Below are 91,967 nucleotides of genomic sequence, written 5' to 3' on the forward strand. Positions count from 1 at the left end.
GTAATATTTATTCTGCATAGCCGAGATCAATCCTTTCCAAAATCCGGTTTGCCGCGCCGCCCAGCAGCGCGGATAGCGGAAAACCGGTTTTACGGCATCGCTCCGTAAAACCGATTTCCGGAAACGTATGCGGGGGAGTTCGCTTACAGGCCGCGCCTGCCCTGGCGAATGTCATGCTGGGGCCTTAATTCGCGCGGGTCATCATGGCGGCCTTGCCATCCAGACGGAACCAATCCGCCTGAAAGCGTTCATAAGGGGCGGGCATTATGGGATACCCGTCCTTTTCGGAAAAACGGCGTTGCGTTTTTTGTGGAAAATGACGGTGCGTTTGGTGTGCGCCCCTCTTGTATCAGTATCATACTGCGGCTTTTTTCTCCTGTCGATTACTGTGAGAGACAGAAAAAAAGATTTTATGTCCAAAAATGACGGGATGAACAAGATTGTTGTGGAAAATGAATAAAAAACAATTCGTGTTTTTGCACATATGGCGGATGCGGGGGACAAAGCCACTGGGAGGGAACCAAGAGCCTTACCTTGTGTGCATACCCCGCCTGCCCGCCGCATAAGGTGGAGGCGGAGGTGGTGCGGAAATGATGGAAAAACAGGAAGCGGAGGCGCTCGCGGTCGTCCATATCCGTCCGCTGCAGGCTTCGGAGGAGGAGCGGCAGGCAGCCGTGCGGGCGCTGGCCGCCGTGTTCCGGCAATACGCGCGGGCGGAGGGATAGCGTGGACTTCATCTACAGCCGCCAGTCGGTCGACAAGGCGGACAGCATTTCGATCGAGAGCCAGATCGAATATTGCCGGTATGAGACGAGGGGCGGACCGTGCCGGATCTTTTCCGACAAGGGGTACAGCGGCAAAAACACCGACCGGCCGGCATTCCGGCGCATGATGGAGGCGCTGCGGCAGGGCGGCGCCTCGCGGGTGATTGTCTACAAGCTGGACCGCATCAGTCGCTCCATCCTGGATTTTGCGGGCATGATAGAGGAGTTCCAACGCCTGGGCGTGGAATTCGTTTCCTGTACGGAGAAGTTTGATACCGCCACGCCGATGGGGCGCGCCATGCTGAGCATCTGCATCGTGTTCGCGCAGTTGGAGCGCGAAACCATCCAGATGCGCGTCGCGGATGCCTATGCCGCCCGCATGAAGCACGGCTTTTTCATGGGCGGGCATGTGCCGTATGGCTTTGCTTTGGAGGACGCCGTGCTTGACGGGGTACATACCAGGCGCTATGTGCCGCAGCCCGAGGAGGCGGAGCATATCCGCCTAATCTGCGCGCTATACGCGGACCGGAAAAATTCGATCGGGGATGTGCTGCGCCTGCTGGAAGAAAACGGCGTTGTAAACCGGCGGGGGCGGCCGTGGACGCGGGAGCGCGTGCGGGAGACCATCCGCAATCCGGTCTATGTCCGCGCGGGGCAGGGCGTTTATGAATTTTACCAGCGGGCCGGCACCGAGATGCTGAGCGAGCCGGAGCTGTTTGCGGGCCGGAACGGCTGCTTTTTGTTTTCCGGGGAAAGTGGGAAGCGTAAGCAGACCCATCCGGAGGCCGCGCGCCTGCTGCTCGCGCCGCATGAGGGCCTGGTGGATGAGGACGTTTGGCTGGCCTGCCGCCGGCGCTGCATGGGCAACCGTCCGGTCGCCGCGGGCAACAAGGCAAAATGGACCTGGCTGGCAGGACGCCTCAAATGCGCGTCCTGCGGCTATGCGCTGACCGTCAAGCGGGCGACGAACGGCAGCCGCTATCTGGTCTGCTCGCACCGCTATGCTGCGCACGGCTGCACCGCCGCGGGGCTGCCCAAAGCGGATGCGGTCGAGCGGCTGGCCGGAGAAGCGGTGCGAGCGCGGCTGGCAGAGCTGGGGCCGCTCGAACCGCAGCGGCAAGCGGACACGGTACTCGCCGCGCTGCGCGCCCGTCTTGCGGAGCTGGAAAGCGAGCGGGAGGCGCTCGCCGCCCGCATCCCGCAGGCGAATGAACAGGCCATGTGCCTGATTAACGAACGCGCCGCCGCCTTGACCGGACAGGCAGCCGAGATCCGGCGGCGGCTGGCGGGCCGGCGGGAGACAGAGGCGGTGCCGCCGGATGGCGCGGCACAATGGGAAAGCCTGTGCTTCGAGGGGAAACGGGCGGTGCTCGACGTGCTGGTGCAAAAGGTAACGGTATCCTGCCGAGAGGTCTGCATTACCTGGCGGATATAAAAAGAATCAAAAACAGCGCCCTGCTCGCTGCGGATACCATAGTACCGCAGTGGAGCGGGGCGCTGTTTTTTGCTACATTCCGAAAGGCGGGATTACTTTACACCCATCCAACCGGAGATGACCATTTTTTGGACCTCAGAGGTGCCTTCGTAGATTTCAGTGATTTTGGCGTCACGCATGAAACGCTCGAAAGGATATTCACGGGTATAGCCGTAGCCGCCAACGAGCTGCAGGCAGCGGCGGGTAACGTCGCTGGCGGCCTCGGAAGCGTACAGCTTGCCCATCGCGGCAAGGTGGCTGTAGGGCTCGCCATCCTGCTTGGCCTGCGCTGCCCGATAGATCAGCAGCCGCGCCGCATCTACCTTGCACTGCATATCAGCCAGCTCGAACTGCGTGTTCTGGAACTGGCTCAGGCGCTTGCCGAACTGCACGCGTTCTTTAACATACTTGACGCATTCGTCGATCGCGCCCTGGGCGATGCCGAGCGCTTGCGCACCGATGCCGATGCGTCCGCCGTCCAGCGTCATCATCGCGATCTTGAAGCCCTTTCCGACTTCGCCCAGCAAGTTCCCCTTGGGTACGATGCAGTCTTCGAATATCAGCTCGCAGGTGGACGAGCCGCGGATGCCCATTTTCTTCTCATGCGCGCCCACGCGGAAGCCGGGGAATTCACGCTCCACAATGAACGCCGAGATGCCCTTGGTGCCGAGCGATTTGTCTGTCATGGCGAAAACGACGAAAGTATCCGCAAAGCCGGCGTTAGTAATGAATATCTTTGTGCCGTTAAGTACCCAGTGGTCGCCCTTGTCCTCGGCGGTGGTCTTTTGCATGGCGGCGTCCGTGCCGGCGCCCGGCTCGGTCAGGCCGAATGCGCCCAGCTTTTCGCCCGAACAGAGATCGGGAAGGTACTTCTGCTTCTGCTCTTCCGTGCCAAACGCATAGATCGGCCAGGTGCAGAGCGAGGTATGGGCGGAAACCATGACCGATGTCGTGGCGCAGTATTTCGCAAGCTCTTCCGCAACGCTGATGTAGGAAACATAGGACAGTCCGGCACCGCCGTATTCCTCCGGATAAGGCACGCCCATCATACCCATCTCCGCGAGTTTGCGCCAGGTTTCCTCGGGAAAACGCTCGTTTTCATCGACTTCCGCGGCGATCGGCGCGACCTCCTTGACCGCGAAATCGTGCAGCATATTCAGGATATCCTTTTCGTCTTCGGTAAAATGAAAATTCATATCTGTTCTCCTTTCTCGTTGCAGAGGAGGCCGCCGCCAAACCACCGGCAGCGGCCCCATGCCCTGAGCGTTTACAAACGCCCTATGGAAAACGCGCGCTACACCGTACGTTTAGGCGCCGCACGGCGACCGTGCTTTCCAAGGGAGGTATCGGTTTTGTCAGCCGCGCGCTTTCTGGATCTCCTCGGTCAGTACGGGGAGCACCTCGAACAAGTTGCCAACCACGCCGTAATCAGCCACGTCAAAGATCGGGGCGTCCGGATCCTTGTTGATGGCAACGATCACATCCGAACCGCTCATGCCGGCCAGATGCTGAATTGCACCCGAAATGCCGCAGGCGATGTACAGCTTGGGACCGACGGTTTTGCCGGTCTGCCCGACCTGGTGGGCATGGCTGATCCAGCCGGAATCCACCGCCGCACGGGAGGCGCCGACCGTTGCGCCGAGCGCTTTGGCCAGCGCGCGCACCGGCTCGAAGCCCTCCGGACCGCCGACGCCGCGGCCGCCGGATACGATGATCTCCGCGCCCTCCAGATCGACGTTCTCCTCGTCCATGTCTCGCAGCAGCTCGATCACCTTGGTGCGGATGTCCTTTTCTTCCACATGGATATCCTCGCGGATAACCTGAGCCTTTGCCGCGGTCTCCTCGCACTTCTTGAAGACGCCCGGGCGAACTGTGCCGATCTGCGGCCGGTGGTCGGGGCAGAGGATGGTCGCCATCAGGTTGCCGCCGAATGCAGGGCGAGTCCAGGCGACATTGCCGCTTTCTTCATCAATATCCAGCGCGGTGCAGTCCGCGGTCAGACCGGTCCTGAGGCGGCAGGATACGCGCGGGCCAAGGTCGCGGCCGTTATTGGTCGCGCCGATCAGCATGCTTGTCGGGCCGTATTTCTCCACGAGCGCGCACAGCGCGATAGCATAAGCGTCCGTGCTGTAATGTCCGTATTCCGCTCCTTCGACGACAATGACCTGATCCGCACCGTGCGTGGACGCCGCCTCGACCGCAGCCGATACATGATCGCCGATCACAATGGCGACCAGAGCGCCGCCCTGCTTATCCGCCATCATGCGGCCGGGGGTCAATAATTCAATGCCGACGTTCTTTGCCGAACCGTCGCCGTTTGTCTCCACAAATACCCAAAGGTCTTTCGTTTTTGCTTCCATGGTTCTCCTGCCTCCCTTAAATGACGCTCGCGTCGCTGAGCAGCTGGAACAGCTTGACAGCCGAATCCGCCGCGGTTTCTTCCTTGATCTTGACGCCGCCCGTTTTTTTCTGCGGCACAAAGGTCTTTTTCACCTTGGTGGGCGAGCCTTTCAGACCGGCGTGCGCCAGGTCGATGGTGGGCAGGTCAGCGGCGGTCAGCGTCGGGATGTCCGCGCGGTTGGCCGCCATTTTGCGCTTGATCGTGGGATAACGCGGGTCCCAAGCGGGCTTGGTAAAGGTAACTACGCACGGCGTCTGCACCTCTACGACCTCCACGCCTTCCTCAACTTCCTTGTTGACGCGGATGCGTCCGTCCCCAGCCGCAGCCTCCAGGCCGTAGGTGACCTGCGGATAATCCAGATGCTCTGCGATTTCCGGACCGACCTGCGCGGTGTCGCCGTCGATCGCCTGCTTACCGCAGAAGATCGCATCGAACTTGCCCTCAAGCTCCTCCACCTTTTTGATCGTCTCGGAAATGATATAGCTGGTAGCAAGCGTGTCCGAGCCGCCGAACGCGCGGTCAGATACAAGATACGCCTTGTCCGCTGCGATGGCCAGGCATTCCTTGAGCGCTGCCTTGGCCTGCTCGGGACCCATGGACAGCACGACAATCCGCGTATTCGGATCCTTGTCCTTGATCCGCGCCGCCGCTTCCAGGGCATAGCCGTCGAACGGGTTCACGATCGACGGCACGCCCTCCCGAATCAGCGTATTCTTCACCGGATCGATCTTGATCTCCGTTGTATCCGGTACCTGCTTGATACATACTAAAATGTTCATGGTGTTCCTCCTGTTTGGTTTAATGAATGAAACACAGGCAATCAGTTTTCTGCAAATGCCTGTATCTTGGTCAGCGCCTGGCCGCTTTCCGTGGTGCTTTGGTCGATGTCGATGCTGAAGCTCATAAGCCCCGCGCGCGTCACAGTGTCAATTACCGATGGCTGGTCGTATTCTTCGATTTCGCAAAAGCGCATCATGCACAGCACGACACAGTCCGCGCCACTGTCCTTTGCCAGCTTGACAAGCATTTGGCCGCGCGCAGTATTGTTATCGTCGTGGGCAGTCGAACAGCCGTAAATGGCAAACCAGTGCAGCGCAAGGCTTTCGATTGCGGAGTTGGCCGCGGGATAGTCGCTGCGGTACTGACGGGATTCCTGCGCCAGGTCGTCGCCGACCACGGCGACGTTGTTGTCGGCAAAGTAGCCGAGTACCTCGTCCGGCTCGCAGGTGATGCCGGTGAGGATGACTTTTTTACCCTTCCAGTCGCAGACCGGCTCAGCGGCGAGCGCCTCGGTCAGTGCAGAAACCATTTCAATGGTTTTTTCCGGACGCAGGAACGTGGCGGCTTTCATGACATGGTGGCGGTCGGCCGGCCGGATGAGGTCGAGATGGTCGTTCGCCGCTTCGCAGAAGGCCCGCATGACAGCGTTTCGTTTGTTGCACAGCGCGATGGCGTTCTGCAAGGCTTCGTTTGTGATTTCCTTGCCGGAGATCTCCTCCAAGGCGCTGCGTACCGTCTTGATCTCCTCAATGAGGAAATCACGCGCGCCGGGATCCTTGCGGTTCTGTGGATAAATAAAGGTGATCGGGCGAATGTCCTTAACGCCTGCGCGCCATGCGGAGTTCATGCCGCGGAACGTATCGCAGATGATGGGCATGATCGCCGCGGAGACGCCCCGATACGCGCCGGTCATACCGAACTCCAGGCATGAGCGCAGCAGGGAGCAGGTAAAGATAGGGGCGTACTTGCCGGCTATCTGGGGGTTGCATTGGCCGCCCCAAATACCCATCGGCACCATGCCGGCCGCAAGGACGAGCGGCTGGGGGGTATAGACGGGGAAACAGGCGATCACCTTGTCGCCGGCATTGAGATACTCTTTCAGCAGACGCTGCGGATTTTTGCTGATGTCGTCAAACTGTGCCAGCAGGTTTTTTACGTCAGCCATTACTGCTCCGCCTCCTTATTTGCTTTCATTACATCCACCAGGCTTTGCAGCCGGGTTTCAAACTGGGCTTCGTTGAAAATCGTTGGGTCAGCCTGATCACCGTCGAAGAACACGACGGGGATACCGCATTTTTCCTCCACGATCTCCCGCCCGCAGGTCATCTGGTAGGTCATGAATTTGCAGCTGCGGTTGATATGGCAGAACATGCCGTTGCACTGGAAATGGTTGGCGACATCCGCGCGCTTGCCCATCATCGTGGTCGTATTGACGACGTTGGTGGAGGAAAGCATATACTGCTCGGCCATTTCATCCAGATTACCCGGCGTATAGTGCAGGCTCCAGGCGCCGACATAGCCGTTTGTAACGCAGTTGACGCCATACTTTTTCATGGTCTTGAGGTTAAAGCCAAGATTCGGCCAGCAGGCGATGCCCTCCCAGTCGACACGGTACTCCTGGGGAGAGGTGCCGAAAGTAGTGGTTCCGTTGTCGATATGCTCCTGGATCTCGCGCTTGAGCTGCAGGAGTACCTCGGTGGTTTCACGCCGGCTGCGCGCGACGACCATGGGCGCCATGTAGTTGAACAGGTCGAAGCCGTTGAGTGGAGCGGGGTTACGGTCGTTCATCAGGACGCACTCGTCAAACAGCCGCGCGTTTTCGACCGAGATCTTCTGCAACTCAAGGAATTTATCCCAGTCGAATTTCTTGCCGAAAAATTCCTCCATACGGTGGATGTTGTGCTCGATCTGGCTGCGGCCGTAAGCGATCCAGTGTTTAGCGGGCTTGGCGTCCGTATAGTTGAACAGGCAGTCCTGCATGAAGATCGGGATATCCAGCTCGCGCGACAGGCATTCGTACCATTTAAGCAGTTCAAAGCAGCTGTTGGTGGCGCAGAGCAGGAATGTAGGACGCGGCATGCGCTGCACGGAGGGCGGCTCATAGTTGGGGTCGTTGGCCATCTGGTGCGCCATGCCGATACTTAGGCGGGCGTAAGAACAGATATCGTTGGAATAACCCAGCTCTCCCTCCGAGGTCGCGATAAAGCGGGGGGAGTCATGGCGCGCGGCTACGCCGGCCGCGTTATTTTCAGGATACAGGACAGGTACGTCGAACGTGGCGCACAGCTCCTGCGGAAAGATAGAGGTGGACCAGCCGACCGGCTCGCCCTTGGCCTCGGCGTCCCAAGCGGCTTGGTAGATGCTGTCAACCAGCGCGTTCAGCATTACGCGGGATTTGGGAAGCGGGCGCTTTGGCTTTTTTACTTCAGTAGTTTCGCTCATAGGGGTTCCATCCTTTCCTGCGAATGAAAATATGGCGTTCAGGCGGACCGCATGCTGCCCAGCGCGTACAGTGCGGCACCGAGCGCACCGGCGAGCTGACAGTCCTCATGAACCTGTATGGGGTGCTTGATCTCCTCCTCCAGAGAATGAACAAGCCCCTTGTTAAGTGCGACGCCGCCGCTCATGGCGACCTCCGGCTGGATTCCGCAGCGCTGCACCAGGGATGCGACGCGGCGCGCCACGGATTTATGGATGCCGGAAACAATGTTTTCCAGCCTGATGTTCGCGGCCAGCTTGGAGATGACCTCGGACTCGGCAAAAACCGTGCAGGTGCTGCTGATTTCGGCCGCCTCGTCCGCCTGGAAAGAGAGATCGCTCAGGTCGGTCACCTCTACGTCGAGAACCTTGGCCATGGTGTCGAGAAAACGTCCGGTACCCGCCGCGCATTTATCGTTCATCACGAAATTCAACAGCATGCCCTTGCCGTTTATGCGCATAACCTTGATGTCCTGCCCGCCGATATCCACAATCGTACGGGTAGCGGGCAGAAGGTGGGCGATGCCTCTGGCATGGCAGCTCAGTTCGCTTTTTTGATCGTTAATCCCCTCGAAAGAGAAACGGCCGTATCCGGTTGCAGTAATCCATTGGATATCGTCCCGCGTGATGCCGGCCTTTTCCAGCGCCTGCGCGAACACGCGAGCCGGACCAACGGTACCCGTGCCGATTGGGACGATCGCCTTGGCCGCGATGCCGCCGTCCGCTGCCAGAATGACGGCCTTGGAAGCGGTGGAACCGATATCAATGCCGGCTGCAAACATCAGATCACCCCGTCCTCCGCAAACTTGGCGAGTTGCTCATCCGTATAACCGAGCAATCCGCCGAATACGTCCTTGTTGAATTTGCCGAGCGGCTGGCCGGGCCATTTGATTTCACCCGGCGTTCCCAGCATTTTGGGGCAAACGTTCTGCATCTTGATTTTGCCGAACTGCTCGGTTTCGACCTCGACGATATCGTTGCGTGCTGCGAACTGCGGGTCCTCCATAATATCGGCTACGTTGTAGATCGGACAGGCAGGGATACCTTCGCCCAGTATGTCAAGGCATTCCTTCAGTGTATGGGCGCGCGCCCACTTGGCAAATTCCGCGTTGATCTCCTCACGGTGCGCCGCGCGGTCGATCGTGGTCTGGTAATCCGGATGGTCGATCAGATCCTGGCGGTCGATCTGGTGCATGCAGTCGCGGTATAGCTTATCGCCTGTGATGGACAGGGCAACATACTTGTCGTCCTTGGTAAGGAAGTGGCCGGATGGGACGGTAACAGTTGTGCCGTTGCCAATACGGGTGCGGATGGTACCGTCGTAGGAGTATTCCGCGATGATGGATTCCTGCAGCCGCAGGACCGACTCGGTCAGCGCGCAGTCGATCATCTGCCCCTCGCCGGAGCCGTTGACATCACGGTCGTAGATCGCGAACATGACCGCCATGCAACTGAACATGGCAGTATAGAAGTCCGCGACCGAGATGCCGGGCTTGACCGGAGGCGTATCCGGATAGCCGGTGACCTCCAGAAAGCCGCCGAGCGCAAGGCCCATGCGGTCAAAGCCGGGGCGGGGAGCGTAGGGGCCGGTCTGGCCGTAGCCGGAAGCGACCGTGTAGATCAGGCGCGGGTTGCGCCGGTGGATTTCCTCCCAGGTGAAGCCGAGCTTTCGGAACACGCCAGGGCGGAAGTTTTCGATCAGGACGTCTGCGTCCTCAATCAGCTGCCAAAGCATTTTTTTACCCTGTTCGGTTTTAAGGTTGAGGGTAACGTTCTGCTTGTTGCGGCCTTCGACGGCGAACCACAGGTTTTTGATGCGGCCCATGCCGCGCATCAGGTCGCCGGTCTTGGGCGGCTCGACCTTGATTACGCGCGCGCCGAAATCGGCCAGCATGCTGCCGCACCAAGGGCCGGCCACGATATTGCCCACTTCAACGACCTTCAGACCCTCCAAAGCCTGTCTGGACATAAATATGCTCCTTTCAAATCCAATGAAGTTGTTTTATTTACCCTGAAATTGCGGCGGCCGCTTTTCCTGGAACGCGCGGCCGCCCTCCAGATAATCCTCGGTTTGGTAAAGCGCCATACCGAGCGTGTTTTCCAGCGCAAGCCCATCACGCAGCGGCATGTCATAGCCCTGCGACAGGCATTGTTTGATGCTTCTGACCGCCAGGGGCGCCAGCTGGCAGATCTTTTCCGCAGCCTGCAGCGCAGCGTCAAGCAGCTGCTCTGCGGGGACGACCTGGTTCACCAGACCGATCTGAAGCGCGGTCTGCGCATCGACCTTTTCATTGGTGAGCAGAATCTGCATGGCCCTTCCATAGCCGATGATGCGCGGCAGGCGTTGTGTCCCGCCAAAGCGGGGCAGCAGCCCGAGCGACGGCTCCGGCCAGCGGAACGATGCATGCTCGGCGGCAATGCGCAGGTCGCAGGCGAGCGCCAGTTCGCCGCCTCCGCCATAAGCAAGGCCGTTAACCGCAGCGATCAACGGTTTCGTAACATACAGTCCGCGCATCGGCGTTCGGGGGATGCGCCATGGACGGTCTGCCGTGGCCTTGACGAACGGGAGCCATTCGGTCACGTCCGCGCCGGAACAAAAAGCCTTGCCGCCCGCGCCAGTCAGGATACCGACGTATAGGTCGGGGTCTTCCATAAAGTCCAGCATAGCCTCTTCCAGCGCCTGAATAAGTGCGGGGTTGAGTGCGTTATACTTTTCCGGACGGTTGAGCGTAAAAATCGCGATCCGTCCCCTTTTTACTGTTGTAAGTACAGACTCCATGTTATGCCTCCAATACAAATGTCTGTTTCCCACGGAGAATCGGCAAAGCATTGCTCCAGTTGCCCGCCGGAAGTATGCGGCGGGCAACTGGAATGGGAGGTATAAGCGTTTTTATCGGCAGAGCTGGCCGGAAATAACGACACGCTGGATCTGGTTGGTACCCTCAAAGATCTGATAGATCTTTGCGTCGCGCATCAGCTTTTCCACCGGATACTCACGGGAATAGCCGTTGCCGCCGAGCACCTGCACCGCGTTGGTGGTAACGAATACCGCGGTATCGCCCGCAAAGCATTTGGCGGAGGCGATCAGCTTTTTGTTGATGATGCCGGCGTCCGCCGACTTGCAGGCGCCCCAAACCATCTGACGGGCGGCCTGCGTCTGGATTTCCATATCCGCGAGCAGGAAACCGATCCCCTCATGCTTCCAGATCGGCTTGCCGAAAACGACGCGCTCCTTAGCATAAGGAACCGCTTCGTCCAGCGCGGCCTGTGCAATCCCGACTGCGGAGGCTGCGGTGCAGGGGCGGGAGTTGTCGAGGATCTTCATGGCAATCTGATAGCCCTGGCCCTCTTCGCCCAGACGGTACTTGGACGGGAGTACCATGTCGTCAAAGAACAGCGAGTTGGTATGGACGCAGCGGATACCCATTTTATCCTCATGCTCGCCCACTGTGAAGCCCAGTGTGTCCTTGGGAAGCAGGAATGCGGTGATGCCGCCCTTTGTCCCTTTTTCCTTGTCGGTAACGGCGAAGATGGTGATGAGATCGGCGCAATCGCCGTTGGTGATAAAGGTCTTGCCGCCGTTGATCACATAATCGTCGCCAACCTTGCGCGCGGTCGTGACCATAGCGCCGGCATTAGAGCCGGATACGCTTTCGGTCAGGCCGAACGCCATGATGCCGCCGTTGACCATGATATCCGCAGCCCACTTTTTCTGCTCCTCCGTACCGGCGATATTGAGCGGCTCGAAGCCGAAACCAAATACGCGGGAGGCGAAACCGGCGTCGCCGCGTGCGAGTTCCTCGCGGATGACGGCGTATGTAAAGTTATCCAGTCCCAGTCCGCCGTACTCCTCGGGAACGGTGACCAGATGAAGACCCATTTCATAAGCGGTCTTGACGAGATCCTCGGGTACGATGGCGTCTTTCTCCGCGATGCGGCAGGTGGGCCGTACCTCTTTTTCCGCAAACTCGCGGACCAAATTGCGCAGCTCGATCTGGTCTTCATTCAGCATGAAATCATAATCGGTCATCATAGTCGTGTTCCTCCTAAAGCATGTGTTTTATTCCCAACAGGCGTCCATATCCTGATTTGGTACGAGTGGTGCTGTTCGTCTCGAACGGGTTACAGCTGGAAAACAAAGGGGTAGCTGGCGATGGTAAGGATGAGACAGCCGATCAGTAACGGGGTGCCGATCTTGGTGTAGTCCAAAAAGCGGTAACCGCCCTGCAGCGTCATGGTAACCGGCGGTGTCGCAATCGGCGTCAGGAACGCAAGATTCAGGCTCCAGATGATCGCCATGATGACCGGTTTGGCTGCATAGCCCAGAGAAGCGCACATGGAAAGCGCGATCGGGCCAAGCATAGCCATGGAAGCGGTCGAAGACATCACGTTGCTCATGATAACGCTCAGGATGGTGAAGATAATGAGCAGCTTGAACATGCTGATATTGCCGCCCATCCAGCCGATCACCGTGTCCGCAATCAGCTTGCCGGCTCCGCTTTCCGAAATACCTGCGGCAAAGCCGAGCGAGCCGGCCAAGACCCATACGGTCGTCCAGTCGAGGCGGGCGAATACCTGCTTGACCGAGATGCAGCCGGTCAGGATACAGGCCAGGCCCGCGACCATAGCAACCGCGCCAACCGTCCAGATACCGACGACAAAGCCGATAACCGTAAGGATCAGGATGGCGGAGGAAATAATCATTTTCACGGTGCTGTACTGGGCCTGCTCCTCCTCTTCTTGCGCGTCCTGCGCAAGGTCGTATTTTTCCTCGAAATCGAAAACCCGCTTTTGCAGGGCGTAACCGATGGTTGCATAGAACAGGATGATAAAAAGCAGGCGGGGGATGCTGCCCCAAGTCAGGTCGAAAAAGCCCATGGTTTCCAGACCCGCATCAGCCAAAATACCTTGGCCAATCACGTTGGGCGTGGAGCCGACCAGCGTCATGCCGCCGCCTACATTGGCTGCAAAGCCGATGGCCATAAAGCTGTTTTTACGCGAAATAGCGCCGCGCGAACTGGCCGCTGTTGCGGAAACAACCGGCAGCATCATTGCGACGACCGCGGTGTTGCTGAGAAAAGCGGAGAGTATGGCGGAGACGACGACGCATACCACGATAAACAGCTTTTCCCGTATGCCCACCATTCGGATGATGGAGGTTCCGATCTTTTGTGCGACTCCGGTTTCAAACAGAGCCTCGCCGATGATCATGGAGCCGATCACCATCATCGTGACATCGCTGGCAAAGCCGGCAAATGCACTGGTAAACGGGATCACGCCGCATATGCCCATCGCAAGCGCGGCGCCGACCGCGGTCACGGAGAGGGGAACCTTGCCGGATGCAAACAAAATGATCGTAACGACCAAAATGATCAGTGCTATCGTCGAAGTACTCAAGAGTTGTGCCTCCTTTTGCCTTGCGGCAGGCTGGATTTTGCATTGATTATAATTTAACGATAGCGTATCAAGTAGGCGCTGTCTATTTCCAAAATACATTGGTTTTGTTAAGTGGGATGTTAACAATGACGCAAATGCCTAATAAGATATTGAGATTTATATGCAAAATACACAATAAAGGCGGCGGGGAAGAGGTGCCGAAGGGGGCGGGATACCACAGACTGGCGTGCTATCCGGATAAATTTTTTGCGATTGAAAATGCACATAAAAAGTAAATTATTGCGCTGGTAAAAATTACGAAATGTTATCATTACTTGTAACAAAGATAAGGAATTATTAATTATAGAAAAAATGATCGCGTCAAAATTGATATAAAATAAACAATTTCATTTTACTCGAAATGAGTAAGATGCACATTTTTATAAAAAAATCCGCCGGTAAGGCGGATTTGACAATTGCAAAGGTTGTTGTTATTTTGACAATGTAGCATGCATGTGTGACTGGAGGAGACGTCCTCTGACTCAAACGCTTCGCAGGTTTGCGCTCCCATTTTACAGAATTGGGTGGTAGAAAGGAGAAGTCTGTATGCCCTCCAGCACAATAGCAATAATTATCACAATAATTACAATTATTTCCTTTGTTTTGGAAAAAATCCCGTTGGCCATGACAGCGATGATCGCTTCTCTGGCAATGGGGATTATTTTGCCGGAAATGAAGCTCTCGGACGTATATTCCGGTTTTTCCAGTTCGACCGTAATGATGGTCGCCGGTATGTGTATCGTTGGCGACGCCCTGTTCAAAACCGGTATGGCCAATAAGATCGGCCGTGCGATCAGCAACAGCGCAGTAGCTAAAAACGAGCGGCTGTTCATGGTTGTGGTCGTCATTTGCTGTACCGTTATGTCCGCATTTCTGTCCAATTCCGGTACGATCGCAATGTGGATGCCGCTGATTGCTGCTTGTGCGGCAAAATCGCATGGTGTGGTTCGCTCCAAAATGATTATTATAGCGGCAGGCATGGCGTCAGCGATCGGCGGTGCGGCTACGCTGGTCGGCTCCACATCGCAGCTTACCGCCAATTCCGTACTGATGGGCTATGAGGGCTACGAGGCTGGCCTTGGACTGTTTGACCAGACCAAACTCATGCTGCCCATGTGCCTGATCATGATTATTTATTTTGCCACCATTGGCTATCCGCTCTGCAAAAAGGTGCTGAAACCGGAAAGTCCGGATTTTGACAAAGGCAATTACTATGCGGAGCTGGCGGAGAAATCGGGCGACGAGGAAACCGATAAGATTCCAGCGTGGAAAGGGAAAATGTCGGTCATCGTGCTGCTGCTGTGCATTGTCGGATTCATTCTGACAGGCTTTGACGCGTTCGATCCCTATCTGGATGTTGGCATCATCGGTCTGCTGGGTGCGACGATCCTGATTGTTTCCGGCTGCATGCCTTTGAAGAAAACACTGGCGGAAATGGACTGGAACACCATCGTCATTCTCGCGGCGGCGCAGGGCTTTGCCAAGGGCCTGGACGTCTCTGGCGGCGGCAAGGTGATCGCGGAGTTCGTGCTGAATCTGTTCGGCGGCCAGAATGCATCCACGGCGGTGTTGATGGTGGTAGGCGTCATTGTTACCACCGTGCTGACGAACTTTATGTCTAATACGGCGCTGGCAGCGATGATGACCCCGATCTACATTGAGATCGCCATGCAACTGGGTATCAGCCCGATCCCGTTTGTAATTGCGATCGGTGCAGTTGCTACGAATCTGGCGTGTGCAACGCCTGTCGGTACCCCCGCATGCACCCAGACCCTGCCGGCTGGTTACAAGTACATGGACTATGTCAAAATAGGCGGCCCGCTGTGTATCATACTGATGCTTGTAGCCGCGTTCCTATCTCCTGTACTTTATACGTTCTGACGGGCGGCGGAGCGCAAATTTGCCCATATCGGCTTTTCCAAAAGGAGAAGCAGGTTTTGCCCCTATTTTCCCCAAAAGAAACGCAGGCCCGGCATAAGCCGGACCTGCGTTTCTCATATGCCGCGCTGCGCCTTGTTTTGGTAAAAGTCGATCAGGTAGTCGCGGAATTGGAGTACGGTATCGGAATGAGCGACGCCGGACTTCCAGAACACGGTCTGCATTCTGGGGTTGGGAGGGTATTTGACGCGTACCATCCGCACCAGCGAAGAATGGATGGCGCGTGCGCCGAGGACGCTGCTGAATGCAATGCCGTAGCCATTCTCAATCAACTGCGTGCGTAAGATGTAGTCCACCTCCGCCACGATTCGAGGAATAAAGCCGGACTGCTTGCAGGCGTTTTCAAAAAAGGCGCGGGAGGAATAGCCCTTGGATAATGCGATAAACGGTTCATCCCGTGCCTCCGCCAAAGAGATCGCGCCCTTTTGGACAAATGGGTGATCGCAGTTTACCAAAAGCGCGGGCGGATCTTCAACAATAAATTCATGCTCCCAAGCCTTATTGGTGATGTCGCCGACATCAGTGATAACGAGGTCGTATTGTCCGAGCGCGTCGGGATCCTGTAATTCCTTGAGCGTCAGGGAAGCATGCTTGATGGTAACCGAGGGATGCGCCTTCATAAAGGAGCTGATGACTTCGGTCCAGAGCGACTGCGCGGAGACACCCACATATACGATATCTTTTTGGGAGGTCGCGGTCTTGGATAGTTCGCGCTTGATATTATCCAGTTCGGAAAAGATATTGCATACATGGATATATAAAATTTTCCCGTTTTCGTTGAGCTTAATCTTGCGCCCGACGCGGTCGAAAAGGCTGACCTGCAACTCATCCTCCAGACGGGAGATGGTCGTACTCAGCGCCGGCGGGGAAATGTGAATTATCTTTGCGGTGTTGAGCAGATGCTCATTCTCAGCCAAGAGCTTAAAATAATATAAATGTAGTAACTGCATATCCCATTCTCCTGTGAAGCTGAAAATAATCGAGTTTATTATAGCATACGTTTTCAAAATACAGCTTTTTCCACGCAAACAGCGTTGTTTTGGCAAAATAACATTCTGTTTGGATAACGATATTTTGCAAAATCTTTATACTTGTAGAACTTTGGAAAAGTATACTTTTAGGAACTATGGTATGCCGTGTGTCCCGCTTCATCGATCCAGCGCCAAAAGCCCGGGCGGGTGTCGACCTCGCGGGCGGTCAGGGGGCCGAATGCGTCTTCGTATTCGGCGGCGGCTTTATCGAACGCGGTGCGCATCTCGCTGTAATAAGCGAGCGCGGCGGTATTTTTCGGATGGCCGTCCAGGTATTCGATCACGTCGACGAGCGCGAAGTCATACATCCGGACACGGTTGAGCAGCTTTTCCCGTTCGGTCATCTCGGAACCGCCTCCTCTCCGAGGAAGGGCTTGTCGAGCGAGGGGAATATCGTGCCGCGGCTGAACGCAAGCGCCGGCTCATAGGGCGTTTCAAAGCTCTGATACGGTACGAACGCCATCGCAAGCGAAAGCAGACGGGGATCGATGCTGTCTGCGGGCAGCATCTGATCCGTCTGGTTGTTAGGCTGATTCATATGCGGTTTCTCCTTGTTCGTAAAACAGTTTGAGGTCTTGCCTCAATCCCATTGTATGCCGCGCGAAAAAAGACGGTGAAAGTGGGACGGGAATGTGGTATACTATGAAAAAAGGAGGCATGAAGCATGGAGATTTCTGAGATCAGGGAGCAGGCTGGAAAAGCGGCCGCTCTGGTGTGCGACGCGGCGGGGCTGCGCGCGGGAGATCTGTTCGTGGTCGGCTGCTCGTCAAGCGAGGTGTGCGGGGAAAAGATCGGCACCCACTCGAGCGTGGAGGTCGCCGAGGCGGTGTTCGAGGGCATTTACGGGGTGCTGCGGGAGCGTGGCGTTTACTTGGCGGCACAGTGCTGCGAACATCTGAATCGGGCGCTCGTGGTCGAGCGCGCCGCCTGTGAGCGCTTCCGGCTGGATGAAGTGAATGTCGTCCCGCAGCCAAAAGCGGGCGGATCGTTTGCGACCACGGCCTACAAGCGCCTGAGCGATCCGGTGGCGGTGGACAGCCTGCGTCAATCCGCGTCCGCGGGCATGGACATCGGCGGGACGCTGATTGGTATGCACATTAAGCCGGTTGTCGTGCCGCTCCGCATTGCAGTCAAGCAGATTGGGGAGGCGGTTCTGCTTTGCGCGCGCCGCCGGCCGAAATTTGTGGGCGGTAGCCGCGCCGTATACAACGAAAAACTTTTGTGAGGGAAACATGGGAATAAAAGCAGTATTTTTCGATCTGGACGACACGCTGTACAGCAGCTTCCAGGCGTGCGACGCCTACGCATACGAGCGTATGGCCGCCTGGGTGGAGGAACACACCGGAGCTTCGGGCGCGGAGTTCGCGCGGCAGTTCAAATGGTACCGCAAAAAGCTGGCGCGGCAGCAGCCGGGCATGCCGCCCACACATGACCGCGTGCTGTTCGCGCAGGGTGCGCTGGAGCGGATGGGGCTAAACGCGGTGCAATACGCCCGCGCCCTGCACCGCGTCTACTGGGACGCGGTCCTCTCTAAAATGGAGCTGCGGCCGGGCGTGCCGGCGCTGTTGGAGGAGCTGCGGCGTGCGGGCGTTAAGACCACGGTCTGTACGGATATGCTGGCGGATATTCAGATGGAAAAGCTCGAATATCTCGGCCTTGCCGACCGGATCGATTATCTGGTGTCAAGCGAGGAGGCGGGCATGGATAAGCCCGGCTCTCCGATCTTCTGGCTGGCGCTGCAGAAGTGCGGCTGCCTGGCGGGGGAGGCTGTGATGGTGGGCGATAACTTCCGGCATGATGTGCAGGGGGCGACCGATGTCGGCATCGCGGGCGTGTGGCTCAACTGGACACACCTGCCGCGGCCGGACGACGACCGACCCTATACCGAGGTGCATACATTCGAGCAGGCGGCGGCGCATATCCGTACCCTGCTCTGAGGAGGACAGGAAAAATGCAGCATTATGATTACCGGCCGCGGGGCGTCTGCCCAATGAAAATATCGTTTGACCTGGAAGGGGACACAGTGCATAACGTATCCTTCCTCGGTGGCTGCAACGGCAACCTGCAGGCGATCAGCCGCGTGGTCGAGGGAATGACCGTCGCGCAGATCGAAGGATATTTCAAAGGCATCAGCTGCGGCGGCAAGGGGACCTCATGCTCCGACCAGCTCGCCGCCGCGGTGCGGGCGGCGTATGAACAGGGAAAATAAAACAGCGGCAGAACGGAAAGCGGGCCGGCGCAATAGCGCCGGCCCGCTTTCTGGATGTTTGGGGATAAAAAAAGCAGCGGCAAAGCCACTGCTTGCAGTTTAGTCGAGAATGTGCAGGACAGGATCTTCCGCGCCCGCCTGCTGGATGCAGACGGCCAGCCGGTAGGAACGGTCGGCCGAGAACGGCGGCAGGAACAGGGAATAGGGTCGCTCCATATCCGGACAGTCGAGCTGAGGGCGGGTATTGGAGCGTAATTTGACGCAGAAGCTGCGCAGAGGCAGGTCAAGGCCGCGGCCGGTGGATTTGACAAAGCTTTCCTTGAGCGTCCAGAGCGAATAAAACGCGTCGGTCCGCGCGTAGGGGGGCAGCGAATTCAGATAGCGGATCTCATCCTTATGGAAAAAGCGGGAGGCGATATCGCGGCGGTTGGGATCGCACCATTCGATATCCACGCCAACCGGATGGTCGCTGATCGCGCACACCGCCCAGTCTCCGGAGTGGGACAGGCTGAAATGGATGCCGGGCTCGGAAACCAGGTAAGGCTTACCGCCCTCCGCGATGGAAACCGCAAGCGGATGAACCACCCAGGGGAAATGTTGCGCGACCGCGTACTCGAGCAGCAGCATGGCCGCGAAGCTCTGTATACGCGCTGTGCCGCGCCGGCGGTCAATCCATTCCAGCCGGTTGGGGGCGATGCGGGCGCGGGACTTGCTGTCGTCAGGATCGACGGCAGTGATTGGAATGACGTATACAGCAGTCACAGAAATACCCCCTGTAATTTTTTATCGCCTTGGTATTATAGCACATTTGCCCGACGCTTGACAATGAAAAATCAGAGAGGAACTGTAAAAAATAGTGCCTGCCGGAAAAGACCGGATGGGACCGGTCACGTCCGCGTTTTCCCGAAAGGTCTGGCCGCGCGCCGGTTTGCGGTGCAGATAGCGCCGTGCGGACAGGCGCGCCGGCAGTCCCCGCAGCGGATGCATTCCGGACTGTTGGGCGTCTGGTGGATCGGGATATCCAGCTTACACGCCTTTTGGCACGCACCGCAGCCCGTGCATTTTTCCTTGTCAATGCGGAACCGGTAGAGCGCGGCCGGATTGAACAGCCCGTATATGGCGCCGAGCGGGCAGAGATAACGGCAGAACGGCCGGTATACCAGCAGGGAAAGCAGCAGCAGAGCGGCAAGGATCGCGGCTTTCCAGGTGAACAGCCAGCCGAGCGCGGCTCGCAGCGGAGGATTGGAGGCAATCAGCGGGATGCCCGCGAACAGCGTGCCGGAGGGGCAGATGTATTTGCAGAACCAAGGCTGTCCCTGCCCGACAATATCCAGCACGGTCAGGGGCAGCACGATGACAAAGCCTGCAAGGATGACGTATTTCAGATATTTGAGCCAGCGGTCGCCGGGCAGGCGGCGCAGCTTTTTGACAAAGGGGATTTTATACAGCAGGTCCTGCACCAGCCCGAACGGACACAGCCAGCCGCATACCAGCCTGCCGAACAGCGCGCCGAACAGGAGTAGGAAGCCGGCGATATAAAAGGAGAATCGATAGCTGCGGCTGCCGATGACCGCCTGTAGCGAACCGATCGGACACGAGCCGAGCGCGCCGGGGCAGGAGTAGCAGTTCAGGCCGGGCAGGCAGATAAATTTTCCAGGTCCTTTATAAATGCTGCCCTTTGCAAAGCCGGCGGCGTAACCGTTCGTCAGGGCGGTAAAGGCGAGCTGGACGAGCATGCGCGCATGCTTCCGCAGTCTACCCAAGGCCGATGCACTCCATACAAATCATAACCGCTTTGCGGAAAACGGTTTCGGTTTCCCCGCGCCATACGCCAAGCGCGAGGCACACCACGGCGGCCAGCATTAACGCCGCCGCTATCCGGTTGCGCCGCAGAAAGCTCACGCCTCCACCTCCGCTAGCATGCTGTCAATCGTTTCGATCCACGCATCCTTGCTTTGCGCGGTGACAATAGCATGACCCACCTGCGCGCCTGTGCTGTCCACGAAAAACGTGGTCGGTACGCCGGTGATGTCGGACAGAATATGATACAGGTCGGGCGAGGGGAGCAGGTGCAGGTAGTCCGCGCCAGTCTGGTCCACGATCTCTTTCGCCGTCTCCACCTGGCTTTCGCTGATCGAACCGTCCGAATCCAGGGTGTCCAGGACCAGGCCGACGATACGCACGCCTTGATCGCTATATTCGGCCGCCAGTTCGCCGAGGTCGGGCATTTCGTTGATGCACGGGGTGCAGAACGTAGCCCAAACGTTGACCATCGTCAGCTTGTAGTCCGAGAAAATGGACTGGTCAACCTCGACGCCCTCCAGGTCGGTGGCGGTAAAGCGGCTCATAACGCCGGCCGACGCTTGAGAATCATCCGCGGGCGTTTCATTGGGCGCAGTGTCCGTGTCCGAGACAGGCGCCTGCGGCGCGGTGCCGGCATCCTCCATCGGGGCGCAGGCACCAAGGGACAGTGCGAGCGCGAGCACGGCGCTCAATAGGGAAAAACGGTATCGCAACAGCATAGAACTCCTCCTGAACAGTGATGTGTAGGATTGCGGTTTCTGTCATTATACGGAGTGGGGGCGGGCTTGTCAAGGGCGCAAAAGGAAAGTGCCGCGGCCCTATGCAGACAAAGGACCGCGGCACGGCATGCAGATTGGCGTCCCCGACAGGAATCGAACCTGCGACGTTCCGCTTAGGAGTAGACCCGATACGATGAAACCAAGTGCAACACAGTGCAAGAAAATCCTTAGAAATACAAGGTTTTTCACTGTTTCAAATCCTATCTGGTATTACGCTTCATAAGCATTTTCATAGGGATTTTACACCGTCCGATTGGCTCGAAATTAGCAAGGCTTTCGATTTTCGGTGGACGTTGCAAGTGCAAGCAAATTCCTCTATGTAACCTCTCGTTATACGAAATGATAGGAAATCCTATTCATTCTCGTACAGGGGCGCTGGTGTTTTGGACACCTATTTAAGTCTGTTTAATATATCATTTCAAAACGAATTTTTCAACCAGAATTATCAAGAATTTCAAAGGTTTTTTCAGACTCAATGATTCTATGTAATTTAGACCCGCCGAAGCAGGTCTTTTTTTATTTCAGCATGATCTCTCTATCCTCAGCGCCGAGCATATAAGCACCCTTGGCAAAAGCATCCCTTGCCAGAAGCTCTGCTACATGAACCCTATCGAACAGCATCCAGATTTCCTTCTCTTTCGGAGTCAGTTCGTGGCTATGGTCAAACAAATGCTCAAGTCCCAATCCTTCAAGCAATGCAGACTTCGCTGCTTCGTATTCCTCAGCTCTGCCAACATATTCGTCGTTCCGTTCCTTGGAAAATTCCTCGATATTGTCAGCTCTCAGATGCTCGTAATACTCGTCCATAAAGATTCTATCCATACTCGTTGACCTCCAAAACAAAAAAATAAGGGCAGACCCTTTTACAGCTATTGTAGTTATGTAAAAGGATCTGCCCTTGCAGTTATTATAATGTTTTTGCCAGCGACTTCAGGAGTGCTGCCATTTCCGGATTTTGCAGAAGCTTCAGAAGAAGTTCTTTATCATCAGCAGAGCTTTCCGTTGCGACAGGTTGAATCGGCTCCGGTGTTGCCTGTCTGCCTGAGTAGAACGCAGCTTCCAATCTTTCAGCGTTCAGTCGGCGGTCATCGTCGATGATGTGGGAGTAAACATCCGCTACCATTTTGACCTGTGCATGACCGGAATCGCCTTGAACGGATTTCATATCGCCGCCGTTCAGCTTCAGCTTGTAAGTGATACTGGAATGTCGGAGACTATGGAAAACCACTTTCGGCAGTCCTTTCTCCTCAATCAGCTTATTGAAAGCACGGTTGATAACCTGCCCCTCAATCGGCTTGCCATTGGAAGAACAGAAAACCAGATTGAAGTCTACGAATTCGTCACCAAAAAGGTCTTTCAGTTCTTCGATGTCAGCCTTTCGCTGTACCAACATTTCCGCTACGGTTTTCGGTAAGAATACCTTGCGGACACTTGTTTTGGTCTTAGGAGTTTTGAGAACCAATGCCGTATGCGTACTGGCGAAGGTCGGCGGGAACTTGAACATGATGTCCTTACCGTCCAGATCTGCCATCGCTTCACGATTTACTCTCTGCAACTCCTTTTCAACGAAGATGCTTGCCTGACCAAGTTCAATACTGGTGGGGGAAATGTCAATACAGTCCCAGGTAAGCCCCAGAAGCTCGCCCATTCGCAGGGAACAGGAGAAGGCAAGGTTAATAGCCAGACGAAGAATATCATCGTCACAGGCTTCCAGAGCCTTCTGGAGCACTTCTGCCGTCCAGATGTCCCTGGTCTTGTGTTCTTCCTTCGGCAGTGTAGCGTGCTCCACAGGGTTTCTGGTCATCAATTCCCACTTGACCGCCTGATTGAAAGCATTTCGCAATGTCTTGTGAACCTCTCGGACAGTATGCGGAGTCAGATATTCTGTACGGGCTTTTACATACTTAGAAGAAACCGCTTTGACAGAAAGCAAATCTCGGTAATACTTGTCCATGATTCTCGGTGTGACATCCTCCAGCTTCATATCACCGATGAGGGGACGAATATAGTTTGCAATCAGGCTCTTTCTGCTTTCATAGGTAGACATCGCCCATGTGTTCACACCATAGATTGACATATACTCATCCAAAAGATCGTTGACGGTTTTAGCAGAAGGGGGAATAAAGGTTCCGGACTCCTGCTCATATTCAACCTGCAACTTCCTTTTCTTTGCTTCGGCATTCGTTTCAAAGGTTTCCCACTTCTGACGCTTGTTGCCGTTCTCATCGGTGTATGTATAAACCACAGAATACTTCTTTTTTCTCTTAACAATAGATGCCATGTAATCAGCTCCTTTCCTGTCTATCTTCCGCTAACTGGTAGCGGGTCTGATTCTGATACCATTTTTCAAAGCTCTCTTTGGTAGCTCGCTTATATCTGCCAACCTTGATAAGCTCAAAATCTTCATTGGCAACGATATAGTAAATGGTCTGACGATGTACCCCAAGCATTCTTGCCATTTCCGGCAGACCGTAGGTGGATGCCATAATATCTGCATCCAGTTCCTGATCCTCTACCGTGCGGTAATCGGTTTGAGAAGCATACCATCTTTCAAAGCTCTCCTTGGTCACTCTGCGCTTGCCCAGGACATCAACCACATCAAAATGCCCTTTGGCAACCAGCTCGTAAGCAGTCGCTTCTTTCAGCCCAAGGCGCTGTCCAAGCTCCTCCATTGAATATGTAGTTTTCTTCAGTTCCTCTCCGGGAGGGGTTCCATCGACCTTCTGATATTTGAACTGATTGGCATACCATTCTTCAAAGCTGTCGATCATCACCCTCATGGTGTTGCCGACAAGAATGGTTTTGAAGTAATTCTTCTTAATGAGCCAGTATGACTCCGTTTTACCAAGACCGAGCATCCTGCCCATTTCCGGAACAGACATACTCGTGCGTTTTCTCATTTCCGCCATCGTACAACCTCCTATGTAAAAAATGTAGCCATGTGTTTCTTGTCATGGCTACATTTTATCGAACTCTCAATATGTTTTGAAGTTTGTCGCCGGGTTGTACGACGCCCTTGACAAATCTTACATTTGATGATCCAACCACTCATCAAAACTCTTTTTGGAGATTCTGATACTGCCACCGATGCGGACGCTATGGAAAACTTTCTTTTTCACAAGGTTGTATGCGCTGGTTCTGCTGATGCCCAGAATATCCTGAATCTCATCAACCGTATAGGTTCTCTTATCAAACTGAACTGCGTTAGCAGCCATCGCTTCTTCGGTGCGCTGATTCATGGCAGCGATTCTTTCTTCAAACATTTATGTTCACTCCTTCGCTCTCTTTGCTTTATGTTTTGGGGAACGCTTTTTCAGCTGTTCCATTGCCAGGCTGACAGATAAGGCTTTCTCAATCGCTACCATTTCACGGGGCGTTACCTTACCTAAGTAATTATCAATCCTGCTTTTATCAATGGTACGAATCTGTTCCAGCTGAACAACGGACGCTTCTTTGAATGCAGGATTGTCGTAAATAACAAAGTGCGTCGGCATATTCGCTTTCTTATGGATTCTGGTGGTGACCGTTGCCACAATCAATGTGGGAGCGTGTTTATTACCGGTATCGTTCTGAATGACGATAACCGGACGGATGCCGCCTTGTTCCGACCCAACTACCGGGTCCAGCTTGGCGCAATAAATATCACCACGGCAATATACCCAATTTTCTTTCATCATGTGCCATGACCTCCTTTCGTTGGCTATGTAATAACTGACTGCCAGAAAGGAATCAGGCAGTCAGTCCAAAAGTCTATGTGTCCCATATTTGCCACGCACCCCTGGGAAAGAGGGCTTACGCCCTCAGGGAATCACCGAACGACTGATTGCGAATCAGTTCCATAGGAATCTAACCTCTGCCGGGTTCTCCGCCAGCTCCGTAGAGAAGTATCTTTAATCCTGTTGCTTTCATGGCCGTATTGGGAGCAACCCAATATTTACAAGCCAGTATTGATCGCTGGCATCGGGAGAGAGACAAGCGCTTAATTTATAGAAGAAAGTCGTTCTGTTTCTCTATCCGATACGTCTCGGCGTACCGCTGATGTGGCTGATGCTCTCGCACCGGCAACAGGAACGTATTCGATGACTGTGTATTCAGTTTTCAAGGATCAAGCAGCCGATTTTCTTTGGCTGTATCTAAATTGTACCTGTTCCTCATGCAAGTTTTTATTGCCTCGTAGGTATAGTTTTGAGGTTATTCACGACCTAAAAATATGTAATCAAGGGTTGTCTCAAAGCGCACAACCAGTTCGATTGCCAAATCAATAGAGATACCTCTGTTGCCGGTTTCAATTCGTGCAATGGTGTTTGCGGCAACACCTAACTGCTCCGCAAGCTGTTCCTGTGTAAGCCCATGTTCCTTTCTCAAGGCTTTAATTCTTTTTCCGCTTTCAACCAAGTCGTAATACATTTTCGTTCCTCCGTGTTTTTGAATTTGTGAAGTTGCAAAATCAAAAACAGCGGGAGGAGATCGTGCCCGATTCTCAATACCCTTTGCCATCTGCCTGTCCTCCTTGCAGGCATAAAAAAAGAGCCGGAGTAAATTACTCCAAGCTCTCGTTCATGCCTTTGTGTTAATTATGGGGGAAAATAGGCAGGTATAAAAAAAGCCCCGTACCCATTACAGGCACGAGGCGTAACTCTCTCTATTCAATTTTATGCCGCTATCTCCCAGCATAGCCATTTTAACACTGGACAAGTCGGACTTTCAGTAGGGGAACCGTCGTATTTTCATCGGATTTTAGTCGGACTAAAATCCTGTCTTAGCATTCACAATAACACAATGCTTCTTCCTCCCGGGCACTTTCCAGGAAATCTTTCAATTTAGGAATGGCTGTTCCCCAAAGTGACAGACCAAATAACAGTATCGCTTCTTTCTTTCGGTCATAGTAGGTGCTGCGTTCCATATTCAAAACCTCCAGCATTTCTGATTCCCTGTACTTGAAGCGGTTGAGATATGCCTTTGAGATAATCTCACAGTACAGAGCGCCTTTATCTGGATATTCTCTGATTTTCAACATAGCCATATCTACCAGTTCAATGATCCACTTTGTCTCAAATAAGCTGCGAATGCGTTCTTCAAATCGTTCTCTCGCTTCATCCGGAGCAAAGTTCTCCAGATAAATCAATGCACCATCTAAGCTGTCACCGTAAGTACAAATAAGGGTATCACATACATCATTCGCACGATCAATGGTAGACCAGCACACCTCTCGATATATGGATAAAATCAGCTTTGCTCTTTCATACAGAACCTTCTCGTCAATGTTCTGCATCCGGCAAAGCATTCGAATACTGCTTAATACCTGTGTATTATATCTGCTCATTCAGAATCTCCTTTCAGCCTAATCCATAAAATAAGAATTCCTTTCTAACTCCTGTCACTTGGCTAAAGGGAAACAAATACCATGGGACAAGAATGACTATAACTTCCGATATTTGATTAAAATAACAGAAGTGAAATCGGAAGTTCTTGACTTTATAAAAGTTCCGATATATAATTAAGTGGAATTAAAACTTCTGTTATGATTCTTATTATAGCATTTTCCAGAAGTTTGTCAACAAATAATCGGAAGTTACGAATAAATATTTTTTGAAAGGAAGGATACTACCATGACATTTGGAGAAAAAATTAAAGAAGCTCGTTTGGCTATGAACCTATCTCAAACGGAGCTTGCCCAGATGACCGGCATTTCCGAAAGATCCCTTTACACCTATGAGCAGCTCGGAACACTCCCCAGAAAAAGCAACATCAGAAAACTTGCTGAAGCACTGCATATCTCTGTGTCCTATCTTTTGGACGAATCTGAAACGGATAGCCAGAGCCATATAGATCAGGATATGTTTATTTTAGAGGCAAAGGAAAACTTCGGTTCAAAAGGAGCAAAAGAAGCTCAGGAAGTGTTGGGTCGTGTAAATTCTCTGTTTGCCGGTGGAGAATTGGACGAGGACGCAAAAGATGTATTCTTCCAGGCGATTATGTCAGTTTATATGGACTCTAAGAAAACAGCACGGGAAAAGTACACTCCGAAGAAATACAGAAAGCATAAAGATAAAGAGTAAAATCCTCAAGCACAGAATATGTTTTCTGTGTGCGATTCGGAGGTGAAGCAAATGAAAACGGCAGAGCATATCATTGAAACTGTCGATAAGCTTGTGCGAAAATATCACACCAGAGACCCTTACGAGCTATGTCAGCTGTTAGGTATCAAAATCCACTATTACGATTTACAGAAGAAATTGAAGGGCTTCTTCTATTACCAGTCCAGACAAAAGAATATCGTGATAGATCACAATGTGAACGGTATCCTGGAGCGTATATTAGTCGCACATGAATTAGGACACGCTGTCCTGCATACAAAAATCGCTATGATGCACGGCTTTCAAGAAATGGAAGTTTTTGATGATAGATCAATCGAAGAAAATGAAGCAAACTTCTTTGCGGCGGAGCTTCTGTTAGAAGATGGGAAAGTCCTGGAATGCCTTTCGGAACACACATTTTTTGAAACGGCTAAAATGCTCTATGTACCGGCAGCATTATTAGACTACAAATTCAGCCTGCTCCACGAAAAAGGAGAGCTGGTAAATTCGATGTATATTCGTAAAGCAGATTTCCTGAAAGAAGATCTTCATGCCTACGATAACGACATTGGTTATGGCGATATATGAATATCTATTTTTATATCTTTACAGAAAAAGTCCACCAGTACGATGCGTAGTGCATCATGACTGGTGGACTTTTTGCTTCTTAAAGAATCAGTATATTGTGCTGCAAAAAAGAACCCCATAGCAGTTCACTCTGTACCGTCAATGGGCTTCTTTTTCATTATATCAATCAAGCTCCGCTTTTTTTATCATCTCTTGCTGGTCAATCAAGACATCAATCAACTTTCCTACGGTTATCAATGTTGTTACATTACACTTTTTCAGTTTTGCAGCAATCTCATTATCAATGATGCTGTCGCATTTTGCATATGGGGTATCCAGTAAAAAATAGTCAAAGTTCTTTTCCAAGACGAATGCCAGTTTTAGAAGCATTGCCAAAGAAACTTTCGTCTGTCCAACTTCAACATGGCTCATATGATTGTTCGAGCAACCAACCAACGCACCCAAATCAGCCTGACTATAACCCTTTTCCAGTCGGGCAGCTCTAATGCGCTGACCAATCTTAACGTAATCAATTTCCGGTTGCGTTTCAATCACCTCCATGCTGTGTATGATTCTGCTATACATTATAAAATGTACCAAAAATCTCAACAACCAACATCGGGTGCAAGTTGCATTTATAAATGCAATATGATAAAATTTTATAGGCAGATTGCATTAAATGATAGAATGAAAAGAACCCCAAGACGACAATATGAGCTATCTTGAGGTTCTTTAAAATAAAAAATTCGTAGAGTACATTACTCCACGAATCGCATTCTTCTCTGTTTTTTTTAGTTTATATCTTTATTTTACAAATTGTCGCACTGTTTGTCAATATGTTAGGGACATAAAACACGAGGTTTTGCACAAAAATCCATCTTAGAAAGTTCCAAAGTCACAATTTGCCGTCAGAATTATAGTCATATTGAAGGAGGTGTACCTTATGGCACGAAAAGGAGAAAATATTTACAAAAGGAAAGACGGCAGATGGGAAGGAAGATACATTAAGTCCCGATCTTCTACAGGCAAAGCCAATTACGGTTATGTTTATGCAAAGTCATATCGAGAAGTCAAGGCAAAACTTATCAGTCAAAGTTCGTGCACGAGTAATTCTGTCACTGTCGATCCAGAAATTAGCTCAGATCAATTTGAACAGGTTGCTATGGAATGGTTTCAAGCTATATGTCCTAAAGTGAAGGAATCTACAAGCAACAAATATAGGAATCTTCTCAGCTCGTATATACTTCCTGTGTTCGGAAGCAAACAATTGCGTGATATAACACACGAGTTTATTGAAACGCAGTGTAATTTTTTCCTTGTTTCTGGTGGATTAAAGGAGAATGGACTTTCCTCTAAAACTGTTTCAGATATTTTATCTCTAATTCGAAATGTCTTACAATTTGCCACCCGAAACGGGAAAGCCATTTCTTGTGACGCACGATCTATACAGATAAAACGTCAAACGAAGGAAATGAGAGTTTTGAGTCGTGCTGAACAGGAAAAATTATGCCAATACTTGTATTCTAATCTTGATTCCTGCAATATTGGTATATTAGTATGTTTATTCACTGGTCTCAGAGTAGGTGAAATTTGTGCGTTACGATGGGAAGATGTTTCATTCTCAGATTACACAATCCACGTGCATCAAACGCTCCAGAGAATCCAAGATAGAACCAACAGTGAATACAAGACAAGGATTGTTGTTACCACACCAAAAAGTGCTTGCTCCATCCGTACTATTCCAGTACCCCATGGCTTAATGACTATTCTTACAGCACACAAAGCTTCTTCTACTGGCTACATCCTAACCAATAGCGATCAGAATCCATTAGAACCAAGAACCATGCAAAATCATTTTAAGAAGGTATTGAAAAACAGCGGAATCACCTCCGCAAATTATCACTCGTTACGTCATACATTTGCTACAAGGTGCATAGAGCTTGGATTCGATGTAAAAAGTCTCAGCGAAATATTGGGTCATGCCAGCGTGAATATTACAATGAATCGCTATGTACACCCATCCATGGATTTAAAAAGAGAAAATATGCAACGGCTTTCTGATTTATTAGCCGTCAAATAAATTGTCAACACCGTCAAATAATGCTGAGTTTTCAGTGTTTGGCGGTGTTTTTTCGTGGAGTAATGTACTCTACGAAAGAGTATACCCAGGAGGAGATTTATTGATTCAATTTGTAGGGCGAGATGCTTATAAGCAGTTTTGGAATTTTAGTAAAGATGAGAAAGAGAACTTGGCCACTCAATTGGCGATTGAGTTACCCGCACTCAGAGGAAAAGTTGGTGCATCACAAGAAGAAATTGCTTCGGCTGTTGGTATTTCACGACAAACTTATAGTGCCTACGAAAATCGGACACGCCCAATTCCATGGAGTTTATATCTAGCACTATTGTTTTATTTTGATTACATTCCAAGTACACATTATATGATTCGCCAGCTTGAATTATTCCCAAATGAAAGAAGTTATGGAAATAAGACTTAGAAGCAAACTTAAGAGTGTGTTGATAGTGCAGTATCTTAAAATTTTGTATAATAGGAATTGAAGTTAAATTAGATGCTAAAAATTTGTAATTAAGAAGGAGTGATTACATGAACAAAAATATAAAATATTCTCAAAACTTTTTAACGAGTGAAAAAGTACTCAACCAAATAATAAAACAATTGAATTTAAAAGAAACCGATACCGTTTACGAAATTGGAACAGGTAAAGGGCATTTAACGACGAAACTGGCTAAAATAAGTAAACAGGTAACGTCTATTGAATTAGACAGTCATCTATTCAACTTATCGTCAGAAAAATTAAAACTGAATACTCGTGTCACTTTAATTCACCAAGATATTCTACAGTTTCAATTCCCTAACAAACAGAGGTATAAAATTGTTGGGAGTATTCCTTACCATTTAAGCACACAAATTATTAAAAAAGTGGTTTTTGAAAGCCATGCGTCTGACATCTATCTGATTGTTGAAGAAGGATTCTACAAGCGTACCTTGGATATTCACCGAACACTAGGGTTGCTCTTGCACACTCAAGTCTCGATTCAGCAATTGCTTAAGCTGCCAGCGGAATGCTTTCATCCTAAACCAAAAGTAAACAGTGTCTTAATAAAACTTACCCGCCATACCACAGATGTTCCAGATAAATATTGGAAGCTATATACGTACTTTGTTTCAAAATGGGTCAATCGAGAATATCGTCAACTGTTTACTAAAAATCAGTTTCATCAAGCAATGAAACACGCCAAAGTAAACAATTTAAGTACCGTTACTTATGAGCAAGTATTGTCTATTTTTAATAGTTATCTATTATTTAACGGGAGGAAATAATTCTATGAGTCGCTTTTGTAAATTTGGAAAGTTACACGTTACTAAAGGGAATGTAGATAAATTATTAGGTATACTACTGACAGCTTCCAAGGAGCTAAAGAGGTCCCTAGCGCCTACGGGGAATTTGTATCGATAAGGGGTACAAATTCCCACTAAGCGCTCGGGACCCCTTGTAGGAAAATGTCCTAAGTGTGGCAACAATATTGTATTAAAAAAATCGTTTTATGGTTGTTCAAATTATCCTGAATGTACCTTCACTTTAGCTGAACATTTTAGAAAGAAAAAACTCACCAAAACAAATGTAAAAGAATTACTAGAGGGAAAAGAAACCCTGGTAAAAGGAATCAAAACGAAAGATAGAAAGTCCTACAATGCCGTTGTAAAAATCGGAGAAAAGGGATATATTGATTTTATCTCTTTTTCAAAATAAGCATAAAAGCCCTTTAAAGAGGGCTTTTATATATTAATCACAAATCACTTATCACAAATCACAAGTGATTAATCACAAATCACTTGTGATTTGTGATTCCTAATGATACAATATTACTATACAAAAAAAGAATGGGGCGTAGTTATGGAGAAGGAAGAACTCAAAATACTTGAAGAATTAAGACGTATTTTAAACAGTAAAAATGAAGCGATTGTTATCTTAAACAATTATTTTAAAGGTGGTGTTGGAAAGTCAAAATTATCGACTATGTTTGCTTACTTGACAGACAAATTTAATTTAAAAGTTTTAATGATCGATAAGGACTTACAAGCAACATTGACAAAAGACTTAGCAAAAACATTTAAGGTAGAATTGCCACGTGTTAATTTTTATGAAGGACTGAAAAATGGAAACTTGGCTTCTTCTATTGTTCATTTGACTGATAATTTAGACTTGATCCCTGGCACGTTTGATTTGATGTTACTGCCAAAATTAACTCGCTCATGGACTTTTGAAAATGAAAGTAGATTGCTTGCTACTCTTTTAGCACCTTTAAAAAGTGACTATGATCTCATTATTATTGATACTGTACCAACGCCAAGCGTTTATACAAATAATGCAATCGTGGCAAGTGATTACGTTATGATCCCTTTACAAGCAGAAGAAGAAAGTACAAACAACATTCAAAACTATATTTCCTATTTGATTGATTTACAAGAACAGTTTAACCCTGGACTAGATATGATCGGTTTTGTTCCTTATTTAGTTGATACGGACAGCGCAACGATAAAATCAAACCTGGAAGAACTGTACAAGCAACATAAAGAAGATAACTTGGTTTTCCAAAATATTATCAAGCGAAGTAATAAAGTAAGTACCTGGTCTAAAAACGGAATTACAGAACACAAAGGCTATGACAAAAAAGTTTTATCCATGTATGAGAACGTATTTTTTGAAATGCTTGAGCGAATCATTCAATTAGAAAACGAAAAAGAATAGAATCACAAATCACAAGTGATTAATCACAAATCACTTGTGATTTGTGATTGTTGATGATAAAATAAGAATAAGAAGAAATAGAAAGAAGTGAGTGATTGTGGGAAATTTAGGCGCACAAAAAGCAAAACGAAATGATACACCAATCAGTGCAAAAAAAGATATAATGGGAGATAAGACGGTTCGTGTTCGTGCTGACTTGCACCATATCATAAAAATCGAAACAGCAAAGAATGGCGGAAACGTAAAAGAAGTTATGGATCAAGCCTTAGAAGAATATATACGGAAATATTTACCTGACAAACTTTAAAAGGAGTGAAAATGAAATGGCAGTTACGTATGAAAAAACATTTGAAATAGAGATCATTAACGAATTATCGGCAAGCGTTTATAATCGAGTATTAAACTATGTTTTGAACCATGAATTAAATAAAAATGACTCTCAATTATTGGAAGTCAATTTATTAAACCAATTAAAGCTTGCAAAACGTGTAAATCTTTTTGATTATTCTTTAGAAGAATTACAAGCCGTTCATGAGTATTGGCGGTCAATGAATCGTTACTCAAAACAAGTTTTGAATAAAGAGAAAGTGGCTTAATATGGCAAATATAGTCAATTTTACTGACAAACAGTTTGAGAATCGCTTAAATGATAATTTAGAAGAATTGGTTCAAGTAAAAAAGCGGTTGAATCGCCAACCGCTTTTTTACTTGGTGGGCAATCAGGGTCAGGGAAAACCAGTTTGCGAAGAAGATGATTGAGCAGGCAGGAACAAAGTGATAAATTCAAATTGTGAGGGAAAATACAGATGAATCAAGGAAGAATTATTGTGATTACAGGCTCACCGGGGACAGGAAAAACAACAACTGCGTCAATTGTCGCAAAGGAATCAGATATGGATAAATCAGTGCATATGCACACCGATGACTTTTTTCATTACTTAAGCAAAGGCGCAATACCACCACATTTGCCAGAATCCAACAAGCAAAATCTGGTTGTCATTGAAGCCTTTTTAGAAGCTGCAAAGCGATATGCTCGTGGCGGATATGATGTAATTGTAGATGGGATTGTCGGGCCATGGTTTTTGGAGCCATGGAAAGCTCTTGCCCAAGAAGATTACGAGGTACACTATATTGTATTAAGAGCGAGTAAAAAAGAAACTATGAAGCGAGCTGTGGAACGCTCAAAATTAGATAGAAAAACAAATATTGAATTAGTGGAAACAATGTGGGAGCAATTTTCCGGTTTGGGGATATATGAATCAAATGTCATAGACACAACTACATTCACAATTAAAGATACGGTTTCCGCAATAAAAGAAAGAGTTGCATGTGGGACGTCTTTACTATCTTAGACATTCCCATTTGTCAGGAAGATAGCAAAGCCAGCCGAGCCAGTCAACGGTCAAGATGAACGGCGCATTTCATGCGCCGCCGTTGACAGTCACGCCCGTCTTTGCTAAAAAGTAATCAAGGCGGGAAAGCCCTAAAATGGCTTCCCGCCCATTTCAATTTTTAGAAAAGAAACGCTCCAAAATCAGAAAGAGAGCGTCCAAGCACTTTGAGGGATTGGCCGCCTTGTCCACCCATTCAGCGGGACAGCGGGCGGAGGTCAAGGCCGGGTGTAAACCCGTTCATTTCAGCTTAGAAACCCTTCATAAAACGGGCTTATTTAGCGATATAAGGCTTTATAATAGAGAAGGAGTGAAACTTCTATTCAAGTTTAGAAACGCCTTCCATTAGTCCGAAAGAGACCTTAGAAAGAGAATTAAATCGTAAAGTATCAGGGAAAGAAATTCAACCGACTTTGGAGAGAATAGAGCAAAAAATGGTTCAAAATCAACACCAAGAAACCCCTGAATTTAAAGCAATTCAACAAAAATTGGAAAGCTTGCAGCTACCTACACCACCAATACCCAAAACACCTAAACTTCCAGGACTTTAAACCTTAAAAAAGGAAAAGAGTAGTTACCAAAAAACGGTAACTACTCTTTTTTTATAAAAACCTTTCCTCATGTTTGAAAAGCTGATCGAGAAATAAAGCACACAACGGTATTCTTTCTTTTTTCAGTTGGTACATTTTGCAGTCTGTAACGTGTCATTTACTGTTTGTTACCTTAACATATCCAGTCGAAAACACAAGGGTATATAAACGAGCAAGCTCGCCCTTGTGTTTTCTTTGTGTCTATGTTGCGTTCTCGTCACAGCAAACGACACGAACACACTGGCGAAAATGAACCAACAAAACGAAAAAAGAAAGGAGCGTATACTTCACAGACGGTGTTAAGGATACTTACCAGATGAAACCGTACATTGCACCGACCGCTGCTGAGTTGGAACAATTTCTTTCCTCTCTAAATTAAATCTTGCCGAAGCAGTGATGTGTCAGACTTTCCTGACACATCGCCGCTTTGCACTTCACAAAATCCGCTGCCAGGAGGTGATGAAATGAGTATGGTAAATGCTGACTCCGTTCAGCTATTCGCAATGCTGAAAAAAATGCAGGATTCCATTTCCTCCATCGAAACTACCAAAAAATCTGTAAAGATGAAATATGAACAGTTAGGTGCTGGATGGCAAGATAAAAAATACAACGAGTTGGGCGTGGTTGTAAGAGACTGCAACAAGGCTCTCAATGACATATTGGTAATTATGCTTCAAGCAGAAAAATATGTGGCTTTACTCGCCAAGAGCCTTAGTGAATACGAAAGTGTTCAACTAGGATCTACAAATGGAATATCTGCAAGCACACCTCAGACCAGTAGTTTTGCTGTTACACCATCAAGTGCAGATACAACCACCTTTGAGTCAAATACCTTTGGTTCTAATCTTGCATTTGTTCAAGACAGACTATCAGCTGAACGATATTTTTCCCGTGGAAATCACTATGAAGAATATCGAGATTATTGGGAGAACGGGAACTATACCTTTTCTCGAAATGAAAATCCAGAACTCGTATACGTTAGAGCAAGGGATATTGAAGGAGTTTATCTCAGTGACCGAGAACTTGGGAACCCGGAAGGATTTTGGACACGGAATGGTCGAGAGGGATGGTCGAGAGAAAACATTCTAAGGCGAGCTTCGCACATCCAAGATGTTCGTCAAAATACTGAGTCAGGAATGTCTTTGGATGAGCTTTCACAAAACCCAGTGTTAGATGATACCATTCGTAGCTATTACAATAATCCTGTCCAGGTTGCGCAGGTAGGTTCTTATTATGTATTTCAGAGTGATGGGCGACATCGAACACTTGCAGCTCAATCGCTTGATACATATATCCCGGTTTTAGTAACAGGTAGCTACACTCGAAATGATTAACAAATGAGGAGGTGAGTGTTTGAGCAACGTAAATGCTGATGCAACTCAATTACTGACAATACTGAAAAATATGCGGACCTCCATTTCTTCTATCGAAACTACAAGAAGTTCTGTGAAGATGAAATATCAGCAATTGGGAATTGGATGGAATGACAAGAAGTACGATGAGCTGGGAACTATCGTAAAAGATTGCAACAAAGCCCTGAATGATATTTTACAGATTATGCTTCAGGCCGAAAAATACGTTGCTTCACTTGCCAAAAGTGTACAAGAATATGATAATGTTAATTTGGACACTCCTTCTGCACGAAATTCTTTCCTCCAGGGTCTGCAAACACCTAATGTTGGTAATTCGTCTTATCAGTATTGCCTTGGCGTGCTAACCCAAGGTAGCACACCAGACGGATATATCGCTGTTATATCACAACGCCATGAAAATGCAGAGCAGAATGTCAGAGAAGTGTTTGACCATTTCGCTGGTAAACTGATGATACAAGATTCTGAATATCCACCGGATCAGACAGCACATTACTCACCGGGAAATTATATAGGGCATTCACGAGGAGTCTACTACAATGCAGCTTCTGATATGACAAATCCAAGAGGTGCAGGAACAACTTATTTCCACGAGCTTGCTCACATGATCGACCATGCTTCGTGCAACTATCGGAGCAATCTATCCAATACTCCAGAATTTGCTGAGGCACTGGTTGAGGACGGACAAAGAATCCTGAGCTTATATAACAATCTTCCAGTGGAAAAGCAAACTGCTTTTCTGACCCGTATTAGGCAGGATTCAGCTCACTCCTTCTCGGACTTAATTGATGCGACAACAAATGGTCAATTGCACGGAAATTATGGTCACTCAAGGAACTATTGGACGAGACCGGGCAATCTACAAGCAGAAGCCTTTGCCCACTTTTTTGAAGCGTCTATGGGAGACCAAGGCAAATTAGAGCTATTAGCAAATTTCTTTCCTACAGCGTTTGGTATTTTTTCTTCAATGATTGATTCTATTAGACCAGATAATCATGTTAGGGTCTTGAGCAGAGAAAGGTAGGTGCATACAATGGACAAAAACAAGAGCGTTGCAGATTTTATGAATAGCTTCCTTAATACACCTGAACCGAAAATTGATAATGAGTATTATGAAATCGAAGAACAGTATTTTCGGCAATTCGGTCATGGTGTCCCAAGGGAAATGTTGCCTGATAGCATTTCAACGGAACAAATTAAACAAGCCATGAAAAAATGCATTCTTTCCAAAAAGGATAATCTCTTTGAACTATTAGGCATCATTATCAACGATAATTATTTATATTAAGAAAAGGAACGACGACATGGATGAAGACAACATTATAACTTTGAATGATGAGAATGGGAACGAAGTTGAATTTGAATTTCTTGACTTAATACCGTATCGCCAGAACGAATATGTTGTCCTGCTTCCTATTGGAGATTCGGATGGGCAAGTTGTTATTTTGCAGCTGAAAGAAATTGACGATGAAACAGAAGAATATGTTGGTGTTGAAAACGAATTTGTGTTAGAGACTGTCTTTGCTCTGTTCAAAGAGCGAAACAAAGATTTCTTTACATTTGAGTAATTAAACAATGCAAGCTCAAACCAACAACACGATAAAAGGGGGGTGCATTATGGATATTTGGCATCGTGTAGGCAGAATTGTTCGCTTCTCAAACTTAGGAACTCTTCTGTTCTTTACTCTTAATATTCTGCTGATTGTTGCTGTGTTCGGTTCGTCAGGAAGCATTGTTGAACTGATTTGTATTTACTTTTTCACAGTAGCTATCAGCTTATCCCCATTAGGCGAAATGTGCCTGGCTGCCTTCGCAGGAGCAAGCGATATAAAAAGAGTAGATATAAAACTTCGAGTTGTCCCGCTGGTTCAATATGTTTTAGATAAAGCAAAAGAGAACACATCATACTGTCCTAAAAAAGTGAAAGTGAAGATTATCCATGATCCTGCTCCAAATGCATTTGCTCTAGGTAGGCAAACACTATGCATAACTGACGGATTGCTTTTACTCTCCGATGATATGATACTTGGAATTCTCGCCCATGAGATCGGACATCTCTCATACGGACATACTGTTATCCAATTATTGATTGGCGGGGGCAATATATTTATATCCGGGTGCCTCCTGTTAATCAAAATATCCTACTGGATTTTTTCTGCAATCATGGGGCTGTTCGCAATATGCTCTCGTAGTGGTGTAATGGGTATAATTACCGCAGTTTTCGCAGGAATATCAACAGCACTTTCTTGGTTATGGGTAAAGTTCTGTATGCTTTTTCTGATGTGGTCTATGAGACAAAATGAGTATCTGGCTGATGAATTTGCTTATAAAATTGGTTTTGGTCTTGAATTAGCGACGGTATTAGACCAACATATCTCAGATGTTCCGCATGATGGTTTTCTCAGTGCAATATACTCAACTCATCCATGCAACGATGATAGGGTTGCAGCATTGCAAAATTTAGGTGTACCCTATTCTCGATACTAAATTCATAATCTCACAAATTGGCAAGCAGTGTAAACCTGTACAGGTTCACTCATTTTCTCGATTTTCCCTTCGGTGCAATCTTCGCAAATTTGCTTGTTGGGGAAGCATCCCCAATCCCCTTTGAACATCATCTGCCGATGATGGCTACACGATTTTCAATCGTTTCTCAAAGAACAGTAGAATAAAAATTTGCCCATGGTTGAAAGCACCGAAATCGAAAAGCAAAAAAGCAGCCACGATCCGCACCCTTTGGGGAGTGCAGACCGTGGCTTTTTGCTTTAACGGAAGTTCTTCTTTTCCTCTTTCTCTTTCTCTTTTTCCTGCTCTTTCTGCCTGTCGATATTCAAAATCGTTTCAACCGTCCGTTTGGCAATCAGCAGTTCTTCTTTCTCTTTTCTGATCTGACGGTACTCAGCGTAGTCCTGCTTTTTCTGGACTGCCAGCTGATGAAACTCCTCATACAATGATTGCATGGACGGGAGCTTTGTAATCTGCAATTCATCAAAGGCTTGCTTCGCCGCTTTATGAATTGTGATTTCCTGACGGTGTTCTTCAAAGAATTTTTTGCTATATCCAGACTTGCGGTACTCGATATAAATTTGCCTTGTGTTGCGATAATTTTTGATGTGCTGCTGCAACGCCTGAACCTCAACCATACGTTTCTCTGCGACCTTGATAGAATCAGAAAGCGCATCGAACCGGGCAGACAGATTTTCAATATGAGCAGTCAGATCGTCGTAGTTGCCCAAGCCTTTTTCTTTCAGTAGGATTACCGTTCGGGCAGCTTCTTTTCGGTTGAACTTCTTCGCCCACTTTTCATAACCGACCGTCTTGCCCTCGGCCATCTTTGCCTGAATATCAATCAGCATCTGGAACTGCTTCGGGGCAGGAGCCTTGGCAGAGCCGCCTTTTGATTTGTGCAGGTTCTTGCCGGAGATAACCGCTTGAATTTCCTCTTTGCTATATCCTTCGCCCAGGGAACGCAGCCGAATGAAACGCTTCTGATTCTCGCCCTTGAACGCAGGCTGCTTTCCATCCTTGAACTCAAATCCCATGTCAGCCAGAGCCTGAACAAAGCCATCAAAGCTCTTTGGTTTCTGCTTCAGCACCGCATCAATCGCATCACATAATTCGTCACGCTGGGTACGCTTCTTGGGATAAACAGTTCTTTTCTGGCGCTCCCGATACGGCTTCGGTGTAATAATGGACAGCCCGTGTTCCAGGCAAACCATATCACTGAGTCTTTGCACCGCCAGACCGGAAAGAAAGAAGTTTTTGAATTTCCGTGTGGCATCCAGCGAGGTCGAATTATAAATGATATGATTGTGAATGTGGGATTTGTCGATGTGGGTCGCAACGATGAAAGCGTGTTTTCCCTTTGTCCATCGCATCGCTGTTTCATAGCCGACTTGGTTCGCTTCTTCCGGGGTGATTTCTCCCGGCTTAAAGGACTGGCGTATCTGGTATGCGATGATATTGTTCTTCTGCTGTCTGCCGGTAATATGCTGATACTGCCGTTTGGAAAGCAGAAATTCCTCATCTGCTGTCTTTGGATCACACTCATAGGAACTGATAAATTCGCCATCATTGGTTTTTGCGGCATTTTGTGAGTAGTCGGTTCTGTCTGCCAAACATTGAGCGACCGTCTTTCCCTTATTCACATGGAGTGCAATCAATCTTGTCGCTGCCATTCCCATCACTTCCTTCCCAAAAAGAAAAAGCCACCGGTCGGTGACTTTTCTCTGATATTATCTTATGACCTGATAAATGCTCCCAGACTTTCTCCAATATTCTCGACTTTCATAACAGCCCAGACGAGCAAGAACACCGCTGCTATTGTCGCAATTCCAAGAACCACAAGAATAAGCAGGGACTGCCACAAAGCCTTTACAATGCAGTAAATCGCAGATCCGCCAATGACCAAGAGCAATAAACCAATTACATAGGACACAACATTTGTAAGCAGATTTCCAAGAATGCAAATCACTTTTACAACGAACAGCACCGGCAGTGCCAATATCTTCAATACCAGCTTCATAGGCTCAACCCCTTTCTTTTAATTATATTGTACAAGGGTATCTGCCATAACGCAATGATGTCAACCCTTATGTAAAAGCCGCAGCCGAAACTGCGACTTCCCAACAAGTTGTCGGATTACTGGATTGAGGACAGGCGAACAAGAACTTCTCTCATGTCCGTCCAGATCTCCTCCAGCCGTTTTTGCAAATCCTCAATGTCAGCACGATAGATGCTGCCTGTTTCGTTCGCTCGCTTTGCGTACTGGTTCAGGTTGTTGGAGCAGATTCGCAGGAGCGAAACCAGGGCTTTCACATCCTGCAAATCCAGTCTGATACAGTAACCATCCAGAGCCATTTTCCGCAGATAGGCTCCCATGCTGCGGATGCCAAGCTCGTCCATCTTCTCATGGATTCGCTCGACCTCCTCCTTGGATGCAAGGAAATGAACATCCTGATCTCGCTTTGCCATTACAACACCTCCTCACGGGTTTCAGAGTATTTTGCAGGCGGGATATGCTCCGCTTTGGATTTCAGATCAGCCAACACAGAAGGACGCTCTGACTCGCTTCTTTCGTCACGATTTTCCACAGAGTCCTCCATATTCAGGGCTGCATCCAGTTCTGCCAGTCGCTGACTTTTGGCTGTCAGCTCTGCTTCCTGCGGGAACGGTTTTCCAACCTCCGCCTTGGCTGCTTCCTGCTGATTGTAGAGATTATTCAACTGCTCATTGGCTCGTTCTAAGCGCTCAAGGATGCCTGCAAGGGCATTGTCCAGTCGGGTGATATTTCCTCGTGCGTCCGTTCCAAGGGCTACTCTGTGGCTCACAGCGCCCTTCAGGGTCACATCGAACTCGTTCCGGAAACTGTCAAACGAAAGCTCCATCTGAAAGCCACGGTAACTGCCAAGAGGAACCGGATCGGCACTTTTCGTGTCCTTACAAGCCGCAAGGAGGATTTCACCGGCATCTGCCTTTTCGGTGTAGGCTTTGCCCATGATTTCCATGCCGCAAAAGCCATCGGCAATCTGCGGGTGTGCTTCCACGGTTTTAATATCAGCTTCAAAGCCATGAATATAGCCTGTCTGCTTTTCAATCTCAGCCGGGAAGTATTTCAGAAGCTTATCTTCCATACGGTACTGCTGGCTCTGGTGGTCAGCTTTCAGCACCTTCAGCCTTGCCACATCAATGTCCAAGTCCATCTTTTCCTTGATAAGCGGATTGCCGGCACACAGCGCCTTGATCTCCGCATAGGACAGCGCCTGCTCATCCACATCGTCACAGGAGCGAACCGGTGATTTGGAGGTCATAATCTGAGAAATAAACTTCTGCTTGTTTTCCAAGGTCTGATACAGGTAGGCATCGAAGGTTCCCTCGGTCACATACTGATACACCTGAACCTCTTTGTTCCGGTTGCCCTGACGGATGATACGACCGTTTCTCTGGGTCATATCAGACGGACGCCAACCCACATCCAAGTGGTGAACTGCCACCAATTTGTCCTGGACGTTGGTTCCTGCACCCATCTTTTGCGTACTGCCAAGAAGCACTCGCACCTGCCCGGTACGAACCTTGGCAAAGAGGTCTTTTTTCTTTGCCTCGGTATCTGCATCATGGATAAAGGCAACTTCTTCCGCAGGCACACCGTTTGCAATCAGCTTGGTTTTGACATCATCATAGACATTGAAGGTTCCATCATTTTTCGGTGTGCTAAGGTCGCAGAACACCAACTGGGTCAATTTGTCAGCCTGACCGTCCTGCCAGATACGCAGGATATTTCCCACGCAGGCATTGAGCTTGCTGTCAGGGTCATCGGGTAACAGGGTGTTCATTAGCCGCTGATCCAGTCCCAATTTTCGTCCGTCGCTGGTAATCTTGAGCATATTATCGACGGACGGGTCTACAATACCGGCATGAACATCTGCTGCTCTCTCTGAAAGGGAAGCCACCATATCCTTCTGGTACTCAGAGGGCTGAACCACAACCGTTTCAAACTTTGCTTCGGGAACAGGGAGATGCAACTGGTCAGAGGTCTTGATGTCGGCAACCTCCTTGAACATATTCATCAGTTCAGGCAGGTTGAAGAACTTCGCAAATCGGGTTCTGGCACGATAGCCGGTTCCCTCCGGTGCAAGCTCAATCGCAGTTGTTGTTTCTCCGAAGGTCGATGCCCAGGAATCAAAATGGGTCAGGTTCTTTTGCTGGAGCGTACTGTACTGGAGATAGCGCATGACCGTATAAAGCTCGGTCATCGAGTTACTTACTGGAGTACCGGTTGCAAAGATCACACCACGCCCGCCGGTCAGCTCATCCATATAGCGGCACTTCATAAACATATCCGAAGATTTCTGGGCTTCGGAGGTGGACAGACCTGCCACATTTCGCATTTTTGTGTAGAGGAACAAATTCTTGAACGCATGGCTTTCGTCCACAAACAGCCGGTCTACACCCAACTGCTCAAAGGTAATGACATCATCTTTCTTGTCAGCGGCAAGGAGCTTGTCCAGTCTGGCTTCCAATGATTTTCGTGTTTTCTCCATCTGCTTGATCGTGAAGTTTTCGCCACGCTGCCATTTCAGCTCCGCAATCGCACCCTCGATCTCATCAATCTGCTCCCGCAGCTGCCGTTCCTGTCGTTCGGCAGAAAGCGGGATTTTTTCAAACTGGCTGTGACCGATGATGACTGCATCATAGTCACCCGTTGCGATACGAGCGCAGAACTTCTTACGGTTTGCTGTTTCAAAATCCTTCTTGGTGGCAACAAGGAGCTTGGCACTCGGATAGAGGTGCAGGAACTCGTTTGCCCACTGTAAGGTCAAGTGATTCGGCACAACGAACAGGGATTTCTGGCTCAATCCAAGCCGTTTACTCTCCATAGCCGATGCAGCCATCTCGAAGGTCTTGCCCGCACCAACTTCGTGTGCAAGCAGCGTATTTCCACCATATAGCACATGAGCGATAGCATTTCTCTGGTGTTCACGGAGGGTAATATCCGGGTTCATGCCGCCGAAACGGATATGAGAGCCATCATACTCACGAGGTCTGGTGGAGTTAAAAAGTTCGTTGTACTTGGTGGAAAGGGTTTCTCGTCTGTGCGGATCTCTCCAAATCCAATCTCGGAACGCATCCTTGATTGCCTGCTGTTTCTGCTGTGCCAGGGTAGTTTCTTTTTTATTGAGGACACGCTTCTGCTTACCATCTGCATCTTCAATCGTATCATAGATACGAATATCCTTCAGATTCAGCGTTTCCTCCAGAATCCGATATGCGTTGGCTCGCTCTGTACCGTAGGTGACATACGCCGCCACATCGTTGTAGTTGGGAGAACTCTTACCGTTGATGCGCCACTCTGCGGTCAGCTCGGAGAACTTGACCTCAATGGAACGGCGCAAGTAATACGGCGTTTCAAAGGTTTCCTCCATGAACTGCTGAATATAATCGGCATCAATCCATGTTGCACCCAAACGCACATCAATCTCGGACGCATCCAAGTCCTTCGGCTGTGCTTTCTGCAAGGCTTCCACATTGATGTGGAAGGAAGAATCCCTGTCTGCCGCCATCTGTGCGACACGCAGCTTGCTTCTTACATCACCGGAAAGGTAATCATCGGCAGTCTGCCATCCAACTTCCACAGCATCGGGAGCCATCGGGTCTTTGAAGATCACCCCTCGAAGCTCTGCCTGAATCGCATCGTATTCTCCAGGTGTTCCAAGCAGCTGTGCCATAAACGGCAAATCCACCTTGCCACGCTCACCGATAGAGATTGCCAGAGCTTCGGACGGCGTATCCACGCTCGTCACTCTGCGTTCCGGCTTGATGGTTCGCTTGGTGAACATATCCGCCTTGCTTTTCAGATTGCCGTCCTCATCCACATTTTCCAGAGAACACAGGAGATAGTAGGAGGAATCGTCAGCAAATGCCTGACCATTGGCTCGATTATTGATAAGCCCGTTCTTTGCGGCAAACGCATCGTAGGCATCATTCAGTTCTGCCTGTTTCTGAGTAATCATTTCATCCGGGTAATCCTCAAGCTGATATTCGATCAGCTCGTTGACGATACCACGAAGTTCCACCATGCCCATCACACGGTCTTTTGCTTTCTCATTCAGGTCTACACGGCGCATCAGGGAGTTTTCACGGAAGTACACATTGCCATCCACCACGGTATAAGAGAAATTCTTTACATCCGGGGTTGCAGGAATGGTTTCGATTTCCTTACCCTTGTCAGCTTCGGGAAGCTCCACAGCCTGATAGGTTCCTTGGATGTGGGAAACTGCTTCTTTCAGAAGTTCGGACAGTTCCATGCCCTCAATGGGACGCACTGTAATGTCCATGCCGTAGGCGGTACTTTCTTCCACCGTATCGCCCAGAACCATTTCAGGATGAGCGACAAAGTAGCTGTTCATGGTGTGTCCTTCTTCGGTGCGGTCAAGGTTTACCCATTCCGGTACAATGTCAATCGGATGGTCACGCTTTTGCAGGAACAGGATGTCGGACACGACTTCCGTGCCTGCGTTTTTCTTAAAGGCATCGTTTGGCAGACGGATTGCACCAAGCAGTTCCGCCCTCTGCGCCATATATCGCCTTGCGTCAGAGTTCTTGGAATCCATGGTGTAACGGCTTGTCACAAAAGCGACCACACCACCGGGACGAACCTGATCCAAAGCCTTGGCAAAGAAATAGTTGTGAATGGAGAATCCCAGCTTGTCATACGGCTTGTCGGACACTTTGTAGTTGCCGAAAGGGACATTACCCACAGCCAGATCGTAAAAGTCTCGGCGGTCTGTCGTTTCAAAACCGGCTACTTTGATTTCTGCGTTGGGATAGAGCTTCTGAGCAATTCTGCCGGTGATGGAATCCAGTTCCACACCATACAAACGGCTGCTCTGCATTTCAGGAGGGAGCATACCAAAGAAGTTGCCGATACCCATAGCAGGCTCCAGAATATTTCCTGTTTCAAAGCCCATCTGTCCGACCGCATCGTAGATGGAGCGAATGACCGTAGGGCTGGTGTAATGTGCGTTCAGGGTGGAAGCTCTTGCCGCAGCATATTCATCTTCGGAAAGCAGGTTTTTCAGTGTCTGATACTCCTTCGCCCAATTTCCCTTGTCCGGGTCAAAGGCATCTGCCAGACCGCCCCAACCGACATAATTCGACAAAATCTCCTGTTCTTCGGTAGTGGCGTTCCTGTTCTCGCTTTCCAGTTTGAACAGAGTTTCAATGGCTGCGATGTTTCTTGCGAATTTCTGCTTCGGTCCACCTTCACCGATGTTGTCATCCGTGATGTGGAAGTTCACCGCAGGAACAGGTGGGATTTCTCTGGTGGTGATGGACTGCTCAAGCTGAGCGATAATGTCCATGACTTCGGCATTCTGCCATCCGTCCACCTGGGCATAATCCTGAATGATGGTGTCCTTTCCATCTACGCACTGTACGAAGTCCAGACTACCCGGCAGATCTCTGGTATTCATTGCACCCAGGGCTTTTCTCTGCGTGTCAGGAAGTGCATAGTAGGCTCGCAGGGCATCATCAAAGGAACTGTATTCCTTGATGTCCAGCGCACCCCGCTTCTGAATGTCCTCGGCAACATAAAAATGATCGATGAAGTGTTCCGGTTCCTGCTGTTCGGGTTCCGCACTGGCTCTGACCTGTGCGTGTGCCTTTTCGTCAGGGTAGTCCCCATAGATACGGATGCACTTATGCTCCTGCTGATCGTAAACGGCAGCACCATCGTACTTGAATCCGTCATCCTCCATGGTTCCGTCCACATAGCCCTGGGCAGCTTTTTCCGCTTCTTCCAGAGTGTAGTAGTCCAGTTTATCATCGAAGCCGTTTTCAAAGTGATGGTAGGCGGCAACCAGATAGCGGGGAGCCATGCGCTCCTCGTAGCTGTTAATCATCTCAGGTGTCAGCCATTCTGGTTTGTCGGGAATCATTTCATACAGCTCACGCATCTTGGCAATCTGTGCATGGCGGTTGCCTGCCCACAGATGCTTTTCGCTGTGCCGTCCTGCACCAAGGAAGTATTCGTAGTCCATACGCAGACGGTCTAACAGCTGATACTCAGGGGTGTAGTCCCTCGGTTCGGTTTTGCCCAGAAAATCCTCTGTAACGGGCTTTTCTTCGGTTTGGGCATCAACCCTTACCGCATGGTTTCTTTCGTCCTGAGAGAGCATACGCTCGAAATTCTCACGATTCTCGGCACGGAAGATGGGATAAGCAAGCGTAGGGTCACGCAGCTGAACTTCTCTGTCCGTGATCTGCTCCACACGGAAAGCTGTATCGTCCAGATATACCGTGTCACCGACCTGATAATTCCATTTCGGTTCCTCGGAAGCAGATGCTTCCACAACTTCGGCAGGCTCTGCCACAGGCGCTTCTGGCTGAACCGACTCCATCGCAGCTACGGACTGACGAACTTCCTCCAAATAGTCATTGGCAAGCCATTCGTCCGTGAAGTATTCCGTAACGCCTTCCGGGTCTACATAGTAGTCATCGGTCTGATTATCCCAGATCGCATACTCGCCATCCTCGGTATCAATCACTGCGAAACGGTCATAAACATCTTCCAACGGATCAGTTTTAGCTTCTTCGATAGCCTGTCGTTCCGCTTCTTCCTCCGGGCTGAGGTAGCGTCCCTTTCGTATCAGACCGTCGATTCTCTGCACCACCTGCGCCCAGGACATCTGCAATTTATCGCAACCGCTCTTGGTGTAAGCAACACCCTTGGCATCGTGATCCTGACCGCTGTGCGTTGCACCAGAGCAGGCATGGGAATGACCACCGGTTCCGTATTCATGCTTCAGGAAGTCCATCTTTTCCTTGGCAGAATGATTCTCCTGCCAGTAGTTATAAATACGGGCTTTACCACCGGAAAAGCCGCTTCCACGGGTCAAGTCTGCATTGACTTCATCATCCGTAATGAACTGGCGGACAAGGGGCATCTGCATCATATCGGTCTGATACTCACGCAAAGGCATATTCAACTCATACAGCTGTTTCTGAATGAGATTCAGCTTGTGATAGTGAAAACGAAGCAGATCGGGATTTTCCGCAAGGGTTTTTCTAAATTCCGAATACTGCTGTACCAAGGTTGCGTGGAAACGAGGGTCATCCAACTTTTCAGCCAAGTCTGCGGTTTCGTCAGGGAAACCACGAAACGGTTCCTGATGAAGAATTGCCAGATAGTTGCTGGAACGGGCTTCTTCACTCAAATCGTGATAAAGATGCCACAGGGATTCTGCCAACTTCTGACGCTCATATCCGGATGCTTCTACCAGTTCCACATTAGTTGCGAACCGACCATTTTCAAGCAGTTCTCCAATGCGCTCGGCAACCGTTTCCCAAGAAACGATCTGCGCTCTGGGGCTGTCAATGGCAGAGGAACCTTTGGCAAGGTGGATACCGTCCTCGGCATACCACGCACAGATATTCCCGCTATCTTCTTTCAGACCATAGCCGCCGTGATAGACCTGCTTTAAGGTCTGAACGATTTCTTCCAACGGCTTCTGCTTCATATATTCCAGCGCTACGACTTTTCGGGCTTCATCGGTATTGCTACCAAGCAGAAGGAAGTGGTCGATTTCTTCCTGGGCAAAAGAAAAAGCAGAGGGCGTAAAGCTCTCTGCTCGGTCGATAAAACTGATTTGTTCATTTTCGGAGAGGAAAAGGTTCAGACTCAGCTGTTGATAAGCTCCGTCATCACGACTTCCTCCGCCTGTGCTTTCAGGCTGTTCATGTGCTGCACCCACGCCATCTGCTGCGTTTCCTTGTCCGGTGCGGGGCTGTCCTTCAGGTACTGCTCCATCAGAAACTCCACTCTGGCTTTCGCTGTTTCCTCGATCTCCCACAGGTGCGGGAACAGGCTCTCCGTCAGAATCATGTCGTTCAGGAGCATCGGATTGTTCTGTTCCAAAAATGCTCGACGCATCCTGCCGTACTTGCCCAGAGGTTTCTCTCCCTCGTTCTCCAACTGAAGGTTCGGAATCTGATAATCTCCGGCCTGTCTGTAAGTCATCTCGCTCATAATCTGTACTCCTTTCGGTAGCTTTAATCTGCTCATGTTCTCCAATCGCTTTTTCGATTTCCTGAAACATCCTTGTGCTGATGGCATTCACCGCAGTACCAAGGGCATTTACCGTCTGTCTGGTGTTAAAATCAAACACCTTCTGGAAATCCTCATGCTCGAAGTAGTTGTCGGGACTTTCCACGAACCGGCAATACATCGTATAGGATACGCTGTTTGCCACCGCATTTTTGAAAGCTACTTCGATGTTGAGTTCATCATACTCCTCAAGGAAGCTGTTGGCAACGATGTCGAGGAACTGCTTTTTGTAATCGTCCCAATACTCAGCCGCCAGTGCGGATGCAATATCTTCAAGCTGTGCTTCCAGTACCCCGTCAGCGGCAACACCGAAGGTACGCTCCATCGCTTCCATGACATAGGAGCGGTTTTCAGGCGTCACCTCCCACGGTTTCAGTTCCGGGGAAGAACGGCGAACGCCGGTATCCGCCACATCAAACACATAGCGCAGATACGGTTTATCCCTGTTCATCACAAACAGAGCAATGCCGGTAGAGCCACGCTTTACATATCTGCGGTAATTTTCAGCGTTCCAGTCCTCATAGGGCTTGCAAAAGGTCGCATTGGGGCGCTGAGCATAAATCATCACCTGTTCCGGATAGGTGAACTCATAGTTGCGGGACATCGTTCTCAAAAACGAAGTCCAGTTATCTGTGTTCGAGGTGATTTTCCCAATCGTTTCTTTTGCTAATCCGGAATAAAATCGCTCTTTTGCGTTCATTGTATCCCTCCAATCCTATCAATCCGGATAAAGGTTCAGCTTCTCAAAGGCGGCATCGTCCATGGCTGAAACTTTACGGAGAACCGAGTCTGCCAAAGCAAAAAGCTCTGACTCGTCCTCCGAAAGCTGTTCCTTCATCAGTGTCAGTGCTTCACACAGCCCTGACCTTGTGCCAGGGCTGTAAAGCATCATCATGTTCCGCTCATCCTGTGTGAAATCCATCATTCAATCTCCCTTTCCGGGTGGCTCTTGGGCGGCTTATGGGAAACATCCGGCACGGGCTTTTCCTTTAACTGCTCCAACACCGAAGGACGTTCCTCTAATCCGGACGCTTTTCCGTTATTGATGATACCGTCAATCATCCCATAATCATCTTCCATTGCCATCTCTGCGTTTTTCAGGTAGTTTTCGGACTTCATAAAGTTTTCCAGCTTCTGAAACCCAACAGAATCTACATAGTGAAAGGATACCTCACCGACTACCTTTAAGGCTACGATGTCGCTGACCGACATACTGTGACCACGGAAATCATCCGGGTGGTCAATATTGAACTTTACATACAAATCTTCCAGCTGCCGATTCACATCCTCGGACATAGAAATGGAGCCATGATAGACCACCTCGTAACGGTCAATCTCAGGCTCCATTTCTTTCTTCTGAAGGTAGCTGTAATTTGCAAACATGAGCGGGATATTATCGTCTACATCTTCCCGCAGCTGAAGAATCGCATAGGAATCCGTGGGGCTTTCCAGAAAAGCAACCATTCTGTCATCCGGGGTGGTATTTCCGTGAACATCATCCCATTTTTCGTTTTTCATATCCGTGTCCTCCTTATCGTTCAGGCTCTTTGCGTTTGGGAGAGGGACTGGCAGGCGCAGCTTTTTCTGCGGCCTGTGCCAGTTTTTCCATGACCGACTCACGCTTCGGAGAGTCGAGCTTATCCAGCTGACTTTTCAGCACTTTGGCAACCTCAACCGCAGTTTCCTCACGGGCTTCTTCAATGGCTGTATTCAGGAACTCACGATACGGAGCCGTATTACCAGCGGCAAGATCTGCCTTGATTTCTTGGATATGCGCCTGCACATCATCGACCTGATCCATATATTCATAGGGGTCGAAGTTCTCTGCAAAACGGTCGAGCTTAAAAGCAAGCTCAGCGATAGGGTCATTGACCACCACCGCCTGTCTGCCGACTTCAAAAGCCTGCTCCATGACATCCTCATAGAACATTGCCCGCAGTTCCCGGCGCTCCAGCCCGAAGGATTCCAGAATATCCCGGCGGACTTCGAGCATGGACAGTTCAGGGTTATCAACCTGACCGCCATCAATCTCGTTGTAGTTTTCATCCAACAGGGTGTAGTCGTAACCATCTTCGCAGGTCTGCACCGCAAGGATTCTATCCTTTCCGACCTTCCATGCGGCTTCATCGCCCATAATCTCAGGCTCCGGCATATAGCTTGCGCCGTTGCGCTCCATAATTTCTGCAAACTGGCAGATATGAAACACATTGTATCCGATCTGCGTATGATACTCGTCAATGAAGGTGCAGGGCTTCACAACCATTTCATCCGGGTAGTGAATCTGCACACAGCTGCCATCGGGGATATGAAACAAATCCTTATAATGGCTGTCGATAAATCGGATTTCCTTACCATCCGGGTTGTACTCATTTGTCATTTGCGCTTTCCTCCATTTTCAAATTCCATACTGAACTTCGTTTTGCCATCATCTGATACCTCCATAAAGACGGTGGCATCAAAGGTGTTGCCCGTTCTTTCGGACTTGCAATTCTTGAGCTTTACCTTGCCGGAACCAAGCAATTTCTGCGCCGTGGCAGAAGTCATGCTCTTGCCGATGCTCGCAAAGTAGCGATTGTTTTTCCAGAGGGCAAATTTGCAAGCTCTGTTGGAACAGAAAAATGCCTTGGCTTTGTCCTCTACAGCACTGCCGCAGAGCGGGCATTTGCCGATAGAATTGGCTTCTTTCGACATCATAACCTCGGAATCACGGATTACTTCATAGTTCTGAATCAGACCGGCAATCACATCTTTGATCTCGTCCATAAAGTCCTCGCTGGCATATTCGCCTTTCTCAATGAGCAACAATTTTTCTTCCCAATCCGCCGTCATGGATGGGGACTGAATCTGTTCCGGCATGACTGTTACCAGAGCCGTACCCTTGTGGGTCGGAATCAGGTGTTTGGTTTTCTTATCACCCTTACGCTCCAGAAAACCGATGCGAACCAGCTTCTCAATGATACCGGCACGGGTCGCAGGCGTTCCCAAACCTTTGCGCTCCACCTCATCAGGCATTTCGTCCGCACCGGCAGTTTCCATAGCAGAAAGCAGAGTATCCTCGGTAAAGTGTTTAGGGGGAGATGTTTTCCCTTCCTTGATTTCCGTGCCGCTGACGGTCATTTCGTCACCAACGGAAACAGAAGGGAGTGTCTGCACGTTTTCGTCGGATTTTGTCGAATCATTTTTCTGAACCAGAGCTTTCCATCCATCCTGCACAACAGTTTTGCCTTTGGTGGAAAACACGGTACCGCCACAGTCCAGCTCAATAACTGTCTCTGCGTATCGGTGCGGATCGCCAACAGCTACGCACAACCGATTCGAGATCAGTTGCAAAATTGCAAGTTCACCCTTGGGAAGTTCGCTCAGATTGCATTTCTGCAATTCTCTGGTCGGAATGATGGCATGGTGATCTGTGACCTTTTTGTTATTCACAACCTGCTCTGCATGAACTGGTATGTTATCCACATCCTCCACGGGGAATGTGTGGAAAGCCAGCTTTACGAGGTCGGTCAGGCTATGTGCCATATCTTCCGTCAGAAACCTGCTGTCGGTACGGGGATAAGTGACCAGTTTCTTTTCATAGAGGTTCTGCGTGTAGTCCAAGGTCTGCTGTGCCGTGTAGCCAAGCACACGGTTGGCTTCTCTCTGTAAACTGGTCAGGTCATAGAGCGCAGGCGGCTTTTCTGTTTTCTCCTTACATTCAGCTTTCTGAACGATTGCCACCGAACAGCTTTGTTTGACAGCTTCGGCTGCTGCCTTGGTTTTGAAGCGTTCGCTTGCAGCCGTAAAACCATCCAATCCAATCTGAACTGTGTAGAACAGTTCAGGCTTGAATGCGGAAATGGCAGCTTCTCGCATAACAGCCATAGCAAGGGTAGGGGTCATAACACGACCAACATTCAGGGTCTGCCCGTAAAGGGTCGAAAAAAGTCGAGTAGCGTTAATACCAACAATCCAGTCGGCTCGTTCTCGACACAGTGCTGCTTCATACAAAGCATCATATTCCGTTCCAGACCTGAGATTTTCAAAGCCCTCCTTGATTGCTACATCTTCCATCGAGGAAATCCAAAGCCGCTCAAACGGCTTTCTGCACCCGGCTTTGTGGTACACCAACCGAAAGATCAGCTCGCCCTCACGACCGGCATCTGTTGCACACACAAGACTCGCAACATCTTCTCTGGCCATGAGCTTTTTCAGAATCCCAAACTGTTTTTTCGTACCGGCAGAAACCTCATACTGCCAGTCCATCGGGAAGATAGGAAGGTCTGCATAAGCCCATTTGCTGTACTTCGCATCATAGACTTCCGGCTGTGCCAGCTCCACCAAATGCCCTACACACCAGCTGACCACATATCCGTTTCCCTCTAAGTAGCCATCCTCACGCTTGGCAGCACCTAACACTTTGGCAATACTCTGTGCAACCGAAGGCTTTTCAGCCAAAACTAATTTCATTTGCATCTGCTCCTTTCACAAAAAAATAAGCAGCCACACACCGTAGTGCATGACTGCTATGTAAAAAGTTCGGAAAGGATTTTTGCAACCTGATACAATTTTCTGTTCTACAATCTCCGTCATAATAAAAATATCTCCATCATTTCAAAAGAGAATGACGGAGATATTTCACCTTGCTTATTCTTGTAGCAACCAATCGGCTATATCGTGAATTTCGATTCCTTCATAGCTATATTGGGGATGTTTGGTTCTGGCAATAATCATTTTCGGATAAGCGTCTCGAATCTGAAGCAGAGGAGAGCATTCTCTCTCAAATGTTTCCTGCCCGGAAATGTTGTCGCTGACCTGAATATAAATCTTTTCGCTACCTCTCTGAGCAACAAAGTCGATTTCCTTTTGATAGAGCTTGCCGACATAGACATCATATCCACGGCGAAGAAGCTCGATACAAACAACGTTTTCATATACTCTGCCATAGTCTATATTTCTGCTTCCCAGTATTGCATATCGAATACCGCTGTCACACAAATAGAACTTTTCAGAGCTTTCAAGGTATTTCTTACCTCGGATGTCATATCTCTTAATATCATAAAATACAAAAGCATTGCACAAATACTTAATGTACTTGCCGACGGTTACATGATTGGTTGGAGTCTCATTTGCTGTCAGTAGCTGACTGACCTTATTCGGAGAAGTCAGGTTGCTGATATTATCCATAAGGAACTCGCTCAGACGTTGTAAAACCAAAGTGTCCGGGAGAGTATATTTCTGTACCAAATCCCTTGTAACAATCGTTTCGTAGACCTCTTTGATATAGTTTGTTCTGTCTTTTTCGGTTCTATAAGCATAGGAACCTGCTAAACCGCCCTTGATAGCGTACTCATCAAAGAGCTTATCTTTGTCACTAATATCATCATAATACTGGCAATATTCCTGGAAGCTGAAAGGAAACACATGAATTTCAATATAGCGTCCGGTAAACAGAGTTGCCAGATCTGCACTCAACAGGAAAGCATTAGAGCCTGTTACATAGATGTCGTATTTTCCCTTAGAGTACAGGCTATTGATTGCCAACTCAAACTTGGGACACATCTGAACCTCGTCTACAAACAGGTAGTTCGTTTTTCCTTCCTGATAATGTTCTTCCACATAGGCGTGTAAGGCATGGTATTCCTTGATTTCTTCATACGCCAAATCCATGAAGTCGATGAAGATAATATTGATGTTTTCAAAATTGCTTTTCAGATACGCAATATACGCCTGCATCAATTTGGACTTACCAGATCGACGAATGCCCGTGATGATCTTGATGTCAGGAGTACCATTCAGTTCAATGATTCTATCGAGATATTTTGCTCTCGTGATTGTTTTCATATAGTCACCCGCTTTCAAAAATTGAAGTTTTTTCATTTCTCGAAACCGCTTCGCTGTACTTATTATACTGTCTGCTAATAGTATATGCAAGATGTCACTTTCAAAAACGCAAATTTTTTTATTTTTTGAAAGCGGAAACTATGTAAAGGCAACCCGAAGGCTGCCCCAGGCATCAAGCCTATCCTGTTTACACAGGTTCATTATCATCTTCATCGACGGAGCTATCTTCATCGTCGTCCTCAAACTCCGGATCGTACCCATAGTCCTCGTCATCGTCCACATAATCAGCATCTGGGTCAGGCTTTGCCGCTTCCTGTGCCTTCTTCTTTTCCTGGACTTTCTTAAATACGAAGAATCCACCACCACAGGCAAGCACAATCAGAGTAAGAATCGCCGGGAGCATATTTGTGGATTTCGGCTTTTCCTCCGGTGTCGGTTCTGTAATTTCAGGAACTGTTTCAACTACTTCCGGCTTTGTTTCCTCAACCGGCTTGGTGAACTCTGCAACTTCTTCCTCGTCCATCAGCTTGAGCAGGTCGGCTTCATCCACCTGATTCAGAAAATGCACGGTTTCCTCGCCCTTATCATCACGGTCAATGATGATATAGAAGTAGTTTCCGTTTTTGGTTACAGCGGTAATGAACTGCTTTCCGCTTTTCGTAGGCGAGCCAGCGTCATCAACCAAAGTCAGATTGCCGTCGGGAGTAAGCGGTAGCATCGGCTCCTCCGGCTCTGTTTCGGGAACTTTTTCTTCGACCGCAGGTTCTTCAGTCGCTACGCTTTCATCTACATAGGCAAATGCCGTTGTAGAAAACACGCCAAAACACATTGCACACGCCAGCAATGCGGCTCCAATTTTCTTAAATCTCATTCTGCGTTTCCTCCTCATTCATAGTATTGATCGTATCAGGCTTCGGAGCCATATCCGCAGCAAACATACGGAGCAGCTCGGAAAGCTGTTCGGGATTCAGGTTCGCAGCATGAACCATCTCATGGATTTCGGAATTTTCCTCCTCACGGTATCTGCGTTCCAGGTCTTTCACCTTAGCATCCCATTCTGCCCGTTTCTTACGGGCTTTTTCAAGGTCTGCACCTATTCTGTCTAACTTGGCACTCAATCGCCATCCCTCCTTTAGTTTCTGATTCTGCCGAAGCAGTAAAAATGCTGTTGCCAGTAATTCGATTCGATAGAAGCGTAGGAAATGGGGTTTCCGCAGTGGATCATCATACCATTGCCAACATAGATACCAACGTGTGATGCACCGGAGGTATCATAAGTGCCTTGGAAGAAAATCAAATCTCCCGGTTTGGCAGAGCTTTTCGGGATAATGTCGCATACGCCCATCAAACCGTTTGCGGTCAAACGACCAACACTCCAACCGTTTCCGCAGTGATTGATTACATAGGAAACAAATCCGGAGCAGTCAAAGGAGGTAGACGGGCTGCTGCCGCCCCACACATACGGGTATCCCAGATATTTTTCAGCTTCCCGAATCATATTGGCAAATCTTGTGTCTGTCAGCGCTTCGCCCGGAATATCATAATCGGTGTACTCGCCGCCAGGGGTGGCGTAAATGTCATTTCCGAAAATATCCGGTCTGTTGCCCCTTGTCTGAAGCAAAATTCTATATCGCTCCATATCATCTTCCGACAAGCCGGAATTTGAAATCACACTGTTCAAGCCCTTATTTCTGAGCTTCACATTCAGAATATAATATTCGTAATCTTCTTCCTCTGTTGTTGTCTCTCCCGTTTCGGGATCAGTAGAAGATGTTGTTCGTGTACGAATCTCTACTACTTCCGTCAGGGTCAGCTCATATTGTTGCTCAAATAGCCATTGCAGGGTAGCCTGCACCTCATCTCTGGTGTAATCCTCAAACTTCACCGTCAAATACGCCGCCAGCTCATAAGGATTGTGGTTGATTTCATCAAGGTCATACCGGTACTCGTCATATCCGCTATGAGTACGCTCGATATTATTGATTTTATTGCGGAGCGCAGCTTCCAAAGCCTTGTAATCATTGTCCGCACCAATAATATCTTCCTCTTTTGCAGTAAAAGAAGTTCCCAGAATGATCTGTGTGCCGCCTTGGAACATAGCCGAACAAGACGAGAACATCCCTGAGAGTATCATAAAAAGCAGTCCGGCAATCAAAACAAACAGAATCGTTTTAGAGTGTGTGGTGCAGAACTCCGTTACTCTTTCTGTGATGTTCTTGGCTCCCTGAGCTGCTTTGCCCGTTGCCTTGCCTGCACCCTTAGATGCAGAAGCCGTTGTCGAAGCGGTATTCTTACCGGCTTTGGCGGCAGCATATTCTTTCTTGATTGCCCTTTTCTGTTGCCAACGGGAAAAGGGATTGGAACCGGCATCGGGGTTGTCCTTTTTGAACTTCTCATACAGGGCATTTACATTTGCTTTATCTGACTTCTCAACCAGCTTTTCCGCCTTGTCGTAGGCTTTCAGCTTGTGACTGTAAACGGCATGATCGACGGTATAGACAGTGGATTCAACAGCCTTGGTCGTTTCCTGCACAGCCTGAACGCCGATATTATCATCCTCATATTCTGACACCGCCCGATGTGCTTTGGATGTGAGCGTGACTGCGGCACCACGGCTTGCCATGTGCTTTGCCACAGATGGGCGCTCGATTTCCGTAAACTCCGCTTTTTCAAAACGGAGCTTTGCTTTACGGGAACCGGCTGCATCTGTTTCCAGCTTTAGCTTCGGCTTTGCCTTTTTAGAAGCCAATTTGTCTGCCGCTTTTTCAGCCCTATCAACCGCCTTATCTGCACGGTCGGCAGCTTTCTTCACATGAGAATCTGCAAGGTCATCTTCGGTAAAACGGAGTCGTGTAGGTCTTTTCGCCATACATTACGCCTCCTTTTCCTGTGCCACCTCGTTTAACTTCGTGGTCATAATGCGATACAGTTCCAGATCTGTCGGGAATCGGTCAATGAACGGCAGAATCACATTGCCATAGAACAGAAGTCCTTCGCCCTCACCGGAGTTGGTTACATAGGACAGCTGATGCGGCGAAATGTTCAACCGCTGTGCCAGAATACTTCGGTCATCGCTTGCCTGATTCAGCATATAGATGAAATCAGAGTTTTCGAGGATGTTGGCAATCTCCGGGGAACGAAGCAGGTCTTTGACATTCTGAGTAATACCGGTCGGCAAGCCGCCCCATTTACGGAATCGCTTCCAGATTTCTACGGAATAGGTTGCCGTCTGTTCTTCCTTCAGAAGCAGATGGAACTCGTCAATATAATATCTGGTCGATTTACCGGCAGAACGGTTGGCAGTTACACGCCCCCAGACCTGATCCTGAACGATCAGCATACCGATTTTTTTCAGCTGATTGCCCAGCTCCTTAATGTCGAAGCACACCAGACGATTCTGAATATCCACATTGGTTCTGTTGTTAAACAGTTTCAGAGAACCCTTAACATAGATTTCCAAGGCGGTCGCTACATGGTGGGCTTCCTTTTCGTCCTGTTTCAGAAGGGCATCATACAAATCCTCAAGGATCGGCATATTCTCAGGGGCAGGATTGTCGAAATATCTCTGGTAAATCTGATGCACACAACGGTCGATAACCGTCTTTTCGATAGGCTGCAAGCCATCCTTACTGCCCATAATCAACTCACAGAGGGACAGGATAAAATCAGCTTTCAGTGCTACCGGGTTGTCATCCTCAGAGTAGTTCAGGTTGATGTCCATAGGGTTGATATAGTTGGTACTGGAGGAGCTGATTTTTACCACCTGACCATTGAACTTGTGAACCAGAGCCGCATATTCCGCTTCGGGGTCGCAGATGATAATATCGTCATCCGTAACCAGGAACGCATTGGTGATTTCACGCTTTGCGGAAAAGGATTTACCGGAACCGGGAGTACCCAGAATCAGTCCGTTGGGGTTCTTGAGCTTCTTTCTGTCCACCATGATAAGGTTGTTCGACAGAGCATTCAGCCCGTAATAGAGCGTTTCTCCACCATTCTGGAACAGCTCCTGCGTGGTGAAAGGCACAAAAATAGCCGTGGAACTGGTAGTCAGGCCACGACGAATCTCAATCAGGTTTTGTGCCAAAGGCAGGCTGCTCATCAGTCCGGATTCCTGCTGAAAATCCAAACGACGCAGATTGCAGTTATGCTTCTGGGCGATGCTCTGTGCCTGGAACACATTGTTCTCCAGTTCCTGCTCGGTGCGCCCGGTGTTCAGCACCAGAAATGTCACCATGAACATTCGCTCATTCTGGCTCTGCAATTCTTTCAGAAGTGACTTCGCATCTTTACCATAGGTAGCAAGGTCAGATGGGATAATGTCCATGTCATAGCCAGAACGCACAGCCTTTTTCTGTTCCTCGATTTTGGAACGGTCAAGCTCGGTGATGATTCTCTTGATGGTCTTAATCGCCGCAGTCTGGTCAACCGACTGGATGTGCATGGTCACGATCTGCGTGGATTCCATATCCAGAAAATCCGCCAGCATACGATCAGACAGGTCTGATGCCGTAATTGCCAGATAAGACATCGAACCGAAGATACTGCCCATCTGGAAGGTGCGGTTGGTCTTAAAGGCAAACGCCGTCGGAGCAATGAAGTCCTTTACGGACAGCCCGGATTCCACAAGATACTTCCAATCGAAGAAGAACTTATCATTATCACCCATGTGGAACATAGAGTGCATCAGATGCAGCCGCTCTTTGCCGTTCATGGTAGTGGCAATGACACCCAAACGCCGAAAGTTATTGAGCAGATCGTTTTCGATATGGTTGAGTCTCGGCTTTGCCTGCCGCATGGATTCGGCTTCAATGCCGAATGTCAGGTACTTGGTTTTGGTCAAGCCGTTGTTGCCCTGCGCCAACTGCTTTTTCAGCATCTGGCTATACTCGGCACGGACGGGATTGAAGCTGTCCTTCTTGAACGGGATACGGATACTCTTTTCAAAGCTTTCAGCATCGGTACTCAGGTTCATAAAGGAAAGCTCAAAGTGAATGGAGCTGTCAAAGAAATTCAGGAAACTGCACCACTCATCGAAGATGGCAGTCTTATCTTCCTGCTGTGCCAGCTGATAGTTGATGTCCTGAAACTGAATGGTCTTGGTGTAATAACTGTCAGTGACACGGCAGATGCCATCCGGGAACATTCTCTGAAAGGGAATGGACTGCTGTGCAGTCTGCGGAATACCGTTGTCCTTCTTTGCCCGTTCCACAACAGCTTTAATTTCTCGCTGCTGCTTCCGATTCAGATTTGCAGGCATTTTGATGTTTCTTGCCTGTGGCTTCTTTTTGAAAAACAATTCGTTCAACCTCCTTTTCCAGTTTGTACTGACGCATCAAAGCGTCATAATAGTTGTCCGTCTGATAAGGGCGAACCTTGGGACGAACGAATTTGGTCTGAATGAAGTGTTCTACAACCACTTCCAACGGCTGACTATCCTTTTCATACATTGCCAGAAAGAACAACGGTAACATGACGATCATCATGGACAGTGCTGCAAGGCTCACATTTCCGGTTGCTTTGACCAGAAAGAAAATCGGCACTCCGATGAGCGCCGCCGCACCAAAGCAAAGTAACTGCCGTTTCGTCAGATTGAAGAACACTTTTGTTTTTACCCTCGTCAGGTCACGAGGTACGGGAATATACGCTGCCAAACAATTTCCTCCTTCCCTTAGTGAGCGCTGAATACACCCTTCGCAAGCGAACCAGTCTTAAACAGGGTGAAGCACAAAAGGACGGTGTAGCCCATAACACCCCAGATAGAACCGATGATGTCATCACTGAATGCGATAGACTGAATCAGCACCGCATAAATGCCCACGCAGATCATAATCAGGAATCCCTGGAATCCGATTGCAAACAGCGAACGCAGATAATTCTGTCCGATATTGCTCTGTTCTCTGTTTCCAAAAGTGGAAAGCGGAATCGGGGCAAGGCTGACCATCAGATAAATTTCAATCATTCGACCGTAGACGATCACAAAGATGATGATTGCCAAAGCGGACATCGTGACCTGCACGATAAAGGATTGCAGGAACAAGCCGAGCAAAGGACCCAAATCCATTGCCATCAGCGTTTCTTCCATTGTTTCCAATGCCGAAGCATCTATGGCAGTATTTCCGGATATGATACCGGCGCTTGCGTTTATAACGTGCTGTGTCACATCAAACACAGCCATCGTGATATTGAATGTGTTTGTGATTAACATGACCGCAACAAAAGTCTTGAACACCCATTTGAAGAAGATCCAGGTTTCAAAATTTGCCAGATTGTTGTGGTCAATAATCATCTGAATTAGCTCATAACAGGCAATGAAGGTCAGAATCAAGCCTGCGATTGGGATAATCACTGACTCGGAGATGTTTCGTACCATGGCAAAGACACCCGGCGAAAAATTCGCCGGGGTCATGCCAACGGAGGTTGCTATCTCGCCAACCTGGTTGTTGACGGACTCAAACATCCCCGACAGATTTCCCATAATAGCTGAAACGAGCATTTCTTTCAGCCAGTCTGTGATCTGTTGGAGTATGCTGTCCAAAGGCGATTACCTCCTTGTTTTGTGATTAACCGAACAGTCCGGAGAGCAGAGGTACAAGGGTGGTGCCGATGAGGGCAACACCGCCGCCAGCCATGAGCTGCTTCATGCCCTGGGACTTTGCTGATGTGTGATAAAGAAGTAGTAGAAGTGTAAAAAATTTTGCCGTTCCTATCCGGCGTTTGCGCATTGCGCCGGATAGGTCGGGCGGTCATTCGGGCAGGTCTACCTTGCCAACGAAAGAGTAATAAATATCAATGTCCTGTCTGCGTGTGCCGTTCTCGTCATAGCTGCACTCATGCACAACGATTTTCTCCACAAACTCACGCAAAAGGGTAGGGGTAAGTTCTTCAAAGCTGGTGTACTTGCGGACAACATTCATAAACTTTTCTGCGTTTACCGTGGCTTCCTGCGCTTTGGAAAGCTCTGCCCGGATAGCGGCGGCTCTCTCTTTCAGTTCTTTCTGCTCGGCTTCATAGTCTGCCGACAGCTCCGTGAAACGCTCGTCTGAAATGCGCCCGGTCACGCTGTCCTCATACAGCCGCTTGAAGATAGCGGATAACTCGCTGATACGCTTCTCGGCGGCTTCCAGCTCCTTTTTCCTTGCGGCGTTCCTGCGCTTGCCCCCGTCCTCGTTCTGCTCGATCAGCAGCTTCATAAACCGGGCTTCGTGCTTCGCTGCATAGCTGGTGACTTTCCGCAGATTGTCGGTCACTCCGGCGGTCAACAGGTCGGTGCGGATAAAGTGCGCCGTACAGTCACGGGTACGCTTCTTGTAGCTCCCGCAGATATAACAATCCTGCTTGCGGGTGGCGTTCTGGTAACGCTGCTGGTAAAGGACGCTGCCGCAGTCGGCACAAAAGAGTATGCCGGAGAATAAGCCCACTTCATCATAGCGGTTCGGGCGTTTGCGCTGCTTGCGTAACTCCTGCACACGCTCCCACATCTGGGTGTCAATGATAGGCTCATGGTGGTTCTCGAAAATCGCCTGTTTCTCAATGGGGTTCTCTACGCTGTGCTTGGTCTTGTAGGACGGCTTCTCCGTCTTGAAGTTTACCAGACAGCCCGTGTACTCCCTGTTTTCAAGGATATGTACCACGGTATTGGTCGCCCACTTGCACTCATAGCCGGGGTGGTAGCGGCGGGTGCTTCCCGTCCGACGGTATTCCAGCGTTCCCGGCGTGGGGATCTCCTGCTCTGTGAGCATACGGGCTATCTTGGTCGGCCCGTTCCCGGCAAGGCACAAGCTGTAAATCTGCCGCACAACAGGGGCGGCTTCCCCGTCAATGATAAAATTTTCGTCCTCGTCCATAAAGTAGCCGTATACGGGTTTGCTCGTGACGGGCTTCCCGCTCATACCCTTAGACCGTTTTACTGCTTTGATTTTCTTGCTCGTATCTCTCACCAGCCATTCGTTAAAAATGTTCCGCAGAGGGGCAAAATCATTGTCGCCCTGTGCGCTGTCCACTCCGTCATTGATAGCGATAAAGCGGACGCCTTTCTGTGGGAAAATCATTTCCGTATACATTCCCACTTGCAGATAGTTTCGCCCTAACCGTGACATATCCTTGACGATAACGGTGCCGACTTTTCCGGCTTCAATGTCCGCAAGCATGGCTTGAAAACCGGGTCTTTGGAAGTTCGCCCCAGAATAACCGTCATCTGTGTACCATTGCAGATTGGAAAAGCCGTTCTGCTTCGCATAGGTTTCAAGAATACGCTTCTGGTTTGAAATAGAATTGCTCTCACCTTGCAGCTCGTCCTCGTGGGATAATCTCGGATAAAGGGCGGTAATAAGGTTTCGGGTGGTCTGTCTTAACATAGTGTCCTCCATTTCCGACAGCCAGCCCCACTATTCCGTATGACTATCATACCACACGCCGGGGCTGGCTGTACAGTCCTTTCTGCTTCTTTACGTCCCGTCAAATTGCCGATTTTTGTGTAGCAGCTTCCGCTTCCAGCACTTTCAGCATTTTATCGGCGGCGGTGGCGGTGGTGTCCTGCTTGAAATAGCCGGAAACGACAAGGACAGAATTACCTATGCGGATTTCCGTCACGCAATCCGGGCGGCGGGTGCTGCGGTCATTCTTTGGGGTGTTGGTCATAGGCGGCTCTCCTTTCTGTTCATCAGCTTTTTCAGTTGTCCCATTTTCTCCTGCGCCGTGGCTTTTCGGAAGTTGCTCCCGGTAAAGCGGACAGGAGAACACATTTCAATCAGACGGTCATAAATGCGGGCGTGGGCGGTGTCCTCCGGGTGCTGCAAGTCCTCCAGCGTGAGATTAGTCGTGACGATCAGCGGCCTGCCGCTGCGGTAACGGCTGTCAATCACGTTGTAGACCTGCTCTAAGCCGTATTCCGTTCCCCGTTCCATTCCAAAATCGTCAAGGATAAGCAGCGGGAAGCTGCAAAGTCGGGAGATATATTCATTCCTGCCCTCAAAGCTGGCGGCAAGGTCACCCAATATCAATGCAAAGTTTGTCATGCACACGGGGATTTCACGCTCCATAAGGGCATTTGCGATACAGCCCGCAAAATAGCTCTTGCCTGTGCCAACGCCGCCCCATAGCAGATAGCCAATGTTGCGCTCTTTCATGGTTTCCCAGTTCTCCACATAGAAATGGGCGTGTTCCATTTGCGGGCACTTGCCGTTGTCGTTCTCAAACGTCCAGCCCTGCATAGCCGGGTCTGTAAAGCCCCGCCGCTTCAACCGCTCGACAGTTTCAAGGTGACTGCGCTGTTTCTCTGCGGCTTCCCGTTCCTCACGCTCTGCCCGCTGGCAGTCACATTCTGCCGGGTGGCGGTCACGCCCCAGCCATGCGGCGGTTTCTTTGGGGAAATAGCCCTCTTTGGGCTTGTGGCACTTCCCGCAGTATAAAAGCCCGTCCTCGCCGGTGTAGTCCTCCGGCTCCGGCGTGGTGTCGGTCATATTCAAAATCATTTCATCAAATCCATTCGTCATAAGCTCTCGCCCTCCTTACAGGTATAATCGGGTATGCCCTTTTTCGGGGCTTTCTTGGCTGCGTCCTCCTGCGCCCACTTGAAAATCGTGGCTGCATGGCTCTTGTATTTCCTCCCGCTGGAAGCGATATGGCAGGATAGGCGGTCAATGTAATACTCCCACTTGCCGGGAAGCTCTGTTTTCAGCCCGTCAAGCTCCGTATCGGAAAGAATGACATTGTGGTATCTGCCATAGGCGGCGGGGGCGGGGTGTCCCGTTTCTAACTCTCTCTCTTTTTCTATTTCTATATCTATCTCTTTCTCTATCTCTATCTCTGGTGGACAAATGTCCGCTCGATATGGTGGACATTTGTCCGCCCCTGTCTGCGGCAGGGCTTTTTGTTCCTGCAAAGCCAGCCGCGCCCTGCGCTTGCGCTCCCCCTCGGTAGAGGACTGGCCGATTAAAAGCTCAATGTTGCTCATGTAGAGTGCGCCGCTTGGCAAAGGCTCCACAAGCCCCAGCTTCATAAAGATTTTCAAAGCTCTCTCTACGGTACCTACCTGCTGGCGGGTAATGGTCGCAATCATCTGGGCGGTGTAGGGGATATTCTCGTCAAGCTGCAATTTCCCGCCGTTTTTCAGCGATTTCAAGTACAGCTTCAAGAGAATGTTGGAATAGATAACGCCGTCCTGCATACTTTCCAGCAGAACGATTGCATCATCGTCAAAATAGCTCTCTTTCAGCTTGAGGTAGTAATATTTGCGGTTATCTGCCATAGGCTGCGTCCTCCTTTTTCCAGCGTTTGGAATAATAGCGAGGGCATAGTATGATAACCGCCCGGAAGCTCTGTTTGCAGTCACGGGTGCAGCCCCGGCATAGGTCGTTGTAAGTGATACGGTTGCGGTGGTTGAGGAAGAAAGACCATTCCAGCCGCCGCTTCTTGCTCATTCTCGGCAATGGTAAGCTCCTTTCTGCCGTTCCTATCGGTGTAGCGGGATAGGGGGCATTTTCTGTATGTTCTCGGTATCATTTTCGGGCTTTTTCTGCCCTGTAAGCCCCGTTTGGAAGTCGGGGAGTATTGCGGTAAGGGTTCATATCATACCTGTATTTTTGTAGGGTTTCGGTATCATTTCGGGGCGGTCTTTAACGCTCCTGTTCACGCTTTTTCTGCTGGCTCGGTGCGCCCCTTAAAATCTGGTCGATATTGCGTCTGACTGTCTGAAGCTCCTGCGCCCGCTGGCGTTTCTCCCGGTAGTCGTTATATCCGGCGTTCTTCTGGACGGTAAGCTGCTCAATCTCCCTTTGCAGGGCTTTGCTGGCTGGCAGCTTGGTTATTCCATGCTCCCGGAAATAACGGGCGGCTGTGTCCGCTATGATAAAATCGCTTTCGTGCTGTTCCCGGTAGGCTCTCCGGGCTTTCTCCGATTTCTGCGCTTTCAGACCGTCACGGGCGGGCTTCGTGCCGATATAGCCCAAAAGGTTGCGCTGCAATTCCTTTTTCTCCCGGATAGCGGCTTCCAGCCCTTTCAGTCCGGCAAGGCTCTCCTGCGTGGCGGTGTTGGCTGCGGAAATGGCAGCGTCCAGCTCGTCCGGGGAAGAAAAGCCATACTGCTGGTAGAGCATGAGGGTAGCCGACATCTGTTTGAGGTTGTGCATGGTCGCCCACTTCTCATAGCCCCGTCCTTTCCCCTCGGCTCGCTTGGCGGCTATGTCTACCATGCGCTGTACAGCGTCATTGTTCGGGGCGTTTTTCGCTTCTTTTTTCGTCCGTAAGCGGTCTTTGATACTGCCGGGGTATTCCGCTATGGCTGCGGGTTTTTCGGCGGCTCTGGCGGCGTTCTGCTCCAAAACGGAGAGGACAGCAGCCCGGTCAAAATCGTCCCCCAGCTTCCGGGCGGTAATTGGCTTCGTCCTGTCCGGCGTGAGGTAACTTAGCCGCCCCCGGCTCTCCTTGACGGTCACACCATGCCGGAGAAGCAGGGCGGCAAACTCATCAAAGCCGGAAGCAGCGGCAAGGGCTTCCCGGATAGTCCGGCGCAGCTTCGCCTTATCCGTTTCAAACTTGGTCTGCCGGGGCGCGATACCGTCCGCAGCAATAGGGGCGTTGGCTCTGTCAAGGGCAGCCTGTCCTTTCTTCTGCGCCCAATACTCACGCTCGGTAATGCGTTCTTTGCTGCCGTTCAAAAGGTCTATCTGGTAAAGCCCCTCGCTGTGGCACATCTCCATGACTTCGGCTTTCAGATAGTTCATAGCTGCGTCCGTACAGCGGTGCTTGCAGCCTGCTTTCCTGTCCGCTGGCCTGTCCATGTGGGGCAGCATGGGAACCTCCGCAATCCGCAGACTGTTAATGACGATATGCACATGGATATTTTCGGTGTGGCTGTGTCCGTCCGGGTGGGTGCAGACAAGGGCCTGGTGTCCGGGGAAATGCTCGGCGCAGAACTTCTCGCCCAGCTCCTGCGCCCGATCAACGGTCAAGCCGTTGTCCGGGCCGTCCCGTGGGTCAAAGCTGATGATGTAGTGGTGGCTCTTTACGTCCTCCCGTTTCTGGTTCTTGCCGTAGCGGAGATTGGAGCGCATACAGGCAACGGCAAAATCCTCCCCGCCACAATTCAGAGAGGATATGCGGTAGTCTACCCTCGGTATGAGCCGCCCGTCTGCGTCAAGGGTGGGCTTCATGGTAAACTCGTCATGCTCGAATGTGAGGTATTTTTCAGCGTCCCCGTAGTTGGCATTTTTAGAGCTGATATGTTTGAGTATCGCCAACGGCTTCACCTACTTTCTGCAAGACTTCAAACTTCAAGGCGGCAAGGTCGGCGGCGGCTCCCCGCACTTCCTTTTCCAGCCCCCGGTAGGGGCTTCCGTATTCGTTCAGGCTCCGGGCAATCTGGTTTAAGTTGCCGCCGATTTTCCCGTACTCTGCCGTGAGCTTGGAGAGGGCGGCAAGCAGCCCGTCATTGACCGGGGAAACGGTGACAATGGGGCGTATGGTCGCTTTCCGTATGGCTTGCCGGATAAACTCGGACTGGCTGATTTCATAAGCCGCCAGCCGCCCGGTGAAGTCGGCGTATTCTTCATCGGTCATGCGGGTCTTTACCACATGACGGCGGTGGGGCGTATTGTATTTCTTTCGCATGGTCTGTGACCTCCTTTCTCGCCCGACAGGGCGCATAGCAGGGTTTGGGGAAGGCACTCCCCAACAAGATTCCCGCAGGGGCAAAAATAAGCGGAGAGCGAATTTTGGCACCTCGGTAGAATCTTGCTCTGAAAAACTCCGGCGTTCCCCGGCTCCCGTCCTTTCCGCTAACAAAACGTTTCAAAAGGGCTTTGCTACCCGCTATTCCGGCTTATCTTGAAAATTTTCCTTTCACTACCTACAACACCACGCAAAGCAAAATGGACGGAGATTTTTAGAATTTCCCCTCTATTCCCTACAACACCACGCAAGCCGGAATAGGCGGACAATGGCAGTATTTTTTTCTTTGATACCCTCTACGGATAAGTAAGGGATTTTGCCAACTGCGGCGGCTATTTTCCCTTTTGTTTTTTCATACTGGGGATTTTCAAAAATGCCAAACAGGAACGAAAAAAAGCAGCAAATCTGTTGAATAGATTTACTGCTTTCTGGTTGCCGGCGAAGCGGCGGTTATTCAGTTGTAGGCGGTAGGGCTATCTCCCAAAGCGGAACTTGAAAATAGCTGTGAGAAGCGTCTGGGTGATGTAGTCCTCTGTATCTTGGTCTACCCGTCCATTCACACGGGCGGCACATTGTATGCGGCGGCGGTAATACTGCAATACAGTTCCCACCGCTTCCGGCTCCCCGCTGGCGGCTTGGACGATTGTTTCATAGGGGAGAAGCCTATTATTTCTCATATGCCATTCCCTCCATTTCCGCTTGGAGCTGCCGTAGGGCTTTTCGGATATGGTAGCCCGCTGTGCTGCGGCTGCGCCCGTACTGTCTGCCAATTTCGTGCTGTGGAATACGCTTGAAAAAGGACAGGTAAATCATTTCCCGCTCCCGTTCGTCCAGCCGTGACAGGGCTTCCGCAAGTAAACCGCTGCTGAAAATGACCGTATCGCCGCAAAGGGTAAGTATGTATTCCTCGTCCGGCTCCGGGGCTTGGAAATATTCATCTGTCGTGCCTAAAGGGTAGTGCTTTTCGTCTGTGAGGTATTCAAGGGATATTTCTCTTTTGTGCTTCCTGCTCCGTGTCCTCGCTGCGTTGATCGTTGCATTTCGGATAACGACTTTGCAAAAGGCATGGAAAGTGTACTCGATATGTTCCCGATATTCTTCTGTACAGGTCATGGAAAATCCCCCTTTCCTCCCAAAAGGGCTGTGGCTGGTTAGTAGTTGCTTTTTATGATAGTAAGGGGCGGCAGCACTTTAGGCTGTCGCCCCTTGATTGCCTACCAGCAAAGGCGGGCGGGGCTGTCAACGGCTGCGCATATGCGCCGTTCATCTTGACCGTTGACTGGCTCGGCTGGGTTTGCTATTTACCCGACAAACTTGAATTTATTTTAAGCTATCACGTTTTACCTTCTTAAGCCTTACTATCATTACCATAGGAATTTCTTTGTTGTTTTTGAAACATTCTTCATAAAATCCATCAATGACAAATCCAGCTCTAAAACAAAGGTTAAAAATATCTTGTATGGAACGATGATAATAAATCTGCTCCTCCGGTTGCCCTTCAATCGCTATACCATAGTAACTGTGCGGTGTCATATATTTTTCAGTCAACGTGATAAAACAAGGGTGTTGCGTTGCAAAGACAAAAATTCCGCTTTCCTCCAACAGTTCATAAACAGCCATAAGAAGTGGTTCAATATCCGTAATATCCATAATTGCCATATTAGAAACTGCTTTCGTAAAGGCTCGATTTCTTTTTAATTCTAATATACTTTCTCTATTGGTCGCATCCGCTACACAAAATTCAATTTGTTTTGCATATTGTGATTGCCGTCTTTTAGCCAATTCTATCATTTTTTTGCTGTAATCAAAAGCGACAATCGAAGCGCCTCTTTGTGCAAGATACGAAGAATAATTTCCATTGCCACACGCAATATCCAAAATGTAATCCGCAGGATTAGGAGATAGAAGTTCCGTTACTTTGGGACGCACTACCTCTCTGTGAAATTCATTAGATTTGTCACCCATTGCATTATCCCAAAATTGTGCGTTTTTCTCCCAGATTTTTTTACTTTCCTCTGTTCCCATGTTCTCTCCCACTCCCAAAATTTGCTTTTTTGCTTCCATTAAATCTTCCTTACTATATTCCATTGTTACCCTCCATAACTTCTGATTGTTGCCGTCTTGACGATTATGTATCTTTACATTACCTTCTGAAACATATGGCGCACCTTGTCCAGGCGGCTGTTTGGACGGCGGGGCTGGATGACCGGCTGACCGACAGCGGCCTGATATCCTTTCAGCTCTGTAAGGCATACGCTCCGCCCGTTGGTGTAAAAGGCCAGATCAGTACGGTATGCCTGTATACAGCGGGCGGGAATCTCGCCAGTAAAGACAACTTCATCCTTTTTTACCTGGGCCGTTTCGATGGTGGCACAGTATTTCGGTGCATCATGATAAGCCCTGGAAAGGTATTCCTGGGGCGCATAGAGGATGAAGGAGAGATAAGGTTCCAGCAGCTGCGTCCCCGATTCCTTCAATGCCTGTTCCAATACAATCGGGGCCAATGAGCGGAAGTCCGCCGGCGTGCTGACCGGACTGTAATAAAGCCCGTATTCAAAGCAAATCTTACAGTCCGTTACGTTCCAGCCGAACAAGCCCTGCTCCAGCCCGTAACGGATACCATCCCTGACAGCGTTTTGAAAACTCTGGTTCAAGTATCCCAGCGAAACCCGGCTCTCGTATTGTACACCGGAGCCAAGCGGGAGTGGTGTAACAGACAGTCCGATGGATGCCCAAAACGGGTTGGGCGGCACCTCGATATGGATGGTGTGGCTGGCTGCTTTGAGCGGCCGCTCCATATAAATGACGGTGGGTTCCTTTACCACTGTTTCAAGCTTGTATTTTTCCGACAGCAAAGCGGAAACAACCTCCAACTGCACCCGGCCCAAAAAAGAAAGAATGATCTCATGGGTGATGGAATCCACCTCGCAGCGCAAAAGCGGGTCAGTATCCGCAAGTTGCGTAAGAGCGTCCAGCAGCCGTTCTCTTTGCGCTGCCGTTTTCGGCGCAATCGACGTCCGCAGCATGGGGAGGGGGTCCTCACGCCACCTTTTACGAGGGAGCCGGGTTGGGTCCCCTAATACATCGTTTAACCTCACGCTGTCGCTGGGAAGGATAACAATTTCACCCGGATAAGCGGTGTCTGTCCGAACAATTTCCCCTTTGGATGGAATACGCATCTCTGTGATTTTCAGCTTTTCTCTCCCGGCCAGGGCCACCGTATCCCGCAGGCGCAGCGTTCCGCTGTATAGCCGTAGATAGACACGCCGCTGGCCGCAATCTGTATACTCCACCTTGAAAACGCTGCCGCATAGGGCGGCGCTCCCCTGTTCCCCAATCGGTTGGAACAGCCCTGTCACCGCATCCATCAACGGTTGAATGCCAAGGCCCTTTTTGGCGCTGCCATAATAGACCGGGAACAGGGAGGCGTCTTGAACCCGCCGCTGTTCCTCCCGCACAAGTTTTTCCCGGCTGATTGGTTCTCCTGCGATATACTTTTCCAATAATTTATCGTTATTTTCGATGACCGCATCCCATGCTTCTATGTCGGTATTTTCCTCCAGGACTATTTCCGGGGACAGCGACACCGTCTGCTTGATGATAATATCGGCGGAGAGCTTATCCCGAACAGACTGAACCACGCTCTGCAAATCAACGCCAGCCTGGTCGATCTTGTTGATAAAGATAACGGTGGGAATGTTCATTTTCCGCAGGGCATGGAACAGAATACGGGTCTGGGCCTGCACGCCATCTTTAGCGGAGATCACCAAGATGGCCCCATCTAAAACAGCCAAAGAGCGGTACACCTCCGCCAAAAAATCCATGTGGCCGGGCGTATCCACAATGTTAACTTTACATCTGTGCCACTGGAAGGAAGTGACTGCCGCTTGAATGGTAATCCCACGCTGCCGCTCCAAAAACATGGTGTCCGTCCTCGTTGTCCCTTTTTCGACGCTCCCCGGTTCTGAAATGGCTCCGCTGGCATATAGCAGGCTCTCCGTCAAGGTCGTCTTTCCAGCGTCTACATGGGCAAGAATTCCAATATTGATTATTTTCATGTGATTGTCCTCCCTTTACAGCCCCAAAGGGCATAAAAATCCCCAGCAGTAAAATACTTTTACCACTGGGGATTATAAGTTGCGGACATACACATATACAGCATACACCTGTTTGTGATTGCTGTTTTTGGGGATATGTCAAAATTGATAAGGCAAAAGTATTCTTAAATTGGGTACAAAAAACTAAGCCCCTACAAAAGGAGCTATCATAATCCTTTGTTCCCACTATTTGATTATAGTTTTATTTAAGAATACCTTGCCGCATATTTTTTACTCCTTTTCTGGATTAAATCATTGTATCACATAAGTTTATTATATCACATCAGTTTTAGGAAAGCAAGTACCTAAAAGAAATTTTTCTTCCCCTTATATGTAACAATCATACCGGCTTCCTAGCGTTCAGAATGTTTTCTGCTGTCTGCTGTGGTGTTTGGTTGGAATTGTCCAACCAAAAGCCGATCCGTGGTGTTGTCTGCATTTTACTAAATACAAATTCAATGTATACAGAAAGATATAAGGAGTGGGAGGGATTCCGCCGTAGTTGGCATTGTAGGAAAATCCAAAAGTTTAGATTTTCCCACAATGCTTATCTTTTGGTCTTTGGTTCGGAATAGTGTAGTGCTGGCGGTCTATCTCTTGTTTTCGGTTGCTTGCTTCCTTACCGTACATGAGCATTTGCGCCGGGGTTATCGTTGCCGTAGCCCTCAAGCAGATTGATTGCACCCCAGATGCCAAGACCTGCGCCCAGAGCGATAACGAGAGTCTGAAGAACGGTTACTGCGCTATTGAAAAATGCCATAATATTTTCCTCCTAAAATTTGAAATTGTTTTGAGAATAGAAAAAGCCCTCCGTACTACCGGCATCAAAACCGGACGGAAGGCTTAGTTTACGAGAATCTTTTCAAGGAACTCCTCGACGGTTATCACGCCAAGTTTCTGTTCCATTCTGCTTCTTGCATATTCAGTTTCACAATCATATATATCACCACCACCTTTCATAAGAAACAGCCAATACATTGACTGCAACAAATCTTCACGAGAAGCACAGATTGTCGGTGAAAAAACGACAGGTGAAACCTTCAGAACCTCTGCGAGTTTCGCTGTGGTTTCTGCATTAGGGGTTCGAGCGTTTTTCTCATACTGAGCAATACGGACATCCGCTGTTTTCTCGGAATACCCCATCAGGAGTCCAAGCTCTTTCTGGGTAAGGCGGCGAAATCGTCTAACGAACTTCAATCGCTGCCCAATAGAGGTATCCGTGATCCACCAAGTCATTTTTTTTACACCTCGCTTTCTGCAAATTCTCGATATACAACCTCATTTTTTGCTCTGCGCTTGCCTACGGCTTCACTGGGAGCAAGGTCAGGGTAGGTTGCCTGCACTTTCTGTCTGCTTCTGCGGACAGTTTCAAACCCCGGAAAGCTGCGTCTATCCAGTTCCTTCAAAAACACAGGAACCGTCATGGCATGAATGTCGATGCCACGCAGACCGGAATAGTGTTCCAGTACCATCAGGTACAAATGATTGTCGGTATTTCTTGCCTTGTGGTCGTGTTCCAAGATGTTCTTAACCAGGGCAGATACCGTTTTCAGATTTTCCAAACAGAAACCTCCTTAATCCGCATCGACTACCACAAACTCATCACCTGCCTTGAGCTTCAACCTTCGACTCAGAAACTGCTCAATGTTGAACTCATTTCTCTTATCAAAGTCTGATGTGTACTTATAATTGGGGTGCTGCGTCAGATCGTACTTGTCAGAAAGAAACGGTCTGACACCACGCAACTGCAAAATACACTTGCTGCCATCCAGAACCGCAAGCTCATCTACGCTCGCAAGGTCTTTGCCTAACTTCTGATAATTCAAGCCGTAAGACGGGCTGTTACCTCTGGTGTTGGAGGTGTTGTAGGTGTCGATAGTTTCTTTTCCCAATGCCTGATTCAGTTCTTTGAGCGTGGTTGGCTCAGAACCACCCAGGAAAATTCGGGAATCCATGTTGCCGATGATGGTATCGGCATTGTCTTTATAAATGGCTTTCAGCTGTGATTGTGCCTGGAGAACAAGGCAAGCCGATATTTCACGGCTTCGGATTGTCGCTACCAGTTTTTCCAGATTGGGAATCTGACCGATGTTTGCCATCTCATCAATCAAGCAGCGCACATGAACCGGCAGTCTGCCGCCGTACACATCATCTGCTTTCTCGCACAACAAGTTGAACAGCTGTGTGTAAATCATGGAGATCAAAAAATTAAACGTCGCATCCGTATCTGACATAATCAGAAAGAGCGCCGTTTTCTTATCTCCGAGAGTATCCAACTGCAACTCGTCATAGGCAGTCACATCTCTGACCTCCTGAATATCAAAAGGAGCCAGACGAGCGCCGCAGGAAATCAAAATCGACTTAGCGGTCTTGCCGGCAGCCAGCTTGTATTTTTTATACTGACGGACTGCAAAGTGATTCGGCTTTTTCTTTTCCAGGGCTTCAAACATCAGATCCACCGGGTTCTGGAACTCCTCATCATCTTCCCGCACCTCCATTGCGTTCAGGAACTCAATCAGGGTGGAGAAATTCTGTTCCTCAACCGGAGCTTCATAGTGGATATATCCGATCAAGGCACAGTAGAGCAGCGTTTCCGCCTTCGTCCAGAACTCATCACCGGCTTTTCCATCACCCTTTGTGTTGGCAATCAGCGTTGTCACCAGTTTCAGAATGTCTTTTTCTGAATGGATATAGGCAAATGGGTTATAGTGCATCGACTTCTGAAAGTTGATGGTGTTGAAAATCTTGATGGTGTAGCCATGCTTCAAAAGGGCGTTGCCGCACTCAATCACGATGCTGCCTTTCGGGTCAGTGACCACATAGGAACTGTGCATCTGGAGAAGGTTTGGCTTCAACCAAAAGCGAGTTTTACCGGAACCCGAACCGCCGATAATCAGAACATTCTTATTTCGGGCATTGGCAGGATTCTTCGGGCGATTGCTCATCATCAGCCGCTCCGTTTTCGTCAGGATCACATTGTCCTCGAACTTTGGTGCAATAAACGGCTCAATATCTTTTGCCGTTCCCCAACGAGCAGAACCGTACTCAACATTGTGTCGGTACTTCTTTGCGTTTTTGCCTTTTAGATAGACAGCCAGCCGAAGTCCTGCGCCGCAGAGAATACCAATCAGCAAATCCAACGGGTGAAAGCTGGGAAACGGATTGTTCAGGGCTATCGGAAGGGCATGAAAAAAGCTGAGGATTTTCGCAGATGAATCTGCCCCCTCAGCCAATCTCCATGCTTCTCCTAAATTCGTAGCGAACAACCCTACCAGAAAATACGGTAAATTCAGAATCAGGAGCTTTTTCATTTTTCTCTTATCCATCACAGATCACGCTCCTGTTTCTTCTCTCGAACCTTCTTCGGAATCGCTGCGACAATTTCCTTGAACTTCTTCAGCTGCGCCAGAACGCTCGGCTTTTCATTCTTGGTTAATGCCCTTGCCTGATGTTCCTTGCAGATTGCATCCAAAGCATCTGCATCTTTAGAACGGACAAAAACAAGAAACCGGGGAGGATCAACGGACTTATCTTTTCTTACGGCAAAGTCCACGCCATACTTCTTGGCGAGCTTTTCAAAATCACGGATACTCTCTTTGTCGATCTCAACATTCGTAGCACCCTGATTCTGTCCCAAAAGCTGTTTCACGGATTGCTTTCCATGAACGGCAGGGTCTCGTGCCTTTTTCATCTTCACTTTTTCCCGGTGCTGCAAATACTTGCGGATACCGGCAATGATAGTGCGCCCCGTCAGCTTGGTTGTGCTGATCGCCAGGTTTACTGTTCTGTTTTCAACTTCTTCCTGCATGATTCATCACCTCCTGCAAGCAGTAGAGTGAACAGATTATCGTGCCATATCTCTGTGGTCGTAATACAGATTGCCCTTGGCAACTGCGGCATGGCTGATAATCTTGATATTGCCAGCTTTCTGGTTATCCAGAGCCTTCTGATAACCCACATCGCTCAAATACAGGCGATTTCTTTCGCCTTTCCAACCGACAGGCGATTCATCGGTCAGCACATCGAAAATAATCATGTGCTTGGTGGCGTCATCAAATCGTGCCAAGTCCATATAGGTATGTCCCTGGTACTCCTTGGCACCATCCTGAATCCGCTTTCGCTCCATCAGCTCTCCAATCGTCGAATTTCTTTGCATAAGAACCTCCTTACAGAACATCTCGGTCAGGGTTACTTTTGTGGGGAACCGAATCAGCTTTGACAGGTGCATCTTCTTTCTTCACCATGTCATCCGGCAGGGGAAGCGCCATAATGCTGCGCCCCATGCGTACAAAAGTCTCAGGCTGATGAAAGTGTTCCTCAAACTGCTTCATCAGTTCCGGGGACAGAGAACAAAAATCATCCTCGCCCAATCCCACAACCAGAAAATCACCGGCGATAATGTCATAAATATCGCCGTCATCATCACGCAGCGCACGGTTCAGTTCTTTGCCTACGAGTTTACCTTCGTCGTGCATCACCAGTGCAACCGGCTCATTGAACGGATAAGTTGCCTCAATATCGCCACCTACGGCTTTCTGCAAATCCTCCAGCTCACAGCCGATCTGCACAGCCTGCGGATACATGAACGGCTTTACCAGCAACACATTCATGGTATCTGCCTGTTCTTTCTGAACCTCCCGTTCCTCGGTCGTGCCGAACGCAACACCGGTAAAGTTTTCGGAGTCCAGAATGTACTCCGAATTGTAATAAGCGGCTCTAACCTGTTCCTCTGCCGCATCGTGAGATTCTGCTTGCACCGTAACCGTTTTCTCCAAGGTTTCGGTGATCTTCACATCGTATTCTTTCAAGTTTCGATACCTCCGTTTCTTTGGAAATAAGAAAAGCGACCATCCATGAACCTGTTACAGTTCATAAATAGTCGCATCCACATCGGCTAAAAGCTCGAACAAGCAAATATCGTCCAGTTCGCAAATCAGGGAACCCATGTCGAAGAAAATATCGTCCTCGCATTCCACCGTAGTAACCACGCTGCGGTGTTCGTTAAGACAAATGGCTTCTTCCTTGTCCATCGTGATCGTAGACATACAGGACACCACATAGAATGTCATATCTTCTGCTAACCACAGCTCCTTGCTCTGAATCGTGCGAACTTTTTCATCGCCGCTCATATCTTCTACATAGGACAGAAGCCGCACGGCTCTGCTGTTCAGAAGTACCTTTCCCTGATAGTCGATACCCTCACCAGCAGAGGACAATACTCGATACTCGCTAATCATCTCGGCATTTTTCTGAAACGACTTTGCCAGAAGCGCAGGAGAAATATCATCGAACTCCTCACTGTAGTTTACGAGCATATCTACCATATAATCAGGATCGCAAAGGTCGTAGAGTTCTTCCAAAGCGCCCTGAATGTTTTTGGGTGTAAACATTTTTTACCTTACCTTTCCATTGATTTTTCTCTTTTTTTCTGCCATTGCTCCAAAAGCTGAATGATTTTATCCTCCATCTGCTTGTTGGTATAGGACTTCGGGAAGTATTTTCGCAACGAATCCGTTTTGAAGGTTACTCTGTCCAGCTCTCCCTTCTTGATTTCATTCATAATCTCGCACATCGCATCCAGCGTACACTCGCCCTCCTGTGCGAGCTTTTTAATTCGCTGTGCTTGCGAAAGGGAAGGAGCTGCTTGAGCATAATCCATTGCAGAAAGAAAATCCTTCTGTTCTTCACTTGCCAGATAGGAAAGCTCCACCGCAGGATTGAATTTGATCTGACCCGTATCTACCATATCCAGCAGTTCCGGAATCAGTTCGGTCAGACGGATATAACGGTGTACCTGATTTCTGCTTTCTCCTGCCTCCTGACCGACTATATCCATTGCCTGCAACTTCATCCCAACTTGGGATGAAGTTAAATCGGTGCGTTGACCTTGATGTTTAATCGCATCCAGCTTCATCTTATAAGCAAATGCTCTTTCACTCGGCAGGATACTCTCCCTCTGCAAATTCGCATCAACCATCAAAATAATGGCTGCATCATCGTCCAGGTCACGAACAATCGCAGGCATGGTTTCCTTACCCGCAAGCTCCGATGCCCGGTGCCGCCTGTGACCAGAAACGATTTCATAACCACCGTCGGGGTCAGGACGGACAATCGCAGGAGTGAGAACTCCGAAATCTCGGACGCTCTCTGCCGTTTTCATCATTTCTTCATCATCAACCACACGGAAGGGGTGTCCCTCAAAGGGGTGTAGCTCAGAAAGCGGAATTTCCTGCACACGCTCCTGCTGGGCTTCAGCTCTGGATTGATCGGTGGAGAAAATATCATCGTACCCCTTCAAGCTGATGTTTGCGCCTTTTTTCTGCATTGTTTAACACCTCCTTCGTCAGAATTTTATAGGCTTCGGCAACTTTGCCTTTGGGATCATGCTTGAAGATACTGGTTCCCTCTGCGCTGATTTCCTCTGCACGGACAGAGCGGGGAATGTCGGTCTTGTAAACCTTCAGCTTTCCGCCGTAGCTCTCCCGAATCAGATTGCTGATGTCTTTGGAGTAGTTGGTGCGGCTGTCCACCATCGTCAGAAGAATCCCTTCAATCCTCAGTTTCGGGTTGATTTGCCTCTTGACCTTGTTGATGGTTCCAAGCAGCTGTTCCAGACCCTTTGCAGGAAGGTATGCTGCCTGAACCGGTATCAGCACATTGTCGGCAGCTGCCAACGCATTGACGGTCAGCATACCCAAAGACGGCATACAGTCAAGAAGAATGTAATCATAATTCTGTTTGACTGTATCCAGGTATTGCCGGAGAATGGTTTCCCGGCTCATGGCATTGACCAGTGCTACCTCCATACCTGAGAGTTCGATGTTGGACGGCACCAAATCAACGCCCTCCGGATGATGAAGAATCCCTTCATCGGGAGTAATAGGGTTTTCCATCATAATCTTTCCCATCAGATCGGAAAGTGTCGGAGACAGATCATCCGGGCAGGGATTGCCCAAACTGACCGTCAGGGAAGCCTGGGGATCGGTGTCTACCAGAAGCACCTTTTTTCCTTCAAGAGCCAAGCCAACGCCCAGATTCTCGGTGGTGGTGGTCTTTCCAGTGCCTCCTTTCTGATTGACCACCGCAATGATGGTTGCTTTTTTCGACATTTATCGTCACTCTCCTTCCTCTCGCTTCATTTTCAATTTCTTAAATCCTCCTTCCAAATATCCGTGTGACATATCGTGCCGAACAAGAGCATCGTAGTAGGTGTCTATTGTCGTCGGCGCATTGTATATCGTAGTCAGCATATACTGACGGATATTTCTAATCTTTGTGGTGTTCTCCTTGAAGCAGTCCATAACATATCGAATGTGTTCGGCATTCAGTTTCATAAACCGACTGCGGACAATTTCTGCCGGACGCTCCTCTGCACCAATGCGAATCAACGGTCGCTTCGTGCAAACTGTTTCAACGATCAACTCCAGAATGTTATCCAGCATTTCGGAATCGTAAGGGTAATCCTTCTTCAACAAATCCATACTGAGCTGATCCGAGAAATAATCAAAGTATTCTTGATACCGGTCATTCTCGTCCATCATTCCACCATTTCCGGAAGGAAAGATAGAATCAGTATCACTAAATTCAGTATTTTTAATATCAGTATTATTACATTGTGATTTCGGAAGTTCTTGAGTTGTGATTTCCATTGTTCCAGAATTGTGATTTTCACAATTCAAGAGTTGTGAATCCACAGCAGAGATAAAGTTCTTCACATAGATCAGGTTGGGCTTTCCCAAACCCTGGCGCTTACGTTCAATCAATCCTGCTTTCTTCTCAAGTTCACTGAGCAGCTTGATAGCCTTTTGTTCAGCACAGTTCAGAGCCATCTTCGCTTCGTCGATTGTAAAAATGATATACACTCTACCGTTTTTATCTATCCAACCATTCTTGGCAGACAGGCTCATGCGGTCAAGCAAAATGCCATACAGCATCTTGGCATCGGCAGAAATATTCCAGAACCTCTCGTTCGTGAACAACACCTTCGGAACTCGATAGAATGTGAATAGATCGGATTGCTGACCGTAAAAATAATCAAAACTCACACGGCTTCACCACCTTCTTTCTGCGGAAAACTTTCTGTTGTCAGCGGAATGCTGCGGAAAGTCGTATCCGTCTTTTCGTAAGGACATCGGGCAAAATAGTAGAAGCGGTATTCCTGTTCATACACATCCATATCAACGAAGCCCCACTTCACGCATAACCTTCTTCGTACACCAACCAATGCACGGGTGATCTCGCCCATAGGGACAGCCATCACATTCCGACTTGGGTTTCGGCGGCAAAGAGATTAAGTAGTAGCAATTATTTCTACCCAGACGGCAGCCCTTTCTGCCATTCGTCCAGAAGTAGCAGTAATGACAGTCGCTCGGCTTGTCTGCGGTATAAACAGGCTTGCTCAAATAAAACACCTCCAATCTCTTGTATTTGCCCATGGGTTTGGGCATAAAAAAAGAGCGCCTATCCATCCCCAATGCGGGGCAAATAGACGCTCTATGTACATAACGATATTTAATTTTATCTGCTATAACTGCATGGTATTCAAAACATCCGCCTTTTTTGATTAGCTGGATTTTTGGCACGATTTTGGGGCTGATTAGCAGGAAGGGCATTTTCATTAGCAAGAACAGCCCGTTTTCTGCTAAAAATTAGCTGGCGATTTTGTCTTATAACAACCGTTCGATTCTGGAGGGGTTGTCAAAAATCAAATTTTGGAGTAGAATTTTATCTCATACAGTGAAAGAGCTTTTTCGTAGCTTTTTATATAAGAAAAGCCGAAAACCCTTGAAAACAAAGGCTTTCGGCGTTGTTCACTGGCGTCCATAAGAGGATTTGAACCTCCGACCCCACGCTTAGGAGGCGTGTGCTCTATCCAGCTGAGCTATATGGACGTGTCTGATATATGATTATAGCCCGATCAAAGTCGAACTGCAATCCCTTATTTAGTTTTTTTTGAGGTGGCCGTTGTAACGCAACCTTAGGAGGCGGACCCTCTATCCTGCTGAGGTACGGAGACATAAATATGTTGTGATTGCCTTTATTATAACAGATGGGTCGCGTTCCGGCAAGCCCCTTGCGCGGCACAACACCGCGGTTAAAAAGGGAGGGCAATACGCACAGTATTTTTATATCATACTGTATGACGGGACGATTGTCAATCCAAGAACACATGAAAATACAGACAAAATAAGCAAAACAACTTTGTTAAAATAAAAACATTGCATGCCTGGGAGGAAAGTGCTATGATAAAATTAAGTAAAATGGGGTAGTAGGTAGAGTTTTGTTTTCATACCCTGTTTTGCCGGTAAAGGAGGGCATATTCGTGAAACAAATGCACATCACCGAAACCGTGCTGCGCGATGCACAGCAGTCGTTGATCGCAACCCGTATGCCGTTTGACGATTTTGAAGCCGTACTGGACGATATGGACAAGGCCGGCTATCATTCGATCGAATGCTGGGGCGGTGCGACATTCGACAGCTGCCTGCGTTACCTGCACGAGGATCCTTGGGAGCGGCTGCGCAAAATCAAATCCCACATGAAAAACACCAAGCTGCAGATGCTGCTGCGCGGCCAGAATCTGCTGGGCTACCACCATTATTCGGACGATACCGTCCGCCGCTTTGTGCGCAGGAGTGTGGAGAACGGAATGGATATCATCCGCATTTTCGACGCGCTCAACGATATGCGCAACATCGAAACCGCCGTGGATGAATGCCTCAAGGCGGGCGGCCATGCGCAGGGCTGTATCTGCTACACGCTCAGCCCTATTCACAATCTGGAGATGTTCGTCTCCCTGGGCAAGCAGATCGAAGCGCTTGGCTGCAATTCGCTCTGCATCAAGGATATGGCGGGCATCATGTCGCCGCAGGAATGCTACGACCTTGTCACGGCGCTACGCAAAAACATCAAGCTGCCGGTTTATGTGCATACCCATGCGACCACCGGCCTGGGCTATATGACCTACCTCAAGGCGGCGGAAGCGGGCGCGGCCGGCATCGACTGCGCGACCTCGTGCTTCTCCGGCGGCACCAGCCAGCCCGCGACTGAGTCGTTGGTCTATGCGCTGGCGCAGATGGGCTTTGACTGCGGCGTGGACAGCAAGCAGTTGAAAAAGGTAAACGACTTCTTCCTGCCGGTCAAGGACAAGTTCTCGGCTAACGGGCTGTTCGACCCCTATGTGCTGTCCACCAAGACCGATGCGCTCAACTACCAGATCCCGGGCGGCATGCTGTCCAACCTGGTGGCGCAGCTCAAGGCGCAGAACGCGATTGACAAACTGGAGGCCGTGCTGGAGGAAACCCCCCGCGTGCGTGAGGACATGGGTTACCCGCCGCTTGTCACCCCGCTTTCGCAGATGGTTGGCGTGCAGGCAACGGTCAACGTCCTGCTCGGCGAGCGGTATAAATCCATCGGCAAGGAGATCAAAAGCTATATCAAGGGCGAATATGGCAAGGCGCCGGGCAAAATTGCTCCGGAGCTGGCGAAAAAGGTGCTGGGCGACGAGCAGCCGATGACCGGCCGCTTCGCGGATACGCTCAAGCCGGAATTTGAAGAGGCGAAGGCCTACCTGGGTAGCCGCGCGCGGAGCGAGGAGGACGTGCTTTCCTACATCGCGTTCCCGCAACAGGCGGAGCAGTATTTTGACCGCCGCGATCAGACCTTTACCGCAAGTTATTCGTTCAAGGAGGTCGGTTGACTATGATACAAGGACCGCTTAGTCCGGTCGAGGCAGTGATGGTTGCGCTGTCCGGCTTTGTGATCGTATTTTTGATGCTGGCATTATTGTGGGGCGTCATCATTGTGGTGTCCCGTATCGTCGGCGGCGTGGAAAAGAAAGCCGCGCCGGTCGCGGCGGCGTCCCAGCCCGCAGCGGCTCCGGTTGCTGCGCCCGCTGCCGCGCCCGCGCCGGCCGCCGCAGCGTCGCAGGTCGTGCTGGAGGGCGTTGACGAAACACAGGCGGCATGCGTAATGGCGATCGTAAGCCATGAAACGGGCATTCCGCTCGACCAGCTCGTGTTCAAGTCTATCAAGGCTGTATAAGGGGGAAAGAAAACAATGAAATATCTGGTTACACTCAATGGGAAACAGTATGAGGTTGAGGTGGACAAGGGCTCCGCAAGCGCGGTCTGCGTCGGGAGCGCGCCGGCGGCTCCGGAGGCCGCACCCGCACCGGCTGCAGCGCCGGCTCCGGCTGCCGCGCCCGCACCGGCGGCTCCGGCTGGCGGTGAGATCGTCGCGGCGCCCATGCCGGGTACGATTCTGGATGTCCGCTGCGCGGCGGGACAGGCGGTAAAGGCGGGCGACGTCCTGTTCATCTTGGAAGCGATGAAGATGGAAAATGAGATCTGTGCGCCGCATGATGGTACCGTCGGTTCGGTCAGCGTGCAGAAGGGCGCGACCGTTGAAACCGGTACGGCGCTTTGCACGATGTAACGGGAGGCGCGTAACATGCAATTTTCATTTATAGGCGCGCTGGAGGAGATCCTGGCCGGCTCGGGCTTCGCCGCATTGTTCAGCGACCCGCGCAGCCTGGTCATGATCCTGATCGCGTTTGTGCTGCTGTTTCTCGGCATCGGCAAAAAGTTTGAGCCGTTGCTGCTTGTACCGATCGCGTTCGGCATCCTGCTGGCGAACTTCCCCCTGACCGGCCTGCTCAACGCGCCGGCAAACGGCGCCAGCCCCGGCATGCTGTGGGTGTTCTATCAGGGGGTAGAGCATGCGATCTACCCCTCGCTGATTTTCCTTGGCATCGGCGCGATGACCGACTTCGGCCCCTTGATCGCGCGGCCGTCCTCGCTGTTGCTGGGCGCGGCGGCGCAGCTCGGCATTTTTGCCGCGTTCCTGATGGCGCTGGCGCTGGGCTTTGCCCCGAATGTAGCTGCTTCGATCGGCATTATCGGCGGCGCGGACGGCCCGACCGCTATCCTGGTCACCTCGCGTCTGGCTGCGGATTACCTGCCTGCAATCGCGATCGCCGCGTATTCCTATATGGCGCTTATCCCCCTGATACAGCCGCCGCTGATGCGCGCGCTGACGACCAAAAAGGAGCGCGAGATCAAGATGGAGCAGCTCCGTCCGGTGTCCAAGACCGAGAAGATCGTGTTCCCCATCGCGGTAGCGACCGTGGTTATCCTGCTCATTCCGGATACGGCGCCGCTGATCGGCATGCTGATGCTGGGCAACCTGTTCCGCGAATGCGGCGTGACCGATCGTTTGTCCGACACGGCACAAAACACGCTGTGCAATATCGTCACCATCTTCCTCGGCCTGTCTGTCGGGTGTAAGGCGGTCGCGGAGAAGTTCCTGACCATGGAGACGATCAAGATCATCGTCCTCGGCTTGATCGCGTTCATGTTCTCCACGATCGGCGGCCTGCTGTTCGGCAAGATCATGTGCAAGCTGTCGGGCGGCAAGGTCAACCCGCTGATCGGCTCGGCCGGCGTTTCCGCAGTCCCAATGGCCGCGCGCGTTTCGCAGGTCGAAGGCCAGAAGGCCAACCCGGCAAACTTCCTGCTCATGCACGCCATGGGTCCGAACGTTGCGGGCGTAATCGGCTCCGCTGTCGCGGCGGGCTTCCTGCTGAAAGTATTCGGCGCGTAAGCGGGCGCCGCAAAAACAGAGCGCAAGGGCGCCGGACGATTCCGGCGCCCTTTTCCGTGGGAATAGAGGCGCGGGAAGGCCTGAAAACTGACGCAGTCTTAACGCCTGTAAAACCCATTTGTATTGACAAAATACGCCATAATGCTATAATATAGGAAGAAATGAACGGGTGGTCTTTATTGTGCAGGTTTTGAAAGACGAGCTACGGCATAAGATTTTGCTGGAATCCCAGCATCTATTTCTGCAGAAAGGGTATGACCGGACCTCTCTGCAGATGATTGCGGATAAGGTCAATATCAGCAAGAGCAATCTGTACCATTACTTCAAAAACAAGGAAGAGTTATTTTACGAGCTGACGGACGGCGCCGCGGAGGGGCTCAAGCGCCTGATTATGCGCTTTCGGGACAAGCGCTTTGACCCGCGCACCGGCGCGCGCGAATACCAGGTCCTGCTGACGGAAGAGGTCATTTCTTTGCTGCTGGCCGAGAAATACGGCCTGCTGCTCATTATGGAGCAGTCGCAGGGGACACGGTATGAGGGGCTGCGCAGTAGCCTGATCGATATGCTGGCGGCAAAGACTGCGCCGCTGCTGGCAGATGAGGACAACTGCTTGCTGCTGGCACAGATCATGGCCCGCAACCTGATTGACGGGACCGTGCAGATATTAAAGAACCGCGTCCGTCCGCGCGAGGTGCGGACCGGATTGAACCGGCTGGTGGAATACCATACACAAGGGATCAATGCGCTGCTCAAATGAAGCGGCGCATTTTTTTGCGGGAAGCGGCGGCGCGTTTTGCGGATAAGTCGGCCGGAGCAACTCCGGCAAAAAGCGCGTTCTACCTGCCTTTTGCGCTGCATAGATTTGTAGTAATCAAAGCGTCGACAGGCAGGGGGGACGATCGTGAAAGGCTTACCCGAAGAGCGGGCGGTCCGGCTCGCACAATATATGATCGAAGAAAAGGCGACGGTGCGCCAAACGGCGGCCAAATTTGGCATTTCTAAATCAACGGTACATAAGGATATTACGACAAGGCTGAAAAAGCTCAACGCCGTGCTGTATGACCGCGTGCAGGAGGTGCTGTACACCAATAAAAAGGAGCGGCACATCCGCGGCGGCATGGCGACGCGGGAGAAATACCGCACCCAGGCGGGGCGGGATACTGCGCGGCAGGGAAAAAAGAACGGCCACCCTTGCTGAAGAGGGTGGCCGGCCTATGTACGCATCAGATCAATCAGATAGATTCCAAATCATGAATGCAGTTGCGGCAGACGTTTTTATCCTTGAAGTGGATTACGTCCTTTGAGCTGCCGCAGAAGACGCAGGCAGGCTCGTACTTTTTCAGGATGATTTGGCTGCCCTCCACATAGATTTCCAGGGCGTCTTTCACATCGATATCGAGCGTCCTGCGCAGCTCGATCGGTAGTACGATTCGGCCCAGTTCGTCAACCTTACGGACAATACCAGTGGATTTCATTTGATATACACTCCTTCATTCTTCATTCATTCCTTTGCCAGCATCAATCCATGTTGCGGCTCCCTGTATGGAGGAGACCGGCTTTTTTCTACAAGGGAGGGGAGAGGCGTAAATGCTTTCCGTGATCTGGGTCGCATTTCTGGCCCTGGCCCTGCTTTGCGGGGCGGTGACCGGCCGGTTGGACGCGGTCACTGCCGCAGTGGGAACAGGCGCGTCGGAAGCGGTCACGTTAGCCATCAGCATCGCCGGCCTGATGTGCTTTTGGAGCGGCGTGATGGAGGTGATCCGCGCTTCCGGATTGGCGGAAAAGCTGTCCCATGCGCTTACGCCCCTGCTCCGGCCGCTGTTTGGCAAGGCAGCGAACGACAGAGAGGCCATGGAACTGGTGAGCGCCAATGTGACGGCAAACCTGCTGGGACTGTCCAATGCGGCTACGCCGCTGGGGCTGCGCGCAGTCGACCGGCTGTACACGCTTGCCGGCCGGCGCGGTTCGCCGGATACCGTTTTGACATTGATCACCTTGAATACGGCGTCCATACAGATCATCCCGTCCACGGTGGCGGCGGTACGCGCGTCGTGCGGCGCTGCAGCGCCGTTTGACATCATGCCGGCGGTTTGGGGGGCGTCCGTGGCGTCTGTCGCGGTCGTCCTGCTGAGTGCGCGTATCCTCCGCCCGCTATTTCCCGATGAAAAATAAGGGGAAATACCTGTTCGGATTACAATTTGTATTATTGCATATGGAAAGCACAAAAAATGTCGAATTGCCTGTTATTTCCAAAAATATTTCCTAAAATTTGAAAATAAACGCGGGCTAGCGGGAAAGGGGAGGAAACATGCGGATGCTACAGAGTGCGTTTATCCCAATGCTGCTGGCGGCAGTGGGGCTATACGCACTGTATAAAGGGGTAGACGTGTTTCCCACTTTTCTGCGCGGTGCCAAAAGCGGCCTGAAAACGGCTGTTGAGCTGCTGCCGACCATGGTCGGCATGCTGACGGTCGTTTACATGCTGCGGGCGTCCGGAGCAATCGATTTAGCGGCGGCCGCACTTGCGCCGCTGTTGAATTTGCTTGGCATTCCAAAGGAATGCACCGCGCTGACCCTGCTGAAACCGATCAGCGGCGGCGGCGGTTTGGCGCTGGGCAGCGAGATCATGCAGCGCTGCGGGCCGGACAGCTATGCCGGTCGCGTGGCGGCGGTCATGCTGGGTTCGTCTGAAACCAGCTTCTACACGATCAGCGTTTACAGCGGTCATTTAGGGCTGAACCGGCTCCGCTATGCCGTGTTTGCCGCCCTTTGCGCGGATTTGACTGCCTTTGCCGTATCGGCGGCGATGGTGCGGCTCTATTTTCCATACATGTAACATTATATCGTGTTTACACGAAAAATACCATACGTTGAGAAAAAATTGTAGAATCATCCAAACAGCTTTCATAAAAACTGTGCAAAAATCAAGATATTTCATGGGTTTAATTTTCTCACAAAAAGAAGGGACTGTACAAGTACAGTCCCCTCTTTTTTCTGCTTGATTACTTTACGATTTCCTTGCCGTTCTCGTCGTACTCGAAGAAGCCCTTGCCGGTCTTGACGCCGAGCCAGCCGGCGCGGACCATCTTGCGCATCAGCGGATGCGGACGGTACTTCGGATCGCCGGTCTCGCGGTACAGCGTCTCCATGATCGCGAGGTTGACATCATGGCCAACCAAGTCGGCGGTGTGGAGCGGGCCGGACTTCATGCCGGCGCCGAGCTGCATGGCAACGTCGATATCAGCAGGGGAAGCGATGCCGTCAGCAACAATGCCCATGGCCTCGTTCATCATCGGGATCAGGATACGGTTTACGACAAAGCCAGGGCCTTCGTTGACCGATACCGGAGTCTTGCCCAAGGAAGCCATCAGGTCGAACGCGGCCTGGAACGTCTCGTCCGAGGTCTGGATCGCGCGGGTAACCTCGACCAGCTTCATGATCTGAGCCGGATTGAAGAAGTGGCAGCCGATCACCTTGTCAGCGCGGTTCGGCACGCTGGCGGCCATCTCGGTGATGGACAGCGCGGAGGTGTTGGAGCCGAAAATGGTATGCGCAGGGCAGATCTGGTCCAACTCCTGCAGAAGCTCTTTCTTCAGGTCCATGCGCTCCAGGATGACTTCCATGATGAAGTCGGCGTCAGCGGCAGCCTTGCGGTCCAGCGAGGTCTTGAGGGAAGCGAGCAGTTCGTTCTTCTTCTCTTCGGTCATTTTTTCCTTCTTGACGAGGAAGGACAGGTCGTTGGTGATGGTCTTAACGCCGCGGTCGATGAACTCCTGCTTTACGTCAAGCATCGTTACCTCATGGCCGTTGGTCAGGAAAACTTCCGTAATGCGCGCGCCCATGTTGCCGGCGCCGAATACACAAACTTTCATATTATATAACCCTCTCTCTCAATGATTGCAGATAAACAAACGCGCTTACTTGTTCTTGAACTCCTTGGCGGGCTTTTCCTTATTCTTATCAAGGAAATAAGCCATGCCATACTTCTGGTCCTCAGTCGCGAAGCACTCGCCGAAGATGTTGCCCTCCAGCTTGAGCGCGGAATTCAGGTCGGTCTGCATGCCGACGTTGATCGCTTCCTTGCAGAGCGCGACAGCGATCGGCGCCTGCGCCGCAATCTCCTCGGCCAGCTTCATGGCTTCGTCCATCAGCTGCTCCAGCGGGTAAACGTAGTTGACCAGGCCCATCTCCAGCGCCTGCTGTGCGGTGTAGTTGCCGCGGGCGGTATAAATAAGCTCCTTGGCCTTGCCGAGGCCTACGATGCGGGCCAGACGCTGCGTGCCGCCGCAGCCCGGCGTGATGCCCAAGCCAACCTCCGGCTGGCCGAACAGCGCGTTATCGGATGCAAGGCGGATATCGCAGGACATCGCCAACTCGCAGCCGCCACCCAGGCAGAAGCCGTTGATTGCGGCAATGACCGGACGCTTGAAGTTCTCGATCTTCCAGCAAACACGGTTGCCGTTGTTGCCGAACTTCTTGCCTTCCTCAACGGACAGGGTGGACATTTCGGAAATGTCCGCGCCGGCCACGAAAGAGTTGACGGTCTTGCCCTTCTTGTTTACCATGGAGGAACCGGTCAGCACGACGCAGTATACGTCGTCCATTGCCGCAACTTCGTCGAACGCTTCCTCGAGCTGGCCGTACATATCGGTGGACAGCGCGTTCATGGCTTTCATGTGCTCGATCTTGACGACCGCTACATGGCCTTTCTTTTCAACTACTACATCAGTCATTGGTAAGACTTCCCTTCAAATTGATGTCGGAATCTTATATACGAGGTGCGCCGCGCACCTGCGCAATCGAATGCTTTGGAGATAGGGGGCCTGCAAAAAGCCCCCTATCATGCCGGTTTGATTTACTTGCAGAGCTCGTCGCGCTCAACAATGATCGCTTCGCCCATGCCGCCGCCGATGCACATGGTGGCAAGGCCGAGGGTGGAGTCGCGCTTGATCATTTCGTAGATCAGCGTGGTGGTGATACGGCAGCCTGCCGCGCCGATCGGGTGGCCCAGTGCGATCGCGCCGCCGTTGACATTGACCTTGTCCATATCAAAGCCCAGCTCGCGGTTGACCGCAGCGGCCTGCGCGGCAAACGCCTCGTTGGACTCGACAAGGTCGAGGTCGGCAACGGTCAGGCCGGCGCGCCCCAGCGCCTGGCGGGTGGACTCGATCGGGCCGACGCCCATGATGGACGGGTCGCAGCCGACAGAGCCGAACGAACGGATCTTGACGAGCGGCTTGAGGCCGTGCGCCTTCACATAATCCTCGGACGCGATAATCATCGCGGCACCGGCGTCGTTGATGCCGGAAGCGTTGCCCGCGGTGACGGTACCGTCCTTCTTGAACGCCGGACGCAGCTTGGCCAGTCCTTCCAGCGTGGTCTGCGGGCGGCAGTGCTCGTCGGTATCGAAAATAACGGTTTCCTTCTTCTTCTTGACCTCTACCGGAACGATCTCGTCCTTGAAGCGGCCGGAGGAAATCGCCTTGGCGGCCTTCATCTGGGACTCGTAGCCGATCTGGTCCTGCATCTCGCGGGTGATGCCATACTGCTCGGCAACGTTTTCCGCGGTGATGCCCATGTGGTACTGGTTAAAAATATCAAATACGCCGTCATGAACCATCATATCAACCAGCTTGACGTCGTTCATGCGCGCGCCCCAGCGCACGTTGTGGGAAACGTACGGTGCGCCGGACATGGACTCAACGCCGCCGACCAGCATGAGCTGATCCTCGCCGGAACGGATGATCTGGGAACCGAGCGAAATTGCGCGCATGGAGGACGCGCAGACCTTGTTGAGGGTCATGGCGGGGGTGGTGATCGGCAGGCCCGCGCCAATCAGGACCTGACGGGCAACGTTCTGGCCGCAGCCGCCCTGCAGCACCTGGCCGAACATTACTTCATCGATCGCTTCCTTGTCCACACCGGCGCGCTCGATCGCCGCATTGGCGGCAACAACGCCGAGCTGGGCTGCGGGTACGTCGCGGAGGGTGCCGCCGTAAGTACCGATCGCGGTACGGGCTGCGGAACAGATATAAACGTTCATTTGGCTGTTTCTCCTTTTCTTCTCTTACGCCGGTGATGCCGGCGCAGCGGTTTGTGACATCTCTTAACGAGTTCGTTAATATTTTATCAAATGTGCAGAAAAATGCAAGGGGTTTTTGTAAGGAATATGGCCCAAATCTTAAAATACCCATAACTTGCACAACACACACAAGGAATAAATCGGGAATTAATCGTTTGCCAGACCCATCAGTTCATCGCGGAAAATACGCGAGTCCATCAGCTTGATCGAACCGTCCGCCTGGCGGGCGATCTGGGGCGCGAATTCCATCTGATCGAGCACCTGGGTCTGCAGGTCGATGCCGGGCGCGATCTCGACCAGGGTAACGCCCTCCGGACGCAACTCGAACACGCAGCGCTCGGTAATGTACAGGACGGGCTGGTGTACCTCGTTGGCATAGTCGCCGGAGAACGTGATGTGCTCGACCGCATTGACGAACTTCTTCTTCGCGCCCTCCTGGGTGATGATCAGCTTGCCGTCGCGGCACTCGGTCTTGAGGCCCTTGGCGGTAAACGTGCCGCAGTAGACGACCTTTTTGGCGTTCTGGGTGATGTCGATGAATCCGCCCGCGCCGGCTAAGCGGGTGCCGAACTTGGACACGTTCAGATCGCCGTTGGGCGCGGTTTCAGCCAGGCCAAGGAACGCGACGTCCAGGCCGCCGCCCTGGTAGAAGTCAAACTGCACGTTGTGCGGGATGATGCACATTGCGTTGGCGGCCGCGCCGAACTGGGTGCCGCCATAGGGGACGCCCGCGATCGAGCCGGCCTCGACGGTCAGGGTCATCTTGTCCGAAATGCCCTCCTCGGCGGCGACGTTGGCAATCTTTTCCGGAGCGCCGGTACCAAGGTTGACGATCGCATCCGGCGGCAGCTCCATGGCCGCGCGGCGGGCGATGATTTTCTTGGCGTCCATCGGGATGGGCGGGATGGCGTCCACCGGAATGCGGAATTCGCCGGTCAGCGCGCCGTCATACGGCATGCCGAGGCACTGCATGTTTTCCTCCTCCGAGCCGACGACGACCGAATCCACATAAATACCCGGAATCGCCACCAGCTTCGGATCGAGCGAGCCGCCCTGCACGATCTTTTCGACCTGCACGATGACCTTGCCGCCCGAGTTCTTGCACGCCTGCGCCATCGCGGTCACGTCCAGCGGGCCGATCTCGCGGTGTACGGTGCAGTTGCCGTATTCGTCGCAGTAGGAAGCGCGCAGGAACACCACGTTGATCGGGAAGCCCTTATACAGCAGGCGCTCCTGCCCCTCGATGTTGACGACCTTGACCAGATCCTCCTTGGTCACATCGTTGAGCTTGCCGCCGCCGTTGCGCGGGTCGGCAAAGGTCTTGAGGCCGACGTGGGTGATCGTGCCAATGTTGTGCGCCGCGATATCGCGGTACATATGCGAAATAACGCCCTGCGGCAGGTTGTACGCCTCGATCTTGTTGGCCAGCGCCAGCTCTCCCAGACGGGGCGCGCGGTCCCAGTGGCCGCCAATGACGCGCTTTACCATGCCCTCGTGGCCGTAGTGGTCGCCGCCGGTGCCGTCGCGGTGGCCCTGGCCGGCCGCGAAGAACAGCGTCAGATTGTTCGGATGGCCGGTCTCCAGAAAGCGCTTTTCCAGCGCCTTGGACAGGGTTTCCGGACAGGCGCAGGAGACGAAGCCGCCGGTGGCGATCGTGTCGCCGTCCTGTACTTTCAGGGCGGCCTCTTCTGCAGAGATAATGCTTACTTTCTTCATGTTCTATCATCCTCCTCAGAGTAACGGGCGTGCGCAGCCCGTTTCATTTACGCGAGCAGCCGGATCTGCTCAGTGACCGACGGGATCTCGTCCGCCGACACCAGCAGGAAGCGGCGGTCGGCATCAATGTCCTCATACAGATAGGGACAGCCGGTGCAGCCGCGAATAATCAGCAATGCGTCGTAGTGGGTGCCATCCTCCGGATAGGAGAACTGTGCGACATCCGAAAGGGAGGAGCGCACGGCTTGATAGGCTGCACCGCGATCATACCGCGGGTTGCAGCCGCCGCAGAATTTGACAGTGCAGCGCAGCATGGGTGCGTAAACCTCCTTTTGTCTAAGCGCAAACATAGGCACTCACGGATCGCCCGCGGGTGCCTATGGGATGCTTCAGAGATTACTTGATACGGGCAATCTTCTTGGCGAGTTCTTTTTTCATTTCGAGGTTGGACTGTCGTGCGATCATGATGCGCTGGGCCTGCGGGGAGCCTGCGCCGTGCATGGACTCGGGCAG

99 protein-coding genes, 1 tRNA gene and 2 pseudogenes are annotated in these 91,967 nt (G+C 50.3%); 30 read left to right on the forward strand and 72 right to left on the reverse strand.

Annotation, left to right across the window (positions count from 1 at the left end; all coding sequences use genetic code 11):
* The first annotated feature begins 590 nt into the window (after positions 1-590).
* Positions 591-725, forward strand: a complete 135-nt coding sequence (locus tag H8S45_RS16605; RefSeq protein ID WP_256435212.1) for a hypothetical protein — start codon at positions 591-593, stop codon at positions 723-725.
* Position 726: 1 nt separating this feature from the next.
* Positions 727-2,199 carry a recombinase family protein gene (locus H8S45_RS16760; protein ID WP_054327922.1) on the forward strand — a complete coding sequence of 491 codons (1,473 nt, stop codon included), beginning with the start codon at positions 727-729 and terminating at the stop codon, positions 2,197-2,199.
* Positions 2,200-2,291: 92 nt separating this feature from the next.
* On the opposite strand, the gene H8S45_RS11525 is transcribed toward H8S45_RS16760, so the two are convergent.
* The 10 genes from H8S45_RS11525 to H8S45_RS11570 form a co-directional block, all read right to left on the reverse strand.
* Complete coding sequence (locus tag H8S45_RS11525) at positions 2,292-3,434, reverse strand: acyl-CoA dehydrogenase (protein ID WP_054327921.1); 1,143 nt, start codon at positions 3,432-3,434, stop codon at positions 2,292-2,294.
* Positions 3,435-3,593: 159 nt separating this feature from the next.
* On the reverse strand, positions 3,594-4,598 hold the full coding sequence (locus H8S45_RS11530; protein WP_054327920.1) for an electron transfer flavoprotein subunit alpha/FixB family protein: 1,005 nt from the start codon (positions 4,596-4,598) through the stop codon (positions 3,594-3,596).
* Between the two features lie 16 nt (positions 4,599-4,614).
* Positions 4,615-5,418: an electron transfer flavoprotein subunit beta/FixA family protein gene (locus H8S45_RS11535; RefSeq protein ID WP_054327919.1), complete on the reverse strand. Its 804-nt coding sequence runs from the start codon at positions 5,416-5,418 to the stop codon at positions 4,615-4,617.
* Positions 5,419-5,459: 41 nt separating this feature from the next.
* Positions 5,460-6,584, reverse strand: coding sequence for a 2-hydroxyacyl-CoA dehydratase subunit D (locus H8S45_RS11540; RefSeq protein ID WP_147574565.1), 1,125 nt, complete (start codon positions 6,582-6,584; stop codon positions 5,460-5,462).
* Positions 6,584-7,861 (reverse strand): 2-hydroxyacyl-CoA dehydratase subunit D, encoded by a 1,278-nt coding sequence (locus tag H8S45_RS11545; RefSeq protein ID WP_054327916.1) that lies wholly within the window; start codon positions 7,859-7,861, stop codon positions 6,584-6,586. The genes H8S45_RS11540 and H8S45_RS11545 overlap by 1 nt, the downstream gene beginning before the upstream one ends.
* 38 nt (positions 7,862-7,899) lie before the next feature.
* Complete coding sequence (locus tag H8S45_RS11550; protein ID WP_054327915.1) at positions 7,900-8,679, reverse strand: acyl-CoA dehydratase activase; 780 nt, start codon at positions 8,677-8,679, stop codon at positions 7,900-7,902.
* Positions 8,679-9,866, reverse strand: a complete 1,188-nt coding sequence (locus tag H8S45_RS11555; protein ID WP_107630945.1) for a CaiB/BaiF CoA transferase family protein — start codon at positions 9,864-9,866, stop codon at positions 8,679-8,681. Before H8S45_RS11555 ends, H8S45_RS11550 begins: the two co-directional genes overlap by 1 nt.
* A gap of 33 nt (positions 9,867-9,899) precedes the next feature.
* Positions 9,900-10,676: an enoyl-CoA hydratase/isomerase family protein gene (locus tag H8S45_RS11560; RefSeq protein ID WP_054327912.1), complete on the reverse strand. Its 777-nt coding sequence runs from the start codon at positions 10,674-10,676 to the stop codon at positions 9,900-9,902.
* 111 nt (positions 10,677-10,787) lie between these two features.
* A complete protein-coding gene (locus H8S45_RS11565; protein ID WP_186950118.1) occupies positions 10,788-11,930 on the reverse strand; it encodes an acyl-CoA dehydrogenase family protein in 1,143 nt (380 codons plus the stop codon).
* 89 nt (positions 11,931-12,019) lie between these two features.
* Positions 12,020-13,294 carry an SLC13 family permease gene (locus H8S45_RS11570; protein ID WP_159068071.1) on the reverse strand — a complete coding sequence of 425 codons (1,275 nt, stop codon included), beginning with the start codon at positions 13,292-13,294 and terminating at the stop codon, positions 12,020-12,022.
* Positions 13,295-13,879: 585 nt separating this feature from the next.
* On the opposite strand from H8S45_RS11570, the gene H8S45_RS11575 reads away from it, so the two are divergent.
* Complete coding sequence (locus H8S45_RS11575) at positions 13,880-15,214, forward strand: SLC13 family permease (protein WP_107630943.1); 1,335 nt, start codon at positions 13,880-13,882, stop codon at positions 15,212-15,214.
* Positions 15,215-15,327: 113 nt separating this feature from the next.
* On the opposite strand, the gene H8S45_RS11580 is transcribed toward H8S45_RS11575, so the two are convergent.
* The 3 genes from H8S45_RS11580 to H8S45_RS11590 form a co-directional block, all read right to left on the reverse strand.
* On the reverse strand, positions 15,328-16,221 hold the full coding sequence (locus tag H8S45_RS11580; protein ID WP_107630942.1) for a LysR family transcriptional regulator: 894 nt from the start codon (positions 16,219-16,221) through the stop codon (positions 15,328-15,330).
* 167 nt (positions 16,222-16,388) lie between these two features.
* The gene (locus tag H8S45_RS11585) at positions 16,389-16,646 is read right to left on the reverse strand and encodes a spore coat protein CotJB (protein ID WP_107630941.1); all 258 of its coding nucleotides are present in this window, start codon (positions 16,644-16,646) and stop codon (positions 16,389-16,391) included.
* The gene (locus H8S45_RS11590) at positions 16,643-16,840 is read right to left on the reverse strand and encodes a spore coat associated protein CotJA (protein WP_054327907.1); all 198 of its coding nucleotides are present in this window, start codon (positions 16,838-16,840) and stop codon (positions 16,643-16,645) included. Before H8S45_RS11590 ends, H8S45_RS11585 begins: the two co-directional genes overlap by 4 nt.
* A gap of 126 nt (positions 16,841-16,966) precedes the next feature.
* On the opposite strand from H8S45_RS11590, the gene H8S45_RS11595 reads away from it, so the two are divergent.
* The 3 genes from H8S45_RS11595 to H8S45_RS11605 are packed head-to-tail and all read left to right on the forward strand — an operon-like array spanning position 16,967 to position 18,511.
* Positions 16,967-17,527, forward strand: coding sequence for a TIGR01440 family protein (locus H8S45_RS11595; protein ID WP_107630940.1), 561 nt, complete (start codon positions 16,967-16,969; stop codon positions 17,525-17,527).
* A 7-nt stretch (positions 17,528-17,534) separates the two neighbouring features.
* Positions 17,535-18,239 carry an HAD family hydrolase gene (locus tag H8S45_RS11600; RefSeq protein WP_054327905.1) on the forward strand — a complete coding sequence of 235 codons (705 nt, stop codon included), beginning with the start codon at positions 17,535-17,537 and terminating at the stop codon, positions 18,237-18,239.
* A 14-nt stretch (positions 18,240-18,253) separates the two neighbouring features.
* A complete protein-coding gene (locus H8S45_RS11605; protein WP_054327904.1) occupies positions 18,254-18,511 on the forward strand; it encodes a TIGR03905 family TSCPD domain-containing protein in 258 nt (85 codons plus the stop codon).
* Positions 18,512-18,610: 99 nt separating this feature from the next.
* On the opposite strand, the gene H8S45_RS11610 is transcribed toward H8S45_RS11605, so the two are convergent.
* From H8S45_RS11610 to H8S45_RS11660, 11 genes are all read right to left on the reverse strand, one after another.
* Positions 18,611-19,273: a 4'-phosphopantetheinyl transferase family protein gene (locus H8S45_RS11610; RefSeq protein WP_054327903.1), complete on the reverse strand. Its 663-nt coding sequence runs from the start codon at positions 19,271-19,273 to the stop codon at positions 18,611-18,613.
* A 125-nt stretch (positions 19,274-19,398) separates the two neighbouring features.
* Complete coding sequence (locus tag H8S45_RS11615) at positions 19,399-20,247, reverse strand: 4Fe-4S binding protein (protein WP_054327902.1); 849 nt, start codon at positions 20,245-20,247, stop codon at positions 19,399-19,401.
* Positions 20,248-20,266: 19 nt separating this feature from the next.
* On the reverse strand, positions 20,267-20,413 hold the full coding sequence (locus H8S45_RS11620; RefSeq protein ID WP_054327901.1) for a CD1871A family CXXC motif-containing protein: 147 nt from the start codon (positions 20,411-20,413) through the stop codon (positions 20,267-20,269).
* Positions 20,410-21,033 carry a TlpA family protein disulfide reductase gene (locus H8S45_RS11625; protein ID WP_186950121.1) on the reverse strand — a complete coding sequence of 208 codons (624 nt, stop codon included), beginning with the start codon at positions 21,031-21,033 and terminating at the stop codon, positions 20,410-20,412. Before H8S45_RS11625 ends, H8S45_RS11620 begins: the two co-directional genes overlap by 4 nt.
* A 576-nt stretch (positions 21,034-21,609) precedes the next feature.
* Entirely contained in the window at positions 21,610-21,915 is a 306-nt protein-coding gene (locus H8S45_RS11630; protein ID WP_186950123.1) for a hypothetical protein, read from the reverse strand.
* A gap of 85 nt (positions 21,916-22,000) precedes the next feature.
* Entirely contained in the window at positions 22,001-23,374 is a 1,374-nt protein-coding gene (locus tag H8S45_RS11635; protein ID WP_186950125.1) for a site-specific integrase, read from the reverse strand.
* A gap of 4 nt (positions 23,375-23,378) precedes the next feature.
* Positions 23,379-24,002 (reverse strand): helix-turn-helix domain-containing protein, encoded by a 624-nt coding sequence (locus tag H8S45_RS11640; RefSeq protein ID WP_008982548.1) that lies wholly within the window; start codon positions 24,000-24,002, stop codon positions 23,379-23,381.
* Between the two features lie 117 nt (positions 24,003-24,119).
* Entirely contained in the window at positions 24,120-24,356 is a 237-nt protein-coding gene (locus H8S45_RS11645; protein WP_002304418.1) for a helix-turn-helix domain-containing protein, read from the reverse strand.
* 6 nt (positions 24,357-24,362) lie between these two features.
* Positions 24,363-24,767, reverse strand: coding sequence for a type II toxin-antitoxin system PemK/MazF family toxin (locus tag H8S45_RS11650; protein ID WP_002304415.1), 405 nt, complete (start codon positions 24,765-24,767; stop codon positions 24,363-24,365).
* A 517-nt stretch (positions 24,768-25,284) separates the two neighbouring features.
* On the reverse strand, positions 25,285-25,590 hold the full coding sequence (locus tag H8S45_RS11655; RefSeq protein ID WP_002304413.1) for a helix-turn-helix transcriptional regulator: 306 nt from the start codon (positions 25,588-25,590) through the stop codon (positions 25,285-25,287).
* 262 nt (positions 25,591-25,852) lie between these two features.
* Entirely contained in the window at positions 25,853-26,416 is a 564-nt protein-coding gene (locus tag H8S45_RS11660) for a hypothetical protein (RefSeq protein WP_002304412.1), read from the reverse strand.
* Between the two features lie 286 nt (positions 26,417-26,702).
* On the opposite strand from H8S45_RS11660, the gene H8S45_RS11665 reads away from it, so the two are divergent.
* Positions 26,703-27,152, forward strand: a complete 450-nt coding sequence (locus H8S45_RS11665; RefSeq protein ID WP_002304411.1) for a helix-turn-helix domain-containing protein — start codon at positions 26,703-26,705, stop codon at positions 27,150-27,152.
* A 51-nt stretch (positions 27,153-27,203) separates the two neighbouring features.
* Positions 27,204-27,758 carry an ImmA/IrrE family metallo-endopeptidase gene (locus H8S45_RS11670; protein WP_002304410.1) on the forward strand — a complete coding sequence of 185 codons (555 nt, stop codon included), beginning with the start codon at positions 27,204-27,206 and terminating at the stop codon, positions 27,756-27,758.
* Positions 27,759-27,920: 162 nt separating this feature from the next.
* Here H8S45_RS11670 and H8S45_RS11675 read toward each other — a convergent pair whose 3' ends face one another.
* On the reverse strand, positions 27,921-28,298 hold the full coding sequence (locus H8S45_RS11675) for a helix-turn-helix domain-containing protein (protein ID WP_002578940.1): 378 nt from the start codon (positions 28,296-28,298) through the stop codon (positions 27,921-27,923).
* Between the two features lie 382 nt (positions 28,299-28,680).
* On the opposite strand from H8S45_RS11675, the gene H8S45_RS11680 reads away from it, so the two are divergent.
* The 14 genes from H8S45_RS11680 to H8S45_RS11755 all read left to right on the forward strand — a co-directional run bounded on the left by H8S45_RS11680 (position 28,681) and on the right by H8S45_RS11755 (position 38,347).
* On the forward strand, positions 28,681-29,817 hold the full coding sequence (locus H8S45_RS11680; protein WP_002304408.1) for a tyrosine-type recombinase/integrase: 1,137 nt from the start codon (positions 28,681-28,683) through the stop codon (positions 29,815-29,817).
* Positions 29,818-29,851: 34 nt separating this feature from the next.
* The gene (locus H8S45_RS16765) at positions 29,852-30,235 is read left to right on the forward strand and encodes a helix-turn-helix domain-containing protein (protein ID WP_099323097.1); all 384 of its coding nucleotides are present in this window, start codon (positions 29,852-29,854) and stop codon (positions 30,233-30,235) included.
* Positions 30,236-30,342: 107 nt separating this feature from the next.
* Positions 30,343-31,080 (forward strand): 23S rRNA (adenine(2058)-N(6))-methyltransferase Erm(B), encoded by a 738-nt coding sequence (gene erm(B) / locus H8S45_RS11695; protein ID WP_002292226.1) that lies wholly within the window; start codon positions 30,343-30,345, stop codon positions 31,078-31,080.
* A 145-nt stretch (positions 31,081-31,225) separates the two neighbouring features.
* Positions 31,226-31,510, forward strand: a complete 285-nt coding sequence (locus H8S45_RS11700) for a topoisomerase C-terminal repeat-containing protein (RefSeq protein ID WP_073459356.1) — start codon at positions 31,226-31,228, stop codon at positions 31,508-31,510.
* A 144-nt stretch (positions 31,511-31,654) separates the two neighbouring features.
* Positions 31,655-32,509 (forward strand): ParA family protein, encoded by an 855-nt coding sequence (locus H8S45_RS11705; protein ID WP_002594335.1) that lies wholly within the window; start codon positions 31,655-31,657, stop codon positions 32,507-32,509.
* A 97-nt stretch (positions 32,510-32,606) separates the two neighbouring features.
* Positions 32,607-32,816, forward strand: a complete 210-nt coding sequence (locus tag H8S45_RS11710) for a peptide-binding protein (RefSeq protein WP_000527318.1) — start codon at positions 32,607-32,609, stop codon at positions 32,814-32,816.
* 16 nt (positions 32,817-32,832) lie between these two features.
* Positions 32,833-33,105, forward strand: a complete 273-nt coding sequence (locus H8S45_RS11715; RefSeq protein WP_000301765.1) for an antitoxin — start codon at positions 32,833-32,835, stop codon at positions 33,103-33,105.
* A 1-nt stretch (position 33,106) separates the two neighbouring features.
* Entirely contained in the window at positions 33,107-33,268 is a 162-nt protein-coding gene (locus H8S45_RS16885) for a hypothetical protein (RefSeq protein WP_002304403.1), read from the forward strand.
* A gap of 47 nt (positions 33,269-33,315) precedes the next feature.
* Positions 33,316-33,861 carry an AAA family ATPase gene (locus H8S45_RS11725; RefSeq protein WP_002304402.1) on the forward strand — a complete coding sequence of 182 codons (546 nt, stop codon included), beginning with the start codon at positions 33,316-33,318 and terminating at the stop codon, positions 33,859-33,861.
* A gap of 1,093 nt (positions 33,862-34,954) precedes the next feature.
* Positions 34,955-35,824, forward strand: a complete 870-nt coding sequence (locus tag H8S45_RS11735; protein WP_002578944.1) for a hypothetical protein — start codon at positions 34,955-34,957, stop codon at positions 35,822-35,824.
* A 19-nt stretch (positions 35,825-35,843) separates the two neighbouring features.
* Positions 35,844-36,884, forward strand: a complete 1,041-nt coding sequence (locus H8S45_RS11740; protein WP_002304399.1) for a hypothetical protein — start codon at positions 35,844-35,846, stop codon at positions 36,882-36,884.
* A 9-nt stretch (positions 36,885-36,893) separates the two neighbouring features.
* The gene (locus H8S45_RS11745) at positions 36,894-37,148 is read left to right on the forward strand and encodes a hypothetical protein (protein ID WP_002588965.1); all 255 of its coding nucleotides are present in this window, start codon (positions 36,894-36,896) and stop codon (positions 37,146-37,148) included.
* A 16-nt stretch (positions 37,149-37,164) separates the two neighbouring features.
* The gene (locus H8S45_RS11750; RefSeq protein WP_002304397.1) at positions 37,165-37,428 is read left to right on the forward strand and encodes a DUF1292 domain-containing protein; all 264 of its coding nucleotides are present in this window, start codon (positions 37,165-37,167) and stop codon (positions 37,426-37,428) included.
* Between the two features lie 49 nt (positions 37,429-37,477).
* Entirely contained in the window at positions 37,478-38,347 is an 870-nt protein-coding gene (locus H8S45_RS11755) for a zinc metalloprotease HtpX (protein WP_002588966.1), read from the forward strand.
* Between the two features lie 278 nt (positions 38,348-38,625).
* Here H8S45_RS11755 and H8S45_RS11760 read toward each other — a convergent pair whose 3' ends face one another.
* The 40 genes and pseudogenes from H8S45_RS11760 to H8S45_RS11955 form a co-directional block, all read right to left on the reverse strand.
* On the reverse strand, positions 38,626-40,038 hold the full coding sequence (locus H8S45_RS11760) for a relaxase/mobilization nuclease domain-containing protein (RefSeq protein WP_002578945.1): 1,413 nt from the start codon (positions 40,036-40,038) through the stop codon (positions 38,626-38,628).
* Between the two features lie 62 nt (positions 40,039-40,100).
* Positions 40,101-40,385, reverse strand: coding sequence for a hypothetical protein (locus tag H8S45_RS11765; RefSeq protein WP_002578946.1), 285 nt, complete (start codon positions 40,383-40,385; stop codon positions 40,101-40,103).
* Between the two features lie 116 nt (positions 40,386-40,501).
* Positions 40,502-40,834, reverse strand: a complete 333-nt coding sequence (locus H8S45_RS11770) for a plasmid mobilization protein (RefSeq protein ID WP_002578947.1) — start codon at positions 40,832-40,834, stop codon at positions 40,502-40,504.
* On the reverse strand, positions 40,834-49,164 hold the full coding sequence (locus H8S45_RS11775; protein ID WP_186950127.1) for an LPD11 domain-containing protein: 8,331 nt from the start codon (positions 49,162-49,164) through the stop codon (positions 40,834-40,836). Before H8S45_RS11775 ends, H8S45_RS11770 begins: the two co-directional genes overlap by 1 nt.
* 18 nt (positions 49,165-49,182) lie before the next feature.
* Complete coding sequence (locus tag H8S45_RS11780) at positions 49,183-49,389, reverse strand: transposon-transfer assisting family protein (RefSeq protein WP_002578948.1); 207 nt, start codon at positions 49,387-49,389, stop codon at positions 49,183-49,185.
* Positions 49,386-49,982 carry a YodL domain-containing protein gene (locus H8S45_RS11785; protein WP_002304389.1) on the reverse strand — a complete coding sequence of 199 codons (597 nt, stop codon included), beginning with the start codon at positions 49,980-49,982 and terminating at the stop codon, positions 49,386-49,388. The genes H8S45_RS11780 and H8S45_RS11785 overlap by 4 nt, the downstream gene beginning before the upstream one ends.
* 13 nt (positions 49,983-49,995) lie before the next feature.
* The gene (locus tag H8S45_RS11790) at positions 49,996-50,841 is read right to left on the reverse strand and encodes an LPD16 domain-containing protein (protein ID WP_002304387.1); all 846 of its coding nucleotides are present in this window, start codon (positions 50,839-50,841) and stop codon (positions 49,996-49,998) included.
* Entirely contained in the window at positions 50,838-52,913 is a 2,076-nt protein-coding gene (locus H8S45_RS11795; protein ID WP_002578949.1) for a DNA topoisomerase 3, read from the reverse strand. The genes H8S45_RS11790 and H8S45_RS11795 overlap by 4 nt, the downstream gene beginning before the upstream one ends.
* Positions 52,914-53,090: 177 nt before the next feature.
* On the reverse strand, positions 53,091-54,323 hold the full coding sequence (locus H8S45_RS11800) for an ATP-binding protein (RefSeq protein WP_002304383.1): 1,233 nt from the start codon (positions 54,321-54,323) through the stop codon (positions 53,091-53,093).
* Between the two features lie 151 nt (positions 54,324-54,474).
* Complete coding sequence (locus tag H8S45_RS11805) at positions 54,475-55,158, reverse strand: DUF4366 domain-containing protein (protein ID WP_002578950.1); 684 nt, start codon at positions 55,156-55,158, stop codon at positions 54,475-54,477.
* Entirely contained in the window at positions 55,148-55,405 is a 258-nt protein-coding gene (locus H8S45_RS11810) for a DUF4315 family protein (protein WP_002304378.1), read from the reverse strand. Before H8S45_RS11810 ends, H8S45_RS11805 begins: the two co-directional genes overlap by 11 nt.
* A 14-nt stretch (positions 55,406-55,419) precedes the next feature.
* Positions 55,420-57,156 (reverse strand): C40 family peptidase, encoded by a 1,737-nt coding sequence (locus H8S45_RS11815; protein ID WP_002304377.1) that lies wholly within the window; start codon positions 57,154-57,156, stop codon positions 55,420-55,422.
* A gap of 3 nt (positions 57,157-57,159) precedes the next feature.
* Positions 57,160-59,547, reverse strand: coding sequence for a VirB4-like conjugal transfer ATPase, CD1110 family (locus tag H8S45_RS11820; protein ID WP_002588967.1), 2,388 nt, complete (start codon positions 59,545-59,547; stop codon positions 57,160-57,162).
* A complete protein-coding gene (locus H8S45_RS11825) occupies positions 59,507-59,941 on the reverse strand; it encodes a PrgI family protein (RefSeq protein ID WP_002304375.1) in 435 nt (144 codons plus the stop codon). The genes H8S45_RS11820 and H8S45_RS11825 overlap by 41 nt, the downstream gene beginning before the upstream one ends.
* Positions 59,942-59,958: 17 nt before the next feature.
* Positions 59,959-60,825, reverse strand: a complete 867-nt coding sequence (locus H8S45_RS11830; RefSeq protein WP_002304374.1) for a VirB6/TrbL-like conjugal transfer protein, CD1112 family — start codon at positions 60,823-60,825, stop codon at positions 59,959-59,961.
* Positions 60,826-60,850: 25 nt separating this feature from the next.
* Positions 60,851-60,946: pseudogene (locus H8S45_RS16895) on the reverse strand (Maff2 family mobile element protein); the annotation flags it as partial.
* A gap of 87 nt (positions 60,947-61,033) precedes the next feature.
* Positions 61,034-62,644, reverse strand: coding sequence for a recombinase family protein (locus H8S45_RS11840; RefSeq protein WP_002605633.1), 1,611 nt, complete (start codon positions 62,642-62,644; stop codon positions 61,034-61,036).
* A gap of 100 nt (positions 62,645-62,744) precedes the next feature.
* Positions 62,745-62,927: a transposon-encoded TnpW family protein gene (locus H8S45_RS11845; RefSeq protein ID WP_002605634.1), complete on the reverse strand. Its 183-nt coding sequence runs from the start codon at positions 62,925-62,927 to the stop codon at positions 62,745-62,747.
* Entirely contained in the window at positions 62,924-63,781 is an 858-nt protein-coding gene (locus tag H8S45_RS11850) for an ATP-binding protein (protein ID WP_002605635.1), read from the reverse strand. The genes H8S45_RS11845 and H8S45_RS11850 overlap by 4 nt, the downstream gene beginning before the upstream one ends.
* Positions 63,778-64,536, reverse strand: coding sequence for a phage replisome organizer N-terminal domain-containing protein (locus H8S45_RS11855; protein WP_002605636.1), 759 nt, complete (start codon positions 64,534-64,536; stop codon positions 63,778-63,780). Before H8S45_RS11855 ends, H8S45_RS11850 begins: the two co-directional genes overlap by 4 nt.
* Positions 64,526-64,717 carry a hypothetical protein gene (locus H8S45_RS11860; RefSeq protein ID WP_006058351.1) on the reverse strand — a complete coding sequence of 64 codons (192 nt, stop codon included), beginning with the start codon at positions 64,715-64,717 and terminating at the stop codon, positions 64,526-64,528. The genes H8S45_RS11855 and H8S45_RS11860 overlap by 11 nt, the downstream gene beginning before the upstream one ends.
* A gap of 186 nt (positions 64,718-64,903) precedes the next feature.
* A complete protein-coding gene (locus H8S45_RS11865) occupies positions 64,904-66,526 on the reverse strand; it encodes a relaxase/mobilization nuclease domain-containing protein (RefSeq protein ID WP_002602093.1) in 1,623 nt (540 codons plus the stop codon).
* A complete protein-coding gene (locus H8S45_RS11870; protein WP_002602094.1) occupies positions 66,498-66,896 on the reverse strand; it encodes a plasmid mobilization protein in 399 nt (132 codons plus the stop codon). Before H8S45_RS11870 ends, H8S45_RS11865 begins: the two co-directional genes overlap by 29 nt.
* A gap of 533 nt (positions 66,897-67,429) precedes the next feature.
* On the reverse strand, positions 67,430-67,633 hold the full coding sequence (locus tag H8S45_RS11875; protein WP_002602095.1) for a helix-turn-helix domain-containing protein: 204 nt from the start codon (positions 67,631-67,633) through the stop codon (positions 67,430-67,432).
* Positions 67,623-68,069, reverse strand: a complete 447-nt coding sequence (locus tag H8S45_RS11880) for an RNA polymerase sigma factor (protein WP_002602096.1) — start codon at positions 68,067-68,069, stop codon at positions 67,623-67,625. Before H8S45_RS11880 ends, H8S45_RS11875 begins: the two co-directional genes overlap by 11 nt.
* 207 nt (positions 68,070-68,276) lie before the next feature.
* Complete coding sequence (locus tag H8S45_RS11885; protein ID WP_186950129.1) at positions 68,277-69,044, reverse strand: class I SAM-dependent methyltransferase; 768 nt, start codon at positions 69,042-69,044, stop codon at positions 68,277-68,279.
* A 50-nt stretch (positions 69,045-69,094) separates the two neighbouring features.
* Positions 69,095-71,014 (reverse strand): tetracycline resistance ribosomal protection protein Tet(W), encoded by a 1,920-nt coding sequence (tet(W), locus tag H8S45_RS11890; protein WP_033126273.1) that lies wholly within the window; start codon positions 71,012-71,014, stop codon positions 69,095-69,097.
* Between the two features lie 670 nt (positions 71,015-71,684).
* Positions 71,685-71,813, reverse strand: a pseudogene (locus tag H8S45_RS11895) (Maff2 family mobile element protein); the annotation flags it as partial.
* Positions 71,814-71,896: 83 nt separating this feature from the next.
* On the reverse strand, positions 71,897-72,289 hold the full coding sequence (locus tag H8S45_RS11900) for a helix-turn-helix domain-containing protein (RefSeq protein WP_002304334.1): 393 nt from the start codon (positions 72,287-72,289) through the stop codon (positions 71,897-71,899).
* A 5-nt stretch (positions 72,290-72,294) separates the two neighbouring features.
* The gene (locus H8S45_RS11905) at positions 72,295-72,615 is read right to left on the reverse strand and encodes a hypothetical protein (protein ID WP_002304332.1); all 321 of its coding nucleotides are present in this window, start codon (positions 72,613-72,615) and stop codon (positions 72,295-72,297) included.
* A gap of 12 nt (positions 72,616-72,627) precedes the next feature.
* A complete protein-coding gene (locus H8S45_RS11910; RefSeq protein WP_002588968.1) occupies positions 72,628-74,379 on the reverse strand; it encodes a VirD4-like conjugal transfer protein, CD1115 family in 1,752 nt (583 codons plus the stop codon).
* Positions 74,379-74,861, reverse strand: coding sequence for a PcfB family protein (locus tag H8S45_RS11915; RefSeq protein ID WP_002304320.1), 483 nt, complete (start codon positions 74,859-74,861; stop codon positions 74,379-74,381). The genes H8S45_RS11910 and H8S45_RS11915 overlap by 1 nt, the downstream gene beginning before the upstream one ends.
* Positions 74,862-74,897: 36 nt before the next feature.
* Positions 74,898-75,209, reverse strand: coding sequence for a DUF5720 family protein (locus H8S45_RS11920; protein WP_002304317.1), 312 nt, complete (start codon positions 75,207-75,209; stop codon positions 74,898-74,900).
* A gap of 10 nt (positions 75,210-75,219) precedes the next feature.
* Positions 75,220-75,861: a DUF3846 domain-containing protein gene (locus H8S45_RS11925; protein WP_002588969.1), complete on the reverse strand. Its 642-nt coding sequence runs from the start codon at positions 75,859-75,861 to the stop codon at positions 75,220-75,222.
* 54 nt (positions 75,862-75,915) lie between these two features.
* Complete coding sequence (locus tag H8S45_RS11930) at positions 75,916-76,443, reverse strand: hypothetical protein (protein ID WP_002304315.1); 528 nt, start codon at positions 76,441-76,443, stop codon at positions 75,916-75,918.
* An 8-nt stretch (positions 76,444-76,451) separates the two neighbouring features.
* Positions 76,452-77,378: a ParB/RepB/Spo0J family partition protein gene (locus tag H8S45_RS11935; RefSeq protein WP_002304314.1), complete on the reverse strand. Its 927-nt coding sequence runs from the start codon at positions 77,376-77,378 to the stop codon at positions 76,452-76,454.
* Complete coding sequence (locus H8S45_RS11940; protein WP_002304313.1) at positions 77,335-78,162, reverse strand: ParA family protein; 828 nt, start codon at positions 78,160-78,162, stop codon at positions 77,335-77,337. Before H8S45_RS11940 ends, H8S45_RS11935 begins: the two co-directional genes overlap by 44 nt.
* Positions 78,163-78,168: 6 nt before the next feature.
* On the reverse strand, positions 78,169-79,098 hold the full coding sequence (locus H8S45_RS11945; RefSeq protein WP_002304312.1) for a DUF6017 domain-containing protein: 930 nt from the start codon (positions 79,096-79,098) through the stop codon (positions 78,169-78,171).
* The gene (locus H8S45_RS11950; protein ID WP_223385014.1) at positions 79,095-79,298 is read right to left on the reverse strand and encodes a hypothetical protein; all 204 of its coding nucleotides are present in this window, start codon (positions 79,296-79,298) and stop codon (positions 79,095-79,097) included. Before H8S45_RS11950 ends, H8S45_RS11945 begins: the two co-directional genes overlap by 4 nt.
* Positions 79,299-79,867: 569 nt before the next feature.
* Positions 79,868-79,944: transfer RNA gene (locus H8S45_RS11955), tRNA-Arg, on the reverse strand.
* A gap of 440 nt (positions 79,945-80,384) precedes the next feature.
* On the opposite strand from H8S45_RS11955, the gene H8S45_RS11960 reads away from it, so the two are divergent.
* The 6 genes from H8S45_RS11960 to H8S45_RS11985 all read left to right on the forward strand — a co-directional run bounded on the left by H8S45_RS11960 (position 80,385) and on the right by H8S45_RS11985 (position 84,854).
* A complete protein-coding gene (locus H8S45_RS11960) occupies positions 80,385-81,752 on the forward strand; it encodes a pyruvate carboxylase subunit B (protein WP_207724498.1) in 1,368 nt (455 codons plus the stop codon).
* A gap of 2 nt (positions 81,753-81,754) precedes the next feature.
* On the forward strand, positions 81,755-82,096 hold the full coding sequence (locus H8S45_RS11965; RefSeq protein ID WP_054327246.1) for an OadG family protein: 342 nt from the start codon (positions 81,755-81,757) through the stop codon (positions 82,094-82,096).
* A 15-nt stretch (positions 82,097-82,111) separates the two neighbouring features.
* Positions 82,112-82,489, forward strand: a complete 378-nt coding sequence (locus H8S45_RS11970) for a biotin/lipoyl-containing protein (RefSeq protein WP_054327247.1) — start codon at positions 82,112-82,114, stop codon at positions 82,487-82,489.
* 15 nt (positions 82,490-82,504) lie between these two features.
* Positions 82,505-83,656, forward strand: a complete 1,152-nt coding sequence (locus H8S45_RS11975; protein ID WP_107630929.1) for a sodium ion-translocating decarboxylase subunit beta — start codon at positions 82,505-82,507, stop codon at positions 83,654-83,656.
* Between the two features lie 181 nt (positions 83,657-83,837).
* Positions 83,838-84,413, forward strand: a complete 576-nt coding sequence (locus H8S45_RS11980) for a TetR/AcrR family transcriptional regulator (RefSeq protein WP_159068070.1) — start codon at positions 83,838-83,840, stop codon at positions 84,411-84,413.
* Positions 84,414-84,557: 144 nt separating this feature from the next.
* Positions 84,558-84,854: a sporulation transcriptional regulator SpoIIID gene (locus H8S45_RS11985; RefSeq protein ID WP_054327249.1), complete on the forward strand. Its 297-nt coding sequence runs from the start codon at positions 84,558-84,560 to the stop codon at positions 84,852-84,854.
* 34 nt (positions 84,855-84,888) lie between these two features.
* Here H8S45_RS11985 and H8S45_RS11990 read toward each other — a convergent pair whose 3' ends face one another.
* Positions 84,889-85,131: an AbrB/MazE/SpoVT family DNA-binding domain-containing protein gene (locus H8S45_RS11990; protein ID WP_054327250.1), complete on the reverse strand. Its 243-nt coding sequence runs from the start codon at positions 85,129-85,131 to the stop codon at positions 84,889-84,891.
* Positions 85,132-85,243: 112 nt separating this feature from the next.
* Here H8S45_RS11990 and H8S45_RS11995 point away from each other — a divergent pair, with 112 nt between their 5' ends.
* Positions 85,244-85,828, forward strand: a complete 585-nt coding sequence (locus tag H8S45_RS11995; protein WP_054327251.1) for a nucleoside recognition domain-containing protein — start codon at positions 85,244-85,246, stop codon at positions 85,826-85,828.
* A 142-nt stretch (positions 85,829-85,970) separates the two neighbouring features.
* Entirely contained in the window at positions 85,971-86,492 is a 522-nt protein-coding gene (locus tag H8S45_RS12000; RefSeq protein ID WP_242977829.1) for a nucleoside recognition domain-containing protein, read from the forward strand.
* Between the two features lie 166 nt (positions 86,493-86,658).
* Here H8S45_RS12000 and H8S45_RS12005 read toward each other — a convergent pair whose 3' ends face one another.
* The 6 genes from H8S45_RS12005 to H8S45_RS16610 form a co-directional block, all read right to left on the reverse strand.
* A complete protein-coding gene (locus tag H8S45_RS12005; RefSeq protein WP_054327253.1) occupies positions 86,659-87,528 on the reverse strand; it encodes a 3-hydroxyacyl-CoA dehydrogenase family protein in 870 nt (289 codons plus the stop codon).
* A gap of 45 nt (positions 87,529-87,573) precedes the next feature.
* A complete protein-coding gene (locus H8S45_RS12010) occupies positions 87,574-88,389 on the reverse strand; it encodes an enoyl-CoA hydratase-related protein (protein WP_054327254.1) in 816 nt (271 codons plus the stop codon).
* A 122-nt stretch (positions 88,390-88,511) separates the two neighbouring features.
* Positions 88,512-89,699 (reverse strand): acetyl-CoA C-acetyltransferase, encoded by a 1,188-nt coding sequence (locus H8S45_RS12015; protein ID WP_054327255.1) that lies wholly within the window; start codon positions 89,697-89,699, stop codon positions 88,512-88,514.
* Between the two features lie 186 nt (positions 89,700-89,885).
* The gene (locus H8S45_RS12020) at positions 89,886-91,454 is read right to left on the reverse strand and encodes an acyl CoA:acetate/3-ketoacid CoA transferase (protein ID WP_054327256.1); all 1,569 of its coding nucleotides are present in this window, start codon (positions 91,452-91,454) and stop codon (positions 89,886-89,888) included.
* Positions 91,455-91,501: 47 nt separating this feature from the next.
* Positions 91,502-91,768 carry a hypothetical protein gene (locus H8S45_RS12025; RefSeq protein WP_054327257.1) on the reverse strand — a complete coding sequence of 89 codons (267 nt, stop codon included), beginning with the start codon at positions 91,766-91,768 and terminating at the stop codon, positions 91,502-91,504.
* An 82-nt stretch (positions 91,769-91,850) separates the two neighbouring features.
* On the reverse strand, positions 91,851-91,967 hold a 117-nt coding region (locus H8S45_RS16610), incomplete at its 5' end, for a 4-hydroxyphenylacetate 3-hydroxylase C-terminal domain-containing protein (RefSeq protein WP_186950113.1).

The organism is Agathobaculum faecis, from assembly GCF_014287995.1.
In the GTDB taxonomy this organism is placed as follows: Bacteria; Bacillota; Clostridia; order Oscillospirales; family Butyricicoccaceae; genus Agathobaculum; species Agathobaculum ammoniilyticum.

Excerpts from the sequence above, each read along its gene's own strand:
- H8S45_RS16605 (WP_256435212.1), top strand. The coding sequence starts at position 591 with ATGATGGAAAAACAGGAAGCGGAGGCGCTCGCGGTCGTCCATATCCGT.
- H8S45_RS11525 (WP_054327921.1), bottom strand. The coding sequence starts at position 3,434 with ATGAATTTTCATTTTACCGAAGACGAAAAGGATATCCTGAATATGCTG.
- H8S45_RS11530 (WP_054327920.1), bottom strand. The coding sequence starts at position 4,598 with ATGGAAGCAAAAACGAAAGACCTTTGGGTATTTGTGGAGACAAACGGC.
- H8S45_RS11535 (WP_054327919.1), bottom strand. The coding sequence starts at position 5,418 with ATGAACATTTTAGTATGTATCAAGCAGGTACCGGATACAACGGAGATC.
- H8S45_RS11540 (WP_147574565.1), bottom strand. The coding sequence starts at position 6,584 with ATGGCTGACGTAAAAAACCTGCTGGCACAGTTTGACGACATCAGCAAA.
- H8S45_RS11545 (WP_054327916.1), bottom strand. The coding sequence starts at position 7,861 with ATGAGCGAAACTACTGAAGTAAAAAAGCCAAAGCGCCCGCTTCCCAAA.
- H8S45_RS11550 (WP_054327915.1), bottom strand. The coding sequence starts at position 8,679 with ATGTTTGCAGCCGGCATTGATATCGGTTCCACCGCTTCCAAGGCCGTC.
- H8S45_RS11555 (WP_107630945.1), bottom strand. The coding sequence starts at position 9,866 with ATGTCCAGACAGGCTTTGGAGGGTCTGAAGGTCGTTGAAGTGGGCAAT.
- H8S45_RS11560 (WP_054327912.1), bottom strand. The coding sequence starts at position 10,676 with ATGGAGTCTGTACTTACAACAGTAAAAAGGGGACGGATCGCGATTTTT.
- H8S45_RS11565 (WP_186950118.1), bottom strand. The coding sequence starts at position 11,930 with ATGATGACCGATTATGATTTCATGCTGAATGAAGACCAGATCGAGCTG.
- H8S45_RS11575 (WP_107630943.1), top strand. The coding sequence starts at position 13,880 with ATGCCCTCCAGCACAATAGCAATAATTATCACAATAATTACAATTATT.
- H8S45_RS11580 (WP_107630942.1), bottom strand. The coding sequence starts at position 16,221 with ATGCAGTTACTACATTTATATTATTTTAAGCTCTTGGCTGAGAATGAG.
- H8S45_RS11585 (WP_107630941.1), bottom strand. The coding sequence starts at position 16,646 with ATGACCGAACGGGAAAAGCTGCTCAACCGTGTCCGGATGTATGACTTC.
- H8S45_RS11590 (WP_054327907.1), bottom strand. The coding sequence starts at position 16,840 with ATGAATCAGCCTAACAACCAGACGGATCAGATGCTGCCCGCAGACAGC.
- H8S45_RS11595 (WP_107630940.1), top strand. The coding sequence starts at position 16,967 with ATGGAGATTTCTGAGATCAGGGAGCAGGCTGGAAAAGCGGCCGCTCTG.
- H8S45_RS11600 (WP_054327905.1), top strand. The coding sequence starts at position 17,535 with ATGGGAATAAAAGCAGTATTTTTCGATCTGGACGACACGCTGTACAGC.
- H8S45_RS11605 (WP_054327904.1), top strand. The coding sequence starts at position 18,254 with ATGCAGCATTATGATTACCGGCCGCGGGGCGTCTGCCCAATGAAAATA.
- H8S45_RS11615 (WP_054327902.1), bottom strand. The coding sequence starts at position 20,247 with ATGCTCGTCCAGCTCGCCTTTACCGCCCTGACGAACGGTTACGCCGCC.
- H8S45_RS11625 (WP_186950121.1), bottom strand. The coding sequence starts at position 21,033 with ATGCTGTTGCGATACCGTTTTTCCCTATTGAGCGCCGTGCTCGCGCTC.
- H8S45_RS11630 (WP_186950123.1), bottom strand. The coding sequence starts at position 21,915 with ATGGATAGAATCTTTATGGACGAGTATTACGAGCATCTGAGAGCTGAC.
- H8S45_RS11635 (WP_186950125.1), bottom strand. The coding sequence starts at position 23,374 with ATGGCATCTATTGTTAAGAGAAAAAAGAAGTATTCTGTGGTTTATACA.
- H8S45_RS11640 (WP_008982548.1), bottom strand. The coding sequence starts at position 24,002 with ATGGCGGAAATGAGAAAACGCACGAGTATGTCTGTTCCGGAAATGGGC.
- H8S45_RS11645 (WP_002304418.1), bottom strand. The coding sequence starts at position 24,356 with ATGTTTGAAGAAAGAATCGCTGCCATGAATCAGCGCACCGAAGAAGCG.
- H8S45_RS11650 (WP_002304415.1), bottom strand. The coding sequence starts at position 24,767 with ATGAAAGAAAATTGGGTATATTGCCGTGGTGATATTTATTGCGCCAAG.
- H8S45_RS11655 (WP_002304413.1), bottom strand. The coding sequence starts at position 25,590 with ATGGCAAAGGGTATTGAGAATCGGGCACGATCTCCTCCCGCTGTTTTT.
- H8S45_RS11660 (WP_002304412.1), bottom strand. The coding sequence starts at position 26,416 with ATGAGCAGATATAATACACAGGTATTAAGCAGTATTCGAATGCTTTGC.
- H8S45_RS11665 (WP_002304411.1), top strand. The coding sequence starts at position 26,703 with ATGACATTTGGAGAAAAAATTAAAGAAGCTCGTTTGGCTATGAACCTA.
- H8S45_RS11670 (WP_002304410.1), top strand. The coding sequence starts at position 27,204 with ATGAAAACGGCAGAGCATATCATTGAAACTGTCGATAAGCTTGTGCGA.
- H8S45_RS11675 (WP_002578940.1), bottom strand. The coding sequence starts at position 28,298 with ATGGAGGTGATTGAAACGCAACCGGAAATTGATTACGTTAAGATTGGT.
- H8S45_RS11680 (WP_002304408.1), top strand. The coding sequence starts at position 28,681 with ATGGCACGAAAAGGAGAAAATATTTACAAAAGGAAAGACGGCAGATGG.
- H8S45_RS11705 (WP_002594335.1), top strand. The coding sequence starts at position 31,655 with ATGGAGAAGGAAGAACTCAAAATACTTGAAGAATTAAGACGTATTTTA.
- H8S45_RS11715 (WP_000301765.1), top strand. The coding sequence starts at position 32,833 with ATGGCAGTTACGTATGAAAAAACATTTGAAATAGAGATCATTAACGAA.
- H8S45_RS16885 (WP_002304403.1), top strand. The coding sequence starts at position 33,107 with ATGGCAAATATAGTCAATTTTACTGACAAACAGTTTGAGAATCGCTTA.
- H8S45_RS11725 (WP_002304402.1), top strand. The coding sequence starts at position 33,316 with ATGAATCAAGGAAGAATTATTGTGATTACAGGCTCACCGGGGACAGGA.
- H8S45_RS11735 (WP_002578944.1), top strand. The coding sequence starts at position 34,955 with ATGAGTATGGTAAATGCTGACTCCGTTCAGCTATTCGCAATGCTGAAA.
- H8S45_RS11745 (WP_002588965.1), top strand. The coding sequence starts at position 36,894 with ATGGACAAAAACAAGAGCGTTGCAGATTTTATGAATAGCTTCCTTAAT.
- H8S45_RS11750 (WP_002304397.1), top strand. The coding sequence starts at position 37,165 with ATGGATGAAGACAACATTATAACTTTGAATGATGAGAATGGGAACGAA.
- H8S45_RS11755 (WP_002588966.1), top strand. The coding sequence starts at position 37,478 with ATGGATATTTGGCATCGTGTAGGCAGAATTGTTCGCTTCTCAAACTTA.
- H8S45_RS11760 (WP_002578945.1), bottom strand. The coding sequence starts at position 40,038 with ATGGCAGCGACAAGATTGATTGCACTCCATGTGAATAAGGGAAAGACG.
- H8S45_RS11765 (WP_002578946.1), bottom strand. The coding sequence starts at position 40,385 with ATGAAGCTGGTATTGAAGATATTGGCACTGCCGGTGCTGTTCGTTGTA.
- H8S45_RS11770 (WP_002578947.1), bottom strand. The coding sequence starts at position 40,834 with ATGGCAAAGCGAGATCAGGATGTTCATTTCCTTGCATCCAAGGAGGAG.
- H8S45_RS11775 (WP_186950127.1), bottom strand. The coding sequence starts at position 49,164 with ATGAACGCAAAAGAGCGATTTTATTCCGGATTAGCAAAAGAAACGATT.
- H8S45_RS11780 (WP_002578948.1), bottom strand. The coding sequence starts at position 49,389 with ATGATGGATTTCACACAGGATGAGCGGAACATGATGATGCTTTACAGC.
- H8S45_RS11785 (WP_002304389.1), bottom strand. The coding sequence starts at position 49,982 with ATGAAAAACGAAAAATGGGATGATGTTCACGGAAATACCACCCCGGAT.
- H8S45_RS11790 (WP_002304387.1), bottom strand. The coding sequence starts at position 50,841 with ATGACAAATGAGTACAACCCGGATGGTAAGGAAATCCGATTTATCGAC.
- H8S45_RS11795 (WP_002578949.1), bottom strand. The coding sequence starts at position 52,913 with ATGAAATTAGTTTTGGCTGAAAAGCCTTCGGTTGCACAGAGTATTGCC.
- H8S45_RS11800 (WP_002304383.1), bottom strand. The coding sequence starts at position 54,323 with ATGAAAAAACTTCAATTTTTGAAAGCGGGTGACTATATGAAAACAATC.
- H8S45_RS11805 (WP_002578950.1), bottom strand. The coding sequence starts at position 55,158 with ATGAGATTTAAGAAAATTGGAGCCGCATTGCTGGCGTGTGCAATGTGT.
- H8S45_RS11815 (WP_002304377.1), bottom strand. The coding sequence starts at position 57,156 with ATGGCGAAAAGACCTACACGACTCCGTTTTACCGAAGATGACCTTGCA.
- H8S45_RS11820 (WP_002588967.1), bottom strand. The coding sequence starts at position 59,547 with ATGCCTGCAAATCTGAATCGGAAGCAGCAGCGAGAAATTAAAGCTGTT.
- H8S45_RS11840 (WP_002605633.1), bottom strand. The coding sequence starts at position 62,644 with ATGTTAAGACAGACCACCCGAAACCTTATTACCGCCCTTTATCCGAGA.
- H8S45_RS11845 (WP_002605634.1), bottom strand. The coding sequence starts at position 62,927 with ATGACCAACACCCCAAAGAATGACCGCAGCACCCGCCGCCCGGATTGC.
- H8S45_RS11850 (WP_002605635.1), bottom strand. The coding sequence starts at position 63,781 with ATGACGAATGGATTTGATGAAATGATTTTGAATATGACCGACACCACG.
- H8S45_RS11855 (WP_002605636.1), bottom strand. The coding sequence starts at position 64,536 with ATGGCAGATAACCGCAAATATTACTACCTCAAGCTGAAAGAGAGCTAT.
- H8S45_RS11870 (WP_002602094.1), bottom strand. The coding sequence starts at position 66,896 with ATGCGAAAGAAATACAATACGCCCCACCGCCGTCATGTGGTAAAGACC.
- H8S45_RS11875 (WP_002602095.1), bottom strand. The coding sequence starts at position 67,633 with ATGAGAAATAATAGGCTTCTCCCCTATGAAACAATCGTCCAAGCCGCC.
- H8S45_RS11880 (WP_002602096.1), bottom strand. The coding sequence starts at position 68,069 with ATGACCTGTACAGAAGAATATCGGGAACATATCGAGTACACTTTCCAT.
- H8S45_RS11885 (WP_186950129.1), bottom strand. The coding sequence starts at position 69,044 with ATGGAATATAGTAAGGAAGATTTAATGGAAGCAAAAAAGCAAATTTTG.
- H8S45_RS11900 (WP_002304334.1), bottom strand. The coding sequence starts at position 72,289 with ATGACTTGGTGGATCACGGATACCTCTATTGGGCAGCGATTGAAGTTC.
- H8S45_RS11910 (WP_002588968.1), bottom strand. The coding sequence starts at position 74,379 with ATGGATAAGAGAAAAATGAAAAAGCTCCTGATTCTGAATTTACCGTAT.
- H8S45_RS11915 (WP_002304320.1), bottom strand. The coding sequence starts at position 74,861 with ATGCAGGAAGAAGTTGAAAACAGAACAGTAAACCTGGCGATCAGCACA.
- H8S45_RS11920 (WP_002304317.1), bottom strand. The coding sequence starts at position 75,209 with ATGCAAAGAAATTCGACGATTGGAGAGCTGATGGAGCGAAAGCGGATT.
- H8S45_RS11930 (WP_002304315.1), bottom strand. The coding sequence starts at position 76,443 with ATGTTTACACCCAAAAACATTCAGGGCGCTTTGGAAGAACTCTACGAC.
- H8S45_RS11935 (WP_002304314.1), bottom strand. The coding sequence starts at position 77,378 with ATGCAGAAAAAAGGCGCAAACATCAGCTTGAAGGGGTACGATGATATT.
- H8S45_RS11940 (WP_002304313.1), bottom strand. The coding sequence starts at position 78,162 with ATGTCGAAAAAAGCAACCATCATTGCGGTGGTCAATCAGAAAGGAGGC.
- H8S45_RS11950 (WP_223385014.1), bottom strand. The coding sequence starts at position 79,298 with ATGGGCGAGATCACCCGTGCATTGGTTGGTGTACGAAGAAGGTTATGC.
- H8S45_RS11960 (WP_207724498.1), top strand. The coding sequence starts at position 80,385 with ATGCACATCACCGAAACCGTGCTGCGCGATGCACAGCAGTCGTTGATC.
- H8S45_RS11965 (WP_054327246.1), top strand. The coding sequence starts at position 81,755 with ATGATACAAGGACCGCTTAGTCCGGTCGAGGCAGTGATGGTTGCGCTG.
- H8S45_RS11970 (WP_054327247.1), top strand. The coding sequence starts at position 82,112 with ATGAAATATCTGGTTACACTCAATGGGAAACAGTATGAGGTTGAGGTG.
- H8S45_RS11975 (WP_107630929.1), top strand. The coding sequence starts at position 82,505 with ATGCAATTTTCATTTATAGGCGCGCTGGAGGAGATCCTGGCCGGCTCG.
- H8S45_RS11990 (WP_054327250.1), bottom strand. The coding sequence starts at position 85,131 with ATGAAATCCACTGGTATTGTCCGTAAGGTTGACGAACTGGGCCGAATC.
- H8S45_RS11995 (WP_054327251.1), top strand. The coding sequence starts at position 85,244 with ATGCTTTCCGTGATCTGGGTCGCATTTCTGGCCCTGGCCCTGCTTTGC.
- H8S45_RS12000 (WP_242977829.1), top strand. The coding sequence starts at position 85,971 with ATGCTACAGAGTGCGTTTATCCCAATGCTGCTGGCGGCAGTGGGGCTA.
- H8S45_RS12005 (WP_054327253.1), bottom strand. The coding sequence starts at position 87,528 with ATGAAAGTTTGTGTATTCGGCGCCGGCAACATGGGCGCGCGCATTACG.
- H8S45_RS12010 (WP_054327254.1), bottom strand. The coding sequence starts at position 88,389 with ATGACTGATGTAGTAGTTGAAAAGAAAGGCCATGTAGCGGTCGTCAAG.
- H8S45_RS12015 (WP_054327255.1), bottom strand. The coding sequence starts at position 89,699 with ATGAACGTTTATATCTGTTCCGCAGCCCGTACCGCGATCGGTACTTAC.
- H8S45_RS12020 (WP_054327256.1), bottom strand. The coding sequence starts at position 91,454 with ATGAAGAAAGTAAGCATTATCTCTGCAGAAGAGGCCGCCCTGAAAGTA.
- H8S45_RS12025 (WP_054327257.1), bottom strand. The coding sequence starts at position 91,768 with ATGCTGCGCTGCACTGTCAAATTCTGCGGCGGCTGCAACCCGCGGTAT.